This is a genomic window from Leuconostoc sp. XM4, from assembly GCF_055698815.1.
In genome coordinates, this window is sequence record NZ_CP134507.1 from 1,530,760 (window position 1) to 1,646,102 (window position 115,343).

Here is a 115,343-nt window from a genome sequence, read left to right on the forward strand (position 1 = left end):
ACATTGCCACAAAACAAGTAAATTACTTAGATGAATCTACTGATAATTCCAATAAAAATGTTGTGAATTTATTAATTGATAATATTGAGCTGCTCACAAATCACATTTATCAATCTCTAGACTATAATTCTGGTCATATTTTAACTTGCCATGTCAATGAAGAAAGCATCGTTTGCTTCTCTTTTAAATACGACGATCCACTATCAACGAGTAGTGAGTTAATGATGTTACATTCCCTTTCAAATCTAAAATCCATTTCTCAAATCATCTATACTTTATATAATTCTAACGATGCGCCAGAAGAAGAAGTCCACATTACAAAGTTTTCAGATAAACTCCACATCAAAAAAGAAAGCAGCGAATCCTTTGATCCAAAAACTTTTTTTAATGCAGAAACTGATATTATCAAATCAATTGTTTATTCACGTAAAGCCAGTTTAATCTCAGCACTTGAAAAGTTGTCACGTTTAAAAATAATTGGTGAACGTTTTGCCTCCAACAACATGATTAGAGGCGAAAAAGATACGCTTATTTCCTATGTCTCAATTTTAAACCGAGCGATTATCCAGTGGGGGTACCCTGTCGAGTCAGCATTTCAATTGCATAATGAGCTTGTTCAAGAAATTGAACTATCTCCTCAGTTCCTGAATTTTTTTCAAGTTATTAGAGAAATTACTTGGCATTATTTTAAAATTGTACAAAACCATAGGGTTCACAATTTTTTACCACTCCACCAAAGAATTAAACAATATATAAAAGAGCATATTAGCGAAAACATTACACTCGATGACATTGCTACCGCACTGAATGCTTCGAAAAAGACATTGAATCCAGCGTTCAAAAAAGAGTATAAAATAACGATCACTCAATTCATTAGGCAAACCAAAATAGATACGGCAAAAGAATTGTTGATTGCTTCGAATCTCACATTACTGGAGATTTCAAATTTACTATCTTTTTCAACCGCAAGCTATTTTGTCAAAACTTTCAAAGAGATAACCGGAATAACTCCTAATCATTTTCGCCAACATTTTTTTGATGAAGAACTTCATTTGTAAATATTAATCAATAAAAAAATGTGTACACTCGTTTTATAAAAACGAGTGTACACATTTTCCAAAAATTACTATTAATAAATCATCGTACTAACTTATCCCAAATGACAACTTCATTTTGTGCCAACGATTTAGGTACATCAATAATTCTTTGATTAGCGCTACCTCTAAACTGTAATGTTAAATCCTTTTCTTCTTCCAAGAAGCGACCATCCACCAGAATATCTAGTAAGGATAATAACCGCATCTTATCATAGGTCTCTTGTTCCAGCTCTTCCCATGTATAACCAGTCCACGACCAAATATCTTTCGAATGGCCAAATTCTTTCCGAATCCGACGGCAGAGCTGTAGACATACATCTGTATTTAAGAATGGTTCCCCACCTAACAGCGTCAGCCCTTGGACATAGTCCTGACTCAAATCTTCAATAATTTGGTCTTCTAGTTCTTGTGTATAGGGCTGTCCAAAATGAAAGTTTTGCGCGGCAACATTGTAGCAGCCGGGACATAAAAACAGACAACCACTCACATATAGACTGCAACGAACCCCCTCGCCATCAACAAAATTGAAGGCTTTATAGTCAGCTACATAATTTTGACTATACTTTTGCGCGGTCCATTCTTTGGGCATCGGATTGTTTGGTTTTCGCAAAGGTCGCGACATTTTCAATCATCTCCTTAGTTAAATTCTTTTGACGTGAAATTATTTCAACATGTCGGCCATGAACCATTGGTCGTTGCTGAGGATTTCCTAGATAGCCACACGTTCTTTTGACCACATCACACAATTCAGGATCATGGTTACCACACTCAGGACACATAAAGCCACGCGCTGTTGATTTGAATTCACCCGCAAAGCCACACTTGAAACACTTGTCGATGCACGTGTTGGTTCCTAAATAGCCAACGTGATCGTAGGCCCAATTCCATACAGCTTCTAATGCTTGAGGATTTTGTTTTAAGTTAGGATATTCACAATAGTGGATAAAACCACCCGACGCATATTTTGGGAACGTCTCTTCAAATGCTATTTTTTCAAATGGTGTTGGATGCTTTCTAACATCGTAGTGGAAACTATTGGTATAGTACTGCTTATCAGTAATATCAGGAACAGCCCCAAATTTTTCTTGGTCAAGATGGCAAAATGTATCGGTCAAAGATTCGGCTGGTGTCGAATACAAACTATAGTGATAACCACTCTCTGCTGCCCATTCTTGACAATAATCATGCATTCTTTTAACAACTGCTTCAGCAAATTGATGTGCTTCAGGATTCTTTTCCCAATCTGGACCAAAGAATGCAATGCATGTTTCATAAACGCCCACATATCCTAATGAAATCGTAGCGCGACCGTTTTTAAACACTTCATCAACACTATCGGTGGCCTTCAATCTTTTGCCAAAAGCACCATACATATACAGTAATGGTGCATTTTCTGGTACAGCTTCTTTGGTACGTTCAATCCGGTAAGCTAGCGCATCATGACATAGCGCCATTTTCTCATCAAAAATCTTCCAGAACAGATTAATATCACCCTTAGCAAACAGGGAAATACGTGGCAAGTTAACTGAAACAACACCCAAATTCATACGTCCAGAATTAACTTCAACGCCTGTTTCATCTTCCCAGCCTTGTAAGAATGAACGACAACCCATCGGTGTTTTGAAACTACCTGTCAATTCAACAATTTTGTCGTACATTAATAAATCAGGATACATACGTTTGGTTGAACATTCCAAAGCTAATTGCTTAATATCATAGTTTGGATCTTCTTGACTAAAATTCAGCCCTTTTTTCAAAGTAAAAATTAATTTTGGGAAAATGGCCGTGCGCCGCTCTTTCCCTAGTCCCTTGATACGAATCTGTAAAATAGCTTTCTGGATTTCCCGTTCTAACCAGCTTGTTCCCAATCCAAAATTAACAGTTGTAAATGGTGTTTGCCCTTGCGACGAGTACAACGTATTGATTTCATACTCCAGTCCTTGCATCGCATCGTAAATGTCCTTGCAAGTCTTCTCTTTGGCATACTCTTCTTGTCGGTCAGCATCAATCCATTTTTTGGCGTCAACAAGGTGCTTGTCATAGTTCATTTGTGCGTAAGGCGCAAGTAACTGATCAATCCGATTAGCTGAACAACCACCATATTGTGAAGATGCAACATTAGCAATGATTTGGGCCATCTGCGCAGTGGCAGTTTGAATAGAATGTGGTGAATCTACCCACGCATTTCCAATTTTATAGCCGTTTGTTAGCAAGTTTTCAAAATCAATCAAACAACAATTGGTAGCTGGTGTGACTGGTGAATAATCCAAATCGTGCCAATGAATATCTCCACGTAAATGTGCTTTGGCTACCAAAGGTGGCAGCATTTGTAATCCTAATGCACGACTTGCTGCTCCCGCTTCCAAATCACGTTGCGTATTGAATACGCGACTATCCTTATTGGCATTTTCATGAACGACACTCTCATCTTGTGCAAAAAGTTTCTCTATGCGTTTTTGAACATTTGAAGCATCGGAAAATTTTTGTTGATCAGCTACGTAGTATGAATTGTAAGCATCCACAGCATCCAGCTGTTCATATTTTTTAAGTAAGGAAACCAATAAATTACGAATTTCTATTGCTGTGATACTCGCTTGGTTCGCCAACATTTGATATAAATCACGATTGATATCGTTGATAATATTTTCTGATAAATTGAGTTTTTCTAAAATAAAATTAATTTTATAGGCATAGAATTGTGTCCCCTCACCACTATGCTTGATTACTGTTAAATCAGGTAACTTCATAAGTTTAATCGTATTGTTCATTACTAAACTATTTCCTCCAGTGCTATTTTTTAAATTGCTATAACTTAAATACTACAACTATTTTTTCAATAAGAATAGGACAAAAAATGTCCTATTTTCGAATTTAATTCAAAAATCCACTGTTTAATAGCCCTAGAAGAATTAAGCCATTATAAAATTTAATCATCTCGTAAAATTATTACAAGAATTAAATATTTGAGTATCTAACTACAATCAAATTGACATATAATTAATACTTATTAATTTAAGTAACAACTAAAAAATATTGTTATAATGGAAGGAAAGGACTTGAACATGTATTCTGATGACTCACTGGTGCTCCATACGGATGCGTACCAAATTAATATGATTTATACTTACTGGAAACAAGGTATTGATCAAAAACCCGTTGTTTTTGAGGCTTATTTCCGTAAAATGCCTTTCAATAATGGCTATGTTATTTTCAGTGGTTTAGAACGAATTGTCAAAATATTAAATCAACTGAAATTTACTGATGACGATATTGATTATTTACAATCATTAGACCTATACGACACTGAATTTTTAACGTACCTTAAAAACTGGCATTTGACTGCAACAATACGTTCGGCTTATGAGGGTGAAGTGATGTTCAACAATGAACCGCTTTTGCAAGTTGAAGGACCTCTGGTCGATGCTCAATTATTGGAAACCTTACTGCTCAATATTATCAACTTTCAGACATTGATTGCTACTAAAGCAGCTCGTATTGCTAGTGTAACAAATGGTGACCCCCTATTAGAGTTTGGTACACGGCGTGCTCAGGAATTGGACGCTGCGCTTTGGGGTACCCGTGCTGCTTTTATTGGTGGCTTTGATGCTACATCTAATGTTCGTGCAGGAAAACTATTCAATATTCCTATTTCTGGCACACATGCTCATGCGCTTGTTCAAGCTTACCACAACGATTATGATGCTTTTCATGCCTACGCAGCAACACATAAAAATGTTGTTTTTCTAGTAGATACATTTGACACACTAAAATCTGGTGTTCCAAACGCTATCAAAGTAGCCCGTGAGTTTGGAGATAAGATTAATTTTCAAGGGGTTCGAATTGATTCAGGTGACATGGCATACCTTTCTAAAAAAGTTCGTATCATGTTAGATGAAGCAGGATTCACGAATGCCAAAATTTATGCATCAAATGATTTAGACGAAAACACCATTTTAAATCTTAAAATTCAGGGTGCAAAAATTGATGTCTGGGGAATTGGCACAAAATTAATCACAGCATATGATCAACCTGCCTTAGGTGCGGTATACAAGATGGTTAGTATCGACGGCGATGACACAATTAAATTGTCAAACAACGTTGAAAAAATCTCAACCCCTGGAAAAAAGCAAGTTTGGCGAATAACAGATAGTAAAGATGGCAAATCTGAAGGTGATTATTTGACTTTCGATGATGAAAATCCTAGCCAATTGGAAACTTTGCACATGTTTGATCCCAATCATCCTGTTATTTCTAAGAACATTAAAAATTTCGATGCACAACCGATGCTACATGATATTTTTGTTGAGGGTGACCTAATTTATGATTTGCCTGATATTACTACAATTAAAAGCTACGCCAAACATTCGTTAAACGATCTATGGGATGAATACAAACGTATACTGAATCCTGAAACCTATCCTGTTGACTTATCTCAAAAGCTATATGATGCTAAAATGAATTTAATTCATGACATTCGAAACAATATACAGGAGATGACCAAATGAGACCTTTACAATCTAAAATAATTGCTGATCTGCACGTTCAGCCCGTTATTGACCCAAACATTGAAATCAAGCGCTCTGTGAATTTTCTGAAACAATATCTCACTCACAGTGCTTACACCGGTTTAGCTATTGCAGTAAGTGGTGGTCAAGACTCCACACTTGCTGGTAAAATTGGCCAACTTGCTATTGCTGAACTACGAGCAGAAACGAATCAAAAGTTCGAATTTGTTGCGATTAGGCAGCCATACGGTGAACAACAAGATGAAAACGATGCCCAAGATGCACTCAATTTTATCAAACCTGATTTAACAGTAACAACAAATATCAAAGATGCAACCGATGCTCTGGTAGGTTCACTGCGTCTTGGTGGATTAACCGTTGATGACATGAGTCGCGGTTCAATTAAACCAAAAGTACGTATGATTGCCCAGTATGCTGTTGCTCGCGAGCATAATAGTGCCGTTATCGGAACTGATCATGCAGCTGAAGCTGTAGCTGGTTTCTTCACCAAGTATGGTGACGGCGGCACAGACATTAACCCTTTGTGGCGTCTAAATAAACGACAAGGAAGGCAGCTTCTCGAAGCATTACACGCCCCAAAGCATCTATACGACAAAGTACCTACTGCAGATCTTGAGGATGAACGCCCACAGTTGCCTGATGAAGTTGCGCTGGGTGTTAGATACGATGTCATTGACGATTATTTGGAAGGCAAAGATGTTGCAAACACCGATGCCGAACGAATAGAAGAGATGTATCTGACAACGCAACAAAAGCGTCACGAACCAATCACTATTTATGACACTTGGTTCTATTAACTCTAAAATTTGATTGATATGTTCCCCTATAAACACTTAAAAAAGCCACAATATCATTATATATTGTGGCTTTTTAGTATTTACTAATTTAAATTATAAGTCAATTTTTCCAACATAATGTAACTGCGGATCGTGAGACATGTCATTAGGATTTGTTCCCAAAACATTAACTGGCACCGGCTCGTTTAGTTCCTTATAGTAAGCAGCCCAAAAGTCAGAAATTTGTTTTCGCCTGTCTCCAAAAAACATTGGTTGTTCACTAAATTTGACAAAGTCTTCAAAGGCTGTCACTACAAACTGTGAACAATAGAAGCTGTTCGTACCTGGCTGAAAAGAAAAGTTATAGGGTTTACCCAAATGCGTTTTAGCGTTAAAAATAATTCGCTTCGTATTTTTAACATTTGTGCGGTAAACATCAGCACTTTTATTTTTCTCTAAAAAAAGCTGAAGCGATTGTAAACAAACGCCTGAAGCAGCTGTTGCATGAATGACATTTTCTTCGTCGGCTAATATCGCAACATGAACAAAATTTCCCGTTGATTCTGCAATACCCTCATCCAGATCGCTATGTCCATTTTTTACAAAAAGTAAATCTGCTTGTTTTAATTTCATAATCATAGTCTAACACATTTGTTTACCAAAGCTTAATAACAAATAAACAGTACTGAATGAGTAGCATAACGACGCCAATGATTAACCACCCAGAAACTTTTGTTGGAAATAATCGGTGGTAGCTACGGCTTTCACCTTCTTCAAAGCCATGAGAGGTCATAGCCATCGCTAAATTATTTGACCATATTAATGCTTGACTAATGGCTTTAAAATAAAGTTTAGGCGACCAAAAACTCAAGACCTCACCTCGCATCAGCCCCACTGCCCGAATCGTTTTAACTGAATTTATAATTTTGGGAATAAAACTCAATGCACCCAGAATGCCATATACAAAGGTTGCGGACATTTTGACATTTTGTTCAAGAGAACGTAATAATTCGTACAAAACCATAGTCGACATAAATGCCGCACCCATGAATACATAAGCACCTACACGTGTGGTCATTACTAGTGCAAAATGTAATCGTTGTGATTCGTCTCCTGTACCAAAAAAATAAAATGAGGTGAATGATCCGACTGCCGGCAAAATTGATACAATCAATAATCGAGCAAAAGTTTTCAAATGGCTTTTAGTCACTATTAAAATCAAAATACTAACAACAATTAAAAACAGATTGAGATAAACTGATTTTGTGAACGCAATTTCTATCGAAATAAGCAATACTAATAGTAATTTTTGTGTTTCATTCATGAATTAACTACACTTTCATATTTCAAACCATTTTGATCAAAGCGAACATGATAATCAATATATTGAATAATGCCGTGTGTTTGGTGTGAAATCATGATAATACTTTGTTCAAGGTCATTTGACGACTGTTTAATGATTTGCATGACATGTTGAATAGAATTCGTATCCAATCCAGATAATGGCTCATCTAACAGCAAGGTATCGGGTGCAATAATTAACATAATCAGTATTTGTAGCTTTTTTTGTTGGCCACCTGACAATTCGTAAACACTATGCTTTTCAAGACCTATTAAATTTAACTTTTGCATGCACTGGTCAACCTTCTCAGTTGTCCAATAATCAGCGTGATGGCTATGGGCTCTAGCCTGCTCAACTTCTTCAGAAACGGTAATGTTTAAAAATTGGTCAGCTGCATTTTGAAAAACTAAACCAACTTTCCTAGCATATATTTTTTTACGAAGTTTATCGAGTAGCTTCCTTTGATACAACAACGAACCCTCATAATCGTGTAATCTTGCAAAAGTAAGCAGTAAGCTTGATTTTCCAATACCATTGGGTCCAGTAATTAATGTGATTTTATCTTTTGCCCACTCAAAACTGCTATTCTTCAATATGGATTGTTTACCGTTGTTTACCGTCACATGTGCCATGCTAAACACAGACTCATTAAATTCATCATTAGTAACAATACTATCATTTACATCTTGTTTAAAAAAAGGAGACCAAGCTGTAGAATCAACACATGCTATATGTCGATTTTCAATACGATATAAATCTGTTATCAGATTTTCGTATCCACTTGTGTCATGATCTGAAACTAAAATACCATGTCCTTGATCAACTAATTTTTTTAACAATACTTGTAACTCATGTCGATGCTCTGGATCAACGGCCGCAAAAGGTTCATCCAATAAAATAATTTCTGCACCCATCGCTAATGTTTCAGCTAAAGCAACCTTTTGCAATTCTCCACCTGACAAGTATGAAAGTTCTCGGTGTCGCAGTGATTCAATTCCTACCTCTGATAAAGCAGAATTAATTCTCTTATCAATTTCCTCGGTAGTTAAAGATAAATTTTCTAATGAAAAAATCAATTCATCTTCTACGCGATCCATGGCAAATTGTTGATCTGGATGCTGAAATAGCATGGCAACTTTTTTAGCGCGATGGTTCGCTTTGATTTGAGCAATTGACTGATGGTTCAAAGACACTTCCTGTGACAATTCGCCGCCATATTTAGGATATAACCCAGCTAAGGCAGTCATCAAAGTTGATTTGCCACATCCAGATGAACCAACTAATAATATAAATTGTTCTGGTCTAATCTCCAGTGAAATATCTTCTAAGATAATTTCATCGTCAAATTTAATATCTAAATGATTGGCCTTTAATTCCGTCATACTTTTATTGACCTTATCGGTTTGTTTTTAATAATTTAGACTTCTCTAGCAAGTTGACAATCCAGTAAACTAATAGACCAGCAAAAAATGCAATTGAAATCCAGCGAACAATAAACAACCCAACTAGCATACCAAAATCAAATTGTAGATATCCATCGTGGAACAATGACCAGATGAATGTCACGCATGTTCCAGTAAATGTTGACAAAATCAAACCCATTTTCCAGCTTTTATATCCTGTCAAAGTAAAACCAAGCTCTGATCCGATACCTTGAATAAGTCCAGAAATTAGTGTTGCAACACCCCAATAGCCGCCCAACAAGGCTTCTCCAGTGGCGCCAAGCAATTCACCTATTAATCCCGCACCAACACGTTTCAATAAATAACTAGCCAATGGGGCTGCCATCATCCATGGCCCAATAGTGATTGCAATGGTGTATTGGTGTAACCCAAGCGGAACTAAGACTGCATCAAGTGCTGTGTACACTGGATCCATAATAAAATAAATCACACCAAAGGCGATACCAATCAACGCCATTAAAATGACTTCTCGCAAAGACCATTTCCCTTTTGATCCCGCTGTTACTGTTTCTACTTGTTCCATAAACATCTCTCCTCTTGTTTCGAGGCTGTATGTTTCGATAAAATACCTTTTATAGTATAAGTGTCTATACAAAAAGCCACCAACCACAAAAGAATTTAGTGATTGATGGCATCAAAAAGACATCTTAATCTAACTTATTCTTCCTTCGCAGGTATTAACCTGACAGGTTCAATGGGTATTATCTCAACCTTACGGTACCCCAGATAAAATATTAACTTCGTGAATTAGTATAACCCATTCTAATTTTAAATGCAAAGAAATTTTCTAGCCCATTAGCTACACCATAAAACCATTTGCAATTTTAATTTTTCAATGCTATGCTAATCTCATTAAAAAAAATATATGCTGTCCACTAGGGGTGCCTTCTTGGCTGAGATGATATTACTTATCAATCCCTTCGAACCTGATCTAGTCAATACTAGCGTAGGAAAGTGGTATTCTTTTTACAAAAGATACTCTTTTTTGCCTATAGTCAAGAGAGAGTTTTTTTGTTGGACATGTAAAGATTTTAGGAGAAATTATGTTTTCAGAAGAATTGCGCACCCAAGCTGCACCAATTATGACAGCCATTCATGATCACGCATTTGTTCGTGGCATTGCGGACGGTTACGTTCCCCGAGAAGCTTTGATTTTTTACGTTGAACAAGATTTCCAATATCTTAGTGAATTTATCAAAATTTATGCCAATGCCATTACAAAATTAACTGATCGTAATGAAATGAAATTTTTTGCTGATTCAATTGATTTCATTTTAAATAGCGAAATTCATCCCCATCATGTTTTTTGTGACGTTGCCGGCGTCGAATATGAAACATTGCAACACGCCACGCCAACACCTAAAGCATATCTATACGAATCACATATGTATCGTGCGGCTGACACCGGCTCCTTATTAAATATTCTAGCTGCTTTTCAGGCGTGCCCTTGGACCTATAATGAAATTGCAAAAAAACAAGTTCAGGAGAAAGCGAACACAAATGATAACCCATTCAAAAGCTGGATTGATTTTTATGATAATACAGATGATGATTCGGAAGTTTCACTATCTGACAAAATCTTTGAATGGATAGATCGCTTGGCAGAAAATGCAACAACTCAACAACGCCAACAGGCCACACAGTTTTTTCTTAAAAGTTGTGAATTAGAATGGCAGTTCTGGGAACAAGCCTACCACCAAGAAGACTGGCGCTTCAAAGATGTATTAAATCAGGCAAACACTTTGTAAGGCTATTGATGTAAAGAAGTGAAATTTAATAACACAAAAATGTTGCGTCGTTATTTAATGACGCAACATTTTTGTGTATCCGTGAATTTATTTGTTTGTAGCTTTCAAAAAAGCTAATTTTAATTCAGCATTGTCTTCTGGTGTACCTAACGCAATACGAATCCACTCAGGATTAAGTCGATCGTTGACTTGGAAACCTTGTTCTAATAATTTTTGACCAACTTTTTTCGTTTCGCCAACCTTTATCCAAATAAAATTAGCCTGTGATTCATAAAACTTAAACTTATTTTTAGTCAAAAAATCTTGGAACTTTTGGCGCTCTACTTGAAAACGTTGGACATTTTTCTGCAAGTACTCTTGATCTAATACAGCAGCCGTGCCACCAACAATCTGATAGGTTGATAAATTATACGGTAAACGAACTGCTTGCATCGCACTATAAAGGGGATCTTGCATAATGCCATATCCAACACGTAAATTAGCTAGACCGTATGCCTTTGATAAGGTACGTAGCACAACCAAGTTTGTGTACTCAGCTACCAAAGGTGCCACGGTAGCATCAGGTTCATCTACAAAATCATAGTAGGCTTCGTCCACTACTAACGTAATATTTGCTGGCAGCTTGTCCAAAAAGCGCTTAATGGAGCTGGTTGTTTCGAATACCCCTGTTGGATTGTTGGGGTTAGCTATCCATACCATAGCAGTTTTATCATCAATAGCATCTAAAATCGCATCAAAATCAACATGCCCGTTATCAACATTAACGGGTATTTTTTTTGTTGTAGACTGTTCGATTTGTGCATGCATCGCATATTCACCAAATGTCGGATTGGGAATAATAATATTTGATCCTGGTTCCAACACAACACGAGTCAACAGCTCAATCAATTCATCTGCGCCAGCACCAAACACCAAATGTTGTGGGTCAACATGATTTAACTTAGCTACCGCTTCACGTAGTTCTGTCGCTTGTCCATCTGGATAATAACCTAAAATATCATCGGAAACAGCACGTACAGCTTGAGCAACTTTGGGTGATGGACCATACACAGATTCATTGGCTGATAAGCGGGCTAAATGTTGCAATCCATACTTTGCTTTTACAGTTTCTACTGGTAATTCTGCTTGATAAGCTGCTAAAGCTTTAACTGTCTTTTTCATTTTTCTTATCTCCTCGCCAATCAGCGCGTTCATGCAATAATGATTTTTTTCCTAAGCGTGACCCTAATTCATCTTTAATATCATCTAAACTGACACCCTTTTCAACTAATAAGACCATTAAATGAAACAATAAATCTGAAGTTTCATAAATTAGCTCTTCATTATTATTTTTGGCGCCGAGAATTACTTCCGTGCTTTCTTCTCCCACTTTTTTTAGAATTTTATCTAATCCTTTTTGATATAGATAATCAGTATAGGATCCTGTTTGGGGATTTTGTTTGCGCTCAAGTGCTTGTTCATAAAGTTCTTCAATTGTTTGTTGTGGCATCATTTCTCCTTTTAGTGTGGTATTTACTCTTTTGGAAAATAACCATCAGTCCATTTATTTGCAATGGTTGCTTGATTAGCATCTGCTAAACCTTCACCTTTTATCGTGTTAAAAAAACATGAGTAAGCATTAGTATGACAGGCTGGCCCTGCAGGATTCACATGAATTAGCAGAGTATCTAAATCACAATCTAATGTCATGCTAACGACCTGTTGTATGTTACCCGAAGTCTCCCCTTTATGCCACAATTCTTGTCGCTCACGAGACCAAAACCAAGTTTGCCCAGTACTTTTGGTTAATGAATAACTTTCTTTGTTCATATAGCCTAGCATCAAAAATGCCTTTGTTTCCGCGTCGACAATGACAGCAGGGATCAAACCATTTTGACTTTGCTTGTTGAAATCCGGTTCAGTTCCAATCATATGCGTATCTCCACACCATCATCTTTCAGTGTTCGTTTCAAATTTGGTATTTTAATTTCACCAAAATGAAATACTGAAGCAGCTAGTGCTGCGTCAATTTTAGTTTTCTCAAATAAATTAACAAAATCTTGTGTTGAACCAGCACCACCCGAGGCTACTACTGGTACATTCACAGCATCTGCTAGTTGATCATAGAGTTGAATATCGTACCCTTTTTTTGTTCCATCGGCATCCATACTTGTTACTAGCAATTCGCCAGCCCCACGAGCGACTAATTCAGAGGCCCATTCAATAGCATCAAGACTTGTAGGCTTAGATCCGCCAGAAACGTAGACCCGATAAATACCAGCCGATTCATCCCATTTAGCATCAATTGCGCCGACGATAGCTTGCGAGCCAAATATTTTAGCCCCGTCCGTAATTAGCGCTGGGTTCTTTACTGCTTCAGAGTTAACAAATATTTTATCAGCTCCCGCTTTAATTAAACGACCCATGTCTTCTGTCGTTCGAATACCACCGCCAACGGTCAAGGGGATGAATACTTCCCTGGAAACAGCATCAACGACTGACATGATGGTATCCCGCTCTTCCAAAGTTGCTGTAATGTCTAAAAACACTAGCTCATCAGCGCCAGCAGCCTGATAGGCTTTCGCTGATTCAACGGGATCACCTACTTCACGTAAATTGACAAAATTAACCCCTTTAACTACTCTACCATTCTTAATGTCTAATGCTGGAACAATTCGTTTGGCTAAAGTCATCCATCCACCTCCTTTAATTGAGCTAGTGTCACATCTCCATCATAAAGTGCTCGGCCAACAATAATATCGTGAATACCGCTTGCTTGTAAATCTGTAACGTTTTTAATATTGGCAATACCCCCACTAGCTATAATATTGCTTTTAGGAAATTTATTTTGTAAACGTGATAATAGCTCAATGTTAGGACCTGATAGGGTCCCATCTCTGGCGATATCGGTGACAACAAAATTCGAAACACCTACTGATAACATAGCTTCAACAATATCATCAAAACTCGTATCAGAATTTTCAAGCCAACCTTGTGTGGCAACTTTTTCATCACGGCCGTCAACACCAACAACAATTTTATCGGAGCCATACTTTGCAACCGCTGTTCGCACAAGTTCCGGATGAGTCAAAGCTGCTGATCCAATAATCACACGATTAATACCTATATTTAAGTATTGGTTAACCTGTTCAAGAGTCCGGATACCGCCACCAAGTTCAATAAACAAGTTTGTTTGTTCTCGTAAAGATTGAATAACATTTAGATTAACTGGTTTTCCTTCCTTTGCACCATCTAAATCAACCAGGTGTAAATGCTTTAAACCTGCGCTTTCAATTTGTTTTGCCTGTTTCAATGGATCTGGGTTAATTGTGGTTTCTTTTTCATAATCCCCTTGATAAAGGCGAACTGATTGACCATTTAATAAATCAATTGCTGGAAAAATCATACGTTTTCTACCATTTCCTTAAAGTTTTGCCAAATCTCTAATCCATCTTGTCCAGATTTTTCTGGATGAAATTGGGCACCAATCACATTTTTGTTAACCACAACACTTGGTACATCAACTTTTCCATAATTAACAGTTGCCGCAATATATTTTGAATCCGTTACCGCATAATAGCTATGTACAAAGTAAGTATATTTATCATTCATTGTTCGAGTGATTTGGTTGATTTGGCTCACTTTGTTCTGATTCCAGCCCATTTGCGGTACTTTATAATTCTCTTGTTTAGGTAATTCAACCACTTGCCCAGGAATTAGCCCAAGACCTGTCGTTTCACCAAATTCAGTTGATGAGTCAAAAAGTAACTGCATCCCTAAGCAAACACCCAACAATGGTTTACCGCTATTTGAAAACTGTTTTATTGGTTCAACCAAATTACGTTCTCGAAGTTTATCCATTGCTGAGGCAAAAGCGCCAACTCCTGGCACTACCAGACCATCAGCGGCAGCAATCTCGGCAGGATCTTGAGAAACTTTGGCATTTAATCCTGTATATTCAATTGCTTTCATGACATTTCTAATATTACCCGCGCCATAGTCTACGATAATAATCGCCATATATTTCTCCTTTGTATTATACGATTTAACTTCACAAAATCATCTAATATTTTAAATTCGCCCCTTGGTGGAATTAACCCCTTTAATTTCCGGATTGATAGTAACTGCTTGGCGCATTGCACGACCAACAGCTTTGAACATACTTTCAATTTTATGATGTGTATTTCGACCATATAGGACTTCAATATGAACATTGGCTCTTGCTTGATCAGCAAAACCTTGCCAAAAATCTTCGACAACCTCTGTCTCAAAAGTGCCCAATGTTGGTGTAGTAAGTTCGGCATGCAAAACTAGGTAGGAACGCCCTGATAAATCAATCACTGCGCGGGTTAGTGTTTCGTCCATAGGGACAAATTGGGCACCGTAACGTTCAATACCAACTTTATCACCCAAAGCTTGGGTAAATGCTTCTCCTAGCACAATACCAATATCTTCAGTCGTATGATGACTATCAACTTGTAAGTCACCCTTCACATCAACTTGTAAACCAAAGCGGCCATGTTTAGCAAACAAAGTTAACATATGATCGATGTAACCAATGCCGGTGTCAACTTTAATCGGTGTTTGTTCGTCAAGATCTAAAGTCAATTCAATTTGTGTTTCAAAAGTATCTCTCTTTATTGTTGCAGTTCTGGACATATTATTTTTCTCGACTTTCAATTGCTCGGGCGTGCGCTTCTAATCCTTCTTCACGTGCTAATACTGTGACGTCAGCCGAATCAGCCAATAATGCTTCAGCAGAATATTGTAAATACTGAATGCGCTTTTGGAAATCCCAAACACCTAGCGGTGAACTAAATCGTGCTGTACCACCTGTTGGCAAAATGTGGTTTGGACCGGCTAAATAATCACCAAGTGGTTCAGAAGCATACTGCCCTAAGAACACTGACCCAGCATTTTTAATTTTAGAAATATAATCATACGCATTTTCTAATTGTATTTCCAAGTGTTCAGGTGCTACAGCGTTCATCAGATCAATCATTAAATCAATCGTATCAACCAAATATATGAAACCATTGTTTTCAATTGCTTGACGCGCAATAGCTTCACGAGGCAAGACTTTAAGTTGGTCTTCGACCTCCTTTGAAACTGCTGTTGCTAATTTTTCAGAATTAGTGATCAAAATTGCGCGTGCATTAACGTCGTGTTCTGCTTGTGAGAGTAAGTCTGCTGCTACATCCTTTGCACTTGCTGAATCATCAGCTAAAATCCCGATTTCTGATGGTCCTGCGATCATATCAATATCTACTTGACCATATACGTCACGCTTAGCCGTCGCTACATAGGCATTACCCGGTCCAGTAATTTTATCTACCTGTGGAATAGATTCAGTTCCATATGCTAAAGCGGCAATTGCTTGAGCCCCTCCAACTTGATAAATGCGATCCACCCCTGCTATTTTAGCGGCAGCTAAGACAGCTTGGTTTAAACCATTTTTTTGCGGTGGTGTAACCATAATAATATTTTCAACACCAGCAATTTTAGCAGGAATAGCATTCATCAAAACAGACGAAGGATAAGCTGCAGTACCTCCGGGTACGTAAATGCCAACAGCTGATAGTGGTGTCACCTTTGTTCCACGAATCACACCATTACTGGGATTATCTTCAAAGGATTCACCAATCTCTAATTTGTGAAAGCTTCGAATGTTATCTGCAGCTTTTTCTAGTGCTTTAATGACGGCTGGATTAACCTGATTAAAGGCTTCTTCAATCTGACTATCGGTCACCTTTAAGTTATCTAAAGTGACACCATCAAATTTTTCTCCATATTCTTTCAAAGCTTCATCGCCGTTTGCGCGAACATTTTTAATAATATCAGTTACACGAGCCTCTACTTGCGGATCAACCGTCTTCTCTGTTTGCTGACGAATACGAGCTTTAATTGCTTCCAGTGATTCATTTTTAATAATATTCATTGTTCTTCTTCTTTCAAAATATTAACAAGGTTATTGATTACTTTCGTAAGCTCTAATTGAAAACGCAGTAAGGCGCCAGCACGAACGAGCATGTGGGTAGCTACTGGGCCAACCGCATCATAAACCTGCAGATGATTTTCGCGCAGTGTGTTTCCTGTTTGTGTGATATCAATGATAGCATCCGATAGACCAGTGAGTGGTCCAAGTTCAACAGAACCTTCTAACTTAATTAATTCGACATCTTCCCCACGATTACTAAAGTACTCGGTCGCAATTTTGGGATATTTCGTGGCAATTCGCTTTCGCGTTGGCGTATCAAGATTAAAACCTTCTGGCGCAGCGACAACGAATTCTGCTTTGCCTGTCTGCAAATTAAGCACATCGTAATGATTTTGTACCTGCTCAGCTATCGTGTCAGAGCCAACAATACCGACATCACCAATGCCACGATCAAGATATTTAACGACATCACTCGGTTTTACCAAAATAAAGCGATATTTTCCGTCAGCACTATCAAATATTAATTTACGTGCTGGATTTTCTAATAACGAAGTATCAATACCAGCCGCTTTCAATAATGGTCGTGCATCTTTTTCAACACGTCCCTTGCCAAGTACCATCACAATAGGTTCTTGTGGTTTCATTTCCTCAGGCTTACGTCGCCAGTCAGCTAAAATTGTTTCAATATTTAATCCCATACCAACCGCCGGTAATGATTTATTCTGGAAGTTTTCTAACAAACGATCATAACGACCGCCGCTAAATAAATAACGACCTAAACTTGGAACAAAACCACGTATAATTGTGCCCGTATAATATGGTTGCGGTGAAGCCGCTGCCAAATCAACCGTAACTGCAACTGCTGGATAATGTTTGTGCGTATATTCTGCTAATTTCAGCCAATCATTGATAATATCATTAACTGCCGGTATTTCTTGCAGTTGCCACATCACTGTTTCGCCATCTTCACCAAATGCTAAGGGCCAGCCAGCCAACCCTTCCGGGAAATCAGGAATAGTGGCCCGAAGTTCCTCAAAGACCGATACATTTTTTTGCTCAATAGCTTGCTTCATACGTTGTCGCAAGTCTTGATCTAATTGCAAATTTTCTAAAACCACATCAATAAAACGGGCATCACTCAAAACCACTTGTACATCCACAATCCCAAACTCTTGCGCAAATTTAAGCATCGTGTCTAGTGCTTGAATTTCCGCTTCAAAACTTTGATCACCAATCAGCTCAATGCCGGCCTGCGTTTCTTGATTGTAATCACCCGACAAGCTGTCGGTTCGCCTAAAGACATCCCCTATATAATAAAGTCTAGACATACTATTTTGTTGTCGATTGGCTGATAAAAAACGCGCAATCGGCAAGGTCAGATCTGGACGTAAAACTAAATTTTCTCCAACCTGATCAAACAAACGAAAAACATTCTTGTTTTGATATTTATCAAATGTACTCTCGCGCTCGATTAATGGTGTATTAATCGGTGTAAAATCAGCATCATTTAAGATTGTAGTTATCATCTGTGAAATTTTCTGTTTTTGTTGTAATTTTTCACCAAATTCGTCTCGCGAACCGGCCGCTAATACTTTATCGTTCATGTTCATCTCCTAGATGCCATATAATAAAAAGACGTCCTCACAAACTAATATTTTAGTTTGCAAGGACGTCTTCACGTGTTCCCACCTTGATTTCAATTTTACTTACGTAAAAAAGCTCAATAACCTACTCACGCAGGCTTATTCGGTATCGGGAATTTCCGGAATGGCTTTTTAACCATTCAGCTCGTTGGTGTGTTTTCATTAATTATGCTGGCGCTCATCTCAATGCGTTAGCTTGAGCACTTCCTGTACAACACGGTAATTAACTACTTTTTCAACTTCAGCTAAATTTATTATTAAGTTATTTTCATTTTACATCAATTATTATATATGTCAATACTTATTTTTATATAATAAAATATGCATTCTCATATCATTTTATCCTTCAATAACTATCTTGCCTCTTCCTGTATTCTTAGACTGATAAACTAGGTCGTCAGCAATATCAAAAGTCATCTTTAAATTAAACTTATAATTTTTTGAAAAACTTACACCAGCCGAGAAACTCATCAAGTGATTTTGATCTCCTAGAGGCAGTTTACTCAGCTCAAGTTGCATGCTTTTTAAGAACTTTCCGATATCAGAAAAATTATTGGGATCAAACATCCAAACGAATTCCTCGCCGCCATAGCGATAAATTCCTAAATCTTTTGAATTTAGTTTGTAGGCTAGGCGCTCTCTCAAAAATAAAGAAAATTCCTGTAAAACTTTATTTCCAGCTTCATGTCCGTAGGTATCATTAACATTTTTAAAATAATCCAGATCAATAACTGCAATGCCAGTATTTGTCTGTTTGTCAGGACCTAACAAGATATCTTGTTCAAATTTTTTATAATTAAAAAAACCTGTTAATTTATCGAAAATAACTTCTTTCTGCAGTTGAATATTCTTATTTTGCAAATTAGTAACTTGAAAATACACTTTTCGAGTTATTAAAATCGTGATAATAGCTACAGTGGCACGAATTATCCAATTCGTTGGTTGATTGAAGATACTATATATCACAACATGGGGAATGAAGGGAGCAAAAAAAAGACTAGTGGCCACAATAAATATTTCAGAAAGAATCATTGAGAGTGTTTGATTAGAAACATATTTATCAAATACTTTCATATAAAATATAGCCATTCCAGCTACTACTAGTGAAGCCAAAACATTAACAGTTGTTAAGTGACCATCCACAAATAGCATGTATAGCATTCTTACAAAGGGTGTAATAATAACCAAAAGAATGGCTTGCTTTTTATCAACCAAGTAAAAAATTAAAAGTGCGAGTAAATATTCATGTGCTACAACACCAATAAAATGATAAGAAACTGACATTGATGTATAAAGCATAGCAATATATATTATTGGTTTTATCCATTGTTCATAACGGCTACCGGAATTGCTATACATTAAAAATTGCATACTCATTAACGTAGAAATAGCTAAATTCATTATAACCAACATCAACAATAGATAACTAAACAAATAGGTTAACATTTTTGTGCCTCGATCATATCCTCTCTAGGTTTACCAAAAAACCAACCTTGCTGATAAATGATACCCATTTTTTGTAGTAATATTTGAGTATCAACATTTTCAACACCTTCGAAAACAAAGGCCAAATTATTTTTTTTGGCTAAATTATCCCATTCTTTCAAAAATGAAATACTAATTTGGCAAGAATCCTCTTTAAAATGTGGCCAAGCAAACTTAATACCATCAACTAAATTGACATTGTCCTGTACGTGTGACAAGGTATTCCGACCTGTACCAATATCATCAACAAAAATTCTATAGCCCATTTTTTTGATTTTTTTGACAGCATCCAGTAAATAATTGCTGCCATTAGTTGCATAGGATCTTTCTGTCAGTTCAACAATAATATTGGGTGCCCAAGTATGCATTCTTTCGAAGAATTCATGTGTTTGTGGTGATTTAAATTGTATTATTTCAAAATTAATTGAAAGTTTAGTACAAGGATTTTCTTGTAATATTTCCTTTAATTGTTTTTCAAAAAAAGAAAGCACAATTTGATTTCCTGATTGACTTTTGATTAAGTCGAAAAATATTTCTCCAGGAAATTGCCTTGTTTTCTTCGAACGTAATAATATTTCGTAAAACGCAATCTTATCTTTTTGTTTATCAGAAATTTTAACAACTGGCTGCATCACAAAATAAAAATCTTTAATAACTCCCAGTTGCTCGTGATGCTCAGTCATAGTTGCTCTCCACTATTTATCAAGTTTTTGTTTTTTCGTTTTATCATTATTAATGCGCCTTCCGTTTTCGGAGTGTGTCAACCCACCACTTCACAACAATATGCCACAATTGATTTGAATATTGCGGATTTTGGTACAGTGTCGAGGATTGCGCATATGTATGCTCAATGATATATTCATACGCCGATAGATTTAAATCATCAAATGTAACACCAATAATTAGCTTTTCCATACTTTGGTGTTGCCAAACGCAATTAAATTTAAATTGGTTCCCATCAATTACAAATTCACCTTGTGTATAGTTATTTTTATTTTGGGACATCAGAGCAATTCGCGCACCATCTTCGTTCCAATCTAAAATATGACCTTGTACTTGCCCCAAGTTATAGAAATTTATAACAATACTTTTTTCTGTTTGAAAACGCTCAGATTTTCGTAGTCGTGGTCGCTCGTTTGACAAATAACTTGCCAAAATCAAGGCAAAGGAATTATAAATCAACCAGAAAATGTTAATATAAATACCTTCTTTAGGAAATGGACTCGCCCATATGCCAAATATAAAACAAATCCCTCTGACTAACCCCAAAAGAGATAATACCAACAAAACAATGATAGGCCAAGCTGTTCGCCAATTGTAAAAGCTATCTTCACTATTCACCCCTTTGCGTGTGACAGCAAACTTCTGCTTAGACTTCAGGAACAATTCATTAAAAACACCGTAAGCCATAAAAGGAGCCGTAGCAGTTTCATAAATGTTACTCAACATCACTGTTTGCTTCTTTTCACTAACTAAATTAAAAGTCAACTGAGAAGCAATGAAAGCAGGTAACCAAAAAATTAGAATTTGACTAAAACTTGTTTGAAGACTATATTGCCCAAATACTAAAAATAATATAGGTGCAAGGAGAAACACGAGTTTATATATGCCAGAAAACCAATAGTGTATTCCGTCTGTATAGATAACACGCTGCATCAAATCAAGACCTTTAACACGCCAAGGATGCCATTTCTTTGCAACCTGAATATTTCCACGAGCCCAGCGATCACGTTGCTTGATGAGATCACCAAAAGTTTCTGGCGCTAAACCGCTCGCTAAGTTTTCATTGACAAAACCCGTATCCCATTTTTTAGCTTGTAACAACATGCCTGTTGCCATATCTTCAGTAATAACTCCGGTTGCAAAACCACCAACACTGTCTAATGCTTTACGCCTAAAAATTGCATTGGAGCCAACGTACATTGTGGCGTTAAATGCATCTTTTTGCTGTTCAATACTGCGCATAAAGAAATCTTGATCATTACCAATGGTATTAGTAGCAAACAAATTAAATTGATAGGGGTCATCATTGAAAAAAGTCTGTGGTGTTTGGATAAAGCCCATGTTTTTGTTATGAAAATAACCTACTGTTTTTTCTAAAAAGTCAGTGCGAGGAACCATATCAGCATCCATAGTAACCACCAATTCACCGCTAGATACTTTTAAAGCATGATTAAGATTGCCTGCCTTAGCATGCTCATGTGTTTCCCTGACCACATGATGCACACCTAATTCCTCGCATAACTTCTTGACGTTTTCTCTGCTACCGTCATCACAAACATATATGTTAACCAGTTCAGGAGAAGGATAGTGCATTAGTAGTGCAGCAACGATACTCCGCTTTAGTATGGGTGTTTCTTCATTATAAGTTGCAATGAAAACATCTACCGTAGGATATTGACCATCTGCGTAAACATCAAGATTTTGAACCGGTCGCTGAAATTTTTTAAAAAACATTCTGTAGAAAACTAATGATAGACAAAAGCCACCCAATTCAGCAAGCACTAAAATAATACCAAGTATAATGCTCAAAACGTTATTCGTAGGTATGGTCCAACCTATACGCCATATTAAATAAACCGCCATTGTGACAATATACAAAACAATTAATACCTGTTTTAAAATATGATATTTTTTTCCTAAACAAAAACATACGACGGTCAGAAACAGCAACGCTCCTTCAATGCCTAAGATAAGTGTATTCATAAATTCTCCTGAAAATTATTTCAAATCATTTTTAATCATTAACGCTGCCAAAACTTTTAATGTATCTGCATAATAACTGTTTGATAGATCATTGCTATCAACTTGCTCCAGTAAGGTATTCGAAAAGTTTTTAAATTCTGATTTCTGCTGGTACGCTGCAACGGCAATTGGCGCGGTAAACGCCATTGAACTATAGTTATTTGCTGAATGCCCATCTAAACCATAAACAGCTTTAATACTTTTCTGTTGATTGAAAAAAATTAACATTTTTTTATTAATGTTTTTCAACTCTTTATTAGATGTATTGAAAGCAAGCCTGAGTGGTACACGATTAGCATTCCAAGCATACTTGTCATCATTCGCGCTTTCAAATGTATTTGGTGATACGCTAGAAATATTATTGTGAGTGATGAAAACAAAGTCTGGTATTAAACCTGTCTTATTTTCACCACTTAGATTTTTTAAGACTTTGATAGATTTAAGGTAGATTTTTTGCCATCGTTTATCATTTGTTACTTCATAAAATTTTTTAAAATAGCTCGGTATTAAATCTGAGGTCCTAATTAAATTATTGTACTTCTCATCATTTTTCGCCCAATTTCCTACTCTTAGTAATTCGTTCTCATCATTATAATTATGTTTGAGCAAATCACTTAATATGTTAGTGGCTATTTTTTTGTAATTAAAATTTCCAGTTGAGCCCCACTTTTGATCAGCCATTAACAATGCGTATGCAATATCCATGTCTCCATCAGTCGCATTAGTATTATTTTCTGCAAGAGTTTTCATTTCATTATTCAACTGATTTTGTTTCCAGGCCATTAAGTGGTTCTGCTCACTCAGCGTGTGATTTTTATAATATACAACAAATTTATCAAAATCTGACTGCGTTGCCTGATTTTTTTGAGCGGCTAACATCGTAATTAACATGCCGTAACCTTGAGATTCTGACAAGGCTACTTTTTCACCACTTTTGTCACTACCATTAACAAACGAACTGTTAGCACTACCCTTAACATATTGTGTTTTCCAAGTACGATACAATTTATAAACAGAATTATTGTTTTGCATATATTTCCCTATAATTAAAAACAGGATGATAATAACGGCTAAAAAAAATGTTGCCATCATATATTTAAATTTTCTCTGCATCTTCTTTATGTCTACTAATCCCCTATTTTTTATCTACAATCAATTCTTTCATTTCATCATAATATAATCCTAGAGCGTTCACTTCGTGCGCATCGGAACCATAAACCAGCTCAATACCTATTTTTTTTGCTTGCTCAGCAATATCAAATGTAGGGTAACTTTCACCATTGTATGGCTTACTAAAACCAGCCGCATTAAAATCTAACTGATAATTTTTTTGCTTAATAATTGCTAACAATTCAGTAATCCGTTGCTTGACAGATTCGTCAAAATTTGGCAAATGCAATAGTTTTTGGTATTTTCGAATGAGCGTAATATGTCCAATTCGCACAGGCACTTTTAGCCCAGTATCAAAGTTTACACTTTGAATAGCTGCGTCATAATAACGTTTAAATAATATTTGAGGATTACGACACTCGTCACTAAAATATGCTGACAATGTATCTGGCTCGTAATCAATAGGTGCAACATTCCCCTCATTGTTAGGTAAAAAATGCACAGATAAAACAATTTCATCAATCCAATTAGATTCTCTCTGTAAAAATGAACGTATGTCAGTTTCATATGCTTTTAGATAGTCTACTTCAAAACCAGATTTGATGTTTATTTTATCTTTAAACTTTTCTTTCACTCGCTCAACTTCAGATTTATAAAATGTTAACTCATCAATTGCCATAGCAGAATTATCACGTGCATCATCAGGACCAACAAATTCTTCTAAAAATTGTTGTGGCAACGGTGCGTGCTCTGTAACAACATATTCAGTAAATCCCAAATCAATAGCTCGTTCAATATACATATCAAGCTGCTCTGTGCTGCCGTGATGAGAAAACTGTGTATGAGTATGTCCGTCTTTTTTTATCATTATAATCACCTTATTTTCTACTATAACAAAAAAACACACGCCAAGTGTGTTAAACGTTTTCTAATATTGTTTTTAAGACGCCATCATGCTGATTATCGGCTACAGAAATATCGAAATCATGTTTAAATAATTCCGGGTCACTATTAGTCATCGCAACCGGATGCCCAACATATTCCAACATCTCCATGTCATTCAATCCATCGCCAAATGCCATAATATCTTTCGCATCAACATGCAATGCATCCGCAATATACTTTAGTGCATTGGCTTTGTTTACATCAGCATTAACAATATCAATCGCACCGTACCCCGAAGTAGTGACATGAACAACTTTACCTAAAATGGATTTGAGATCATTCATATAAGCTACTTCATTATGAGATAAAACAATTGTTGACTTCAAAATCGGTTCGACTACATCATCAATGCTGTCAACTAATGTTAAGTTTTCAAAATATTCTGAGGAAATTTTGAAGGTGTCACCAATTGCTGCCTGTGATTTTAACATGTATGTAGTTGATTGTCCATTAAACGCCAATCCCACCGCAACATCATCGAGATATTTTTCAGTTACAGAAACAATAGTTTTCAATGCTTCCTTGGGCAAAAATTTGACATTTTGCACTTCACCATCTAACATCACCTCAGCACCATTATTGGCGATGATTTGATACTCACCTTCAAAGTTTTTGAAGTACTCTAAAACTTTTTGCAAATGATTACCAGTCGCTACAATGAACTGCATGTTTTGTGCTTTCATTTTTTGCAACACTTCTCGAAAGAGTGGTTCATTAATTGTTTTATCATCTCGTAAAAAAGTTGCGTCTAGATCTGATGCTATAAGTTTAAGTGTCATTATCGATTCCTTTATACATAAACGGTCTAATACGAACAAACATTAGATATATTGAAAATAAAAGTATATTATCGTTGAACCCACCACCACAATAATTTTATGAGTCCGAAGACAAAAACGCCTGCCACCAGTGGCCAAAAAACAGCAAAGAAAACTGATACAAATGAAAAATGAGAAATATTAAGTAAATTTGATCCAAGTAACACGACAAATACAAAAACTGGTAAAATACGTTCCATACTTTTCATTACTTACGTCCACGTTTCTTTTTAGCCTTTTGCAGCCGACGTGCAGCTTGTTTTACAGCAAAGTTTTGCATTTTCTGTCCTAAGTTTCCTTTGGGCATTCCACCATTCATGCCACCCATCATTGAGGACATATCCATGCCTGAACCACTCATCATTTTATCAATGCCACCAAAGTTCCCATTAGTTGCTTGATTCATCATTTTACGCATTTGATCAAATTGCTTGATCATACGATTAACCTCAACAATTGGCCGACCAGCACCAGCCGCCAAACGACGACGACGAGAAGGGTTGATTAAATCAGGATTCTCTCGTTCTTCAGGTGTCATTGAGCCAACTATTGCTTCTAAATGAGCGAATTGTTTAGCATCAAGATTAACATTAGCTAAAGCTGGATTATTTGCCATTCCCGGAATCATCTTTAACAAATCTTCCATTGGCCCCATGCTCTGTACTTGTTTTAATTGTGCAACAAAGTCATTAAAGTCAAAGGTATTTTGACGCATTTTTTCGAGCTGTTTAGTTTGCTCTTCTTCGTCAAAATCACGTTGTGCTTTTTCAATCAACGTTAAGACATCGCCCATGCCCAAAATACGCGAAGCCATACGATCAGGATAGAACACATCTAAATCAGTAGGCTTTTCACCTTGACCAACAAATTTAATTGGTTTTCCAGTGACATCTCGAATGGACAATGCCGCACCGCCACGCGTATCACCATCTAACTTTGTTAGAACAACACCCGTTAAATCAAGTGAAGCAGAGAAACCTTTGGCCGTTTCCGCTGCGTTCTGCCCAGTCATGGCATCAACTGTCAATAATATTTCATCAGGATCAGCAATTTCTGCAATATCTTTTAATTCTTGCATCAATTCTTCATCAATTTGAAGACGTCCAGCTGTATCGATGAATACATAATCATTTTTATTCTCAGCAGCCTTCTCTAATCCAGCTCGAACAATGTCACGTGGGTTGACGTCTGTGCCCATTGAAAAAACTGGAATATCTAAGTCACGACCAAGTATTTCTAATTGATCAATCGCAGCAGGACGATAAATATCTGCAGCGATTAATAATGGTCGGGCATTATTTTCATTTTTGAGTTTGTAGGCCAGCTTGGCAACAGTTGTGGTTTTACCAGCACCTTGCAAACCAGCCATCATAATAATTGTTGGTATTTTTGGTGACTTATTTAACGGCACCGCTTCTTCACCCATTGTTGCAGTCAATTCATCGTTGACAATCTTAACAATTTGTTGTGCTGGATTCAAACCCTCCATGATATCAGTGCCACTTGCTTTTTCGCGAACATTGGCCACAAATTTTTTCACTGTGTCATAATTAACATCGGCCTCTAATAAGGCCAACCGGATTTCCCGCATTGTTGCGCGCAAATCCTCTTCACTAACACGGCCACGTCCTGTCAGATTTTTAATTGCCTTTGATAGGCGTTCTGTTAGATTTTCAAATGCCATAGGTTATTAAACTGTACACACTATTTGTGCACATTTCCCTTCTAGTTATCAATTTCCGTCGTTAAAAGCTTCTGTACCAATAATTTTAACACATTATCATCTGGATAATGTGTCTCGATATATTGTTCAACATCCTTTTCTAATGACTGTCGCTTTGCAAAATCGACTTGCAAATGAAGGATGTTTTCGTATTTTTCAAGTTGTTCAATAGCTCGATTGATATTATCTGATACTGCTTGGCGACTAACGGTCTCCGCTTCAGCGATTTCAACAATAGAGTAATCATCTTCAAAATAGTAACGTAAATAAGCTTGTTGCTTATCTGTCAACAATTTTTCATAGAAACCAAATAGTTCGTTAATGTGAGTCTTCTTTGCTAAATTCATGATTCAACCAATTCCTTGAATAGCCCATAAACGAATTCTTCAGGCTTGAATTCACGCAGGTCACTAGCTTTTTCACCAAAACCAATCCATTTAACCGGTAAGTGCATTTCATTACGAATGGCAAAAACAATACCGCCCTTAGCTGTACCATCCATTTTTGTCAACACAATACCACTGACATCGGATGAATTTTTGAACAATTTTGCCTGTTGCAATGCATTCTGACCGGTTGTTGCATCAAGAACCAACAAAACTTCGTGCGGTGCTTCAGGAATTTCACGCTGAATAATGCGTTTCATTTTTTCTAGTTCTTGCATTAAATTAACATTATTTTGCAATCGACCTGCCGTGTCAACAAATAAAACATCATAATTTTCATCGCGAGCTTTTTCAACTGCTGCAAAGACAACAGAAGCAGGATCCGCTTTTTCTTTACCAGCAACAACGGGTACATGCGCACGTTCACCCCATTCTTGCAATTGTTTGGTAGCACCAGCACGAAATGTGTCCGCTGCGGCTAACAAAACAGACTTACCTGCTTTTTGATACTTGCTTGCCAATTTACCAATCGTTGTTGTTTTACCAACACCATTCACTCCCACAAATAGAATAACTGTTGTTTGTCCTTTGGGTGCAAAATTCATTGTGGCATCTTCATTTATACCGTCAGCCTCATACAAATCAACCATTTTTTTAATGATGACATCGCGAACGTCTTCTTTACGCTTCGCATTTTTTAATTTCACTTCTTCTCGAAGTTCGTCACTAATCTTTATAGCCATATCAAAGCCAACGTCCGCACCAACTAAAGTTTCTTCCAAGTCTTCGAAGAAATTTTCATCCACCGAACGGAAATTAGCCAAAAATCGGTTAAATCTATCTGCAAAGCCAGTACGTGACTTTTTCAATCCCGCATCGTAAATTTGTTGCTCAGTTGTTTCTGTTTCTGTTTCTGTTTCTGTTTCTGTTTCTGTTTCTGTTTCTGTTTCTGTTTCTGTTTCTGTTTCTGTTTCTGTTTCTGTTTCTGTTTCTGTTTCTGTTTCTGTTTCTGTTTCTGTTTCTGTTAATTGTGGGGTACTGATTTTTTGTTTGTCAAGCGCCTCTTGCCAAATCTTGGCTTCATCTTCGTTAACTAAACCAACTTGTTCCATCATCGGTTGCGACACGGCTGACGTATTTTCAGATACAGCAGTACTTTGCTCATCCTCAGAAGCATCACTATTAGATTCAGATTCACTCAAAATTTCAGTGGATTCTGACGCAGACTCCTGCTCAACCGTTTCATTTTTCTTTTTACGGAAAATATCAAATAATCCCATTTATTTTTCTCCTAATCCAAGTAATACACGCTTCTGAGCATATAGCTGTTTCTTAAACAAATTATACAATTATGAAACTGCTTCTTCCATTCGATCTAAATCAACTGAGACCATTTTTGACACGCCAGCTTCTTGCATCGTCACACCATATAACAAATTAGCATTCACCATCGTCCCCTTACGGTGCGTAATAACGATAAATTGTGTATCACCAGCAAATTCACGTAAATATCTAGCAAAACGCGCCACATTTGCTTCATCCAACGCAGCTTCGGCTTCATCAAGCACAACAAAAGGAACAGGGCGAACGTGCAAAATAGCAAATAACAGCGTAATCGCAGTCAATGCTTTTTCACCACCAGACAACAAACTCATTTGCTGGAACTTTTTACCAGGAGGTTGCGCTGTTATATCAATACCGGTTGTTAATAAATGGGCTGGATCTGTTAAGCTAATTTCTGCACGACCACCGCCAAACATTTTGGCATAAATATCTGAAAAATGTGTCGCAACTGCATCAAAAGTCTTTTTAAAACGAACTTGTACTTCCGTATCCATTTCATCAATTGTTTGTAGCAGTGTCTCTTTAGCTGAGTTCAAATCATCGCGTTGTTTTGTCAAAAATTCAAATCGTGTTTTTACAGACTCATACTCTTCAATAGCTCCAATGTTAACATTGCCAATTTCATCTAAACTACGTTTAACTAAGCGCAACTGTTCGGTAATATTTTGGAAATCCATGTCAGCAACTTTTTGGTACAAAGCTTCCACATCGCCAACATCGTACTGCGTCAGTAATTGCGTTTGCAGATTTTCTATCTGTGTCTGCAAACGAGCCAAGTGCGCTGCAGACTGACTTTGTGATCCAATAAGCGTTCTCAAAGTCTCCTGTTGCGTTGCAAATTGCTCTTCCAAATCCGTGATGCTGTTCGTCAAAGCCACGATTTGTGTATTAATATTGTCATACTTTTCTTGTGTGGCATCAAGTTGATGCGACATATCATCAATTATACTTTGATTAGCTACATTACCTTGCGCTATAACCAATTGTTTTTGCAGATTTTTTAAGTTTTCTTCTACAGTACTATGCTCTCTCTGTAGTTCATTACGTTGATTCTGTAATAAACTCAACTGGCCATTAATACTGTCAAGCTGAGCACCAACTGTTGCAAACTGAGTTTGCAACGTGGCTTTTTCTTCATTTGTTGATTGTGATTTTATTGAAGCTGTCTCTAAGTCATGAGCTAATTTGGCAGTCAGCTGTTCTTGATCCAGTTTTTGTTGTTCAATATTTTCGATTTTAGTACTAAACTCTACTATGCGATTTTTCAGTTCTAGTTGTTGTTCGCTTACTTCTTTCAATTCATATTCAATAGCTTGCACGGCTCTTTTTTGTTGCTTTATAGCATCCTGTTGCCGCGATAACTCATAATCAATTTTTTTAGTATCATTTTGAGCTGCTCGCAATGATTCTTGCGTCAAAAGTAATTTTTCTTGTAACTGTTCACCAGTTGAACGTTTCAACTGCAGTGTTTTTTCTAATGTTCTTGCTTGAACAGTTAATTCATCCGTACGTTCACTTAATTCAGCAATATCAGATTGACGACTCAATAAGGTTGCGCCACGTTTTTGGGTTGCGCCACCTGTCATAGAACCACCAGCATTAACAACTTGGCCACTTAGACTTACCACGCGAAAACGAAAATGTCCACGTTTGGCAATTTCAGTTGCTTGATTTAAATTTTCCGCCAAAACGGTTGTCCCTAATATGTTGGCTTTAATAGCAGACATTTCCTCAGGCATATCAATCAAATCCGCGGCAACTCCTATAAAACCATCCATGTGTTGCACTGCTTCCAGACCGCTTAAGTGACGTGATTTGATGGTATCCATTGGTAAAATTGTAACACGTCCCGCCCGGTTTTTTGTTAAATAAGAAATAACCTGCTTGGCCGTTGATGTATTATCTACTACAACCTGTTGTAACACACCACCTAATACGGTTTCAATTGCCAAAGCATAACGACTGGGAACGGTCATTAATTCAGCAATAACCCCTTTAATACCACTAAATTTTTCTAAAGTTTGTGGCTTCATCAGCGCGCGAACACCTTGATAAAAACCAGCATACTCGTCTAAAGAATTGAGTGCATCGCGATGACTACGTACCTTGTTTAATTCATCTAATACCTTGTACCAATTTTGCTCTGTGGACTTATATATTTTTGCTTCATTACCAATGTCTTGCTTTAAATCTGCTACATTTTTTTCAAGTTCTGTAATGTTCACATCATCATGATCAATATTTGGTTCTTTTTTGTTAAACGTTCTTTGAATAGCTGTTAACTCTTCGTTTTCATTATCAAGACGTGCTGACAACACTTTTTGACGACTTTCTAGCTGCTGTAATAGCTTTTCGTCATTTTTTTGCGTGTTGTGCAGTGTAGCTATATCCTGCATTGTTTGAATATAATGATGTCGATTTACTTCAATTTTGCTTTGTATTTCACGTTGTAACTCAACTTGTACACTTGTATCAAATTGTCCAAGACTAATTTTTAATTGTTGGTATTGTTTTTGTAACCCATCTTTTTGTTTTTCTACTTGGCTAATTTGTTCATCTAATTTCCGAACACGATTTTGTAAATCAAACTCTTGTTTTTTAGCACTTTCAACATCTCTATTTAGCGTTGAAATTTGCTGTGCTCCTAAATTTTTAGCGCCAATCAAACGTTCACGTTTTTGAGTACACTCTAGAATTGTAGCCTGTAAGCTATCTCGTGACAATTGTGCACTAACACGTTCTTGACGTTTGTCTAATAATTTTTTATTGACAACATCTAGTGCTAGCTTCGTCTGGTTAACACGTTTGTCATGTGTTTCTACTTGTTTGGTCGTTGATGATATTTGACCATTAAGATCATGAATTGACCATGCCAATCGCGCCTTGTCTAACGTATCAAAACGTTTTTTTTGAGCTAAATAATCTGTTGCTTCTGCCGCCTGCTCCGCTAATGGATCAATTCGACTTTCAATCTCATGAATAATATCTGCCACACGTGACAAATTATCACTTGTCTGGGTTAATTCTTTTTGCGCCTTTTCTTTATTTTGCTTGTATTTATACACGCCGGCGACTTCTTCAATAATGCCGCGTCGATCTTCAGGTTTTGCATTGAAAATACTTTCAACTCGTCCTTGGGATATTATTGAAAAACTTTCACGTCCCAAACCAGTATCCATAAACAATTCATGAATATCTCTCAACCGGCTCTCAACACCATTAATTAAATAGGAACTTTCACCTGATCGATACAACTTTCGTGTAATTCGAATTTCATTAAAATCAGATTGTACATAGTGATCAGAATTATCAAAAGTAATTGACACTTCAGCGCGATTCAACGCACCACGTTTATCGGTACCACCAAAAATAACGTCGGACATCTTTGTCCCACGCAAATCTTTGGCAGATTGTTCACCCATCACCCATTGAATCGCTTCAATGATGTTTGATTTTCCTGAACCGTTAGGTCCAATAATACCGGTCATCCCCGGCATTAGTTCAATCATTGTCTTATCAGCAAATGATTTAAATCCGCTAATTTCAAGTGATTTTAGTTTCATAAGTTGACATTATCTTCCAGTATTTTTAGTGCTGCTCTGGCAGCTGCTTTTTCAGCATCTTTGATGGATTTACCAGTACCACGCGCTAATTCTTTGTCATTAGCGGAGACACTCGCTTCAAATAATTGGGTATTATCTGATAATTGTTCCTCTTTTTCGGTCTGATAATCAATATCCACAGACCCTTTGGTCTGTAATCGCTCTTGTAATCGGCTTTTAAAATCAATAAAACGATCAAAAAAGTCTGTATCAATTGCTGCAAATAATGTTTGATTTAAGAATTGTCTAACGACATCTGCCCCTTGATCTAGATACAATGCACCAATAAAAGCTTCCCAAATATCTTCAAGCAATGAGTCGCGATCCCGCGCCCCGCTCATCTCTTCACCTTTTCCTAAACGAATACCTTCGTTTAAATGAACCATGCGTGAGAAATGCGCAAATGATCTTGTTTGAACCATTGCAATACGCATTTCGGTCAATTGACCTTCATGCCAGTCAGGATAGCGCTTAAACAAATACTCAGCAACAATCATTTGCATGACAGAGTCACCTAGAAACTCCAGACGCTGGTAGTCGCGACCTTTTTCGTCCGGATGTTCATTCAAATAGTTGCGTTGCGTTAAAGCTTCTGTTAATAAGCTTTCGTCATTAAATGAGATATTAAATTTTTTTAAAATGTATGATTTAAAACTGTCTTGTGACACGTTATTTTCCTTTTAAAGCGTAGTCTATAGTATATTATATCAAAAAAGTGGCCATACTTTTCGAAAAGTTATAGCCACTCAATCTAAAGATCATAGTAGTAATCGTATGCTTTATAGTCCAGATTTTTCACGAACAACATTTGCGATGGATTCAGTATACTTTTCCACTAACTCTTGCGTTGGTGCTTCCACCATGACACGTAGTAAAGGTTCTGTTCCTGAAGGGCGGACTAATACTCGACCGTCCCCTGCCATCTGTACTTCAACCTCAGCAATTTTGGCAATAACATCAGGATCATGCTGAATTTCTTCTTTATCAGCGACAGTTATATTCACTAATTTTTGTGGATAAATATGAACAGGAGCTGCCAGTTCAGATAGCTTCTTTCCCGTCTCTTTCATTACATATAACAATTGTAGAGCCGTTAGTAAGCCATCTCCAGTTGTTGCCCAATCACGAAAAATAATGTGACCAGACTGTTCGCCACCAAGATTATGGTCCGATTTAATCATTTCTTCCATAACATAGCGGTCACCGACTGCTGTTTTGATACTAGTCATATCGTTTTCTGCCAACGCCTTATAGAAACCAATATTACTCATTACTGTTGAGACAACTGCATTGTGCTTTAAACGCCCTTGTTCATTTAAGAATTTTCCAGTGATAAACATAATTTTATCACCATCAACAATCTCACCATTTTCATCAACAGCAATTAATCGATCCCCATCACCATCAAATGCTAGACCTGCTTGTACATCATTTTCTTTTACAAGTTCAGCAAGCGCCGCTGGATTAGTAGATCCAACGCCATCATTAATATTTAGCCCATTTGGTTCTGTTCCTAATGTTACGAAATCTGTTCCCAAATCCGCAAACAATCGTGCCAATAAACCGCTGGTAGCGCCATTAGCACCATCAAGAGCAATTCGCATACCATTAAGGTCTGTTGGAATTGTTTTTTGAAGAAATTCTAGGTACTTTTGAACGCCTTCCGGATAATTATTAACGACACCTAATCCATCAGCACTGGGACGAGGTAGTGTATCTTCTGATTCATCTAATAATTGTTCAATTTCATATTCTAATTGGTCAGATAATTTGAAACCATCATTTCCAAAGAATTTTATGCCATTGTCAGCTGCCGGATTATGTGAAGCTGTAATCTGCACACCAGCGTCTGCCTCTAAATTTTGAACCAGAAAAGCTACAGCTGGCGTAGTAATAACGCCTAACCGCAGCACATCAATACCAACTGATAAAAATCCTGCAATAATGGCTTGTTGTAACATTTCGCCTGAAATTCGAGTATCACGACCTACAATAACAACTGGTTTCTTGTTTTCATCGTTGGCATGCCTGGTTAATATTGCACCACCTGTACGGCCAAGACGAAAAGCAAGCTCAGGTGTAAGTGTTTTATTTGCAACACCTCTTACACCATCGGTTCCGAAATATTTAAGATTAAATTCTGACATGTTTTACTGTCCTTTAGTTTCTGATGTTGTGCTTGCACTACTTTGAGTACTACTACTTGTACTGCTTGTTGATTCAGAGGATGATGAAGATGATGAACTAGAGCTACTGCTCGTGCTCCCCGTCGAACTGCTACTTGTTGAGCTGGTGTTTGACGGTGTAATAGTTACTTTTACTTTTGAAACACTATATTCAACAATCCCTGTTTGTGTAGGAATCTCTATAGTACGCGTTGTTTTATTGCTAATATTTCCAACATCCACTGGTATATTAATAGTGTCCACCGATTTAAGTATATCAGAAGAACCATATGCCGTCACCGTTTTTGGATCAAATGTAATCGTATAGTCATCACTGTCACCATTGTTTATTGTTGCGCTCAAATTCATTTTTTTACTGTCTTCAGGTTCTACATCTAACGTGACATTCGCCGTTGGATCACTGATATTAACCTCAACTGCATTACCATCTTTATCTCGTGCAACAAGTTTGACAGATTGTGAGACAGACTGTTTAACACCACTATCAAGTGACACTTTGGCATCTACATAACTCACAGCTTCGACGTTAGCCTTAGGTCCTGAAATCGTGACATTTTTTGGATCTGATGTTGTATCTCCAACCGTGTATCCGGTCGCAATCTTACTTTTATCGAAACTAACCTGCACTGGCAGTTTTGCCGATTTCTTTTGGGAAATTGTCACCGTGACTGTTTGTGGCGTTACCGTAGATGTTAGGGAAGAGTTAACGCCTCGTAAAGCCACCTTAACATTGTGCTTACCAACACCTAAGCTACGTAAATCTACGCTAGCTTGAATGTCATTATGACTCTGTGCAGCTGTCACCAGTGGTCCCGATCCCTCAATACCAACCTTAACTGTTGACGGTGCGCCGATAACAACATATTTATCTGAATCAACTTGTAAATTTAAAGGTACCTTTAGGGTAGCCCTTTTTTCTGGAATCAACGTTGAAAAATTTGTTGACCCTCCATTGTTGGTAGCAGTACCTTGTTTCGTACTAGAAACATAAGCGGCAAGTAAAATAGCGATAACTAAGGAAACCACCAAATTAACGATTTTAGACTGTCCTATTTTTTTCATTTTGAACGTCCTCCAATCTTTTGCCACCAGTGTTTGTCATTTTCTTCGTCAATTTGCACCAAAAATTGATGTTCAAAAAAGTTCATGTAAGACTCTTGGTCCATATTGCGAAGTAAATCCCCCCCTTGAGTAATCGATATTTCCCCTGTTTCTTCAGAAACAACCACTGTAATTGCATCACTTGCTTCACTAATACCAACAGCAGCACGATGCCGTGTTCCCAGTTCCTTTGGTATTCGCGTACTTTCTGATAATGGTAAGTATGCTGCAGCAACAGCGATGCGATCATCATCAATAATCACGGCACCATCATGCAAAGGTGTGTTAGGAATAAACGTATTAATTAATAACTGACCGGTAATGTAGGCATCTAATTTTATGCCAGTTTTGATATATTCATCTAAACTACCATCACGTTTTATCGTAATTAATGCACCTATTCGTCGTTTAGACATATACTGCAAAGCATCATCTAGACTCTTAATTAGTTGATGTTCTTTAGAATTATCTACACGAGCACGACGAATGACCAAACGTCGTCCCAAGCTTTCTAATCCCCGTCGAATCTCTTGTTGGAAAATAACTACCACTGCTATTGGAGCCCATGTAATTATTTGATCCATAATCCACGATAGAGTTACTAAACCAAGGTACCAGCTCACTACCTTAACCAAAATAACGAAGCCTACTCCAAACAATATCTGCAAAGCGCGGGTTCCTTCGACGAATTGAATGAGCTTATACAAAATAAACCATATAATAGCGATGTCAATGACATGCATTAGGTTATTAAATGTAAAATATAGTAGAATATTCATACTTAGCTATTCCTCATCCCTTCCTGCTAGAGCAGCTGTTTCGGCATAATTGATAAACTGACGTATGTTCACGCCTGCTTGTCTTGAAATACGCCCTTGTTCATAAAGTTGTTGAATCGTTTCACGTTCCACATTTAATGCTTTGATTTCCAATTCCATTCGATATCTATCATCTAGTTCACGTTGTTCTGGTGTATCAGGGTGACGTTCTTTCTCAATCTGATTACGATAAAATATAATCAAATTATAAGCCGCTTGGCGTTCCATTCGATGTGAAACAGTATCACCTGTATACTTTTCCATATATTCAGACAAAGACTGAATGGCTTCCTTGGCCATTTCTTTAGTGGCCATTGAACTTTCTTCACGAAATTGGTCGGTTGACTCATCCGAAATCCAAATCCGAATACTTCTTAGCGTACGCCGCCACAATATAATAATCCACTGGGTAGATAAATGATAGTGTTTATCAGAATCAATCATATTCTCTAGACGATCTAAACGTCGATTTTGAGAAGAATAAGTTAGTATAGATATTTTTTCATCGGCGAGCAGTTGACGTAAGCAATTTCGTTGCGCTTCTAATGCGACGCGTCGCAATTCTCGATCATCTTCAATATTAACTTTATGATCATTACTTTTGTTTAACTGTCGATAAATCTGGTCAATAATTTGTTGTTTTCTACCAATTAATTCATAGACAATAATTCTATTATGATCATTTTGTTGCTCACGGAGAACTTGTATACCAATTCGAATGGAAAATATTCTTGCTTGTGCCTCAGTTAAATCAACTTTAGATTCATGGGTACTTGATGTTTCAACTTCGCCCACTTCTGGTTGTGTAAAATCATGTGTGGTTCGTTGTTTGGTAACAATTGGCAACATAATTGTGGCCACCAACAGACTAATAATCACCACTACTGCCGCCACAAAAACGAGTAAATTACGTTGTGGAAAAGCCGATCCGTCTGCAATAGTCGATGGAACGGTTAGAACAGCGGCCATTGTAACCGCACCACGAACACCAGTAAGGCCCGATATGATTGCCATTCTAAAAGAAATGGCGCGTTCCTTATGTTTTAAATGATATGTAATTTGCGTGCCGTAAGCCCAAAATGTACGAATAGTAAATATGATAAACCAAACGGCAACACCATAAAAGATGGCCATACCCGTATGAACCTGCGTACTACGCACAATATCTTTCATGGCAGCAGGAAGTTCAATACCTAGTAAGATAAAAATTGTGCCATTTAGCAAATAAACAAATACTTCCCAAGTACGTACTGTGACCACATTTATTTCAGGTGAACGCGCATTCATATGCTGATCGCTCAAAATTTTCGATAGAACGCCACCAGCCACAACTGCAATTACACCAGAGGAGTGAAAAATGTCCTCAGCAACCCAATAAATAACGAATGGCATTAACAAAGTCACAACCGTATGGAAAACCACATCATTCAAGCCAACACGATCAAAAGAGTCACGTAGCCAGCTAACAAAACTACCAAGAATTAGCCCAACAGCTAATCCGACAATAGTCATCCAAAAGAAGTTTCCAATGGCTTCACCAATTAGAAAAGTACCTGCGATGGTGGCTTTAATCGCCGTATTAAAACTAACCAACCCACTCGCGTCGTTGATTAAACTTTCTCCTGAAACAATATGCATCACATTTTCCGGAAGCTTCACACGCCGAGCAATGGCTTGTACGGCCACCGGATCAGTTGGTGATATCACAGCCGCTAGGGCCAAAGCCACTGATTTTGGTAGTTGAGGCATTAATAGGTGCATTAAAAATCCACCGACTAACGTTGTTAAGATAACCAAAATAATTGAATTACCTAAAATCGGCCCACGTAATTCCCAAAGTTCATGTTTTGGAAAACGCCATGCATCGTTAAACAATAATGGTGCTATAAACAATAGCATAAACCACTCTGAATCAACTTCAACGTAAATACCACATACCAGTGCTAGAAAGAGACCAATCGCAATCTGAAATAAACTGATAGGTATCTCAGGTATAAAATGCGACACAATGTTAGAGATGGTTACCGCAACAATTAATATTACAATTAATTCTAATATTGCCATTCCTTAACGCTCTCCCATTATTCTGACTTCTGTTTCTAAATGCACACCAAATTTTTCATACACTGTTTTTTGTACATAATGAATTAAATCCTCATAGTCATTACCGGTGCCATGTGCGATATTGACCATGAATCCCGCATGCTTTTTGGAAACTTCAACACCGCCGCGGCGGACACCTTGTAATTTAGAATCCATAATCAATTTACCTGCAAAGTAACCTTCTGGCCGCTTAAAAACAGAGCCATTCGATGGATAATTTAGTGGTTGTTTATTAGCACGTTTAAAATTATTTTCATCCATTCGTGTCCTGATAGCAGTGCAACTATCTGGTTGCAATTCAAAAGTCGCACTAATTATAATGCCACCGTTGCTCTGGAAAACAGATTTTCGGTAACCAAATTCCAATGCCTTTTTTTCAAAATTTTGCAGAGTGCCATCTGGCATTAAAGCAGTGACAGATGACACAACCATATCAACTTGCCCCCCATAAGCGCCTGCATTCATGAATACAGCTCCGCCAACTGACCCTGGAATTCCTGCGCCCCACTCTAAACCACTCAGCCCATGTTCAAACGCTTGCTCAGTTACCCAAATTAAATCAGCACCAGCTGATGCTACGATTTTATTTTGATCCACAACGACGTCCCGTAAATCATGTAGTAAGATGGATAGTCCCCGTAGACCACCATTGCGAACGATTAAATTGGATAGCCGACCAAAAACTTGCACAGGCATGCCTAACTCTTTAGCCCAGTTCACCAGTACTTTCAATTCATGAATACTTTTGGGGATGGCTAAATAATCAACCAATCCACCAGCTTGCGTATAAGCATATGGTGCTAGTGAATGATTCTCTAGTATTTCAATATTTTCTAATTGCATTAAATTTTGTCTCCAAGTCCATATGTACTATTTTACCAAACTTTAGGTAATTCTTTAAAATTATGTTAAATCGCTAATATATTATTGAAAAAACAAAATAAAAAAGCGCCCAAGTGGATTTAAATCAATTCCCGTGAGTGCTTAATCAATTCACTTTAACTATTAAAAACATCATTCATCTTACACTGCATTACGCAAACCATAATTTGATTTCATATTCGGCCGCTTCAACACTGTCCGAACCATGAACGATATTCATAACAGCTTCCCCTTCCCATTCACGACCTAAATCACCACGAATAGTTCCCGGTGCAGCTAGTGTTGGATTGGTCGTTCCCATAATTGTTCGCCAGCCCGATACAATGTTGGTTCCTTCTCCAATCATCGCAATAATCGGGCCCGAAGTCATATACTGCACTAACGAAGGATAAAATGATTTGCCCACATGTTCAGCATAATGCTTTGCTAGTAATTCAGGAGTAGGTTGTACCATTTTCATCGCTTTAATCGCATAGCCTTTATGCTCAATTCGCTGAATAATCTCACCAATTTTGCCACGCGAAACGCCATCCGGTTTAATCATCATAAAAGTACGTTCTACCATATATTTCCTCCTTATAATTAAGTCTCTAACTTAATTGTACACATATATGAAAACGTTCACAATACTACTTTCTTGCTGTGCGTTTGACATCCTCAGGACGGTACTCCATGGCCATCCCTTTTAAAATATTACGAAGATAGCGATCACCAGCCGGTTTATAATTTCGATGATCCGGTCGACGCAATATTGCACTTAACTCACTATTAGAAATTTGAATACCTGCCGTTTTTAAGAAACCAATTAAATCATCACTAGTATAGGCCATCGCAATTTTCAATTTTTTGATAACAACATTATTTATCGCTGCCTCGTTGACCATATCAAATGTTGGTGGAACAGGCTTTAAATCGGGACCAATTTTTTCACCACGTTGTGAAATAATCAAGCCATTCATAAATGATTCAAGTATTTTTGTAGCGACCTTCTCATCACGTTTCGTATCTTCTGCTTGTTTTGTCAATAGGTTGTGTAATTGATCTTCATCTATTGTTACGCCACCAAATTTAAAAATTTTAATCATATCAGCATCTTTTATGTTGAGTGCGTAACGTAAACGAATAATTATATCATTATTGTTAAAAGCCATTGTTGTAGAACCTAGTAAATAGAAAATATATTGTCCAAATGTCAACTATTTTTCTCTATTATTTTCCTTTTATTTTTCTCTTCAAACTACCCTATAGAAAAGACAGTTGTGTCCGCAAGTCTAATTATACCATACAAAAAAGGCTGATCAGAATTCCCTAGCCAGCCTTTTTGATATGCAATTGTAAACTTATTATTTTTCTGGATTATCTTTTTTATTTTTCAAAGCATCTTTTACGGCATCGACATCGTCATGGGCAACATCTCGAACCTTTTGTACATCATCTTTGGCTTCGCCCTTAACATTTTGGGTCTTACCTTCGACTTCACGTGCTTTATCACCGGTAATTTTTCCTTCAAGTTCTTTTGCCTTACCAGCAATTTTATCTTTAGCATTATCAAACTTTTCTTCAAATGACATGAGCGTCCTCCTTGAATGATATTCGATGTTGTCTGATAAGTATAACGCAACTGTAAGCGCTTGTAAAAGCATATGCCTCGCACAAATCATTTTTTCCCAAAGCCATGTGCTGTGAATAAATATTCGAGACAAGATCATCACCAGATTTTATGTAAAGAGCATTAAGAGGTTACTTCTTATGTTCCATAGGAACACTATCATGTTTGAAGTCTTCAATTGAATTTTGAACAACTTGCTTACTATTGTCTTTAATAATTTTAGTAGTTTTTTTAACATTATTTTTTGTTTGATTTAATTTTGTATTCAATGCCATTACAATTTCTCCCATCAATTGTTTGAAATCATATTTTATCGAATAATTTTGAGTTACGCAAGTGAAAAATTAATCCATTTTTACTTTATTAAATAATAATGTGATAACAAATCTATCCCAAAAAATATGAAGTAACTAGAAAAACTAATGTGTTACAAATGGTTAATATGGATGGTTATCATATTCCTCCCATGCCTCATGTGAATCTTGAATGCGTTTAAACATTTTTTCCATTTCAGTTAGTGTAAATGACGTCACCACTGGACGACCATGAGGACAATTATAAGGGTTCTCAGTCGAGGCAAGTGATTCGATCAACGTCCGGGCTTGTAAGTCGCTTAAATGCATGTTGGCACGGACTGAGCGTTTACAGCTCATCATAATTGCTGTACGTTCACGAAATTCGGCAACTGTCAAATTACCGTCTCGTAATATCCAATCAACCATTTCTTTAATCGTTTCAGTCTCTTGGCCCTTTTCAAACCATGTTGGATGTTCACGGACAATTACTGTTGTTGGCCCGAATGGTTCTAGCGTCAAGCCAATAGCCTCTAATTCGGCTTCCTTATCGGCAATCTTCAACATATCAGCTACAGAATAGTTAATGGTGATTGGCACTAACATTCGCTGCTTATCCGTGCCAACCTGACCAATTTCTTTTCGATAATATTCATACTTCACACGTTCTTGTGCAGCATGTTGGTCAATCAAATAGAATCCTTCGCTACTTTGAGCAAACAAAAACGTACCATGCATTTGTCCAATATACTCTAGGTTGGGGAATCCACTCGGTTTCTTTGGCGAAATGTCTAACTCCTCTTGAGTTGATATCTCTGGCTTATTATAGCTAGATATATCTTCAGAAACTTGCACAGTTATTTCATCATCAAATATTGGCAAGTTAGGTTCGTGAGCATATTTTTGAGTAAACTCATTAACTGCATCGTTCATCAAATCTGACTTTTGATTGATGACCACTTCATTGCTATCTATACCTGTATTGATCGCAATAGTCTGTTCCATATCTGGCTTAGCCCATGGTGCTACTTGCTTTGGTGCTGGTGGCTCAATTTTGTTAGTCTGAGCCTGTCCATATAGATTTTCATAAGCATCTGGAATTAAATTTTCATCAGCAAAGCAAGATTTAATAGTATCAATAATTAATGCTGATAGTTCGGCTTCTTTTGATAATCGAATTTCAGCTTTTTGCGGATGTACGTTAACATCAACTAATAAAGGATCTGTATTGATGTTGATGACACCCATTGGAAAACGACCAACCATCAGCTTTGACCCATATCCACGAATAACTGCATTTGATACGGAAAAATTTTTAATAAAACGGCCATTAACCAATATCGTTAAGTAATCCCGCGAACCTCGCGTGAGTTCTGGTAATGACACAAACCCTGTAATATTAAAATCATCATCTTCGCCGGTAATTGCACGCATTTTTTGCGCAACGTCACGTCCATATATCGCAGCGATAACACGTTGCTGATTACCATCCCCATTTGTTTGTAAAATATTACGTCCATCAGCAGTTACAGTGAAGGCAACATTCGTATATGACAACGCAATACGATTCATAATATCAGCGATACGAGACAACTCTGTTTGCGGCCGTTTCAAGTATTTTAATCTAGCTGGGGTATTGTAAAATAGATCTCTAACAGAAACCACCGTTCCTCGCCGTCCGTTGGCTGGCGTTGCAGAAACTTGCTTGCCACCTTTGATATGATACATGATCCCACTTGGCGCTTCTTGAGTAGTGGTATTCAGGGTTACATCAGAAATAGCTGCTATCGACGGCAAAGCTTCTCCACGGAATCCAAGAGACATAATATTAAACAAATCATGTCGATTGCTAATTTTACTAGTAGCATGCCTAGTAAAAGCTAACGGTACATCTTCTGGGTTAATTCCTTCACCATTATCGACAACACGAATTAATGACTCACCGGCTTCTTCTACGATGACATCAATTTGTGTTGCCCCTGCATCAATAGCATTTTCAACTAATTCTTTTACAACACTGGCTGGACGCTCAATGACCTCACCAGCGGCAATTTGGTTAGCTAATAAATTTGATAATTCATGTATGCGCACTGTCTTACTTCCTCAATTTTTGTAATTCTGCCAATACATTTAATGCTTCTAGCGGTGTCATTTTTGATATGTTGATGCTATCTAATTTTTGAAATAATGTTTCTGTTTTAGGATCAACATCCGAAACATTGAACAATGCCACTTGCTCAGACAACCCTGAAGCTTTTGGTTCAGGTACTAATGCTTCTTGATTTTCTAATCCTGATAAAATTGTTGTTGCATTTGCAATTAATTCGTCAGGCAATCCGGCTAGTGCAGCAACGTGAATGCCATACGATTTGTCAGCTGGTCCTTGTTGAATCTGATGCAAGAAGTGTAACTCACCCGATTCATCTTCAACAGCGCCCACATGAACATTTTTAATATTTTCATGTTTGTCTGCCAATGCCGTTAACTCATGATAATGGGTTGAAAATAATGTTTTAGCATGTACATGAGCATCTAAATATTCAATGATGGCTTGAGCTAATGCCATACCATCATAAGTTGCCGTGCCTCGACCTAATTCATCAAATAATATTAATGAGTGCGCGCTGGCTTCTTGCAATGCTAGGTTGGCTTCCGCCATTTCGACCATAAATGTCGATTGACCCATTGCCATATCATCATTGGCGCCAATACGGGTAAATATTTGATCAAATATTGGTAATACGGCACTTTCGGCCGGAACAAAACTGCCCATTTGACCCAAAATAACAATCAACGCTAACTCCCGCATATAGGTTGATTTTCCAGCCATATTAGGCCCCGTGATCAATTGCATTGCCGTATTTTGATCCAAATTCACATCATTAGCAACAAACTCACCGGCTTCTAATATTGCTTCAACCACTGGATGGCGTCCCTGCTTAATATTAATTATATTATCGTCAGTAAATGTGGGACGAACAAAGCGATTATTGTCAGCAACATCTGCTAAGCTTGCTAGAACGTCTAATTGCGCTACCTGTCGTGCCAACTTTTGTAAACGAGAAATATTTGCTTTAACACGCTCACGAATCGTAATGAACAATTCGTATTCACGCTCGGTTCTTTTGAGTTGCGCTTCGTTAATTAAACGCTCGTGCTCCTTCAGTTCAGGCGTAACAAACCTTTCAGCATTAGTCAGGGTCTGCTTACGTTCATAGCGCCCTTCTTCTAACTTACTAACATTTGCACGAGATACTTCAATGAAAAATCCAAAGTTTTTATTGTACTTAACTTTCAATGAATTAATGCCAGTTGCAGCACGCTCATCGGATTCTAATTGTGCCAGCCATTTCTGATTTTGACTCAAAACGTTACGATATTCATCGATTTTTGAATCAAATCCATCATTGATGATATCGCCCTCACGGATGCTAATCGGAGGGTCATCAACAATTGCTTCATCAATCAATCCAGCTAAATCACTCATATCTTCTAGTCGTTGACTAGCATGATTTAAAATACCTTGGCTTGAGGACAGAACGGACTTCATACCTGGAATTGCAGATAATGATCGCTTTAATTGTACTAATTCTCGGGCGTTCATCGTGCCCATAGCAGCACGAGCTGCTAAACGTTCCAAATCATATACTGATTTCAAATGATCTTGTAGCGCGCCACGTACAAAAAATTCATTTTGAAATGCTTCAATCATATCTAAACGTTCATTGATGTCTTCTGTATCCCGAAGTGGACGCAGCAACCATTGTTTTAGTAACCGACCTCCCATAGCGGTTTTAGTTTCATCAATTAGACCAAGTAAGGAACCTGCTTTCTTTTTTGTCCTTGCGTTTTTTACAAGATCTAAATTAGTCCGTGTATCTTGGTTGAATTTCAAATAAGCCAAGCGTTCATAATTTTGAGCCGGAATAATATGATCCAAATTACGGCGCTGGGTGTCAAATATATAGTTTAATAAAATAGTGGTTACTTGTGCTTCATTTTCATGTACCAAAGGCTGTGTCAAAAAACTAACTGTAGCATTAACATTTACGTCAGATTGAGTAGAAATTACCAATCCCCGTTCAGCAAGCTTATTAGCTATCCCTAGTTCTGTTGTTTCATCATCTTTTAATAACACAATTTCTTTAACTTCAAGTGAACTGAGCTCATCAATTACATCGCTAAAACGCTTTAGTGTTGTGGTTTTTAATTCACCCGTTGATAAATCAATGTAACTCAAAAAATAACGATTATCTCGTGGTAACACCGCAGCCAAATAATTATTTTGCTTATCATTGCCCATGCCACTATTAAGCTTTGTCCCCGGGGTAATGAGTTGCACCACGTCACGCTTCACCATTCCCTTTGCAGTGGCAGGATCTTCCATTTGCTCCACTATAGCGACTTTGTGTCCTTGATCAACTAAAATATCAATATAATTCTGAGCAGCATGGTGTGGAATGCCAGCCATTGGTACCGGATTTTCAGAATTTTTATTACGTGCTGTTAATGTTAGCTCCAACAATTTTGCGCCAAGCACTGCATCATCTTCAAATAACTCATAAAAATCACCCAAACGATAAAACACGAATGCGTCAGGATATTGACTTTTAATCTCATGATATTGCACCATCATTGGTGTTTCAGCAACTTTAGCCATGTTGAATACCTCTTTCTATACACTACATTTTAACATATCAAATAAACATTTCTGTGACACACTGAAAAATGCAGCGCACATCTGCTATGAAAGGACAATCTCATAGTGATGCGTACCGCATATTGTTTGGATCTAAATTATTAATTTTCAGCTTTTTTGAAAACTGTAATGCTTTCAACGTGAGTTGTTTGTGGGAATTGATCCAGTGGTTGAACTGCACCTTCGATTTCAAATCCTGCAGCCAAAATTTGAACAGCATCACGCGCAAGTGTTGCTGGGTTACAACTTATATATACAAATTTTTCAGGATTCATTGCTTTAACTGCATCAATCAATTCTTGTGTTAACCCTTTGCGTGGTGGATCAACAAAGACAACATTTGGCTTTAATCCTTCATCCGCCCATTTTGCCATTTGCTCTGGTGCGTCAGCCAATACAAATTCGGCATTTGTAATTTGATTGTTTTTGGCGTTTTTTTCAGCATCTTCAATTGCTCCTTCAACAACATCAACACCATATATTTTTTTCACTTTATCCGCAACAGATAACGTAATTGTTCCGATACCAGAATAAGCGTCAACAACAACATCAGTCGGTTTCAAATTAGCCTTTTCAGCTGCGAGCGCATACAAGGTCGAAGTGGTTTGAGGATTGACCTGATAGAAAGAGTTTGGCCCAATAACAAAGTCTTTACCCATTAATTGATCGTGAATATCGTCTTCACCCCAAATCGTTTCATTCCATTGTCCCATAATCACATTGGTATCGTGATTATTGATATTGTGGATAACACTCTTTAATTCAGGTAGTTTTGCACTGAGTTTTTCGGCAATTAAGTCGCTATTAGGCAGCTTTTTAGTATTCGTGATGATAACAACCATTAATTCATGTGAATAATAGCCCCGTCGTGCCATAATATGACGAATAACGCCTTTTTTAGTTTCTTCTTCATACGCGGAAACACCTAATTCACGTAAAATGTCTCGCGTAATACGAACTGCTTCATCAACCTTGGGATCTTGGATATAAAAATCTTCAATTGGCACTAAACGATGTGACCCACGACGATAAAAACCTGTTTCTAATTTACCATTTATCATTTGCACAGGTACTTGTGCCTTATTACGGTACCCTGTTGGATTTTCCATACCAATAGTCGGCGCCACATCAACATCTACATTAACCTTTTTAAATAATTCTTCAATTTGATGCTGTTTAAACGCCAGTTGTGCCTCATATTTCAAATTGGCTAGCGGTGCAATGCCTGTGGTAATTGCTATTTTGTTGGCATTTTGAACGCGATTTTCGGATTCCTGAATACGTCTTGTTACACGCCCAAATGCGTAGCTTTTTAGTACTTTTGTGACACTCACGCGGACAATTTCTCCCGGAATAGCATCAACTACAAATATCGGAAAATTATCAACCTTAACAACACCCATGCCTTGATATGTAATATCAATCACGGTTGCTTCAATTTCCTGATTTTTAGCTACTGGTGCTTCGGTTTTATATACTCGATTAGCTTTCGCCATAATGATTTGCTTCTTTCTTGCGCCTTTTGACACGCACTTTAAAATGAGAATAAGGCACCATAATTAGCGCCTTACTGATGTTACTTTGTATCTAGTTTTTCGGCTTCTTCAACAAATTTACGTTTAGCAACACTTACAGAATTTTCTGACATGCCTGAACGATTGGCTACAAATTCAATATGTTGTTGTAAATCAGTAAATTTCATTGGCGCATCACCACCATATTCGCCATCTAAATTCACTTTCATTTGGTCATTATCTAGTGGCAAGATCTCTACTTTGTTGGTTTTCTTGTAGATTAACTTAGGATTATCAATATGCTTACCGCCATTAATCATCTGCGCCACCATCTGTAGCATCTGTGCCAAGTTAGCTTCTTTAATGATTAAGAGCGTAAAACGACCATCGTCTAACTTTGCATCTGGGACGATGGACTCAAAGCCACCGACAGAATTAGTCAGTGCCAAAAAGATCATCGAAGTTTTTCCTGAATACTCACCATCATCAAATATAACCTTGGCATTAACTGCTTTAACTCGAGTAATCAGCTCTGCTCCCTTAACCAAATAGGCCAAATAGCCATATAATGATTTCATCAACGAAGGCACCGCATACGTCACCTCGCTAATAGTTCCTAGAGCGGCAATATTCATAAAATACTTAATTCCGTTATCTTTTTCAATTTTGCCTATGTCCATTTTAATGGTTTCATTTTGCAAAATTACTTTTGCTGCTTCTAATGGCTCATCGCGAGGTAATTTTAGTGCACGTGCATAATCATTGGTTGTACCCGCCGGTATGACTGCCATCATCGGGCGCTTTGTTAAGGGAGATAATCCATTAACAACCTCGTTAATTGTTCCATCCCCACCTGCTGCGACAATAAGATCAAAACCAGCCTCAGCAGCACGCCTTGCTTCTTTCGCCGCACTCAGTGGTTCTGGTGTAGTGGCAAAAGCCGAAGTTTCATACCCAGCTTTTTCATAAACTGCGAGGATATCAAGCATCTCGCGTTTAATAGCCTCTCGACCCGAAGTTGGATTATAGATAATTCTTGCTCGTTTCATGCCGGCAAACACTTTTCCTTTCAGCTTACAATATGTACGCGAGAAAAATCTCGCTTATTGACTAGTTTACATTTTCAACGTTTATCGTTTTTTTAACTCTGACAACAACAACTTATTCAAAACACTTGGATTTGCTTGTCCTTTGGACATTTTCATAAGTTGCCCAATAAGATAGCCAGTAGCACGATCTTTACCGCCCTTGAAGTCTTCAATAGATTGCGGATTATTGTCCAATACTTCAGTAATCCAGCCTAACAACAAATCTGGATCACTTAATTGAACCAGACCATGCTTCTTAGCAAAGGCTTCTGGCTCTTCACCAATCATAATCGCTTCAAAGACTTGCTTGGCTTGCTTTGTAGAGATTGTTCCGTCTTCAATCAACTTAATCATGCCTGCTAAATGCTCAGGAGTCAAACGCGTGTCTTGCAGCTCAACTTGATTCTTATTCATATAAGCATTCACATCACCAATTAGATAGTTAGCAGCGCGTTTTGGATCAGCTCCTGAAGATACAGTCGCATCATAAAAATCAGACATAGCAAGCGTCTGTGTCAAAACTTCTGCATCATAAGGTTCAATTCCCAAGTCATTTACATAGGCTTCTTGACGTTCACTCGATGATTTTGGTAAGTCTGCAGCAACTTCATCAATCCATTTTTGGTCAATGACCACCGGAGATAAATCAGGTTCTGGGAAGTAACGATAATCGTCTGCTCCCTCTTTTACACGCATTAAGATTGTCGATTTAGTTGGTTCATCATAGCGTCGAGTTTCTTGTTGAATTACACCACCAGAACGCAAAACCTCTGCCTGTCGCTTTTCTTCAAAAATCAATGCGTTACGAACGTAGTTGAATGAGTTAATATTCTTCATTTCAACTTTTGTTCCATACTGATCTGATCCAAATGGTCTGAGTGATACATTGACATCTGCACGCATTTGACCTTCTTGCATCTTAGCTTCAGAAACACCTGTAAATAAAATAACTTGGCGCAACTGCTCTAAGTAAGCATAGGCCTCATCTGGTGAAGCAAGATCAGGTTCTGAAACAATTTCAATCAATGGTGTCCCTTGACGGTTTAAATCAACATAAGAATAACCATCAGATCCGTGTGTATTTTTACCCGCATCTTCTTCAACGTGCATTTCTGCAATGCGGACACGCTTTACCGTTCCATCGGCCAATGTCACATCTAAGTAACCGTTAGTACCAATTGGTGTTTGTGATTGCGTTGTTTGATAAGCCTTGGGGTTATCAGGGTAAAAATAGTTTTTACGGTCCCAACGAATCAATGGCGAAATTTGTGCGTGTAATGCCAGCGCAACACGCATACCATATTCCAATGCGCCTTTGTTTGCTACCGGTAAAACACCAGGATAACCAAAGTCAATTACGTTTGTATTAGTATTTGGCTTGTCACCATAGTGAACCGGTGAAGGTGACAACAGCTTTGAGTTTGTTTGCATTTCAACGTGGACTTCAAGTCCAATCGTTGTTTCAAAATTTCCAGTTCCCATGTGTGCCCCTCCTCTTTAATATTCTTTCGCAACGTCAGGATGTTGTTCAAACAAACGGCTGGCTTGTTCGTAAGCATATCCTGTTTGATAAACAGTCTGTTCGTCAAATGGCTTACCAATAATTTGCAAGCCCACAGGCAATCCATCAACAAATCCAGCGTTGACTGACAAACCAGGTAGACCAGCTAAGTTTACTGGGATAGTCAAAACATCTGCCAGGTACATTGCTGTAGGGTCATCAACCTCTTCACCAAGACCATATGCAGCTGTTGGCGCAGTAGGTCCAACAATTACATCATAGTTTTCAAAAACCTTATTAAAGTCCTCAATCAACAATGTACGAATTTTAGCGGCCTTCTTAAAGAAAGCATCATACGCACCAGCTGACAATGAGAACGTTCCTAACATGATACGACGCTTGACTTCGTCACCAAAACCTTCTGAACGTGTTTTGACATATAAATCTTCCAAGTTTTTAACGTCATCGGCACGGAAACCATATCTCACACCATCATAACGTTGTAAGTTAGATGATGCTTCTGATGACATGATAATATAGTATGCAGCTACACCGTATTTAGTGTGTGGAAGACTTACTTCGTCAACAGTTGCTCCCAATGCTTCTAATTGTGCAATAGCAGCCTTGACTTGCTTGGCAACTTTTGGATCAATACCTTCACCAAAGTATTCTTTTGGCACAGCGATCTTTAAGCCCTTAACATCACCGCTTAACTTTGCAGTGAAATCAGGCACTTCACGCTGCGATGAAGTTGAGTCTTTCTCGTCGAAACCAGCAATAGCATTTAGTACTGTTGCGTTATCCTTCACAGTTCTTGTGAAAGGCCCGATTTGATCAAGTGAAGAAGCCATGGCAAACAAGCCCCAACGTGAAACACGACCATACGTAGGCTTTAAACCAACAATTCCATTAAAGGCAGCTGGCTGGCGAATTGAACCACCGGTATCAGACCCTAATGCAAATGGCACTTGTCCAGCGGCAACTGCTGCAGCTGATCCACCTGATGATCCACCTGGCACCTTACTATGATCCCACGCATTTGATGTTTGTTTATAGTATGAGGTTTCTGTTGAACCACCCATGGCAAATTCATCCATGTTAGTCTTTCCAACAGAAACCGCCCCTAGGTTTTGCAATTTTTCCACCACTGTCGCATTATAGATTGGCTTAAAACCTTCCAAAATATGCGAAGCACCCGTTGTTTGAATGCCCTTGGTTGCCATATTATCTTTCAATCCCAAAGGGAGACCCGTCAAGACATTCGAAAAATCAGATTTTTCATCAATTTTTTGAGCTTGTGCTATAGCTTCGTCTGGGTTTGTGCTAATAAATGCATTTAATTTATCATCAGTTTTAGAAATGTTATCAAGCGATGCACGTGTCAAATCTACCGCACTTACTTCTTTGTTTACCAACTGATTGTGCAAAGAAGTTAAATCATGCTCAAAATAATTAATTGTCATGTTATTCCCCCTCACCATTCAAAATTGCAGGAACCTTAATTAAATCTGCAGCTTCAAGTGGTGCATTATTAAGAAGTTCTTGTTTTTGATTCCAGTTATTTGCGACATCTTCACGCAAATGATTAACATTTTCCGTTACTGAGTATGTTGGGATAACATCATCAGTATTTACCTCGCTCAACGTATCAAAAATATTCAAGATATCACCCAATTGTGTTGTAAATTGGTCAAGATCAGCATCGTTAAAAGCTAATTTGGCTAACCCTGCAACATGGGCAACTTCGTCACGTGTGATTGTTGTTTCGGCCATAAATATCCGCGGGTGCATACATTTCTGTAGGCACACTTCCTTTCAGTGTTTATATACTAGTCCATTTTATCACATATTTGTCAATCTCTCGCCTTGCATTTCAATGGTATTCCTGTATAATTAAGAATGTTGTACAAACAACACGACCAGTAACTTTGTTGAGCGGCTCACCATCGCTTTACGCAGTCTCTGGCGACATTTTAGAAAGGTGGATATAAATATGGCACTTACACAAGAACGTAAGAACGAAATCATCAAGGCATACGCCCGCCACGAAGGCGATACAGGTTCAGCTGAAGTACAAATCGCAGTTTTAACTGCTGATATTAACGAGTTGAACACACACATGGCAGCTCACAAGCATGATTTCCACTCACAACGTGGATTAATGAAGAAGATTGGTAGCCGTCGTAACTTATTACGTTACCTCCGCAATACTGATATTCAACGTTATCGTGAATTGATCCAACGCTTAGGTTTGCGTCGTTAATCTTAGGATTACTTGAAAACCTCGTATCAAATTTAAGGAGAAAAGACATATGCCTGTTATTGAATCAGCAATTCAACGTGTTCGTCTTACTAAGAAGCAACACGACCGTAACGAACCACAACTCAGCGCTTACCGTACAGCTGTAAAAAAGTTTGAAAAAGCTGCAGCTGCTGGTACAGACAACTTAGCAGAATTATACAAGGCTGCTTCTTCAGCTATTGATCACGCCTACTCAAAAGGTTTGATCAAGAAGAACAAAGCTTCACGTGAAAAGTCACGTTTAGCTAAGTACGTTAAGTAATTAACCTACTTCCTTGAATACTAAAAGGACTTGGAAAAATTTCCAAGTCCTTTTTTTAATGTTCTCCACGTTGTTTGTTTGCTTTGCGTGTTGCTCTCATTTCTTGTCGTTGAGATATCCGACGATCCATTTGATTTTTACGCTGAATTGCATTTTTAATGCGTCTTTTGTAACCTGGCTTGACATTTTTCTTTTTCTTTGTAACCATACCAACCATAGTTGAATCCAATTTTTTGGTTGTGGCTACTCGCTGAACACGAGCCCTTCGATCCTTAACGTCAATAATTTCATTGCCCTTAATTTGCTTAGCCTTAAAAGTGATACCCAAGGCTTCTAATTCAGCAACTTCATTTTCTTCATCTGGACCATACAACGTAATGGCTAATCCAGGCAAACCATTACGGCCCGTCCGACCCACACGGTGAACAAAGAATTCTAATTCGGCAGGTATATCATCATTAATGACATGCGAAACACCTTCAATATCAATACCACGTGCAGCAAGGTCTGTTGCCACGACATATTGGTATTCTAAGTTTTGGATCGCTTTCATCACACGTCGACGTTCACGTGGTTCAATATCGCCATGTATTTCGGCCACTTTCAAACCATGTCCACGCAAAAAACTCGAAATTTCCTTCGCACGCTCTTTGGTATTAGCGAAAACCAATGCTAAGTATGGATTACCAATAGTTAATACTTGATAAATAATGTCATTCTTATCTTTTGACTTAGTAGCTAATAACCAATTGTCAATTGTATCGGCAATGACCGTTGACACTGGTATAGCTTCAAAATGTGGGTTATCTAAATATTTTTTCAAGAATGGCTTCAACTTTTCTGGCATTGTCGCACTGAACACCAATGTCTGAAGACCCTCAGGCATTGCACCTGCAATATAATCGACTTCATTTAAAAATCCCATATCTAACGTCATATCAGCTTCATCTACAACAAGCGTATGAACTGCATGTAACTTCAATGATCCAGACTCTACTAAATCTTTAATCCGACCCGGTGTCCCAATGACAATTTGTGGTTGGTGATTTTCCAATTGTTTAATTTGTCGTTGCTTGTCTGTTCCACCGACAAACTCAGAAATGGAAATATCAGTGTTTAGCTGATTAGAAAATTCTTTCATCGCCTTGGTAATTTGCGCTGCCAATTCACGTGACGGTGTCGTAATTACTGCCTGTACGTATTCGTTATCCTGCTCTAATTGATTCAAGATTGGAATCAAAAATGTGTGCGTCTTTCCTGAACCAGTTTGCGATTGTCCGACCACATCTCGTCCTTGTAAAACATCAGGAATTAATTTTGCTTGCACAGCAGTTGGTTCATAAAAACCAATAGCACTTAATGCGTCAATAACTTCCTTTTTTAAATTAAATTGTCCAAATTGGTTTGCTTTTTCAGCCATCAATCTTCCTTTTCTGCGTCTTGCTTCTCGCTAAGAGCACTATCAACTATATTGATTAAGCGATCTATATCACCTTGATCTTGCGCCCAAGCTCCTGAAGCCATTGGATGACCGCCACCCTCAAATTGGTTTGCAATCTTATTAATTGCAATTGTTCGTGAGCGCAGTCTGACACGATAGTTTCCTTCGTCTTGTTCTTCAAAAATAGCCCATGATTTCACACAATCTATCTTTGATGGTAATGGTACAACAAAAGCTGTCCCGGCATCTTTCAAGTCAAATTGCTTTAACAATTCTTTAGTTAAAATAACATAAGCAAATCCCGATGGCAGTATGCTTAAGTTTTGCAAAACATAGCCTGACAATTTGGCTGCGTTTTCCGAAATGGTTGCCATCGCATGATGAATTTCTTGATAATCAAAATCATACTTAAACAGTTCTGACACCACACGGAACGTTTCTGAATCGATACTATACATAAATCGACCCGTGTCTCCAATAATACCAATATATAATAGGCGCGCTGCTTTTTTGGTCATCACCAATCCTTGACCCTTAAGTTTTTCATAAAACTCAAAAATCATTGTGCTTGTAGCGGAGTGACCATCTTTAACCCATTGCCAATCCCCGTATGATTCATCATTTGGATGATGATCTATTTTAATAACTTCTAAACCATCTGGCCAGCGTTGGTCATCTACACGCGGTGCATTGGCTGTATCAGTTACAATAACAAGAGCCTTATTGTAAGCAGCATCGGGTATAACATCCATGAAATTGTCATCTTCATTCATCCATGCTAATCCTTGAACTTCTTTGCCCACAGCATATATCTTTTTTTCTGGAAAACTTGCTTTTAATATTTCTTTCAAACCCAACTGTGAACCAAAAGCGTCTGGGTCAGGTCGTTGATGCCGATGAATAATTATTGTATCGTAACGCTTGATCTGTTCTAATATTTGTTCTTCGATTACTGACATGTTTATACTTTCTAATTATTATTTTCTATTATTGTAACATTAAAACAGCGTTATTTCCTCAAATCCGCTAGACTGTAGGTTACTAAGTGATATTCCCAATAAACGAATAGAAAAAGCCGCATTCATATTCTCATCAAATATTGTCTGCGCTACAGATACTATACTTCCAGCTTCTAATTTGAAAGGCACACTTTGAGTTACAGAACGTGTGATAGTATTAAAGTCGCTGTCACGAATTTTTATATTTAGCGTACGTCCTACTAATTTCTTATTTTTCATGATTTCAACAATTTCCACAGCCAATTTTTTGAATTCTAGATTAACTTCATCTCTTGTTTGTACAAATTGATCAAAGGTTTCTTCTTTCCCTACGGATTGTCTTTGACGATGCCATTGAACTTCGCCAAAATGAACACCTCTAGCCTGCCAAAACAAATGTTCACCCATTTTTCCAAATTGAGCTCGTAACGTTTCTTGAGGTATCATGCGCAATTGTGCGCCATTCTCAACACCCAGCACTGCAAATTTTTCTTGTGTTTTTTTCCCAACTCCTCGAAAAGAGGAAATTGGTAATCTTGCCAAGAAATCTAATGCATTATCTTTTGTTATTACAGTAACGCCATTTGGCTTATTGAATTCTGATGCTAACTTCGCCAACAATTTATTGTACGAAACACCAATTGAACTGGTTAACTGCGTTTCTTTTAGAATTTGGTGACGAATTTTTGCCGCTAATGTCGCTCCCGTGAGTACGCTATCTGTTAAATCTAAGTATGCCTCATCAAATGCAATAGGTTCAATTTTATCAGTATACTGATGAAAAATATGATGAATTTGCTGAGATATCATCTTATATTTCTGAAAATCAGGTCGCATGAAAAATGCATCTGGCGCTAATCTTTTGGCCTCGGCAGCGCTCATTGCTGAATGCACTCCTAATTTTCTGGCGGCATAATTAGCAGTCGCAACAACACCACGTCCGTTTGACTCAATAGGATCACGCGAAATGATCAATGGCAGATTACGCAACTCAGGATGATCACGCATTTCAATTTGGGCATAAAAGGCATCTAGATCAACGTGAATAATTCTTCTATTGTCTGCTGCGATAAGAAATTCTGGCATACTATAATTTTATCACAGGAACAAGTGTTCTTATTCAATAAAAAATATTACTGAAAATTTTTTAAAATAAACCGCTCAAATAAAAGTTCTGGATCTTGAGATGTGGATTTCAATTGTGTTTCGATATCAATCATACCTAGGTACCCTGTTCGTACAAACTGTGGTGGATAAGACCTTAATGCTTCTTTGGCTAATTTTACTCGATAAGGATGAACCTTGAGTTGCGCCCCAATGTCTTGGTCATTCCCAGACAACCCTGCAACCTGCAAAAGTAATCTAAATTGATTAGTTAAAACAGCATTTAATCGCAACGGGGCTTCGCCATTCTGTAAAAGATCATGATAAAGGGTTAGTGCTTCTTGAGGTCGTCGTTTAATAACTGCGTCTACCAAATCAAACGCATTAGCTGTCAGTGTCTTGGGAACTAATGCCGATACTACGTCTAGTGTTATTTTTTTTGTCTGTTCCGCATAGGTTATTAGTTTAGGCAATTCGTTTTTCATATCTGTGTACTGGGCATTAGTACGCTGCATTAATTCATGAAGTGCTTCTGGTTCTATGGCATACGAGCGCTGATCTAGTTGTTGAACGATAGCCTGTTGCGCCTGGCGCTCGTTAAGAGCTGGTAAAGAAATATTTTCAGCCGTTTTCAGAAGGACTTTTGCTAATTTTTTACGCTTGTCTAATTTTAAGTCATTGGCAAAAAAAACAACAATATTTTGTAATACTGGCTGATCAAATAATTTTAATAATAATTCTTGATCACGATCCCCAACTTTTCCTGTAGCAGTCAAAAATTGTGGATTTTTGACCACAACAACACGACGATCACCGAAAAAAGGCACGGACATAGCATCATTAATTACTACATCCAATGTCTGTTCGGTTAAATCAATCTGGGAATAATTCATGTCACGATCTTCTTGATCAACTAATCCCTTAAACATTGATTTTGCGTGGCTTAGCAATGTTTCTTCTTCTCCTGTCACGATATAAAAGTTTGCCATGGCATTATTTTCAATTTGCTGTTGTAGTTGTTTTAGGTTCATGGGGTATTTTTACCTTAAAATGTCCGTTTAATCCTGAATATTCATAACACATCATACCTGTAGTTGATATGACAGCATTTACGGGGGTTGTTCCCAAATTTTCCCCAACTTTATATTTTACTAATCAAGTATAACATTGATAGCAAGGTGTGCATAAACGAAAAAACGGCTAGTAACTAATCTAGTCGTTTTTAATGTTCAACACAAAAATAAAACCTGTCAGAATTAGTTTTAAATCGACAATCATTCGTGAAGGATTATCTTAGGGAATAAATGTCTGCCAGGGTTGTTTTTAGTTTTATTATATTTGTTTGGATGTGTGTGAACCGAAAAAATTTTAGCTTTTTTCTTCATCAATTTTTTCTGAATTTTGAATTTGCGAAGCATAATTTTCAATCACATTTATAATGTCCAAAAGCAAAAAATATATTCCACTTACTGATAACCAAGGATTTTCTTGAATAGATATGTTCAACTCTGTATTAGTCGCACAGTTGTTTATTTTTGATTTAAAAAACTGCAACGCAGCATCACTACCCAGTTCATCCATTGCTTTTTCCAAATCATTTTTGACATCAAGCGCGTATTTTTTCTTTTGATAGGCACTTGAACGGACTATGTTGTCAGCAATCACATGTTCTAAAGCAACATTATTAAGATATATTTTATAGGAAAACTTGTATCGGTCAATTGTTACTGTTTGTTTTTCTCCAAACATATTTATTAACCTTTTTCTTTTCCGAGCCCATCCTTGACTCAACTGGTTATTTCTTTTGACAGTATCAAAGAAAATTTTCTTTTGAATTGAATCAAAAGAAAAGTGATTTTTTTCTTCTGGATCAATTTCATGGTCTTCATCAAAAATCCAACACCCATCAACATCGGATATTTTATAAACCTGCATTATCTGTCTTAAATCAATATCAGATTTTTTTATACCGTTATGAATAATGTCTTTGGCATTAGATGTGTTACCTCTAGCATCAGTTAAAATACTATCTGACTGTAACGCTATCTTTATGGGAGAAGTGATAATATTAAACTCTTTATTGATTTGTTTGATAATTGAATCAAGTAGTATGATTTCATCCCTACCCTCTACCAATAGCAGTACATATTTTTCTGAATCCATCATTTACCTCCATTCTTTTTTTGAAAGAATTTTGAGACTGATGTTTCATTTCCTGCCGAATCCTCAGGAATATTAGCAGTAATTAGGTCTTCAATTATTTTTGCTTTGTTTGTTGATTCGTAGTACTTACTTTCGTTAACAGCCGTTTCAGCTAGATACCTCTTTCGCAAAGAATTTGTTGGTTTTAAGCTTTCAAAACGAGTATAGCGATTACTATTGTCAACTGTTGTGAAAATTATATTTCTTGGTGATAGGGTTTCTAAAATTCTTAAATTATGAGATGTAAAAATTAATTGGCCATCTGCGTCGTTATCAAGAATGTCAACAATCTCACCCAAAAGATATTCGTAAATCCCTGCGTCAAATTCATCAATTAATACAATAGCATTTTCATTGTTATATACTTCTATAAGAAATGATAAAACAGAAATTATTTTCCTGATACCTACAGATTCCATTCGGTATGGAACCCGTTTCCCAGAACGCAGAGTAAATAACTCAACAACATACTCTTTTTCGTCACCGTTATCAGATATTCTTTCTGTATTACGATAGTCTAACTCGACACCAGGTATAATATCTGGCAAAACTTTATTAACCTTGTAAGCTGCTTTTTTGAATTTATCAAATTGACTTTGTGTTAAGGGATCCTGGGTTCCAACAGAAACAACTCCTGATGTTGGAATATCCATGATATCATGATTTACAAAAGTCATCGGCAAAAATATACTTGATAAGTTAGCAATAACGTCACTTACAACATGTACATTCAATATGATAGAAACAAATGTTAAAATACCATTTAACGCATCTTTGAGTGGCTCTGTCGTTTTTTCACCTTTATCTAACCATGTTAAGAACTGTTTACTAACCATAAAACTGTGGCAATCACCATAAGTCACATCTGCCATAACTCGTAAACTATTAGGCAGGTTTTTTGTTCTCACTTTCAATATGCTGTTTTTCGCATCATAGATATAATAACTTTTGAATGAATTATGTGGTCGTTTATTTTTTATCTTTAATTCTTCACTTATAATATTAGGTTGATCACCAACATTCCTTAAACAAACCGAATATTTAATGAATTGTTGCTTTTCTTCATCATCGAAAACTACCTCAATGTGATTATCTTCTGTGTTCGATAGCAACGCTCCATCGATAGGCACAGTTCTGTACTTAACTAGGTCTCTAATTAATGCAACGGCATCAATCAAGGCGGTTTTTCCCGATCCGTTTTGTCCATATATTCCAGTTACATTTACTGGTATACCTAGTTGATCTACGAATGATACAACACCATTTTGAACGTTTTTAATATTATTAATTCTAATATTTATCAGTTTAGCCATACTTTCTTCCTTTTCTTTCTAAAGTATTATATCATAAGCGAAAAAAAAATCAAAAAAATGCCATATTAGTATTTAAAATACTAATTTATATATAATTTTACATATTTATGTTTATTTTTTGTTTATAATCTTTTGTCTCATGACTTACCGAAATAATCAGCGAAAACATCATTAATTGACGTGATAGATATAGTAGTAGTAGCTGTTCCATTTAATTTAGTTAATTATTTTTCACTTCTGTTAATGTGGCAGCACTAGCCCAAATACGGCCGTAACGCGTATCAATGCCAATCCCGTTTGTATCTGGATCAACTTCAGCGACACGAATGCGGTTAGGATTATGCAACTGCATGTATTTTCCAACCGCTGTTGATTGGTCCTTTTGAAGGTTACCGTTCTTGTCAACAATTTCAAATGACTTCAATCCCCAACCGTTGTTAGTCCAATCCCAATCGGAACCACCTGCTAATTCTTCACTAATGACTTGTTCAACACCATTTACATATTCGTAATGGTCAATACGGTAAGCTTTCTTTGTTGAGAAATATTCCCCCACGTTTAGAATTTGATCTACCGCGCCAGATACAGGAACTTTTGGTGCGTTGCTGTTGATTGATTGCGCGGCTTGACTATTGCTGTTGTAACGCCATACTTCTACATATTGCAATCCGTTTGCTACTTCAATATCGTAGTACTCGTTCCAATCATGCTCACTAACAGCTGTTTTAGCTTGTCCGCCCGTCCAGTAATCACAGGAAATAAAATTAGTGGCACCATCCATTACACCAATGTGACCGCCAGCACCACCAGAGGTAGACATATCTTTGCCCCATGACATCAAAACAACATCACCGAACTTAGCTTCCCAATCTTGATTAACTGCGATACGTTCAAATCCATTGACGGCTAGGTAAGCGCCAATAGTCACTGTGCTGTATAAATAGTTGTACGCTTTTCCGCCAGCACTATAAATCGCCTGTGTAACGGAACCAGAGCAATCAGCTGTCCCGTCTGCTCCGTTGCGTGAACCCAACATTGAATAAGTTAATTTTCCACGCTTGTCGTAGAACCAACCGACCATTTTATAAATATCTACGCCCATTTTATTTTTCCTTTCCTATTTCTGTAATGTTTGCTGCTTCTGGTTCTGTTTCAATCTTTTTCAACTTGACGTGATATTCATCTTCAACCCACTTGGATAGGAAACCTGGAATATCAATACCGGCTAACTGCATGTTGGCGTAGATAGACTTCAGCATATAAGACCCGATGATCATAGTCACAATGAATGAAATGACATCAAATATTAATGGGTCAAAATAGAAATCACGTCCACCTAGATGTGTTGGAACAATTGAAATTAAGATTGTGAAACCCCAAATCACGACCGGCATTAAAGCCAATGGGATAGATGTAATCAATCCACCTAAACCGCCACCGCTAGTACGTGCTACATTGTTACGTTTACGCCACAATGAACCTAAAAATGTATCAAAAAAAACCAAAATAAAAAGGACTGCTGTTTCAGTAGCCCCATTTAAATTAGCAAATAAATATTTTAGAATAGCATCCATTGGGCTAGCCCTCCGCTTCCGCAGGCTCTTCTGCAATCAACGCTTGAATTTTAGTCTTAGCAGCCGCCTTAATGTCGGCTTCTAAAGTGGCGGAAGTTGGATTGATGCCATCATCTGTTGTTACTTGCAAGTTTCCGTTTAAATTGTTAGGAAATGTCCCTGCGTTGAATGAAACCGAAGCGTACTTCAACGTTAACTTACCATCGACAAAATTAAATTGTAAATCTCCAACTGTCATATTCATGATTATTTCTCCTATGTGCTTTTATTTATCGGGCGTCGCACCCACGCGGTAGTTTCTTTCAGCATACTGGCTTGTAACTGTTCAAGCTTCTAATGCGTCTAACAAGATATCGTACACGGTTGCGTCCTGGCCGCTAAGTTTTTCGTCATAGTCATATAGAGCATTTTTTAAACGATTAAATTGATCCTTTGTAGCTTCGTTGAATATAGCTTCCTCTTGACGTAAGTCTGATTGCGCATTGGTAAATTCAGCATGCTTTTTTTTAGAATATTCAGCAGCTTCAGTTTCGTTCAAGTCTTCTTCTGAAACGAAAACGACCCGCCCTTCATCATTAACCCTGCCGCCTAATTCTTCAGCCAAAGCCACTTCGTCAGATTGTAATTCATTAATAGCGTTGCCAATTTCCTTGTTTAATTTTGTTCGTGCTCTTGAAGCAGCACCCACTAAATTAATTTTTCCTAGAAATTCAAATATTGGTACTAAATTATACTTTTTAATATTCATTTTACTTTCCTATCTTTCATCTCATTCCAAGTTTCCCGAGCATTGTATACAAGCTATATACCTGCCCTTTGACATAGAATAATACGTCCTGTGTTTGGTCCGTACCGAACCCCGTGCTATTGCTCCCATCCATGAATCCAAACCACTTTGCTCCGGTCGATATACTCATACCTTGAGTATGAAGGGAACGTGTTCCTTCTGCATATGCCCCTGACAAGGTAACGCCACCTGAAAAATCCGCATATCCTTTATGAAACGTCTTATTATCAAAAATAAATTGGTCGCTGGCGTGCCAACCTTGTAATTCTCCTTTATAGCCAGCTATTAAGTCGCTATCCCATCGTAATTTCAAATCATAACCTCCACTTTTATTGGAAACGCCAAATCCCATTCCATCACCGCCGTAGAAATCGGAACCGCCAACCCAATGGGAATCCCCTTCGTTAGTTGTTCTATAGCCATTCAATCCAAACATAATATAATCAACGTTGGTGTGTTGTTTGTCTTTTTGATGACCTATCATGCCGACATTTTCATGAGTGGCGCTATATATTTGAGTAAATCCATTAGCTACTCTGGTCATACCCCCGGCACCGTCCAACGTCATCCCATTTACGTTAAACAGAGCAACGGTTCCAGGTGATGTAACTGTCATACCACTGCTGGTTATTGCCGTGCTTCCGTAAACACCATTCCAGTTTGATTGAATAAATGAACTGACATTACCAGCCAATTTAGCCACGTCTAACTGTGCAATTTTGGCACTGGTAATTGTTGCATCACCAATCTGTGCTGAACCTATAGCACCGTTAGCAATCATTGCTGATTGTATCCATGCTGTACCTTTAATCTGGGTGTTAGGACTATCAATCGTCACATTCTTACTAATGAGGCTCATTTGAGATGCATTACCAACAATGCCACTGGTAATTTTACTGATATTATCAGTGATACCTATAGACCAATTGTCTTTAAACAGTGATAATACTGTAGAACTGCTAGACGTGCCATACGTTGGTGTGTATGGTGAGGCTTTGGCCCCCGTATTCAAAGATGGTCTAGTTATATAATCAGTAGCATTAGCTGATGAGTGTGCAATAATAACTGATACAAATGCTGTATTAGCAGGTGCTGTCTTATTTTCCACTACATACTTTTGAATGCCTTTATATGCTGTTCCATCTATAATGTTTCCTGCACTGGCTGTAGTTAACAGTTTCCTACTTGAATCCCAAAACCCAATTCTATAATCAAGTGCTGTTGATACCGTAGGTGCGGGTGAACGTCCTGCAACAATCGATGCACTAAATGCTTTCCCAGCACTAGTAGATACTAATGCACTTGAATACCAGGTACCTACTGCATAAGACACTACCCTGGAACCATTTACAACCGGCCAATCTGCAAACCCTGTAGCTTTTGTGGCGCTCCATGCTTCTGCTAACTGTGAACCCGTTGAACCACCATTAGTTAGCCTATAAAAGGTACCATTTAGTGGGTCGAACTCTGAATTAACTACCATGTTGGTTGATTCAACCTGTGCCAATATACCATTAGCTGTTTGAGATATAGTTGAATTTAATCCGTTAACTGCACTCGTGATAGAGCTTTGAGTAAAGTCTTTGGAGCTTTGCAATGTGTTTGAATCGCCCTTAGTTCTATCAGTTATTTCTTGCGTAATCTGATTAGCTGTTTGAGTTTGCTTGCTTTGCAATCCAGAAATGTTATCAGTCGCTGTGCTGATATTCCCTTCGGCTGTTTGAACGCGAGATGTTACAGAATTGATGTTCTTGCCCTGTTGCGTTACTGTGTTAGTTATTCCATCAATAGTAATTTGCTGTGCAGCTACCTTGTCATTGTTGTTATATGGACCGGCTACATAATCACCTGTAGTAGCACCAAACATCAACATTGGTTTTCCAAACGAAATTTGTCCAGATACGTTCCAAGCCAAGCACAAGGAAACATATTTGACACCTGTTGTTAAAGTTCTATTATCGTTAGAAAATTTTTTAAACGTTCCGCTCAGTTGTCCGTTCGGAATGTTATACCCCCAACTATCAACTGTGTTCCTATTAGCATCGTACGTTCTAATATAAAGAGCCAACGGTGTACCGCTACTTGGCGGTGAAGGCATGGCGGCGGTTATCGCAGCCGACACTTTAAGTCCTGCATAAACGGCTATTGGATCAGAATATATCCAGTCTCCTGATTTACTTTGGTCATGCCATACCCACATCGCCCCTGTACTTGTTTCAACACCATTATTCCAAAGTTCATTGGTAACAGATTTACCCCAAGGGCTCCCCACATGCCACCCGGAATAATCGGGATTGAATTGAGAATTGTTAACCAAATTGTTTTGATTCAATTTATTAACTGTGGTTTGGACTTGCGTCACAGTAGTCGTAACCGCTTGAGCATCCACTTTTATTTGAGCAATTTGTGCTGTGTAATCAGACTTGGCAGCGTTTAAATCTGATGTTGTAGCTCTTAAAGTAATGTCATTAGCATTCTGGGAAATTTTAGTTTCCGCGGCGGCTACTCTGTTATCATTTGAAGTCTTATACGATCCAATTGTAGTAACAGCAGAATTCGCGGTTTGTTGCGCGTTAGAAACGTCCGTTGACAACTGTCCGGTTTTGGCGTTGTAATCACTTTGGCTAACCTTAGTAGTAACATCTTTAGCTGTCTGAATAATATCAGATTGCGCTTTAGATATTCTTCCATCTGCGTCAGTTTTGTAAGCGTTTAAACTAGTAGTTGCTTGATCTGCGGTTAATTGAGCCTTGGCGGTGGCCCTGTCTATATCTTCGGGAGCTTGCGTCCAAGGGTAAACTAGGTTTCCGGACATCAACCGCATGTTGTAAATATTTACAGTTCCCGTTGTTGGCACATTGTCGAATCGAATTCCCATATAAGGAACACTCGAAACTCCCGACCAATTACTATTTATATTAGCAGTTAATATAACCGTACCACTGGTGTTGTCACTTGATATAACGGTGTATTTTCCACCGATACCAAAAGGAGCTATGTTCCATTGAGGAATGAATTGTCCAGATGGATTAGTTCCTGTAAATTCCCAATCAAATATCAAAGTGTAGTAGTCACTAGTCTTTTTGAACTCTTTATATAGTGCGTCCAAGGAAGATAGAGTTATTTTATATAGAGCTTTCGATTGGTTGTTTGCATTAGCGCCAACCGTAGAGTTCTTATTAATCGTACCCATGAGATAGTTTCGCCCACCTACGGCCAGATTGTTGACTTTAGTAACAGTAGCATCAAATCCGTCAGCTCTCTGTTGAAGCGTAGAAATATCTCCACTTTGCTGTCCTTGTTTAGTTTGAATTGCGCTAACGGTTGTTTTTACACCATTCGTGTCAGATTCTATAGTCGTCATTCGCGAATCTTGATCACCATCTTTTTGCTTGATAGCGACAATATCTTGCTTCGACTGGTTGGCTGTCTGTGTTATGTTGTTGACGTTAGTTGTCAACTCACTAGTCTTAGCGTTGTAATCACTCTGACTAACTTTAGTCGCCACTTGACTAGTTGTTTGCGTGATATCTGACTGCGCCTTACTAATTCGACCATCTGCGTCCGTCTTATAATTAGAAATTTCAGTGCGAGCGGTATCGGCAGTTAATTGCGCTTTTGCAGTTGCTTGCTCACCATCTTCTGGAGCTGGTGTCCACGTATTGCTAACATTACCAGACTTCATAAACAAATTAGAGTAAGTAATTTGATTACCAGAAGCCATCTGGCTGTTGATTCTGAAAGTAATACCAGTAACGTCTTTATCCGCAACCAACATTTGAGCCCATAATTTAAAGTTGATTTCAATGTGACCATTTTTTTGGTTTGCTGGAATTGTTTTATAATTCGATTGCCATGGAGATTGATTGAAGAAAACTCCAATCGTCATATTGGAAGAAAGTACATCTTTTAACGACCAATCAAATGATATTATATAGTCAGCATTTGCTACACCCCAATTTTTAAGAGGTTCATATAACAATGCGCTATTAAAAAAATCCTGATTGTCCTTGCCGTTAGAAGTTTGTGTCTTAGGGTTTCCGGTATCTAAGATATAATGCCGATCGCCAGTAGATAAGTTATTAACCTTAGTTACTGTTGCGTCGAAACCATCGGCGCGTTGTTGCAAAGTGCTAATCGAACCCGATTGTTGACCTTGTACCGTCTGTAATTGACTTACAGTTTGCTTCGTTCCACTGGCGTCTGATTCAATCGTGTTCATTCTAGAATCTTGTTGGCCATCTTTTTGATTAATGGAAACAATATCCTGTTTGGATTGATTAGCAGTTGTGGTTGTGGTATTTAATTGAGTAGTTAAATCACCAGTTTTCTTATCGTATTCTGTTTTTTCAACTTTAGTACTCAAACCATTTAAAGCTTGAGTCGCTGTTGATTGTGCAGTAGATATTTTACCATTAGCTTCAGATTTATTTTGACTAATTGTTGATGTCAAACTAGATGCTGTGTCATCAATTTTTTTATTGATTTTTCCATCAGCTGTTGTAGCTGCATCTATAGCATTTTGTTTTGCTGTGTCTGCATATCCTTGCGCCTTAGTATCTAAAGCAGATACTTGATCTTGACGATCTTTTATTTCTTTAGTTATATCTTTAGAGATACTGTTTTTTGCATCGTTGACATAACCTTGTGCTTTAATGTCTAATGCGCTTACAGCAGCAGTTCTATTAGAAACCTCTTTTTGTAAATCAGATGATAAAGCCGTTTTAGCATCTGCTATGTTCTGGTTAGCTGTGTCTAAGGTGTCTTTAGCAACTGTAGCTGTGTTATCCTTAGCATCTTGTAAGGCTTTATCAGCCATTGCTTGTGCCTTATTGTTGAAGTCACCATCTTTGATAGCTAAATCAGCCTGCGACTCGGCAATGTCGTTCATCACCTCTTGTTGGGAAATATTGTTCTGTTCGATTGCTGCGGCAGTGTTTTCATTTGCCTGTGCTATCGCTTCACTTACGCCAGCCTCGATTTGCTCACCCATTTCTGGATCAATACGTTTTTCCCAGTAGTACGTTCCGTCTGCTTTTTTAGTATAGATGTATAATACTCGTCCATCGCCGCTTTGGACCCATGCAAGATCACCCTGGTTGGCAGTTTTTGGTAAATCGTTAATGTCATTTAGATAATATGATTTGTTCTTTCCATTTGCCGAAATTAAAGCAATGTTAGCATCTGTTGCTGCCTGTCCAGCAGAAATCACTGCATATTCTACCTTATTCGCTATTGAAGCGTTAGCATCTTGATATTTTTTCGTTAATCCAATATCCCCAGCTGTAACACTATAACTAATACGTGTACCGTCAGCAGCAAATTCATCGTCGATACTGATAATGCGAATTCTTTGTTTGAAATCTAGGTTCTCGTCAACGGCAGTAAGCCAATCACCGACATTAGCCATTTTGTAAGGATACCCAGCGACAGATAAATCATATAAAGACAAATGAACGGAAATAGAGAAACTACCATCAACTTGGGATTTGACAGCATCTAATAGATTAGATTCAATTGTATAGCGTTGGTCGTCAATAGGTTCTGCTTGTAATTTTCCGTACACACTAGCTAATGGGCTTGTGTAGGTCACGTGCAACCTATCACCAGTCATATTTTCTTGGTTCGCGTAAGCTCCAAAACCTTCACCATAAGTGACAAAACTTGATGCATCATTTTCTATTGTCATATCGGACAAGTTGAAACCATATCGAACAATAGTAGATAGATCCGTTCCAATGTTTTTAAATATTGAAACAAGCGTACCATTTATCTCAAATTCCCCCTCAATGCTAGTAATAATGTCATTGAACAAGGAAAGCTTATTCTTCATCCCCCAATTGTCTTTTGCGATTGCATTAGGGTTGAAATTGAGTGCATAAGTATATCCTGCGTCAGCAAATATTTGATCTAAATACCACTTAATCGTGTGGCTGCCGCTGGTTTCTGAATAGAGAACATTTTTTGCCATGTCCCAGAAAAACTTGTGAATTGCATCGAACGAGACACTATTATCGTTATCATTACGTTCAAAATAAGTGACTATATAAGGTTCATTGTCAAATTCAAGCGACCAGCCTTTGTCAATTTTATTTAATACATCATCGCCATCATACAACGTACCAGTTAGTGATTTTTCGCCGTTCAGCGCACTTTTACGTTGTATAGTTCCAACCGCAAGGAACTTATTACCGGTGATATTTTTAAATGTAATCATAGGTACAACTCCTTGTAGTCGTGAATTTCAATCGTTGCCGTAATAGAGCAGGCGATGGCTACTGTGCCGCTTGTGGACGGCTCTAGTACAAAGTATTCAAGATTGGTGTTGTCATTGACTGACAGCGTGTTTTTGAGATTATATACGCCACCTATCTTGAACACGTCGCCACTTGCCACAGTTCCACTATAAGTCCATGTTCGCGAACCTATTTTGAGAGAAATAGAACTTGCTACCTGCTTAGCAGTTAATTGTATGTAAAAAGGCACCTCCAATTGAGATGCCGTGACTGTTCCTGCATAAGGTATCGCATTTGTAATAGTAGCCGTTTTTGGTTTTGATTCTCCAAATGGTAATACAACCGTTATGAAACTAATGCTTAACTTATAAATTTGGTTATTATTGACACTCCCAGCTAATTCTGGTGCAAACGTGTCCTCAAGTGTTACATAAAAGCGCTTGTTGCTTTCCACACCACCTGTTTGTCCTAACTTGTTGCCCGTTGTTTGCCCTGGTCTCTCAAAACCATATTGAGCAGCATCAGAATAGATTGGTGTGATGTAATAGGGTGTTGCACTGCCTAAAAGCTGATACAACCAATTACGTTTAGCTTCATACTCCGATTGGCTACTTGTTTGCATATAACCAGTGTAAATTAACTTTTTCTCCAGATAGCCGCCGCCAAAATTCAATTTCCCGTTACGCCCTTTGAAAGATATAGTATTTGCAGCAAGACTAGGCGTACTTTCATCGAAATCAAAGGTGACAATGTTTTTACTGCTTAATCTCACACTCGTCGCGTTGTTTGTAATCAATAAATCCATTAAATACCTCCTGTAATCAATTTTGTCGTAGCCTGCCTACGTGCATTTTTACTGTTGACCGTCGTCGTAATTTTATCTCCAACGATTTCGTTGTGAACTTCAAAAACCGGTGCTTGTGTTGATTGTTCAGAAACCTCATCGCTTAATGCAGATAATCCACCATTTATTTGTCCGGCTACTCCTGTACTACTTGCTGTTAGTTGAGCACTAGCCTCATACTTTTGTTGTCCAAACTCATCAGCAATCTGTCCGGCATAAGATGAAACCGACTTTTTAACGTCAGCAAAGTTTGCATTTAAGGAGCTTCCAAATCCACCCATAATTGCAGTACCGGCGGGAATAAGCAATTTTTTATCATAACTAATCGGCCCCTTATGGGCTTTGATCCAACTAGCAATACCACCAACGAAAGAAGTTATAGCTCCCCAAACAGACTTCAAACCATTTAAGAAACCGTTCATGATTGCACTACCAGCTCCAAACAAACTAAAGTTCATCGCCCCCATAATTGCGCCTTTGACACTGTTCCATATTCCAGAAACCCAACCAACTACACCGCCCCAAGCGCCACGTAAACTGCCAAACGCATTACTTGCCATGCTGCGTATTGTTGCTACAATACCACTCCAAGCTCCAGATATTGCGTTTCTTGCTGAATTCCATATTCCACTAACAAAACCTGATATGCCAGACCAAATGCTCCGCAATGCATTGAACGCAGAACCAGCCATAGACGATACAACAGAAACAATAGCAGACCACACGCCTGATATAATTCCTTTGGCTGTGTTCCAAATAGATGAAACAACTCCCGATATGGCAGACCAAATTGATTGTAATGTGTTTACAGCATTGCTTGCCATCGAGCTAACAATACTAACAATCGCGTTCCAAACCGAAGAAACGACAGACGATACCGCATTCCATATTTCAGATACAATTGCTATCAATCCATTCCATATAGACGAGACAGTATTAACAGTTGTGGTTACTATCGTTGTAATAGTCGTTAATATTACATTCCATACCGCACTAGCTACCGCCAAGACACCGTTCCATATTGCGCTTATGATTCCAGTGAAACCGTTCCAAACAGCCATAATAGCATTAACAATTGTCGTGATTACCGTTACCAACACATTCCATATTGTAGTAAACAAAATGACGTTTGCTTGCCAGAATATAGAAAGAGCTGCCGATAAATTTGCCCACACGGTTTGAACACCAGAAACTATTGTCACCATCACGTTATTGATGCTTTCCCAAATAGAACTGAATATTTGTGTTAAGCCAATCCATATATTAGAAATAAAATCAGATGCTTCCATCCATAAGTTTTCGCCTATTAATACAGCTGTTTGCCAAGCGATCACAAAAGTATTTCCAATATCTTGAAATATAGAAACCAAATTAGCTAATGATGACTGTAAAAACGACACAAAACCAGCCCACAACGCTTGACCGGTTTTAGTCATTGTAAAGAAATAAATCAAACCGGCTACTAAGGCGACAACGGCGGTAACTACCAATCCTATAGGAGTGGCGACAAGGGCTGCGTTAAATAGCATCATTGCAATTCTTGCTGTTTCGATAGCTGACTTAACACTTGTTATGATGGTTACAACAATTGAATAAGCCTTAAAAGCAACTAATAGAGCACCGGCTGTTACAACAACAGCTTGGATAATATCTCTGACTGCTTGTATTTTCATAGCAGCAGAAATAAAATTAGCCACCGCTGTTATAACAGTCCCTATAATTGTTACAACATTACCAATGAATTGACCAACATTTACAAATACTTGACCAGCTGTTCCGGCACCCCCAAATGATTGTATTGTAGATTGAATAACAGACCACAATGCAGAAACAATTGAAATAACAGCTCCAATTACAGCCGTGACTGCATTCCAGGCTGATTGTATTGCTCCTGTCGATAAAAATCCGGTGATTAACGAAACCACTGAATCTCTAACCACTCCAACAACGGTTTCTACAACGGATAAAACAGAACTAACAGACAACCAAGACGATTTGACTGATCCAGTGTTACTTATAACGGTAATAACGTCTGTAACAACATTACCAAATGCTATAACGATATCCATAAGAGCGCTAAAAACAACAACGACAGTATCTGAAAGTTTATTAAAGTTCATTCCAGTTGTCACCTTAGAAAATGAACTAATAGCATTATCAGCAAAACTTTTGAAACCAGAAACGGCAGTATCGACAAATGACATAACTGTGTTTTTAATAAAATTAAACGCAGGTGCTAGTGCTGTTTTAAACGAGTTAGCTAAGTTTTGAATAGTCTTTCTAAATTGTTCGCTAGTGTTATAAGCGTAGACAAAAGCAGCCACTAATGCAGCTATCGCCAAGACAGCAAGACCGAGCGGGCTTATAAACAAACCTTTCAAAGCTGTTCCAACAGTTTTCATAGCACTGCCGATTTTAGTTGCTGCAGTTAAAAAACCTCCTAAAGCAACAGTTACCGCGCCAATAACAGGGGCTAATCCAAGAAACCCCCTTATTCCGCTAGCTATAGCACTATTAGAATACGTTGCCCACTGAAGTGCGTTATTTACCATATCTACCCAAGCGCCATTAATTGCCTTTGCTGCAGTTTGAGACGCTATCGACAAACTATCCCAATTACCACCAACTTGTTCTAGATGTGATCCTACGTTTTTTTGCATCTCCGTTGCTTGACCATCTAAAAATCTCGATGCTGTAGCAGAATCTGATGAAGCGGTTTGCATTGCTTTGCTATACGCATTCCAACTTGTAGTTGTGTTGTTGGTTTTATCCTTAACAGATTTCATCAAGGGCAGAATAGCAGCCATTCCGGATAATCCAAACATTGATTTCAGGGCTGCAGCTTTTTGAGATGATGTCATACCATCCATCGAGTTGCCTATTTCATTCAATATTTGTGGTAAAGGTTTCATATTACCTTGTGCATCATTGAAATTAAGTCCCAATGCCGCTGCTTGTTTTGCTGCTTTATCAGATGGAGCTTGCATTGAGACCAATGCGTGGTTTAAGTCTAGCGATGCTTGTGCAGCACTGAAACCTTTGTTGGTCAGCAATCCAATAGCTTCAGATGTATCAGTCATGCTGATTCCGGCATTAGATGCAGTACCACCAATAGTTGCCAATGCCTGTTGCATGTCCTCAATTGACGCGTTAGAAAGGTTAGCTGTTTCCGTAAGAATAGCAGCGGCTTGCTGTGGACTTTCCAACGAGTCGCCCCAAATGTTCATCGATTGTTGAACAACAGAGGCAGTCGTCTGCAAGTCAGCCCCAGCAGCAGTGGCCGCTTTGGCAATCGCTGGAAATTCTTTCTTGATTGTACTGATTGAAGCTCCATCACGAGCCATTGCAACCATGGCATCTGCAGCATCTTGAGCACTTATTGGTAAGGTTGCTCCCATTTTAGCAGCCACATCAGAAAGACCTTTAATATCCTTTGATGTTCCACCTGCAATAACCGCGGCTTGGTTCAATGATTGCTCAAAGCTTCCGAAACTTTTTAAAGATTTAACTCCTAAAGCCGTTATCGCCGCCCCTGTTACCGCTAACGTTTTACCAATGCTAGAGATGGCCTGGCTTGTACTGCTCATAGCACTGCTGGTAGAACTGGAGAGTGATTTCATCGCTGATTGATAGTCTGATATATCAGCTCCAACGTGCGCAACAACTTCTCCACCATTATATGTTGCCATTTTCACCCCTTTCTCCACCAAATGCAGTAGCTACTTTGCTATACAACTCAATTCGTTTTTGCTTGACAGTTTGTGCCTCTTCTGGCTTGTATGCCTGTTCGAGTAAGCGTTCCTCTTTGGCACGATCAAATACCTTTTTAAATTTAGGTTTCTTCGCATTACTAAAATATCCTATATTTGCAGCTAATACAGCTAAACGTTCACGTTCATCAATGTTAGCCATTTGCACACCTTTAATTACCGCATCCAACTCCCATCGATATAAGGTTAAGACCCAATCAATATCAAATATCCCGAATCTTGCACATGTCTCGATTAGAGATTGTCGTTCAACAATTTCAGAATACGTTCGATGGCCGCCACTTGTTGCTTTACCTCTGCCGTTTGTTCCTTCTTTTTCAGATTCGGAAGGGCTTCCTCGATGTTCTCCTTCTGCGTGATGATTGATTTCTTGAAAAAACCGCTATTTTTCAACTCATCCTTCAATTCGTCTAGCGTTTCATCAATCTTTTCACCTTCTTCAGTGATTTCATCAACCGCATTAAATATGTCATTTTCTGATGCCTTGCCAACATTTCCAGCAACTTTAATGATGTCAACAATTACTGATGTGTCACCCATCAGGATACGAGTAAATAGATTTGTTGCACCGTCCCCTAAGTTGTTCCCGTTGTCATCAACGTTGCTAAAATCTCGGTTAGCATTAAACAAGGCCTTAAAGTTGAATTTCAAAGTTGATGTGTTCTTACCGATTGTTACTTCCATGATTTAATCCTCTTTCAATTGTTATGTAGAGGGCATATGCCCTTATTGTCCTAAGTCGTCAGATCCAAAGTCGCCAGTAGTTTCACCAGGGCGTTCGAATTTGGCTAACTCTTCCAATGCTGATAATTGTTCATCAGTCAATGGGAATGTGCCGTCGGTCAATTTACCGATGATATTTAATGTGTAGTCAGCACTAACTAAATCGTCCCCATCATCAATATCGAGACTATCGACTACTCCATAGCCAAACATTGCGGGAAATGCTTGATGGGTTTGTGCTGGTTCGGCGTCGTCTTGCTCTTGTACAGCGAAGCGTTTATCTACGTTGACCCGCCAAACTTTCACTTGGTGTCCGTTGTGTTTTGCATCTTTGATAATGTCGATTGCCTTGTCACCAGGCACAACGTATGTTGACAATTCAATAGAATCTTCATTAGTTGAAGGCATAACAACTCGTCCAAACTTTGTTTGTTCATCAATTGAGTCGCCTTCAATACTTGTTGATCCATCTGTTTGTGCTGCAGGTAAAATTGCTTTACTTCCAACTGCTGCGCTCGTTGCTTGAATGAAGTACCAAATCTTTTTACCTAATGTGGGCGTACCTTTTGTGGTTTCAACACCGTTATCTACATATGCCATGTATATATCTCCTTTAAATAATTGCTGTCACAATAAAAATCACATGATAGACATCTCGTCCTACCGAATCGTCGGTAATTGTGTTTGATGTCACTCGTGTGATTTGTGGTGTGGCGTGTTTAATTAGTGATTTAACGTTGTAGATTTCGTCTTCCAACGCTGTTCTACTATCGATTGAGTAGAATAGATCAATTTGTAAATCTGTTGTTAGTACCTCATAACCATTCTTTCCAGAGGGTGCGTCATCATCAAAGTGAGTACCAATCACAATGAATGGTTCAGGTACTGTTGCATCAGGTAGTCGTGATTTAACTGGAATGTCGCCAGCTTTAAGACTGTCACGGATACTATTTATCAACGTATTCATTGGTGATGTCATCTAAGCCCTCCTTTCAGCAAGTTTTGAAGCTTTTGAAATAGAAACGGTGACTCTTGTTTCACGGCTGGTCGCATAAATGATTTGCCTGCCATCTTACGCGTACCAAATTCCTGATAAACAGAATATTCAGCACTTGAAGTAACGTCTGCACTTAACATTCCGGTCTTTTCAGAAGCAATGTGTTGCTTCAAATATCCGGTGTCGACAGGGGCGTAACTTTTAGCTCTTTTTTCAACACGGTTGGCGGTATTTAGAATAATATCTCCGGCCTCTCGCTGAATAATCGATGGCTGCCTATTAAACTTTTTTATCAAATCGTCAGCACCATCAAACGTGATTATCATTTTTGATTTAGCCATATTACACCGAACCTATAATAACAACCGTATTTTTTCGCGCTTGCTTGATAGCTTTCGGTTTACGTTTGATGACACCATCTACAACACCTATCAGAACATAGTCCATATTTGGAACTTTATTCTTAAAGTGGACTACTTGAGCTCCTGATTCATACTTGCCAAAGACGCCTATATTTAATTCATCACCGGCATCAGTAATACGGCAAGGTAAATAATCAGTGGTAACAGGCGCGACTTCATCGTCCCAACCATCATTGTTTTCCTTTTGATTGTAAATGATTCTGATGCGGTCATTGTATCTCATCAGACAAACCTCGCAATACCGTTGCCACCCTTTTTAGTGCGATATTTGTTGAGATAAACAGCATAGTCAGAAACATCATCATCAGACCAGGTAGCTGATACATCACTCTCACTAGATGATTTTTTACCCTCATCACCAATTCGGTTGAAACGCCGTACCGTAATTTCACGTAGTAGCCATGATATTTCGGTAGGATATGTCGCGATATTGTTTCCATCTTGATTGATGTAACTTAACAACCGTGCTTCATTATCTTCCAACAATAGATTTAATAGATCATCTTGTTTAGTGTCGCCAATGGAAACCAGCAGTTTAACTTTTGTTAAATTGTCCGTTTTATCGACCATAGTTCCTCCCTAATGGGTTTCGCACCCCATTCAACAGATTTACGCGTCTGTGTCGTTAACTAATGCTAATAAATCAGCTTTTACGGTGTTTGGTTGGTAAGACACACCGTGTGCATCTAACCACACCTTAATCTCATCGACAGTATTAGCGTCAGTTGGTTTGGCTGACGTTTCATTAACTGAGTTATTTTCATTCCCACCACTGGATGTTCCTTTCAAAGCAACAGGAACAAATTCATCATCAAGCTTTGACTTATAAGCAACAACTCGAATATTACGTGGGTCAACACCATCAGCAATATCCCAAGTGGTCCCCTTTGCCAATTCTTCCGTGATAGTTGTTTGGCCTGCTGGTTTAAATGTCTTGGCCAAAGTTGTACCGTTAACGTGAGTTGCTGAAACACGCTTACTTACAACTGAATCACGTCCACCTTGCTTCAATGCTTCGTGAACCACCTCCGTTGAATGTGGAACCGTTGAATACGAAACCGCTCCTGAACCGTAGATGTAAGCCGTAGCAATACCACCTTTTTCCAAAGGGATATCATCGTCAACAATGACTTCCATGTTGTTATAGTAGTTGATTGGTGTTACAGAGTTCTGAGGTTGAATCGTTTCAATCATTCCTTGGAACTTCATCTGTGAATATGTAGATGAATTAACTGCAATCTTTTTAAAAGATTGGTCTTGCAAATCACCCAGTAATCCAATAGCTGCCAAGAAACCTTTGGGTCCAAAAGTTGGTGTCGCCGGTGACACAACAGTTTGGTCAAATAACTTTGTGTTAGCAACCTCAGTATTTAAAAAGACACCTTGTAATGTTGAATTCAAAATAGCTTGATCAACATTGTTCCAATAGTTTGCAAAACGGCTCGCGATAGTTTCGGCAATAGGTGCTCCTGAAACTAGTCGTGAAATTTCAGTTGAACCAAAAGCCTTGGCTTGACGAAACTTAATCGCACGTTGTGAACCAGTTGTAAGATTATCAACGTCGATATCATCAGTATCAGTCCATGCTTGTGGATCGCCTGACAAATCATTTATAAATGGAATAGTAATTTCATCCCCTGGTTGTAATAATTGATTTCCAAGTTTATCATCAGGAACCATAATTCCTGATTGGATAAAACGATTAGTTTTTAAAATAGTATTTAATACATATTTGTCAAACACTACTGGAATAATAGTATTTGCTAAATTCGTTACTGCCATAATTTATTTCCTCCTAAATTTCAACCCAATAAGTTTGGGTTATTTCGATAAGCCTCTGTCATTTCGGACAAAGTCATATCATTCAAGTTTTTGTTTAACTGACTTGCGCCACCAACTTGTGGCGTTTTACCCTTCAACCTCTCAGTAACGGCAACCTCAATAGCCTTGTCAAATTCAGATCTAACAGCCGTAATATTATTTTTGGTTGTCGCAGGATCATCTGACAAAACCATGTCAACAAATGAATTAGGTAAGCCATTTTCTTCTAATTGATGTTTAGCTTCATAGCGATATTCACGCATATTAAGCTCTTTTTCACGCTTTTCTAAGGATTCAGCTTTAGCCTTATCCTCCGCTTCTTTACGCTCTTCAGCAGACATCTTAGCCAGTTGCTCAGCTCGATTAATTTCATCTTGCTTTTCTTCGTTCCACTTTGATTTAGCTGTTTCCAAAGCTTTAGCAATTCGCTTGTCAACTTCCGAATCAAATTCCTGAGGTGTGAATGTTAGCTGATCATCAGCATTATCATTTGTTTTGCCGTCAGGTAATGTCACATCTGGTTTTAATCCATTTTGGGCATTAATGTTATCCTGCATTGTCGGTGTCTTTGGTTCATCAGCCATAATTAAGTTCTCCTATTTCGTAGCCCATACACACTGTTACCATCTCAATGTCCCATGCACACAATTAAGCCCACACACAACGTCAGTAACAACCCATAAACGCTTATTTGAATAGATTTAACGACGTGTTCAGGTCGAAATAAAAACACCAACAATTTAATATCAGTGCTTAATCGATTTTTGTATATGTCTCTTCAAAAATATCAGGTTTGCATGAATAAATTTCATTATGCACACCCTTAATTAGGTAATCACCGTTATTAAAGTACCTTTTTCCCTCAAGTGTATTTACATAGTAATCAAAGCCCTCTTTTCCTGTTTCGCCAACTTCTCGACTAATGAATGCATTAGTAACCCAAAAAGGCAACTTGTCATCTAAACTAAAATCGTATGATTTCCACGCTTCAATCGTTACAGGTTTTTTCTGATATTTTGACATTTTTATTTCCTTTTAAAAATCCCAATCCATGTCCGGCAAGTCATCTGCCGTGTTTGAATCGAGATATTTGTTGTATTTAGTTAGATCACTTGCTGCCGGGATAATTGTACTTCGACAGTTCGGATGCATTGCTGGTGCATTTGTTCCTGGTAAAAATTCACTGATTGGAAATGTTTGACCGTTTAATTCACGACATATAGATGATGTTCGGTTATCCATAACGGCCATGAATTCATACTCAGTAACACCCATAGTGTCATATCTTTTTGCTGTTGAAGCATTAGCAACATAAGTTGATTCAGTACGTACCAGTCGCTCTGTGTTTGGTTTAGTACCACCGAATGTATCACGTAACTTCTTAGCTGTGACACGTGGATTAGTACCATTAATCGCAGCTCTAACTAACTCATCTTTCAATTTATTAGCCAGTACATCATTATCACGCCAAATACGTTGCGAGTAATTGGCACCGCTCCATTCCATTTGCAGAATAGATTGTACTTCTCGTTCATTTAATGTCTTGATAACTTTTCCAGCCGTCAAAGCATTAAATATATAGGCACTTTCTTTAGCTAGATATGCGGTAAATGTATCCGATTGCGCGTTGCTGGCTTGCAATATCCTAAAATCAATTTCTAGTTTTAATAATTCAAGCCGACTAATCTTAGATGTCACGTACTGTGCATTTAATCGCTTTAATAGCTCTGGATTATCCTTATTTGATTTTCGATAAGCATTTGCACGTTTAACATAGTCGTCAAGGTCAACAGCTCTTACACGCTTTCTGGCTTCATCATACGAGATTGCGTTCTTATCAGCATACTTCTCATAAAAATTATCTATCTTTCGAGCAATATCATTAGAAGCAGCTTTATATTCTTTCAACAAAGCAGTAGTTAGCTCTGTATCTTTGACATCTAGCAAGTCCATTATTGCCTTTGTGCGCTTTTCCCAATAATTATCAGCCATTTACACCACCGTTTCGTTTATTTCTAAGTTCATCTAATGAAAGAGTGGTAGCGACAATAATCCATGTAATTACAATCGCAATAACTACGTTGGATACGTATTTTTTAACGACAAAGAAAACAAATAAAAACTCAATTGAGTACAGTGAATAGTCGGCTAATTTAAGTTTCATTATTTTCTCCATCATCAGGTTTCAATTGTGAGTAACCGGTTTGTGCTTGAAAGTTATCAACATCTTGTTGTTTTTCATCAGCCAATCGTTTCATCTCTGTGTCAGCGTCAACACCTGTAAATGTTTCAAGCAGTGAGAACAATGTTTCATCACTGATAACACCGTATAGCTGCTTAAGCTGTGAGACACGCTCTTCATCGTTCTGTGGCACGTTAGGTATGAACTTGACCTGTACATCGTTAATCAAGTTATACAGCCCCTCCCGTCTGCCTGTTGTTGACACACTATTCTTGATAGACCAAACGTTACCAAGCAACCTTAAACGTCGCATAATGCCACGTGTCATTAAACGTTCTTTAGTCTTACGTAAGTTGTCATTACCCATGAGCTTGTATTTCATGGCTTCACCTGATTGTGTACCAGCAAAGTTTTGGTCATTAGTGTCTGGTGTGAACGTGAACCTAAGGATATCATCAACTAGGCGCTTCTTATATGCTTCAGCACCTGTTGCATCGTATGTCTTTGTTAAATAGAATGCATCGGGTGTTGGTCCGTCTGGATCATTATTATTATCCAGTACCAGCATTCTTGCTGCTTTCATTTTGTCAAAAGCATCAGTACTAGAATTAGCTGTTGGTATAGGGTGCCCATTATCGTTAATGATTAATTCGCCATCCAAATCCGTTTCATATTCTGGTTCATCGGTTCCTGTAACTGGATTCCCTTTTATCACAAGATACGCATCATTTAAATCTTGTTGAAAGTTAGCCAATTCAGACTGCGAAAGGTCATAGGCATCAATACCATCTAACACACTTTCAAAATCGCCCAAACGTTCCTCATTGTTCTTGTACTCATTGATAGGTACACCGTCATAAGCGTGCTCGGCCATGTCAACAAATTTCATTCCGCTAAATGATTCCATATCAGACTTGTAATAATAAATATTATTGGCTGTGTAAACCTCAACAAAACTATTAATTTCAGTCGAACTATATTTGATTTGATAAAAACGCACACCGAACAATGAATTAGCAGCAATGGTATCGTCGTAAACAACAAATGTCTGCTCTGGTTCCAATTTGGTAATGCATTCCTGGGCTTCATCGTTGGAATACACAAGCTCATACGCACGTCCATATATACTTAGATCAGTTTCAATTAATCCATCATGATAGTCAGCACCGTTTTGCTTTGAAAAATCATTAATTTTATCTATCAGACCTTCATCGTCACTGTCATATGCAATTGGATTACCTAACATATATCCTTGCATAAAAACCGTAATATACTTAGCCCAGTCACTCGCAATACGATTATCAGCACGATTGGTGTCACGACCTGTTTCCCGATACTTGATATTGTTATCAGCAAGATAGTATCGTTTTAACTCTTTCAATCTTGATAACTGATTGGTCTGAAAGGCTATGATGTATTTATTTAACGTCTCAATAAACTCGGTTGAACCCATATCTGCAATGCTATTAAAGTCAATGGTCGACATCTTAAACACTTCATTTGAATCAGGTCCAAATCTTGTTTTACTTAAAAAGTCTATTGTCATAATTACCTACCTAGTCCTAACTGCTTAAATGCTTCCATGCGATCAGTTGTGCTCTTTTTAGTCATAATCAACGGCTCTACTGCATATCTCATTGCGTCCATTAGATGGTTGTTTTTATCAACAGCCTTTCCAACCCAACCACCTTCTTTATCGGTGTCATAAACGTATGAGTTAAGTTCTTCAATTGTATGTTCAAGAGAAGGTAATACGTGTATTTTGTAATCTTGCAGATAAGTTACGCCAAACATAATTTCGTACTTATGGGCACGTTTCATACCCTTAATACCCTTATTTTTTAATTCTTGAATCATGCGGTCACCACCATTAGCATAATCAGCTCTAATATCACCTTGCTGGTAGCCATTTACATATAACCATTTGAATATTTCATCTGTGAGCATATGCTGCTTGTACATTTCTTTAAATATATAAACATCTTTAGTTCTGACATTAATCGCATATTCTATAAACGCCGTTGGGTCGGGACCATATCCCCAATCCACACCACGAACAATACGAGCACCTTTGAGCACTTCTTTAATATCAAATTTCTCAACAATAGTATTCTCGTATATAAGACCCTCAGCAACACCCCATTCACCGTCAACAGCAACTCTAGCACGTCTTGGATTCCGCTCCTTCATCTCTAAAAGACGATTAACGTAATCTTCATCAAGAAACGGATTATCGTTGTATGTCGTTGTGAGAGCTAACGAGTTGCCAACTCGTGTATCTTTGTCAAAGAAACGTTTTTTAAGCCAATGCCGCTCATTCCAAGGGTTAAAGGTTAGTACTGTTTGATAAAATCCGTTTGGATTATCAATGATCCCTCGCATAGATTCATCAACCGTATCAAATGCCTCCTCAGATTCTAACTGATAGGCCTCTTCCACCCACAACCTGCACAAATTGCCCGTTTCAACTGATATAGACGTAATAGACAATGGCTTATCAGCACCACGGAACAATATTTTTTGCCCAGTTGGCTTATACGTGATTTCAGGTAAAGAACTATTGAATTGAAAAAGGTTGCCAACGCCCATGCGATTAGCAACCTTTTGTAATAATGTGAATGTTGACTGTCTATTAGTGTTTGCGTATCGTCTCAACACAAGCCAATTAACATAAGTTTTAGTGATTATGTCATAAATAACTTTTGTGGCCTCAGCTTCACTCTTGCCGCTTCCACGACTTCCCTTATAAACAATGTATCTATGCTTTGTATTGAATAGTGGTGCATATGCGCTACTAACCATTTTTGGTAGATTCCATTTAATTGTTGTCATGATTTATCTCACTAAACTGTGTAATCTCAATTTTAGTATTGCTACTATCACTCTTCAATAATTCCAACAATTTATCACGTGCTTTATTACGATCGTGTAGTTCAATTACTGGACCATCTTTACCCATTTTTATAGACTTGATTGGCTTAGTATCAATTTTATTCTTGTCTTTGAATTGTGCCCAGGACTTATGGAATATTTCAGGTTTATCCTCAGTGTCCAGTTTCACATCACCTTCTGAATCAATATGCAACATGTCATATTTTCCAAAGTCTATGTAGTCGCCAATATCGGCACGTGCCTCAATAACCATATCTTCCATTAAATCAAAAGCGTCCACGCTAAGCTCTTGTAATTTAGCTTTGCGCAGACGCTTTATTTCATTTTGAATGTTAGTATTTGTTAGTAGGATACTACCATTCGTTTTAGCTGTTTGGTATGTACAATCATAAACATTTATGTACGCTTGTGTGGCATTATAAATACGGAGATACTCCAATACAAAGGACTTTTGCTTTTCTGTTAGTTCGCTATCGTTTAATTTATCAATAGCTTTTTCGGTCGCCTTTTTTATTGCAACTTTTTTTGCAACGCGTTGCGTTTTTGTTGCAACGTTACTGGTCCAATGTCGAGATTTCCATGAGCGTACGGTACCAACAGAAACATCATATTTTTCTGCAATATCAGATAAGATTAATCCATCTTTATAATCTCGCTCGGCTTCTTCATACTTTTTCATGTCATTTAAGTCACCTCCTTTCAATGTTTTAGTGAAAAATAAAAAGCACTTATGCGCATTTTATTCATGCATTACTTATCGCATTAACCTCACTAAGTATACTGTCAATTAATTTTTCGTATAACTCTTCGGTCTCGATACTTGTCTCTATTAAATTCATAAGTCGTTTATCATCGAATGAAATCTCATTGTCATCGGTCATCGAAGCTTTCATTAAGTGCATATCAACGGTGATTGCAAGATAGTTTTCAGAGAACGTAGTTAAATTTTTATTAACATCACTTTTTTCTGAAAATCTTTTCGCATAATTCTTCAATATGTAAGTTAAGTTATTTTTAGATTTTTTTGTTTCAATTTCACCTGAATACAAATCTAAAACAATTTTTTTAGAGAGATGCTTTCCTCCTTCTCGAACAAGTTTTTCAGAATAATTTATCAATCCCAATGTATTTTTCCAGTCTGCCATCTCTAATAAAATATCATATAAAGAATTTAAATCACTTAGCTTGATACTCTCTGACCTTCTCAAAACATTTAACTTATTTTCCGAATCGATTTGTTGTTTTGCAACTAAAAACGCAATTAGACCAGATGGTATAAAACCCAAATAGCTACCCCAAAATCCAATCCAATTGGATGAATCTGGGAATCTAAAACTCCATAATTCCATCTCAGCTATAATATTAAAGACACTAAAAATAATTTGAATTACTAGTGGAAACACTAGTATAAATACCAACAACGCAACTTTATGATTTTCCCAAAGATTTTGAGCTTTCTCTTGTACTTTATCTTCCCATTTTTTCATATCTGCAACCTCCAATAGAACGATTATACTATAGAGGACTGAATGTGTAACTAGAACATTAACTCATCTACTCATGAAAAAGGTAAACAAAACATTAATCACTCCCGCAGCAAGTAATGCTATTTGGGTATGATTAATACCTTCTTCTAAGATATTATGCCATAACATGTTCCATCTCTTCTCTTTTTTTAGAAGCCGAATATCGTCTTCAAGCTTGCTAATAGTTTCTTTATGCAACTTTATCTCATCAAGCATCTTAACTTGCCTATCCTGAAAACGAGAGATCATACGCGTAGACTGTATTATGTTTTCAACTATCAAATCAGCATCTGATTCACGCTTAATGTCTTCTAAATTAATCTCTTCTCTTGCTAATGCCATATCTATTCTCCTAAATGTTGTTCACATCATAATACGTTATAGGCTTTTAATTCTCTAACCACTTCATGTGGCTCTTGTAGACAATCTGCCTATTCTCCATCACTTCTGACCTAACCTGAATACGTGAGCGCTTGTGCCGTGCAATGCTCTCTGTTTTCATCATGTCAGCGTGCTTGCGATTAACATCAGTGGCTTGCTTAATATGCCTACGTCTCTTGCGTAGTTTTTTCTCTGCTTCATTCATGTTTAACTCCAAACAAAAGGCCCAACTTGCGCATCTGTTTTAGATTCGCAAATCGGACCGTAAATTTTTATGTACTAAAAAACGCCGTTAGATTTAACTAACTAGCGGGTTTTTTTAGACTAATTTTTTAATGTAAAATACTGGATTAACTTGAAAATACCAATGATCAGTAATGTGATTCCAAAGAATGTCCATACAACCAAACCACCCCACATCGGACTAAACAGAATACTTGCACCACCTAGTATACTAATGATGGCTGATATTGTAGACCAAGTTTTATTTGTAGCCAGTTTATTTAAAATAGCCAACTGAACAAATCCTTCAATCAACCAAGTTATACCAGTTAATATACCAACGACCAAAATAAGCGATATCGAGGCTGATTGCATATCCACAAAAATAAAGATTCCAGCTACCAGATAAATTATTGAAACGATTAGGTTACCTAATCTGGCCATGCCATTTTCAGCATCTCTTCTAAACACAGAAATTAACTTAAAAAGACCAACCGCGATCAAAGCAGCACCAATCATGCCGGCAGCAGCTCTGGCACTTCGATTTGGTAAAAATACTATAAGTGCACCGATAATAGTAGATATCAAACCATCAAAACCTATAGTTCTCCGTACTTTTGTAAAAAATTCTTCAGACATAAAGTTCTCCCTCATAATGTAATCAAAACCATTATATCTCACTTAATCGTTGAATTACAAAAATGTTGACATAATAAAAAGCACCTGTTAAGGTGCAAACAATGGCCAATTTAGGTCATATTACGGTTTGAGCTTTGTTTTTCTGAAAGCTCTGTTTTTTCTGAATTAGTGCGTTTAATTAGTATATCAATATCCTTGGTAGATTTCGACGTGTCTGCGAACGCGTACTTATATACAACAATTAACAATCCTAAAAGGTTACCGAACAAACCTGTTATCAGAGCTATTTTAACATTCGAATTAATGAGTACTATTGGCTGAAGAATTATAAAACCTATACCACAAGTGACTATATTGAAGTACTTCATTAAAAATAATACTAATTTGTTTCTGAGTATATTTTTGTCTTTTAACTCAACAAGCAAAGCGTCTGATATATTCTGGGCAGTCTTCAATCTCAACTGTTCTTGCTTTAACCTAGTTCTTTTTTCATCTTGATCTGCAGACCCAATGCTATGTGTTATACTCAAATCTTTAAAATTGTCTGTTGATGGAAGATTAACGTCATCAACAATTTTTTTATTCACATTACCTTGGCTTAGTATATTATTGAGGGCGTCATTTTCCATTATATTATATGTCTACAACGTCTCTCAATTCATCTAACTTTATTCGTGCAGTTTGATCATTAATGAAATAGTTTTCTTTCATACGCTTAATCAATTCGGCATCAGAAAATCCAAGACCTTGATATCCTTCCAAAAAGTCAATAGCATTATTTTCAGGAACAAGAAAGTCACCAGCAAAATAATTAGCTTCATACTCTGCTTCCAAATCTTCAGCCTTATATCCATCCGAACGGCGATAATTTACAGCCAAGATACTTTCTTTTTTCCCGGGAATAGAATCTGGCTTGTTAAATAGGGTCGACCCATTATCGCTATTTGGAACAAACCGCCAATGTAAAACTAAATGTCCAAGTTCGTGGGCTATTGAAAAAATCTGACGTCGATCATTTTGAGAACCATCAACATATATTTCTGGTCTGTCTCGATCATGATTAAACGTTATATATGCAGATATTTCAGAACTACTAAAATCACCAGAGTAAACCCCGATGTTGCATGACATTAAGTAAGTGGCTAAATTTTCATTGTCAATATTGTTTCGCATTACTTTTTGATGTATATTTTCTGCAACAACCTTTATGTCTGCCCTTCTGTTTTGTTCAACCATTTTAACTCCTTATATTTAGGAAGCATCATCATTTTATAATCTCTTAATTTTATCTTAACACAAATAAATTAAATAATGTTTATTCAATATTTGTTTAACAACATCTACAAATTGGTAAATAGTTATTTTCTATCGTGATTTATTAACAAACTCCTATCAAGGCGCTTAATCAAGTAACTGCTATTTCATTCATTGTGTATTTGTGCAACAGTTGACTGTTCAATGTGTTTATTTTCAAAATAGAAACTACCACTATGTACGATAACAGCAGGCAAATGTCATTATCCTAAGTTGTGTTTGCGAGTGACCGCAATGTGAATGGTTGGATTCGAACCAACTTTTTCACCCGAACCGAAACGGATCTGTGTTACATTCACCCATACAGAAATAATTTAACTAGTATTGCAATTATTTCTGTATGTTTGCTCTCCTACCCCGAGTGAAACGGCTTATTGATTCATCACGGAGTAGGTGACGCAACGGATAGATAGGGACTTGAACCCTATATAAGATGTCTTCATATTTTTTCTAACCGAGTAAACGAATATGTGAGTACGTGACTGCGAGATAAACGTTCACTCGAACATGCCAATCATGTTGCTATCCATAATGATAGATATTCTAACCTATCGTATTTTTACATACACAGTGGCTTTTTCCGAAGCGTGTATAACGTCGCTTTTAGAGGATGAGCAATAACCTTGTTTATTTGATTATGCTTGCTTCAAACAAAAAGCCCAACCTATTCACGCGGTTGAGCTTTTAAAATATTCAATTTATTTCTGGGCAGCTTTATGCAGAAATGCATAATACTCATACAGAGCTAACGCTACGAACATAACTAAAGCAATGTAAATCGACCCAGATACTGCTGTGACAGCTACTACGGTCAATCCAATTGCTGAAGTTGTGAAAATCAACGAAAACTTTTGAAGCTTAGTCAACTTGTCAGTATCTCCTTGAAATGACACTGAGGTCATAATAACACCAACTAATATCATTAATCCAAAGAAAATATGTAATGCAATCATAATTATCTCTCCTTTATGTACGATGCCTTACCCCAACAATAATCATAGAAGAACACATCACGAATATTGCTTCCAATATAAGGCACCTCATTAATAATAGCATCTTCCGAAAGCGATTACTACTAAATTTTGCCAACTAAAAAGCATCCGTTAAGATGCTTTCTTGGTGACCCATATCACTTTACGATATTATCAATACTTTTTTCAGGAGAGTATAGAATGCTTGGGTCACCACACGCTAAATGCTAGCACACAAAGTTACCATTGTCACTAACATTTTTATGTACGGTGCCCCACTCCTTTTGATGAGAAAGAAGTTAAATAAAGTAACAGGAATATTTATGTGAGACACCTTACAAACTATACTAACACTGTGCACTACTAATTACTAGGTTGTTTTCACTCTAATCTATTAATTATTTGATAATACTATTATTACACATTTTTCTGGCCAAAAACGGGCACAAAACGGGCGACATTTTTAATACTAAAGTTATCCACAGACTAATCAAATTTCCAAAATTTATTGCTGAACTCTTTTTTGAATTTACGTATTTTCTTACGACAAGTACTTTCATCTGCATTAAATATCAAAGCAATGTGCTTCCACTCGTTTTTTCTTTTTCGTCGATCATATCGTAAACTGGCCATGCGAATTAATTCAGCATCGAATGTGGATAATACGTCTTTAATCATTTGCTGTTGGTCTCTGAGCTTATACAGTTCGTGCAAAACAGTATCTTCATCTTCACGTATTAGCATATCATCTACAGGCCTTACGTGCTTATTCTGAGCTTTTCCCCCACCAATATTTTCATCATGCACCAGAGGTGTTTGTAAATCTAGTTTGCGCAGTTTAATCTGCATTTCTATTTTTCCAGAAAAATAGTCTGATAATAGTTCATCAATTTTGTCCGCCACATTAACTCCTTCGTCATCCCCTTTTAATCACGTCAACTGCGTGTGCTATTTCTTATTTTCCACCATAAATTTCTGTAAATCATCTATAAATTTTTTTACCAATTATTTATCAACGTATTGATTGACCACTTGATCTGACTTGTCACGAGTGTCTTGTGCATCCTTGATAGCTTGCGTCATATCCGCATCATTAGATTGTTTTTGTGCTGCTAATTGATTGTTCAAGTCAGATACTTTCTGATTCAAAACATCAACTTCTTTTTGCTTGTCGGCAACCTTATCGTTACCTTCTTGAATTTTTTGTTGAATTTCCTGAATCTTCTGCTGAATTTCTGCTTGCTTACCAGCTAGTTGATCGTTGAAATCATTTTGATCTGCTGTGCGTTGGTCTTGCAACGCCTTGTAGTCAGACTTAGCTTGTGCTAATTGATTTTGTAAGTCTGTCTGACTATTGTTAGCTTGTTGCAACGCTTGCTGTGCATTGGTTAAATCAGTCTTGTTCTTGCTCAACTGATTTGCCAACTTATCTAGGTTGATTTGGATTTGCACCATGTTAGCATGTCCTTGCCAGTTTGATGCTGCATAACCAACTCCTGCTCCACCTAGTAATAGTGCCGCTGCTCCCAAAGATACGATTGTTGCTTTAGTTATTTTTTTCATTTTCATGGTGCCTCCCACTATATCTTATTTACTTCAACAACAACTCGTCCTGATTGACCGTATTTTTTACTACTAATCAACTGAACCGTTGCGTTATCGTCTTGCCATAAAACACCATTAAGCGCATCCTCAATGCTTTTTATGTAATTACTCAAATCTGGTTTTGTGACTGGGTATATCATTCCGCTAATTGCATCTTGTTGTTTCTTACGAGTCCAAGATCTAGGAACACGTCTAACGACTTGTATGTTCACACTGATAGCACCATCAGGTATTTTATACTTTCTCACTTTTTTAGCTATTTGAGCCATCATTTTTAAATCAGTTTTGAAATTTGCTGTTTTTTTAGGATCATACATACGAATACTTTTTCCAACTTTGGTTGCTCTTGGTCTAGCTTGTGCAACTGGCTCAATATCAAATTTAAATATCATTTTTAAACCTCAATAATTCTCAGAGCTTCGGAAAATCCAAATGTTGATTTTGTCTCGCCACCTTTTTTACTTTTTCTGGTTAGCGAATTTTGATTAATAAATCGACGGCATGCAATGCCATCCCCTTCAAAATAAATTATTTTGCTTTTAAGTCCAATTACTTTATTCATTTTCGTCTCCCATTATTTAATATTTAAGCTATGTATTTTAGCAATTTCAGTGTTCACGCGTATACCAGTCAAATGGTACTGATCTAAAAATGTTTCAACTCCCATGTTGCCAGCCATTTGATGATGTTCTCGGCACAACTGAACTACCCTTAATTTCAAATGATTTATTTTCTGTCGATTCCCACCATTAGCACCAATCGTGTCTAAGTGATGCATGTCACTGGGATTGACACCGCACAAGACACATCGTTTATTCATAAGGCATTGATATTCATATTTGAATATATCGTCTGGAGCTAACATTTCTAATGGGCGATACTTTGTGAGTGGCACGCCATGCTTTACTGCAAAAGTGATTAATATACTGATAAAGTTACTTGCCTGTTCCATCGTCATAAGGCTGGTCTTTATGTTTTCCAGTTCGAAAGCATTGGCAAAAGCCCATTTGAACCATAGCTTCACTTCTTCAGGGTCCTCACCTTGCCAAGAAGCAATATCACCAATGAGCGCATGCATATGTTTGTTTTGTAATAACGATCGTCGTTCCTGGTCGTCGAATACTAGCTCAACTTTAGGAATTTGCCCCTTGTTGTAACGTAACAATTTTTGCCAATCAATATTTGTTTGGTCAACATTAATTGTTAAATTTTGCCCGTCGTATGCAATAACTTTACCGGTGTATTCTCTTGGCATAGTCACCCTTCCATTCGTACACGTTCCTTGTGTTTGTTTATCTTTTCTAATATTTTTTCAATAGTCACATTAGCGCCTTGTGTGCCTGTCCAATATTCTCGAGAGACTTCGCTAATCAATTGCACTGTATATTTTGCATCGGCTTCTGCGAATGTTTCTTCTCCTGTATACATGTTTACCATCCTTGATCAGTATTAGGTGAATGATACGTTGGTCGCCAATCAGTCATAAGGTTATGTTTCTTGTCGAAAGAAAGTGTTACCGTACCACGCTTACCATTACGATTTTTGGCCACGATAAATTCAACTTGTGAGATTTCATCATCGTTTGCTTCCTCTTCACCCTCATTACGGTAATAATCATCACGATATAAGAAAGCGACATTATCGGCGTCTTGCTCAATTGAACCTGAATCACGTAAATCAGAAAGCATTGGACGTTTATCGGTACGTTGTTCCACACCACGATTCAGTTGAGCTAAGGCAACGATTGGTGCCTTAATTTCTTTACTCAAAACTTTCAGTCCACGACTAATTTTTGAAACTTCATTCACTCGGCTACTATTCTTTTCATTACCCGTTTCAACTAATCCAAGGTAATCAATAAGTACCATGCCAAGTTCACCTTGTTGACGTTTGAGTTTCAATACACGACTACGAATGTCTGAAAAACTTTGAATTGGTGTGTCATCAAACCAAATTGGTAATTGGCCAAGTTTTTCGGCATTATAACTTAAATCACTAAACTCTTGATCTGTTAATTTACTGTCACGTATCTTCTCAGCATCAACAAGGCTCCGTGTCGATAACATTCGTTTAACCAGCATATCGTTACTCATTTCAAGAGAGATTATCAAGACTGGTTTATCAGCCAAACGTGCGGCACCTTCTGCCATGTTTAATGCAAATGCTGTTTTTCCCATGGCTGGTCGAGCACCCACAATTGTTAATGAGCCATCAAGTAATCCACCAATTTCTTTGTCTATTGTTTTGAAACCTGTAGTAATTCCTGGAACGCCTTCCTGAGTCCGTTGTTCAGCAATATTTTCCAGAGTGGGCATCACAGCCTCACTGATATGTTTGGTTGTGTCTAGAGTGTCCCGACGACCTTCAGAAAGATATTCAACTAAATTAGTTTTAATTAAATCAACATCTTCACCGTTAGCTAAATAACTCATAACTTGTTGAGCCGTAACATACAGATTACGGGTTTCAGATTGTTTGGCTACTTGATCAGCTAAACTAACAGCAATATGTGACGTAATCCCTAAGACAGAAATATCTGCAACAAAATCTACTGATATTTCTTTCGTGGCCACAGTCATCGGATTAACTTGTTTTCCGTCATCAATTAAGCCTTTAATCCGTTCAAACATAGCTTTTGCTTGTGAATCATAAAAGTCTTCTGTTATCACGTGGCCATTAATGTCTGCCATAGTTCCGCCGATATCATTGGATACCATAATGGCACCTAATAACTGATGCTCTATCTGTGTGTCATACATTTCTAATCACCTGCTTCAACAATTTTGTGAAGATGTTTTAAGGCTGTCTCATCGCCATTTACTAATTTTTCCCATGCTGCTAGATTATCAAAAGCTGGCATGTGGAACGTTGGGAGTGGTATCTTTTCACGTCCGTACTTTTCAATATACAAACGTTTGATGATTGGATAACGTTCATTGGCCAAACGCTGTAATTCATGTTCTTGATTTCTCTTGCTCTGCGCTTCTTGACTCTCTGCTTGTTTAGCCACAACAGATTTTGAATTAATAAATCCAGCTGATCGTGCTTCGTTTTCTCTTTCGTCCCACTTAGACATATTGACCAAGTATTTAATCACTGGTTTTGTTGCCACAAATTCTGGCGTCCATTTAGTTGCTAAATAATTTGTCACATCAATAAAACTTTGAAAATCAACATTGCGATTAATCAAGCCAGAAAACATCCCTTTACTTGTATCAGGAACTTCGATTTCAGATTTTCCAAATGCCAAACGCGCATATCGAAGCATTTTCAAATTCAAGTCTGTTACTTCTTCTTTTTGCTCGCGTAACTTTTTTTCTTCTTTTGCTTCGCGGGTGGCTAAAAGTGTCGCTTCGCTCCCCTTTGGTTCGGTTTGTATTTCTGAATCGATTTGTTTTGAAATCGAAGATTGACCTTCACCGTCATTTTCCCCTTTGGGGGTAGGGGGTATTATTAATTGGTTATTAATAGCTTGGTTATTATAACCCTCATTTCCGTGGTTCCCAGCCACATCTGACCGTGGTTCCTTTTGTCGATTTTCGTGGTTCCCAGCCACGGATAATTGTGGTTCTGATTTTACTGGTTTAATAGAAATATAGATCTTTCTAATTCTCTTCATTCCAGCCTGTTCCGTTTGACGTTTTATATAACCACTTACCTCGAGATTTTTAACACCATCTTCAATTGTTCTTAACGATGCACCATATTTTTCAGCTAAATATTTATTAGATGGGTGAGCATAACCATTAGCATTTGCAAGGGAAAGTAATTCACCAAATAAAAGTTTTTGAAGATTGGTGATATTTTTGTCTTTTAAAACGTCATCATAAATGACAATAAAATGTTGCGCCATAATATTCTCCATTGGGCTTCTCACCCTCTTGTATGGTTACGCCATATCGTTTACAAACTGATTAGAATGGTAAGTCTTTGTCATCAATTTCAATCGCTTGACCTTTGTTAGCAAATGGATCTGGTCCAGCTGGTGGCGTTTGTGAGCCTTGACCGAACATTTGATTTGGCGTAAATGTGCCTTGTTGTGGTGCTGGTGTACTCTGCCCAAAGCTAGTGCTATTATTACTTGTTCCTGGGGCTTGTGAGCCGAATGAAGCACTGCTACCACCAAATGATGAACTAGCACTGTTATTAGGCAACATAGCTCCTTCTGGTCGCTTAACTCCACTAGGCTTGCTACCAGTTGTGTCAAACTTGTTGTGTGACTTTACAACCAAATTGTATTGCCCTTTATTGTTTTGTTCCCACTCAACAGACACATTCATTTGTTTACCAACTAACCCGTTAACAAACTGATTAATATCTGTTAGTTGCACACCATCAGGAACTGCCGCAGCAACCAATACTGTGTTGAAACTCTTCTTAGAACGCTCAATAGCTTCAGATGATGTTTCATCCCATACAACGTTGTCAAAGCGAATTTTTCCGCCAGCATAATCGCCATCAATAACTTCAAAGTCAAGTACAGCCATTTGCTTATTAGTTTTTGACATTGTCACAGTTGACGTATCAGAAACTCGTACGTTGTATTTCCCTGACTCTTCAATTACTTGTCCCAAAACATTATTACTATCTACTACAAATCCAAATGCCATTTATTTTTCCTCTTTCTTTGCTTCAATCAGTTCATCTGCTTTTATCAGCAGACGATCATCAATTCTGTTTTTAGCGTGGTTGCCCTTTTCTGTATCTAAATCAATAAAGCGCTGTCCATTCTCCTTATATATGCGTCCAACAACATCGAATGGTGCACTAAACGCATTAAAAGTTTTAGCATTCATATCCGCTTCATAACGACCACCACCTACTAAACCAGCTGAACCATTGTCAATTTGATGGGCTGTGGCCAAAATAGTCAACCCTGATGCTCTCAAGTACATTCCCAAATCACGGAACCATAACTGTAACTTTTGATAATTTTGACGATTATCTTTACTGGCGTTATCTATGTTCTCGAGAACCCAATTTTGTAAAGCTGTCATGTTATCTAAAATAACTGCGTTATACACTCCACTCATCAATGCTTCATTAAGATGTAGCGAAACTTGATTTTGCAGAGTAGCAGCATCTGTGTGATCATATGCAAATACTCGAACATCGTTAGTTCCAACCAAAGCATTCGTTGACCCATCAAAACTAAGCAGCAATTTATTACCTTTTAATTGTTTGACCAAAGTTGTTTTACCAGTTCCACCTTCGCCATAAATGAAATACATGTTACCCATTGGCATAATTTGACCTGGTTCATAAATTCTCATGACTCACCTCTAAACTCAATATCATTAGCGTTAAGAAACGTGGCCACCGCATTTAGATCTTCAATAGTTCCAGTAACATAAAGTAGTCTTGTAAAAGTTTGCTGACTCTTTAAATCAATTTCTGGGGATGCTGCTACTTGATTAACTGTGTTTGAGTTAGCAGATATTTCAGTTATGTGTGGAACCTCGCTAACTATCTCACCAGTACATTGATTTATTACCCGATTGTCTACTGTGACTTCGTCAATGTGATTTTCTAGATCTTTTTCTGCCTCCATCTCAGCAACTGCCTTCGCAGCTTCTTCACGTTTTTGACGTTTTAAAACATCATGATCAATGTCACTCATAATTTCGGCTAAACTTTTGAAATCAAGATTATGAATGTATCCTTCTGGATCAAATGACTTACCTTCTGCATAATTGCGAATGGCCACCGTGTCAGCAATTCGCTGTTCTTTATTTTTAACAAGAAGGTCGAATTGCGGTTCAATGTGTTCTTCCACAAATGCTTTCTTAGGAACCGTTCCATTAAAGTTGCCCTTGATAAACCACTTATCATTAATTTCAAAATCAGGATTAACATCTAAATCATCTGCACGTTGAACAATAAAATCATTTAGTCCATCTTTACGCTTTTGTTTTTCTACTTTTTCAAAAACCTTAATATCCTTATCTATTTCATCAGCAGCATCTTTTACTTTTTTTTCGTATTCAGTCGCAATTTCAGAAACATCATCAAACGGCTTCAATAATTCTGTTTTAACCTTGCTCCGCCATGCTGCTGACTCTTTGGCTGCGTTGCGTAAATCAGCGCGCGATGCTCTAGCTCCTTTCATTGTGTCTTCAGTTACTATAAAATTACTATGTCTTTTTATAATTCGCTCAAAGTCTTTTTTAAATTGATCAACATTTTCGAATTGTATTTGACCGTCTTTAAAACCAACTCGAGGTTGAGTTAATTCATTCATTTGCTTTTCCTATTCTGTTTGATATACTTAATCTATAAAATTTATTCGAATAATTTTTATGTTTTACGAGCAATCACTTATTTCCCTTCGTGATTGCTTTTTTTTGTCTAAAAATCCAGAAAGTGGTATTGTTAAATTACTAGCTCACCAGGCTAAGTAAACGAACAAGGGGGGTTTCATATGGCTTTTAAGAAAAAAATTGCCGTTATGATTAAGGATAAAGTTGAACAAGGTGAAACAGGATTCTGTTTATCACAATTCAACCAAGTCGATGTTGCTAATACTGCTAATGCGCTTGAGGAAGAATTAAACCTCGTGCACACAGACATTTATCCTGAAGTGAACGCTGTTATCAGTGTTCGTCCACATAAAAAGCTCTAAACAACATACAAGCGATACTAGTATCTAAATTTGATGAATTCCATTTTCTATGGAATTCATTTTTTGTTTGTTCTAAATTCATCTAAGCTAACATCTAATGCGTCAGCTATTTTTTCAATTGTGGAAAATGTTGGGTATTTTCTTTTTCCGGACAAAATTGGATATAGTGTTCCGAAAGCTATGCCTGTTTCTTTTGATAACCAATAAGTAGTTTTTCCAATGTTATCAAGTCTAAGTTTTATTTTTTCAGCTAATGTCAAAGCCATTTTATGTCCTCCTCTCTATTACTCATTTGAGTTATAATATAGGAACAAACGTTATTGAATAAAGTCTTTTTACGAACTGACGTTTGCAAATTTAATCGCATCCGATTATCCAAATCGATTCAAAGAAGGAGTTTTATTTTATGGGTAAAAATCAACATGTCGTCCCAGACGGTAATGGTGGTTGGAATGTTAAAGGTGAAGGAAATTCGCATGCAACAGCAAACTTTGACAAACAATCAGACGCAATACAGCGTGCTAAAGAGATTGCCAGCAACCAAAAGTCTGAGGAGCTAACACACGGTCGTAATGGTCAAATTAGAGACCGTAGTTCTTATGGACATGACCCTCACCCGCCAAAGGGTTAATCAAAATTTGGATACATTTTAACTAAGTATCCAGTAGCAGGAGTTGCGGTCTCGCCGTCTATTTCTGCTACTTTTTTTCCGTTTGAATCTGTAATGACAATTCGATCCCAATTTCTCGAATTCAATAAACTTGTTCCAAATTCTTTATCATTTGCTGGTTCAATTATCACTGCATTTTTTTCTTCCATATTTTTCTCCTACTTAACTCGCATGTATTTGTTGCTACCATCTGTGCCACCCATTCGTTTAATATGGCGTAATCTTTTCTGTCGATCGCGCTCTTGCGCCTCTCCTTGAATCAAACCACCAACAAATATTATTGCGGCTATAATAAACACCATTATGACTTGTAAAAACCACATCATTAACCTCCTTTCTTATATCAATAAAATTCTGTGTGTTCATCGAGCCATTTTTTTACGGCTGCTTTGGGATACACAACAGATGTTGTTCCCGACTCTTCATCCGAAACATCAATGTGTGGGAGTTTATGCCTTATACGGTCAAAGTAAGTACTACCCAACCCTGTTTCTTTGGCTGCTATTGCATTACTCTTCCACACTAATGTTTCGTTTTGTTCACGCAACTTGTTAATTTCTTCAAGTTGCGCTTGAAATAATTTGGATACATTATCCAATACTTCATTTGTATTTATTTTTTCCATATTCACACCTTGCTATCGTTTTGAATATTTTGTTTAGATTTGTCAACACTCAGAGCAAAAAAATGTCACCTACTTTTGCGTTTAATCCGTCGGATATTTTTTTTGCAGTGGTGGGTCTTAATCGTTTTGTCTTAAACAAATACCTATTTAGAGAAGTTTCGCTTATACCCACGCGTTTTGCAAAGCTTCTCAAAGTATCACCTTGTAAAGCTATGATTCCACGAACCTCATCTGGATCTTTAAATTCTAGTGTCGTACCCATTACGAGAACTCCTTTCTTAAGGTATGTATTAATTATAAATTTATTGTTTAGTTTTGTCAACACTTTTGTGTGTATTTGTATTACTTTTTGTTTGCTTTTTGTTTAGCCGTTGGTAAAATAAATATATTATGAAAACAATGAAAGGTGTTTATTATGCCAACCAAAGAACAGTTCGGTGCGAATATTAAAGCAATTCGTGAAAGTAAAGGCTATTCTGTACGACAAGTTGCTATGTGGGCTGATTTAAACCCTTCAACTGTTTCGATGTTAGAGAATGGCAAGCGAAATATTCCTAAAATTTCAACAATTGAGAAACTAGCTCATGGTCTCCGAGAACCAGTTAATAATATTATTGAATTAGCAGGATACATTCCTGATGAAAATACTTTCTCTTACGCGCCTGAGAATAAGAATGATGAACATGCAAATAAACTAGATAAAAAGTTCGAAGAAGAGCTACTACTTGCCTTTGATGGTAAGCCTATTCCTGAAGAAGATAAAAAGAAAATCCTTGAATACGTGGAATTTTTAAAATTAAAGCACCGGAGCGATAATGAATGAAGAGAGATTCATTGGGAGATGAAGTCAAGACTGAACTGTTAAAGATTGCCCAAAAACACAAAATTAACGTAACTAATGTTAGCGATTTAGATTCATCAACACCTGATTTATCCCTAGTTGAATTCAGAGGGATACTGATGAATCTTAATTTAGACACAAATGTATCTTATTGTTTTAGATTAGCTCATGAATTATCACACATTATTTATGGGGATGGCAATTCACAAAAAATTTATGGTTTCTCGGAACACGCTAAACGTGGAGAAGAACTGCGTGCTCATAAAAATGCAATACGCTTACTTATGAGAATTGAAAAACCTTTTTCACCGCTTAGCTTTATGGAATACTATAAAGTTCCTGCATGGCTCACAGCTCATGTTGAGAGAGAATTTAAACTACAAGGTCTAATAGACTGATTCACGTGCTGAGCATACACGTAAAAAGGCCTGGAGATTGAGAATAATGAGTAAAAAGATAGTCGGAGATGATGGAAAGACATATGTTCAAAAGAAGCCATTTTATAAGCGCTTTTGGGTATGGTTTATTGCTATCATTGTAATTATCATTGCTGTAAATATGTCAAACAATGATAAATCAACATCATCTAGTGGAAGTTCAACAACTAAATCAACAAGCAGTACTAATGCTGCATCTAGTTCGTCAAAAGTGTCAACAGAGTTTTCATCTGCTTTGGCCAAAGCAAAGACATATTCTAGTGTTATGAAAATGTCTAAAGCGGGAATATATGATCAGTTAACATCAGAATCTGGTGAAAAGTTCCCTGCTGATGCCGCACAATATGCTATTGACAATCTGAAAGCAGATTACAACGCCAATGCATTGTCAAAGGCAAAAACTTATCAGAAAGATATGAATATGTCTACTGAGGCTATACGTGATCAGTTAACTTCTGATTCGGGAGAAAAGTTTACTCAAGAAGAAGCTGATTATGCTGTTCAACATTTGAGTGATTAAAAATGCCCTTACGGGCGTACATAGTCCACAAAGTCACGACGTTAAACTGCCCTACTTCCTTAATTACACCTTGCTATCGTTTAATTAAAAGGAAGGTAACAAATAAATTCATGAGGTACACATATAAAAAAGAACGCAGAGATCCGCAAATACAATCATATGAAACTAGTAAGGGAAAACGTTGGCGTATTAAGTTTTCTATGACCTATAACGGTGAACGACACAACATTGAAAGAAGTGGTTTTATTTCTTTTGATGCCGCTAAGCTTGGTAAAAACAAGGCTATTAATGATGTTCAAAAGAATATTACTAAGTTAAATATCACTGTTCAAGAATATTTTGAGCAATATTGCGAAGAAAAGATTCAAAATGGGTCCTGGCGTTACACAACATATGCTCGCCAGATTTCATTGTTTAAAAAACTTTTCTATCCGCAATGGGGAAAAATAAAAATGGCTAAGGTTAATCGTGGTGATTATCAACGTTGGTTAACAAAAATGACGATTGAGAAAAATTACTCCAAGAAGACCGTACAAACATTTAACAGTGCCATAGCTACTGTATTTGCAGATGCCTTGTTAAATGATGTCATAATAAAAAATCCGATCCAGAAAATCAAAGTATCAGGCACAACAGCTCGAGATACATCGATGACTAGATCGGAGTTTAATAGGGTATTCGATTTTATTAAGTCATCTCCGCTTCTGAAAAATCAGGAACGCTCAATGGCTCTCTTAACTACGCTCGGTCTTAGACATGAAGAAATAAGCGGATTAAAGCTTAAATATATAAAAGATAACATGATCGGCATATTTGAAGTTCTTAATTTGCATGGTCAAGTTACATCCCCAAAAACATCTTCTTCAGAGCGTTGGGTCCCTATGACACCATTAGTTGAAGAATACTTAAAGCTTACTATAAACGAAGCTCGTGAGACATATGGAAAAAACGGCATCATAATGTCCCCTGATTCCTTCGTCTTCGTAAATCACTTAGCAAGACACATACGCTATAGTAAATTAACAGAGATTTTTCAATTAATCAGCAAAGAAACTGGTATACATGTTTGGCCACATAAAATGCGTCACGCTTTCTCAACTATAGCTTTTGGAATCGAAGGACTCAATCCCAGAGATATCGCTAATATATTAGGTCACTCTAAAATAGACATGTCGTTATTTTATAATAATGGAACTGACGAAGGGAAAAAGCAGGCCATGTCCAAGATTAGCAATATGTTCTAACTTCCGAAAAAGTCCCGACTTTTCCCCAACTTTATATTTAAAATACGTGTATTTTTTAATATTTAAGCTCCATAAAATAGGCTTTTTGGCTTATTTTGTACATATCAACTGCAGCATAACACATCATACCATTTATTTGTGTATTAAAAACAGTCATTTTATTATTCTGAGCTGTTTCAAGCGTTTCTTTATTTGGATGGTTATAGCGATTGTTTCGTCCGGCAGATATTATGCCAATTTCAGGATGCCATTTATTGATAACTTCAGGATTTGTCGATGTTTTTGAACCATGATGACCAAACTTTAAGATGTCAACATGCATATCTGGAAAGAAATTTGCAATCTGTTTTTCTCCCGATTGGTCTAAATCACCAGCAGTGAAAATATTTTTCCCACCAATATGGCCAAATAACGCGATACAATCCTCATTTTTTGCTTGACCACTTTTAAACGGGTGAACTATTTGAAGTGGTAGTTTCGATACTTGAATATTATTGGTAACTTCTGTTACTTGTGCTGACCTAAGATATGGTTTAATTTCGGTTTTAAACGACGATTGTTGCATCATTCCAGCTGGAATAATAACATTTTTAACATTCATTTTTGTTAATATGACTTTAGCATTACCGATATGGTCTTGATCATGATGTGATAAGACCAAGTTATCAATCTTACTAATCCCCCGGCTATGTAAATAATTAACAATTACCGTCTCGCCATTGGTACGGAAGTACTTCTGTTTTTGCCATGCTGGCTGTTCGCCAAACGTTACTTTTCCTCCAGTATCTATTAACGTAATTGTTTTATTGTACGGTTCACGAATCACTGCTGCATCCCCTTGTCCTATATCAAAAGTTGCAAATTCGCCATGATATGGGAGATGTACGAAAATCATGGCTACACTAAAGGAAACAAGCCACGATATTCTCGAGATATGCTTAATTTTGGCTTCACGCGCAAACATCCCTAAAGCCAAAAACAAAAGTATTGCAGCTAGTGCGTTAGGTATTTTACCAACCACAAAATTTCCTGGTAACGTTCCACATAAATCTACCATATAAGCAAAATACCGGATGATTAGGTTTGTTATATATGTTAAAAATGGAATATATTGACCAAAAAAACCTATCATAACCAAAGGAACAATTACTGTACCAAAAATAGGAATTGCAGCAAAATTGATAAATGTTTGCAGAATGTGCCATGTATATTGTTGTTGAATAATAAGCGGAAAACTAACTAAGCTCATCAAAATGTTAGTTTGCCAAAATGTTAGTTTCTGTGCAAATGTCAAGCAAAAGGTTAAGGCAAATGACAGTTGTCCTCCTAGCGTCAATAAAATTTGCGGCACCATAGCTAAACTAAACAACAGACTCAACGACCAGATAACCTGAGCTTTTATCTTCTTATTTGTTAAATCCTTTAACAATATTAATTCTCCTGAAATGATAGAACGAATTAATACATCGGGTTCTCCCGCAAATATAAAATATGCAATCAGTATTATACTCAACACCAATATAGTATATTCTTTTGGCAACCAGATCCTTCTTGATATTTGCATCAGTAATGTCATTAAGAAAGTCACGTGAAATCCTGACACGCTGAATAAGTGAATTAACCCTAACGTTTGTACTCCTGGATTATCTTCATATAAGGAATGAGGTGTCGTTCCAAGAATTAAAGCCTCTGCATATGCACTAAGCGGAGAAGGAAGCCGCTCGGCATTATGGATACCGACGCTATGCCATTCATGGAGTTGATATCTAATTTTTTGTAGTAAAGTTGACGGTTTGGCTACCTCCGTATACCATGATTTGATATTGATTTGATGTGTGATTGACTTTGTTAAATAAAATTTTTGAGAGTCAAATTGATTGAAATTAGTTGGCCCAGGTATACGCGTTAATTCAGCTTCTGCTTGAAAACAAATGACTTTATTGTTTTCAAGCCACATGTTTTTTATCTTTTCATCTGGAAAAAGCCAATACAATTTGACTTTCTCATGGTTATCTAACTGAGCCGTTGCCTTGAGATTTGCTCCATCAATTTGAATATCATCTGGAAAAATGATACCTCTTACATGATGTTGCTTATCATTTTTTTGATTGACTTGTTGCTGTAAACAATGCGAATTGTAAATAAAATAAACCATAAAAGGTAGTGTCAACAGTAAGATTTTGAACAAAAAATCAATTTGCCGTTGCCAAGAACACAATACGACCATAAAAGTAAAAAGGAACCAAGTAACTGCACATGAATAATAGATAATGCCAGTTAAACTTGCTATCAACAAACTAGCAAACATTAAAATCCGCGCCATATTAAACAGTCACTTTATCTTTCAAAGCTTCAAATCTTTTTTCACCGATACCGGAAACCTGTTTAATTTCCTCAATAGATTTAAATCCACCGTGTTCTTCACGATATGCAATGATTTGTTCCGCTTTCTTGACACCAATTCCATTTAATGTTTGTAATTCCACTACCGTAGCGGTATTCAAATTAATAACTTCATTATCTGTCGTAGTCACTGCTGACGTACTACCGTTGTTTACAGGAGCAGAAGATGTCTCTCCTCTCATAGGAACGTACACAATTTGTCCGTCCGTCAATTTTTGGGCTAAATTAACTTGCTGCATATCAGCTTCTTCTAGGGTTCCACCAGCCTGTGCAATGGCTGTTTGTACACGTGCAAAACTAGTAATGTTGTAGACCCCAGGCTTTTTGACAGCGCCCTTAACATCAACCATTACGATTGAGCTATTTTTGTCGTCAGATTCAGATTTCTTTACATCACTTGTACTTGCTATTGAAGAAGATAATGATGTCTGCGGTACTTCTTTGGTCTGATGAGAATATGCACAATAAGTAATAGCAGCGAGAATAAATAAAATAATGAATATCCAAATTTTATACTCATAGTATTTTTCTTTTACAATTTCTAACATGTCTGACATTTCAATCCCTCTACTTTCATAGTACGAATTTCAAAATAAAAAAGCTTACCATAGCAGATAAGCTTTATTTCACACTGTCAGTTGTCTTAATTACTTTCCCTGTTTGCAAATAATTGATGACATCATCAAATGTTTGCACAGGAATAACTTTTAATTTAGGTGCATATTTTTTGGCCGTATCTCGAGCTAGCATGTAGTTAGTTTTATGTTGCTCTTCATACTTGAGTAACTCTTTGCTTGGCTTTACATATGGCGCAAAGAATACTGTTGATCCGGCTGCCTTAGCAGCCATAATCTTCTTATCAATACCACCAATCTCACCCACATAACCATCAGCACTCATTGTACCAGTACCAGAAATATTACGTCCTTTAGCTAACAAATCACCAGTCAATTGATCATAAATCTGTATGGTAAACATTAAGCCGCCTGAAGGTCCACCAATTTGGCCGGCATTGACACTAACTTTTGGCGTTGTTGTAACGGCCACATTATCCGTCAGCACGATACCTATTCCAGCACGGCCATTTGGGTATTCTGCCGTCTTGGTCCCAGCGAGCTTAATTGTATCACCAGTTGCTTGGCCGTTTTTACCATCCCGGGTGTAGTCGACAGTGACTTTCGTTCCCTTGGATTTATTGGCTAAATACTTAATAAAGCTATCTGAGTTTTCGTAGTGATGACCGTCGATTGCAGTGATGGTATCTCCTACTTTGATACTCTTTTTGAAATGGGATTTAGAAGAGACACTCAGTACGTAGATACCACGATATTTTGTCGTAATAGGTTTATTCGCTTTTTTAAAGGCGACCTGCTCAGCGTTGGCAATTGCACTTTGCATATAAAAATCTTGTACTTTACTAAATGTAGCTGAACTTTGTCCACCAGTAACTTCCTTTGCAGTTGCATACGACAGGTGTGGATTAATTTTAGTTTGTAAATACTTAAATCCATTCGCTTGGGACAAATAAACGGATGTAATTCTGTATTGTCCCTTTGATGTATCCTTTTTACCATCAATTTTAACAAACTGTGCTAAGTCGTCTGCTTCACCAGGTGACTCAATGTAACCGTTCAACGGCCAAACGCCAACTACGATACCAACTATTACTAAAAGGGATGCAACAGCAAGAACTATTTTACTTTTTTTGCGCATTCAGTCGCTCCTTTAATGCTTCAACTATGGCCTTTGGGACAAACTTTACCATATTATCAGCACCCATACTACCAATTTCTTTGACCATGGAACTGGAAATATTTTGATTTTCCGGTTTTGCAAGTAGTAAAACGGTCTCAACATCTGCCAGAGCACTGTTCATTCCGGCAATATCACGTTCATACTCGAAATCTTTACCATTTCGAAGCCCTCGAACGATATACTTAGCACCAACTTCGTTCATGAATTGAACTGTTAGTCCCTTCATGATTGCTACCTCAACATTTGGCAAATCTTTAACGACAGTACTAATTAATGTCATTTTTTCTTGTGGTGTGAACAGCGCCGCTTTGCTTGTATTATTACCAACACCTACGATTACTTTTTCAAATATACCACTAGCACGTTTAATAATGTCTAAATGACCGTTGGTTAACGGATCAAAACTACCAGGAAATACTGCTATACTCATAATTTAGCCCTCATATTGATATATCGTCACTACGGTTATACCATAATGTTTCTGTTGAATGATTGAGAAATCATCACTTTCATTCGGTAAATTTGCCTCATCGTTGCTTTCAGCCAATATAATAGCACCCGAGTTTAATAACCCATTTTCTGCCATAAACGACATATCTGCAGCAATGGTTTCTTTAGCATATGGTGGATCCAAAAAAATCAAATCAAATTTTTTTGAATTGGCTACAAAATTAAGCAAAGCTTGTTGCGCTGGCGACTTTAGGACCGTAAACTCATCAGCATGGTGTGTCTTCTCAATATTCTCTTGAATGACCTTAATTGCTTGGAATTGGCGATCTACTAACGTAGCATGCATCATACCTCTTGAAACAGCTTCAATGCTCAGGCCTCCTGTACCTGCATATAAATCAAGTACATCCCCGCCGTCTAAATACGGCATTAACATGCTAAACATGGCTTCTTTCACTTTATCCGTCGTTGGACGTGTTTTGTCGCCATTGACTGCTTCAAGGCGTGTTCCTCGAAATCTTCCTGATACTACCCGCATGATTATACGATATACAAACTCTTAGTTTGTATTTCCTCCTTCATCATAATTTTCAAAGAAAATATCATCATGCAAATTGTCTAAATCAGGATTAATTTCCGGACGTGGCGACATGACGACTTTTTTTACAAACTTGTATTGCTTAATTTTTTCAACTAATTGTTCAACATTTTCATCATTCACATATAGACCCACAAACATCATCTTGCGAGATATGTACGTGATTTGACCAAACTTTTTAAGCTGTTGTGCATGCCTTATATTATTGATATAGATATAAATTGCACGGCGTGGTTGTATTTGAAATGTCATCGATAATCCTTTCTGGCCACTGTATCATTTGGATGAATGACTGGTTTTTTCTTCTGTTGCGCAGCAATATTCAACGTTAGACCAATGGCAGCGCTAAAGGCTATATATGATGATCCACCACCAGAAATAAATGGAAAAACAACACCCGTTATTGGTAACACACCAATAACGCCACCTAAATTAACAAAAGCTTGGATAAATAATAAGGTAGCTACACCATACATGACTAATCGTTGATATTGACGTTTTTGTCTAATGCCCAAAATAATAAGGCGCGTAATGATTATTAATAGTAAAATTAACACAATTACAGTCACTACTGCCCCTAGTTCCTCTGTCATTACTGCCATAATAAAATCCGTATTTGATTCAGGTAGATATGGCTTTATGAGAGAATTTCCTAAACCAACACCAAACATGCCACCATGAGCTATGGCGTAATAACCGTATAGTAGTTGACGGCTTTGATCTGGGTCAGCCCAAGGATTAACAAAATTAATTAATCTTAAAATACCATAATGCGTACTACCGGTCAGATGGAATACTTTATCGATCAAATTAATGATTGGCTGTAAAAGTCCAAAGCCAATGCCAGCGATAGCAAACCAGGCAACGGTAATCTTTTTAGACACCCCAGCTGCAAGTACAATGGTTAGCATAATGATGGCGGCAATAATCATATTACCATTATCTGGCATAATAAATAATAAAAATAGAGATGAAAAAGGTAAAAACCAAGCATTGAGTTGGCTAATTGGCTGTTGTGGTAATTTAACGTGTGGTTGCCATGGATGTTTAGCAAAAAAATCAGCAAAGTATAATATCAAAACTAATTTTAAAAACTCAGCCGGCTGCAAAGTAATAATCCCCAGTGGAATCCAACCGTGAGCACCATTAACTGCTGGCATTATTCTGGCAATAATTAAAAGCCCAATTATACCAAACATCATCACCTTTATCCATTTTTCATTGCGCCAATTGTTAATATTAAAATGAAATAAAGTAAACGCACCAATCCAACCAATAAAAACAAAAAGAAGTTGTTTGTAAAAGTTTAGCATTGCTGAATTCGTTAAGCTCGCCGAAAAAACCATTACTACACCCAACGCACTGAGTATGGCAAATGGTACCGCAATCCAATAATCTAATTTTCTGATTTTTTTAAACATTAATCGCCCATAATAGTTTTAAGATTTGCATCATCCAAATTTTTGGCAATGGCCACAACAAATGCTTTAGATGCTTCAAAATCCTTAATTGACCAAACTGTTTGGTGGGTGTGTATGTAACGAGAAGCAACACCTAATGCAACGGCTGGTACACCAGTTAACTCAGTTTGAGCTGCTGCTGCATCAGTTCCACCCTTGGAAACAAAGTACTGATAAGGAATATGGTTATCTTCAGCCACAGATAACAAAAATTCTTTTAAGCGCAGTGGCATAACAACAGTTGGATCAAAAACACGTAATAACGTTCCTTGATCTAGGATTCCTTGGTGTCCATTCTGTCCTGAAGTATCATCTGCAGCACTAGAATCAACTGCGAAAAAAATATCTGGTTTCAGTAAATTGACGGCGCCATGTGCACCGCGTAGCCCAACTTCTTCTTGAACATTGGCGCCCATTATCAAGGTATTGGGTGTCTGAACATTTTCTAGTTCTTCCAAAGCGTCTAATATTGTCACAAGTCCAAATCGATTATCCCATGATTTAGATATTACGCGCCTTTTATTTGCTGTCATAACGGTTGATACTTGTGGCACAATAAAGTCCCCAGGACGGACACCAAATGACCACGCTTCATCTTTGTTCAAAAATCCGCCATCAAATAAAATATCCTCTACGGTTGGCATCTGTGGGCCGTGAGCGCTGCCGCGTAATAAGTGTGGTGACACAGAACTTGAAACAATAGGATACTTACCTTTACTTGTGAACAAAGTAAATCTCTGCGAACTAATTACTGCTGGATTCCATCCACCAAGGGCGGCCACTTTAAGTGCACCACTAGGCAGAATAGCTTTCACAATAAATCCAACTTCATCCATATGCGCTGCAAACATTACACGTGGACCTTGTCCTTCTTTAACACCGTAAACACCACCAAGTCCCTCTTGGTGGATTGTATCAACCAATGGTTCCAAATCAGAACGGAAAGATTGACGAATAGCGTGTTCTTGACCAGAAGTGCCTTGTAGCTCCGTATACTTTTTCACACGAGCCCATGTTCTATCATTCATTCTAAATAAATCCTCTCACTAAATCCTTCTTCATACTCGTACAAAATAGGTTCACCATTGTCAATCTCAAGACCGTCTATGTCTTCATCGCTAATATGCTCTATATATTTGACTAAAGCACGTAAGGAGCTACCATGTGCGACGATTAAAACATTTTTACCCTGCTGTATCTGAGGTAAGATTTCTGAATGCCAATAAGGAACAAGACGATCACTGGCCATTTTCAAGCTCTCACCACGTGGTTCTAAGCCTTCCGGGTAACGTCTATCTGGGATAACGTGTTCTAGTAGTGGTGGCGTAGCCGTATAACTACGTCGCCATAAGGCAACTTTATTTGCGCCATATTGTTGACGAGCATAATCTTTATTCAAGCCACGTAATGCACCATAGTGCCGCTCATTGAGTTGCCAAGCCTTATGGAGTGGTAACCACAACTGCTCAATTTCTTCTAATATAATATTGTCAGTTATGATTGCGCGCTTTAAAAAAGAAGTAAATGATACATCGAATTGCAAGCCATGTCGCTTCAAAACTTCACCAACACGGTTCGCTTGTCTAACCCCTTTTAAGGTCAGTGGAACGTCAGTCCATCCGGTAAATTCATTGTCACGGTTTGCTGTTGACTCTCCGTGGCGAACTAACACAAGTTTAGCAGCCATATGCAACTCCTTTTTTATACTCTTCCTATTATATCGTTTCAATCATTTTAAAGCTACGTAAGCAAATATTGGATTGCTCACAAATGATCATTTTTTAATATTAGTATGATTATATCATTATTCGAAACATCAATTATCGACGATGTCAGCTCGAAGATATTTTAATTTATCTCCGAATTTAATTCAAAAGACATGAAAAAAATCTTAGTAAAACCTAGTGTATCCAGCCTTTTACAAACAGATGTCTTTCTTATAAATTTTAGAACAAAACCCTAGTCAAATAACCACTATTCGTTTAGAATATATGTTCAAGACATTTTTATCTATATTGGAGAGATTATGCGTGATTTAACTCAGGGAACTCCCGCAAAGCAAATTTTATTTTTTACAATTCCACTCGTAATTGGAAATCTTTTCCAACAATTATATAACTTTTCCGATACGCTGATTGTTGGGCAAACACTTGGTGTGAAATCTCTTGCTGCTGTTGGAGCAACTGGTTCAATCATGTTTTTAGTTATAGGATTCGTACAAGGATTCACTTCTGGATTATCAATTATTACAGCGCAACGTTATGGTGCTCGTGATATTGCTGGTGTGCGCAAAAGTATGGCATCAACAATTATCGTATCAGCAATAGTCACTGTAATCGTTACCGTGGTGAGTTTTATCCTAATCTATCCACTACTTAAAATCATGCAAACCCCACCAGACATTTTGAATCAAGCATTCACATTTATTAGTATCATCTTAGGTGGTATTTTTGCTACGATGGGGTACAATGTCACCGCTAATGCCCTGCGTGCAGTGGGTGATTCTCGCTCACCATTAATTTATTTGGTTGTTGGTATGTTTGTTAACATTGGCCTCGAATTATGGTTGATTTTAGGCCTTGGTTTTGGTGTTGCTGGAGCAGCTATTGCAACTGTTATTGCACAATTAGTCTCTGCTATTCTAAGCTTTTGGCACATTTATAGATTTGTCCCCCAGCTTCGTGTTGATCGTGACGATTTAAAATGGGACGCAAAAGACATTCGCACTCATTTACACGCCGGCCTACCTATGGGCTTTCAAAGTTCAATTATAGCGATTGGCTCATTAGTTCTACAAGGTGCATTGAATACATTAGGAACAGACGCAGTTGCAGCAACCACGGCTGCGCAACGTATTGATCAAGTGGCTACACTACCTATGATGTCATTTGGTATAACAATGGCAACCTTCGCTGCGCAAAACTATGGTGCCAAACAATATCAACGCATTTTAATCGGTGTAAGACATGCGCTATTTATGAGCATGGGGTTTGGCCTGTTTATGGGTATTTTAGAAATTATGTTTGGTCATGTTGCTGTGTCTATGTTTGTCGGTGCTGATCAACATCGTGTATTATCATTAGCACAACAGTACTTCTGGGCTAATGGTGCCTTCTACTATATACTATCCGCTTTGTTTATCATACGATATGTTTTGCAAGGACTCAATGACTCTAGAACCCCTACCTTTGCTGGTATTGCTGAATTAGTTATGCGGACAGTAGCAGCAATTACTTTAGTTGGACCTTTCGGATTTTTTGGGGCCAGCTTGGCCAATATGTTAGCTTGGACAGGTTCTGTTCTGGTCATGATTCCAGCTTATCTCAAAACCGTTAAAATGCTAAAAGAACAGCATATTTCATTGAATTCCGAACATTTATAATGTTTCGTTCGTTTATTAAGCGCTTTCACTTGCTGTTTTTCCCTATTATTCGCGAAAACATCTTTTATTTTCTCATTTTTAATTTAATTATTAGTAAATGACTGCTAAAATTAAATTGTACGTTATTCGTAACTAAATATTTGGGAGGCAATCATGTCTACGATTGCACATTATTTCAAACTTGACGAACTCAACACAAGTGTTCGGACCGAGTTTATTGCTGGTTTAACTACTTTTGCGTCGATGGCTTACATCTTATTTGTTAACCCTACTGTTTTGGGTGCAGCAGGTATGGACAAAGGCGCTGTTTTCACAGCGACAGCAATTGCTTCAGCTGTCGCAACTATCTTCATGGGTGTCGTTGCACTCTACCCTATTGCTATTGCCCCAGGGCTTGGTGTGAATGCTTTCTTCGCTTATTCTGTTGTTATTGGCATGGGCGTAAAATGGGAAACTGCTATGGCTGGTGTGTTTGTAGCCGCATTGATTTTCTTAGTTTTAACGTTTTTCAAAATTCGGGAGAAAATCATCAATATTATCCCACAAAATCTAAAACTCGCTATTGCTTCGGGAATCGGGCTATTCATTGCTTTTATCGGATTGCATGATGCGGGGCTGATTGTAGCTAACAAAGACACCATGGTATCTTTGGGACATCTGTCATCACCTACATCACTATTATCAATTTTTGGAATTATTGTTACTTTCATATTGATGAGTCGTAAAACACCGGCTGCCATATTCATTGGTATGATTTTAACATCACTTGCTGGTATTCTAACCGGTCTAATCAAATTACCATCTGCCATTATTTCACCTGCTCCCTCACTTGCACCTACATTTGGTGCTGGCGTTATGCATGTTGGTGATATTAATTCTCTGCAACTAGTCACAGTTGTTATTACCTTCTTGATTGTTACTTTTTTTGACACAGCTGGTACAATGATTGGCTTGGCCACACAAGCTGGCTTCATGAAAAACAATGAAATGCCACGTGCTGGCCGTGCCTTAATGGCTGATGCGGTTGGTATGACAGTAGGTGCCGTTATTGGTACTTCACCTACTTCTGCTTATGTTGAATCGTCATCTGGTATTGCAGTTGGTGGTCGCTCAGGATTAACTTCCGTGTTCACTGGAATATTTTTCTTGTTTGCTCTGCTCTTCTCACCACTTTTATCTGTTGTTACTTCACAGGTGACAGCACCAGCGTTAGTAGTAGTTGGCGTCTTAATGGCCAAAAACTTACGCTTAATTGATTGGGAAGATTTGGCTATCGCAGCACCAGCATTTTTGATTGTTATTGGTATGCCCCTAACCTATTCTATATCAGATGGTATCGCGCTTGGTTTCATCTTATATCCAATCACAATGATTGCAACTGGTCGTATTAAGAAAGTACATCCTCTGATGTATGTATTAGCGATTATGTTCATTGCATTCTTAATGATCATTGCGCATTAGAAACACAAAAAAAAGACGTCGCTTAAATTGCGCGTCTTTTTTATTTTGTTAATTTAAAATTCTTGACGTAAATCACGAGCATTTGCAAGAGCAGTTTCAGTAATATTGTCACCAGATAACATCATAGCAATTGCGTGAACTCGACCATCTTCATCCAATGGTGCTACTTGAGTGAGTGTACGATCATTTTCAGTTAACTTTGAGATCAAATAATGATGAGTTGCGGCAGCTGCAACTTGTGGTAAATGCGTAATTGCTAAAACTTGTGAATCAGTTGAAATTGTGAGCATTTTTTTTGCTATTGCCTGAGCCACACGACCGGAAACACCTGTATCCGCTTCATCAAAAACAATTGAAATGATGTGCTGCTGCTTAGCAAATGTAGTTTTCAGTGCTAACATCAGGCGAGCAGCTTCTCCACCTGATGCGATCTTGACCAAGGGCGCCATTCCTTCTCCAACGTTAGTTTGGACATGAAATTCAACTTTATCAATTCCCGAGGAGATATAGCCTTCAACTGGATCAAAGTGTACAGCAAACTCGGCCCCATTCATTAATAAATCGTTCAATTGCTGATTAACATTCTTTTCCAAATTTCGGGCTACTTTTTGTCGGGCCTCACGTAATTTAATCGCTTTTTTTCTTAATAACTGGCGCATGTCATTTTGTTTGACCTGTAGTCGTTCAACATCATATTCATCATCATCTATAAGCGAAAGCTCTTTTTCGATTTTGGCTTGAAAATCTAAAACATCTGCAACCGATGTACCATACTTGCGTTCTAATGAGTGAATCAGCTGAAGCCGGTCATCAATACGAATTAGTTCTGCCTCATCATATGTTAATTCACTCAATTGTTCGTCAACATCACGGCCAACATCTTGGGCCGTGTAGTAAGCTTCGGAAATCGTTTTTGCTAGCTCAGCATATTGATCATCATATTCTGCAATATCTTGTAGTTGATGAACTGCTTCAGCGAGGGAGTCTATGGCTCCGCCTTGCTCGCCGCTTAGTGTTGTCTGCGTTAACTGAAGTCGATCAGCAATTTTTTTGAAATTACGTAACTTGTCACGTGCATCTAATAAATCATTTTCTTCATTTGGCTGTAAATTGGCTTCCTGCAGTTCTTCTTGTTGGAATTTTAAAAGATCTAAACGTTGTGTGATTTCTTGTTGTGACGTTTGAATATTTCTAATGCGAGTGGTGATAGAACGAAATTTTTGAAAAAGTTCTTGGTAATCATTTCGAAATTGCGTAATTTTTTCATCACCAAAAGCATCCAATAACGGTAAATGTTCCTCTGGATTCAGTAATTGCTGTGCATCATTTTGTCCTTGGATATCAACTAAGTAACGACCAATAGCCGCTAAAGTTTTCAAATTGACAAGAACACCATTGATTCGAATAATACTCCGCCCATTTTGGTTTAATTCACGATAAATAATAAGTTCATTATCATCGCCTGCTACACCACTTCGAGCAATTAGATCTCTTAGCTTTTGATTATCCGGAACACTGAAAACTGCCTGTAAAACAGCTTTTTTACTGCCATGACGAACCATTTCAGAGTTCGCACGACCACCAGTTAACATAAAAAGTGCATCAATAATAATTGATTTCCCAGCACCTGTTTCACCGGTTAAAACACTCATGCCTTCTTCAAACTGAAGATCCACTTTTTCAATAATCGCAAAATTTTCTATAATTAGATTTTCTAACATAAGTAACTCCATCAACGTAGTACATGCTATACGTTGTTATTTTTCAAGTAACTTTTGAATAATGTTAATCACTTTTGCCGTAGGAATACCATCTTTTAATAATACGAGAACCGAACCATCATCGCTTATGGTCGCAAATATTTCCGGTAGCTGCACTTGCTCAATCAGGTTTGATACCAATTGACCATTTCCAGGTTGAACTTTGATCATAATCATTCCACGCTGCGCACGCAAACTCAAAAATGATTGCTGTAGCGCTCGACGTAATCGCTGTAAATATGGCCTGTCATCGGATTTTGGTAAATGATACAAAAAGCCATCGTGGGAATTTGGAACTTTAATTAATCCCAACTCATTAATATCACGCGATATTGTAGCTTGGGTAACCTTTTCGCCAATCTTTTCAAAATACGCAACAATATCTTCCTGACGACCCACTGGATGCTCTTTAATGAGCGACAACAAGGCTTTTTGGCGATCTTTTTTATTCATGATCATTCTCCTTATGATTGAGTTGCTCATAAGTGCGTTCAAGTAACCTGTCAATATTAATATGTTCGCTGATTTCGGCTTGATTTGATCGTTTCAGTACTGCTAAGAACTCAATATTACCTTGTCCCCCTTTAATTGGCGAGTAGGTTAAGTCCGTAATGCTAAAACCATCAGTAACCATCATTTGTGTTACTTTTTGTAAAACTTGTTTATGAACAGCTGTATCTTTGATAATACCGTTCTTACCAACATTTTCACGTCCAGCTTCAAACTGTGGTTTAATTAAGGCCACAACATTACCACTCATAGTAATAATGTTGGCTAGTGCTGGTAAAATAAGTCCCAAAGAAATAAATGAAACATCAATTGTAGCAAATTCTGGTTGTCCGTATTTAAAATCAGCTAATTTTGAATAACGAAAGTTTGTATTTTCCATAACTTTCACACGATCATCGTTTCGTAACTTCCAAGCTAGTTGATTGGTACCCACATCTAGTGCATAAACAAGTTTGGCACCATTTTGAAGTGAAACATCAGTAAAACCGCCCGTGGAAGAACCAATGTCTAACACCGTTTTATTTTCAACGGTAATATCAAAATCATTCAATGCTTTTTCTAACTTCAATCCCCCACGGGAAACATATTTTAGCTGTTCACCTTTGAAATGTAGTTCCGTTGTCACGGGAATTTTTTCACCCGCTTTATCTAAACGTTCTTCGTTATTGCCAAGAATCTGACCAGCCATCACAGCACGTTTTGCTTGCTCACGTGACTGAAACAATCCTTGTTGGACCAGCAATACATCAACACGTTCTTTTTCAATGCTCATTTTTTATCTCCAATTAAACTAACAAAATCATCCAGCAAACGTCGATCAAATTGTTGATCTTGTTCAACAGTATTAGCTAATATTTCTTGTGTTGAGAAGAGGTATTGGTCAAGCACACTTTGTGCCTCTTTAACACCCACTATATGTGGCAATGAGTTCACATCTTCTAATTGATCTTGCTGATAATCATCTAAATCATCTTGAATTTGAAAGGCCAATCCGAATTTTTCACCAAAATCATACATTGCCTTCTTCGGATCAAAATGATTATCCTCAACATTGACATTTTGATGGGTCAATATTGCGCCCAACGTTGTTGTATATCTTATCAATGCTGCAGTCTTCATGCTATAAACATCATTTAACAACCAATTTGTACTAGCATTTTGTTCTTCAGTGTGATTATCCATATCATGGAGTTGCCCTAAAACCATTCCTGATCCACCTGCTTCGCGAGCTAAGTTTTGAGTAATTAATAATAGCTCTTCAGTTGGAAGACAATCCTCAACACTGCATGAACTATTGGCAGTCGCTATGACTCCAAAGGCACCAGTTAATAACGCATCGCCGACTAAAATAGCATTGGCTTCACCATATAATGCATGAACGCTGGGTTTGCCACGTCGAAACATATCATTATCCATTGCCGGCAAATCATCATGAACAAGGGAATATGAATGAACCCATTCAATTGCCGTTGCTACTTTCAATATACTTGGTGTGATAGATTCTCCAAAACTTGTAACAACTGCTAACGTCAGCAATGGTCGGAGCCTTTTGCCACCATTCAAAACTGCATACTTCATCATAGCAACTAAATCAGCATCTGGGGAAGCCATTG

Annotated in this window: 121 protein-coding genes and 2 riboswitches (2 of these 123 only partly in view); of the genes, 14 read left to right on the plus strand and 107 right to left on the minus strand. The window is 37.6% G+C overall.

Annotation, left to right across the window (positions count from 1 at the left end):
• Window positions 1–1,058 carry the 3' portion of a helix-turn-helix domain-containing protein gene (locus RHP64_RS07695; protein ID WP_025268343.1) on the plus strand. Its footprint begins 55 nt before the window's first position, so only the last 1,058 of its 1,113 coding nucleotides appear in the window; its start codon lies beyond the left edge, outside the window; the stop codon is at window positions 1,056–1,058.
• Between the two features lie 79 nt (window positions 1,059–1,137).
• Here the strand turns inward: RHP64_RS07695 and nrdG are convergent, their stop codons facing one another.
• Both nrdG and nrdD read right to left on the minus strand, forming a co-directional pair.
• On the minus strand, window positions 1,138–1,719 hold the full coding sequence (gene nrdG, locus RHP64_RS07700; protein ID WP_002815265.1) for an anaerobic ribonucleoside-triphosphate reductase activating protein: 582 nt from the start codon (window positions 1,717–1,719) through the stop codon (window positions 1,138–1,140).
• Entirely contained in the window at window positions 1,655–3,865 is a 2,211-nt protein-coding gene (nrdD, locus tag RHP64_RS07705) for an anaerobic ribonucleoside-triphosphate reductase (protein WP_025268344.1), read from the minus strand. Before nrdD ends, nrdG begins: the two co-directional genes overlap by 65 nt.
• A gap of 294 nt (window positions 3,866–4,159) precedes the next feature.
• On the opposite strand from nrdD, the gene RHP64_RS07710 reads away from it, so the two are divergent.
• Together RHP64_RS07710 and nadE are read left to right on the plus strand one after the other, a co-directional pair.
• A complete protein-coding gene (locus RHP64_RS07710) occupies window positions 4,160–5,602 on the plus strand; it encodes a nicotinate phosphoribosyltransferase (RefSeq protein WP_011680206.1) in 1,443 nt (480 codons plus the stop codon).
• A complete protein-coding gene (nadE, locus tag RHP64_RS07715; protein WP_025268345.1) occupies window positions 5,599–6,420 on the plus strand; it encodes an ammonia-dependent NAD(+) synthetase in 822 nt (273 codons plus the stop codon). The genes RHP64_RS07710 and nadE overlap by 4 nt, the downstream gene beginning before the upstream one ends.
• 93 nt (window positions 6,421–6,513) lie before the next feature.
• On the opposite strand, the gene RHP64_RS07720 is transcribed toward nadE, so the two are convergent.
• The 4 genes from RHP64_RS07720 to RHP64_RS07735 are packed head-to-tail and all read right to left on the minus strand — an operon-like array spanning window position 6,514 to window position 9,727.
• A complete protein-coding gene (locus RHP64_RS07720) occupies window positions 6,514–7,038 on the minus strand; it encodes a YiiX/YebB-like N1pC/P60 family cysteine hydrolase (RefSeq protein ID WP_051394933.1) in 525 nt (174 codons plus the stop codon).
• Between the two features lie 16 nt (window positions 7,039–7,054).
• Window positions 7,055–7,723: an energy-coupling factor transporter transmembrane component T family protein gene (locus RHP64_RS07725; protein ID WP_011680209.1), complete on the minus strand. Its 669-nt coding sequence runs from the start codon at window positions 7,721–7,723 to the stop codon at window positions 7,055–7,057.
• Complete coding sequence (locus RHP64_RS07730; protein WP_050895272.1) at window positions 7,720–9,123, minus strand: ATP-binding cassette domain-containing protein; 1,404 nt, start codon at window positions 9,121–9,123, stop codon at window positions 7,720–7,722. Before RHP64_RS07730 ends, RHP64_RS07725 begins: the two co-directional genes overlap by 4 nt.
• Window positions 9,124–9,136: 13 nt before the next feature.
• Window positions 9,137–9,727 carry an ECF transporter S component gene (locus RHP64_RS07735; RefSeq protein ID WP_462785009.1) on the minus strand — a complete coding sequence of 197 codons (591 nt, stop codon included), beginning with the start codon at window positions 9,725–9,727 and terminating at the stop codon, window positions 9,137–9,139.
• Between the two features lie 122 nt (window positions 9,728–9,849).
• A riboswitch (TPP riboswitch) is annotated at window positions 9,850–9,939 on the minus strand.
• 132 nt (window positions 9,940–10,071) lie between these two features.
• Window positions 10,072–10,174: riboswitch (TPP riboswitch) on the plus strand.
• A 73-nt stretch (window positions 10,175–10,247) separates the two neighbouring features.
• Here RHP64_RS07735 and tenA point away from each other — a divergent pair.
• Window positions 10,248–10,952, plus strand: coding sequence for a thiaminase II (tenA, locus tag RHP64_RS07740; RefSeq protein WP_025268350.1), 705 nt, complete (start codon window positions 10,248–10,250; stop codon window positions 10,950–10,952).
• Between the two features lie 87 nt (window positions 10,953–11,039).
• On the opposite strand, the gene hisC is transcribed toward tenA, so the two are convergent.
• The 37 genes from hisC to gatC form a co-directional block, all read right to left on the minus strand.
• Complete coding sequence (hisC, locus tag RHP64_RS07745; RefSeq protein WP_025268351.1) at window positions 11,040–12,113, minus strand: histidinol-phosphate transaminase; 1,074 nt, start codon at window positions 12,111–12,113, stop codon at window positions 11,040–11,042.
• Window positions 12,097–12,441 (minus strand): phosphoribosyl-ATP diphosphatase, encoded by a 345-nt coding sequence (gene hisE, locus RHP64_RS07750; protein WP_011680214.1) that lies wholly within the window; start codon window positions 12,439–12,441, stop codon window positions 12,097–12,099. The genes hisC and hisE overlap by 17 nt, the downstream gene beginning before the upstream one ends.
• Before the next feature lie 23 nt (window positions 12,442–12,464).
• A complete protein-coding gene (gene hisI, locus RHP64_RS07755; RefSeq protein ID WP_002815284.1) occupies window positions 12,465–12,863 on the minus strand; it encodes a phosphoribosyl-AMP cyclohydrolase in 399 nt (132 codons plus the stop codon).
• Window positions 12,860–13,624, minus strand: a complete 765-nt coding sequence (hisF, locus tag RHP64_RS07760; RefSeq protein WP_025268352.1) for an imidazole glycerol phosphate synthase subunit HisF — start codon at window positions 13,622–13,624, stop codon at window positions 12,860–12,862. Before hisF ends, hisI begins: the two co-directional genes overlap by 4 nt.
• Complete coding sequence (gene hisA / locus RHP64_RS07765) at window positions 13,621–14,337, minus strand: 1-(5-phosphoribosyl)-5-[(5-phosphoribosylamino)methylideneamino]imidazole-4-carboxamide isomerase (protein WP_011680216.1); 717 nt, start codon at window positions 14,335–14,337, stop codon at window positions 13,621–13,623. Before hisA ends, hisF begins: the two co-directional genes overlap by 4 nt.
• Window positions 14,334–14,951 carry an imidazole glycerol phosphate synthase subunit HisH gene (hisH, locus tag RHP64_RS07770; RefSeq protein WP_025268353.1) on the minus strand — a complete coding sequence of 206 codons (618 nt, stop codon included), beginning with the start codon at window positions 14,949–14,951 and terminating at the stop codon, window positions 14,334–14,336. Before hisH ends, hisA begins: the two co-directional genes overlap by 4 nt.
• A gap of 51 nt (window positions 14,952–15,002) precedes the next feature.
• Window positions 15,003–15,590, minus strand: coding sequence for an imidazoleglycerol-phosphate dehydratase HisB (gene hisB, locus RHP64_RS07775; protein WP_014325024.1), 588 nt, complete (start codon window positions 15,588–15,590; stop codon window positions 15,003–15,005).
• A gap of 1 nt (window position 15,591) precedes the next feature.
• Window positions 15,592–16,869, minus strand: a complete 1,278-nt coding sequence (gene hisD / locus RHP64_RS07780) for a histidinol dehydrogenase (protein ID WP_014325025.1) — start codon at window positions 16,867–16,869, stop codon at window positions 15,592–15,594.
• Window positions 16,866–18,473, minus strand: a complete 1,608-nt coding sequence (gene hisG, locus RHP64_RS07785; protein ID WP_025268354.1) for an ATP phosphoribosyltransferase — start codon at window positions 18,471–18,473, stop codon at window positions 16,866–16,868. Before hisG ends, hisD begins: the two co-directional genes overlap by 4 nt.
• A 378-nt stretch (window positions 18,474–18,851) precedes the next feature.
• Window positions 18,852–19,958, minus strand: coding sequence for a GGDEF domain-containing protein (locus RHP64_RS07790; protein ID WP_025268355.1), 1,107 nt, complete (start codon window positions 19,956–19,958; stop codon window positions 18,852–18,854).
• A complete protein-coding gene (locus RHP64_RS07795) occupies window positions 19,952–20,680 on the minus strand; it encodes an EAL domain-containing protein (protein ID WP_025268356.1) in 729 nt (242 codons plus the stop codon). The genes RHP64_RS07790 and RHP64_RS07795 overlap by 7 nt, the downstream gene beginning before the upstream one ends.
• Window positions 20,681–20,729: 49 nt before the next feature.
• The gene (locus RHP64_RS07800; protein WP_025268357.1) at window positions 20,730–22,703 is read right to left on the minus strand and encodes a glycosyltransferase family 2 protein; all 1,974 of its coding nucleotides are present in this window, start codon (window positions 22,701–22,703) and stop codon (window positions 20,730–20,732) included.
• Window positions 22,704–22,718: 15 nt separating this feature from the next.
• The gene (locus RHP64_RS07805) at window positions 22,719–23,774 is read right to left on the minus strand and encodes a family 8 glycosyl hydrolase (RefSeq protein ID WP_071952376.1); all 1,056 of its coding nucleotides are present in this window, start codon (window positions 23,772–23,774) and stop codon (window positions 22,719–22,721) included.
• A gap of 103 nt (window positions 23,775–23,877) precedes the next feature.
• A complete protein-coding gene (gene hisJ, locus RHP64_RS07810; RefSeq protein ID WP_462785010.1) occupies window positions 23,878–24,720 on the minus strand; it encodes a histidinol-phosphatase HisJ in 843 nt (280 codons plus the stop codon).
• A 49-nt stretch (window positions 24,721–24,769) separates the two neighbouring features.
• Complete coding sequence (locus RHP64_RS07815; protein WP_025268360.1) at window positions 24,770–25,576, minus strand: HAD family hydrolase; 807 nt, start codon at window positions 25,574–25,576, stop codon at window positions 24,770–24,772.
• A gap of 68 nt (window positions 25,577–25,644) precedes the next feature.
• Window positions 25,645–25,824 (minus strand): hypothetical protein, encoded by a 180-nt coding sequence (locus RHP64_RS07820; protein WP_010292272.1) that lies wholly within the window; start codon window positions 25,822–25,824, stop codon window positions 25,645–25,647.
• Window positions 25,824–27,299: a signal recognition particle protein gene (ffh, locus tag RHP64_RS07825; RefSeq protein ID WP_025268361.1), complete on the minus strand. Its 1,476-nt coding sequence runs from the start codon at window positions 27,297–27,299 to the stop codon at window positions 25,824–25,826. Before ffh ends, RHP64_RS07820 begins: the two co-directional genes overlap by 1 nt.
• A gap of 41 nt (window positions 27,300–27,340) precedes the next feature.
• A complete protein-coding gene (gene ylxM, locus RHP64_RS07830; protein ID WP_025268362.1) occupies window positions 27,341–27,685 on the minus strand; it encodes a YlxM family DNA-binding protein in 345 nt (114 codons plus the stop codon).
• Window positions 27,682–29,004 (minus strand): signal recognition particle-docking protein FtsY, encoded by a 1,323-nt coding sequence (gene ftsY, locus RHP64_RS07835; RefSeq protein ID WP_349517172.1) that lies wholly within the window; start codon window positions 29,002–29,004, stop codon window positions 27,682–27,684. Before ftsY ends, ylxM begins: the two co-directional genes overlap by 4 nt.
• 69 nt (window positions 29,005–29,073) lie before the next feature.
• Entirely contained in the window at window positions 29,074–32,631 is a 3,558-nt protein-coding gene (gene smc / locus RHP64_RS07840) for a chromosome segregation protein SMC (protein WP_462785011.1), read from the minus strand.
• Window positions 32,628–33,338, minus strand: coding sequence for a ribonuclease III (gene rnc / locus RHP64_RS07845; RefSeq protein ID WP_011680226.1), 711 nt, complete (start codon window positions 33,336–33,338; stop codon window positions 32,628–32,630). Before rnc ends, smc begins: the two co-directional genes overlap by 4 nt.
• Before the next feature lie 111 nt (window positions 33,339–33,449).
• Entirely contained in the window at window positions 33,450–34,817 is a 1,368-nt protein-coding gene (gene glmM / locus RHP64_RS07850) for a phosphoglucosamine mutase (protein WP_014325036.1), read from the minus strand.
• A gap of 3 nt (window positions 34,818–34,820) precedes the next feature.
• The gene (locus RHP64_RS07855; protein ID WP_011680228.1) at window positions 34,821–35,918 is read right to left on the minus strand and encodes a CdaR family protein; all 1,098 of its coding nucleotides are present in this window, start codon (window positions 35,916–35,918) and stop codon (window positions 34,821–34,823) included.
• Complete coding sequence (gene cdaA, locus RHP64_RS07860; protein WP_011680229.1) at window positions 35,915–36,736, minus strand: diadenylate cyclase CdaA; 822 nt, start codon at window positions 36,734–36,736, stop codon at window positions 35,915–35,917. The genes RHP64_RS07855 and cdaA overlap by 4 nt, the downstream gene beginning before the upstream one ends.
• A gap of 6 nt (window positions 36,737–36,742) precedes the next feature.
• Entirely contained in the window at window positions 36,743–38,839 is a 2,097-nt protein-coding gene (locus tag RHP64_RS07865) for a Na+/H+ antiporter (RefSeq protein WP_011680230.1), read from the minus strand.
• A 3-nt stretch (window positions 38,840–38,842) separates the two neighbouring features.
• Window positions 38,843–39,721 carry a UDP-N-acetylmuramate dehydrogenase gene (gene murB / locus RHP64_RS07870; RefSeq protein WP_011680231.1) on the minus strand — a complete coding sequence of 293 codons (879 nt, stop codon included), beginning with the start codon at window positions 39,719–39,721 and terminating at the stop codon, window positions 38,843–38,845.
• Between the two features lie 190 nt (window positions 39,722–39,911).
• Window positions 39,912–40,325 carry a nucleoside-diphosphate kinase gene (ndk, locus tag RHP64_RS07875; RefSeq protein ID WP_014325038.1) on the minus strand — a complete coding sequence of 138 codons (414 nt, stop codon included), beginning with the start codon at window positions 40,323–40,325 and terminating at the stop codon, window positions 39,912–39,914.
• Between the two features lie 64 nt (window positions 40,326–40,389).
• Window positions 40,390–40,911, minus strand: a complete 522-nt coding sequence (locus RHP64_RS07880) for a YehS family protein (protein ID WP_031296130.1) — start codon at window positions 40,909–40,911, stop codon at window positions 40,390–40,392.
• A 192-nt stretch (window positions 40,912–41,103) separates the two neighbouring features.
• Window positions 41,104–41,331: a CsbD family protein gene (locus RHP64_RS07885; RefSeq protein WP_011680232.1), complete on the minus strand. Its 228-nt coding sequence runs from the start codon at window positions 41,329–41,331 to the stop codon at window positions 41,104–41,106.
• A gap of 169 nt (window positions 41,332–41,500) precedes the next feature.
• Window positions 41,501–41,644, minus strand: a complete 144-nt coding sequence (locus RHP64_RS07890; protein ID WP_164907655.1) for a hypothetical protein — start codon at window positions 41,642–41,644, stop codon at window positions 41,501–41,503.
• A 162-nt stretch (window positions 41,645–41,806) separates the two neighbouring features.
• On the minus strand, window positions 41,807–43,753 hold the full coding sequence (gene mutL / locus RHP64_RS07895; RefSeq protein ID WP_025268366.1) for a DNA mismatch repair endonuclease MutL: 1,947 nt from the start codon (window positions 43,751–43,753) through the stop codon (window positions 41,807–41,809).
• A gap of 4 nt (window positions 43,754–43,757) precedes the next feature.
• Window positions 43,758–46,322, minus strand: a complete 2,565-nt coding sequence (gene mutS / locus RHP64_RS07900) for a DNA mismatch repair protein MutS (RefSeq protein WP_014325041.1) — start codon at window positions 46,320–46,322, stop codon at window positions 43,758–43,760.
• Window positions 46,323–46,462: 140 nt separating this feature from the next.
• On the minus strand, window positions 46,463–47,857 hold the full coding sequence (gene rlmD, locus RHP64_RS07905; protein ID WP_061515024.1) for a 23S rRNA (uracil(1939)-C(5))-methyltransferase RlmD: 1,395 nt from the start codon (window positions 47,855–47,857) through the stop codon (window positions 46,463–46,465).
• Between the two features lie 80 nt (window positions 47,858–47,937).
• The gene (locus RHP64_RS07910; protein ID WP_061515025.1) at window positions 47,938–48,924 is read right to left on the minus strand and encodes a diacylglycerol kinase family lipid kinase; all 987 of its coding nucleotides are present in this window, start codon (window positions 48,922–48,924) and stop codon (window positions 47,938–47,940) included.
• 81 nt (window positions 48,925–49,005) lie between these two features.
• Window positions 49,006–50,445, minus strand: a complete 1,440-nt coding sequence (gatB, locus tag RHP64_RS07915) for an Asp-tRNA(Asn)/Glu-tRNA(Gln) amidotransferase subunit GatB (RefSeq protein ID WP_061515026.1) — start codon at window positions 50,443–50,445, stop codon at window positions 49,006–49,008.
• A gap of 15 nt (window positions 50,446–50,460) precedes the next feature.
• The gene (gene gatA, locus RHP64_RS07920; protein WP_011680239.1) at window positions 50,461–51,927 is read right to left on the minus strand and encodes an Asp-tRNA(Asn)/Glu-tRNA(Gln) amidotransferase subunit GatA; all 1,467 of its coding nucleotides are present in this window, start codon (window positions 51,925–51,927) and stop codon (window positions 50,461–50,463) included.
• 1 nt (window position 51,928) lies between these two features.
• Entirely contained in the window at window positions 51,929–52,237 is a 309-nt protein-coding gene (gene gatC, locus RHP64_RS07925; RefSeq protein ID WP_025268372.1) for an Asp-tRNA(Asn)/Glu-tRNA(Gln) amidotransferase subunit GatC, read from the minus strand.
• A gap of 220 nt (window positions 52,238–52,457) precedes the next feature.
• Here gatC and rpsO point away from each other — a divergent pair, with 220 nt between their 5' ends.
• Both rpsO and rpsT read left to right on the plus strand, forming a co-directional pair.
• The gene (rpsO, locus tag RHP64_RS07930; RefSeq protein ID WP_011680241.1) at window positions 52,458–52,727 is read left to right on the plus strand and encodes a 30S ribosomal protein S15; all 270 of its coding nucleotides are present in this window, start codon (window positions 52,458–52,460) and stop codon (window positions 52,725–52,727) included.
• 49 nt (window positions 52,728–52,776) lie between these two features.
• Window positions 52,777–53,028 carry a 30S ribosomal protein S20 gene (gene rpsT, locus RHP64_RS07935; protein ID WP_002815336.1) on the plus strand — a complete coding sequence of 84 codons (252 nt, stop codon included), beginning with the start codon at window positions 52,777–52,779 and terminating at the stop codon, window positions 53,026–53,028.
• A gap of 55 nt (window positions 53,029–53,083) precedes the next feature.
• Here the strand turns inward: rpsT and RHP64_RS07940 are convergent, their stop codons facing one another.
• The 46 genes from RHP64_RS07940 to RHP64_RS08165 all read right to left on the minus strand — a co-directional run bounded on the left by RHP64_RS07940 (window position 53,084) and on the right by RHP64_RS08165 (window position 95,233).
• The gene (locus RHP64_RS07940; RefSeq protein ID WP_025268373.1) at window positions 53,084–54,448 is read right to left on the minus strand and encodes a DEAD/DEAH box helicase; all 1,365 of its coding nucleotides are present in this window, start codon (window positions 54,446–54,448) and stop codon (window positions 53,084–53,086) included.
• Entirely contained in the window at window positions 54,448–55,428 is a 981-nt protein-coding gene (locus RHP64_RS07945) for a DHH family phosphoesterase (protein WP_025268374.1), read from the minus strand. The genes RHP64_RS07940 and RHP64_RS07945 overlap by 1 nt, the downstream gene beginning before the upstream one ends.
• A gap of 39 nt (window positions 55,429–55,467) precedes the next feature.
• Complete coding sequence (gene dinB / locus RHP64_RS07950) at window positions 55,468–56,553, minus strand: DNA polymerase IV (protein WP_025268375.1); 1,086 nt, start codon at window positions 56,551–56,553, stop codon at window positions 55,468–55,470.
• Between the two features lie 47 nt (window positions 56,554–56,600).
• Window positions 56,601–57,602: a DNA polymerase III subunit delta gene (gene holA / locus RHP64_RS07955; RefSeq protein ID WP_011680245.1), complete on the minus strand. Its 1,002-nt coding sequence runs from the start codon at window positions 57,600–57,602 to the stop codon at window positions 56,601–56,603.
• 337 nt (window positions 57,603–57,939) lie between these two features.
• Window positions 57,940–58,734 (minus strand): hypothetical protein, encoded by a 795-nt coding sequence (locus RHP64_RS07960; RefSeq protein WP_462785012.1) that lies wholly within the window; start codon window positions 58,732–58,734, stop codon window positions 57,940–57,942.
• Window positions 58,734–60,086, minus strand: coding sequence for an AAA family ATPase (locus RHP64_RS07965; RefSeq protein WP_462785013.1), 1,353 nt, complete (start codon window positions 60,084–60,086; stop codon window positions 58,734–58,736). The genes RHP64_RS07960 and RHP64_RS07965 overlap by 1 nt, the downstream gene beginning before the upstream one ends.
• Before the next feature lie 220 nt (window positions 60,087–60,306).
• A complete protein-coding gene (locus RHP64_RS07970) occupies window positions 60,307–61,188 on the minus strand; it encodes a peptidoglycan amidohydrolase family protein (protein ID WP_462785014.1) in 882 nt (293 codons plus the stop codon).
• 1 nt (window position 61,189) lies between these two features.
• Window positions 61,190–61,660: a phage holin family protein gene (locus tag RHP64_RS07975; RefSeq protein ID WP_128684494.1), complete on the minus strand. Its 471-nt coding sequence runs from the start codon at window positions 61,658–61,660 to the stop codon at window positions 61,190–61,192.
• A gap of 4 nt (window positions 61,661–61,664) precedes the next feature.
• Window positions 61,665–61,904: a hypothetical protein gene (locus tag RHP64_RS07980; RefSeq protein ID WP_128684495.1), complete on the minus strand. Its 240-nt coding sequence runs from the start codon at window positions 61,902–61,904 to the stop codon at window positions 61,665–61,667.
• An 81-nt stretch (window positions 61,905–61,985) separates the two neighbouring features.
• Window positions 61,986–62,408: a hypothetical protein gene (locus RHP64_RS07985; RefSeq protein ID WP_128684496.1), complete on the minus strand. Its 423-nt coding sequence runs from the start codon at window positions 62,406–62,408 to the stop codon at window positions 61,986–61,988.
• Between the two features lie 16 nt (window positions 62,409–62,424).
• Window positions 62,425–68,664 carry a phage tail protein gene (locus RHP64_RS07990; RefSeq protein WP_462785015.1) on the minus strand — a complete coding sequence of 2,080 codons (6,240 nt, stop codon included), beginning with the start codon at window positions 68,662–68,664 and terminating at the stop codon, window positions 62,425–62,427.
• On the minus strand, window positions 68,661–69,488 hold the full coding sequence (locus tag RHP64_RS07995; RefSeq protein WP_462785016.1) for a phage tail domain-containing protein: 828 nt from the start codon (window positions 69,486–69,488) through the stop codon (window positions 68,661–68,663). The genes RHP64_RS07990 and RHP64_RS07995 overlap by 4 nt, the downstream gene beginning before the upstream one ends.
• Window positions 69,488–73,216 carry a phage tail tape measure protein gene (locus RHP64_RS08000; RefSeq protein WP_462785017.1) on the minus strand — a complete coding sequence of 1,243 codons (3,729 nt, stop codon included), beginning with the start codon at window positions 73,214–73,216 and terminating at the stop codon, window positions 69,488–69,490. Before RHP64_RS08000 ends, RHP64_RS07995 begins: the two co-directional genes overlap by 1 nt.
• Window positions 73,203–73,439: a hypothetical protein gene (locus RHP64_RS08005; protein ID WP_061399460.1), complete on the minus strand. Its 237-nt coding sequence runs from the start codon at window positions 73,437–73,439 to the stop codon at window positions 73,203–73,205. Before RHP64_RS08005 ends, RHP64_RS08000 begins: the two co-directional genes overlap by 14 nt.
• 92 nt (window positions 73,440–73,531) lie before the next feature.
• Window positions 73,532–73,981 carry a tail assembly chaperone gene (locus tag RHP64_RS08010; RefSeq protein ID WP_462785018.1) on the minus strand — a complete coding sequence of 150 codons (450 nt, stop codon included), beginning with the start codon at window positions 73,979–73,981 and terminating at the stop codon, window positions 73,532–73,534.
• A 42-nt stretch (window positions 73,982–74,023) separates the two neighbouring features.
• Complete coding sequence (locus RHP64_RS08015) at window positions 74,024–74,620, minus strand: phage major tail protein, TP901-1 family (RefSeq protein ID WP_128684501.1); 597 nt, start codon at window positions 74,618–74,620, stop codon at window positions 74,024–74,026.
• A gap of 13 nt (window positions 74,621–74,633) precedes the next feature.
• Complete coding sequence (locus RHP64_RS08020; RefSeq protein ID WP_128684502.1) at window positions 74,634–74,999, minus strand: hypothetical protein; 366 nt, start codon at window positions 74,997–74,999, stop codon at window positions 74,634–74,636.
• Window positions 74,996–75,358: an HK97-gp10 family putative phage morphogenesis protein gene (locus RHP64_RS08025; protein ID WP_462785019.1), complete on the minus strand. Its 363-nt coding sequence runs from the start codon at window positions 75,356–75,358 to the stop codon at window positions 74,996–74,998. The genes RHP64_RS08020 and RHP64_RS08025 overlap by 4 nt, the downstream gene beginning before the upstream one ends.
• 1 nt (window position 75,359) lies before the next feature.
• On the minus strand, window positions 75,360–75,662 hold the full coding sequence (locus RHP64_RS08030) for a hypothetical protein (RefSeq protein ID WP_462785020.1): 303 nt from the start codon (window positions 75,660–75,662) through the stop codon (window positions 75,360–75,362).
• Window positions 75,662–76,009, minus strand: coding sequence for a phage head-tail connector protein (locus tag RHP64_RS08035; RefSeq protein ID WP_462785021.1), 348 nt, complete (start codon window positions 76,007–76,009; stop codon window positions 75,662–75,664). The genes RHP64_RS08030 and RHP64_RS08035 overlap by 1 nt, the downstream gene beginning before the upstream one ends.
• A gap of 39 nt (window positions 76,010–76,048) precedes the next feature.
• Window positions 76,049–77,221, minus strand: coding sequence for a replication protein (locus RHP64_RS08040; protein ID WP_350355937.1), 1,173 nt, complete (start codon window positions 77,219–77,221; stop codon window positions 76,049–76,051).
• A gap of 20 nt (window positions 77,222–77,241) precedes the next feature.
• Entirely contained in the window at window positions 77,242–77,844 is a 603-nt protein-coding gene (locus RHP64_RS08045; RefSeq protein ID WP_462785022.1) for a DUF4355 domain-containing protein, read from the minus strand.
• Window positions 77,845–78,013: 169 nt separating this feature from the next.
• Window positions 78,014–78,283: a hypothetical protein gene (locus RHP64_RS08050; RefSeq protein ID WP_462785023.1), complete on the minus strand. Its 270-nt coding sequence runs from the start codon at window positions 78,281–78,283 to the stop codon at window positions 78,014–78,016.
• Between the two features lie 12 nt (window positions 78,284–78,295).
• The gene (locus tag RHP64_RS08055) at window positions 78,296–79,252 is read right to left on the minus strand and encodes a minor capsid protein (protein ID WP_462785024.1); all 957 of its coding nucleotides are present in this window, start codon (window positions 79,250–79,252) and stop codon (window positions 78,296–78,298) included.
• Window positions 79,245–79,424: a hypothetical protein gene (locus RHP64_RS08060; RefSeq protein WP_454154074.1), complete on the minus strand. Its 180-nt coding sequence runs from the start codon at window positions 79,422–79,424 to the stop codon at window positions 79,245–79,247. The genes RHP64_RS08055 and RHP64_RS08060 overlap by 8 nt, the downstream gene beginning before the upstream one ends.
• Window positions 79,414–80,988 (minus strand): phage portal protein, encoded by a 1,575-nt coding sequence (locus RHP64_RS08065; RefSeq protein ID WP_462785025.1) that lies wholly within the window; start codon window positions 80,986–80,988, stop codon window positions 79,414–79,416. The genes RHP64_RS08060 and RHP64_RS08065 overlap by 11 nt, the downstream gene beginning before the upstream one ends.
• Before the next feature lie 2 nt (window positions 80,989–80,990).
• Entirely contained in the window at window positions 80,991–82,274 is a 1,284-nt protein-coding gene (locus RHP64_RS08070; protein WP_462785026.1) for a PBSX family phage terminase large subunit, read from the minus strand.
• Entirely contained in the window at window positions 82,261–83,013 is a 753-nt protein-coding gene (locus tag RHP64_RS08075) for a terminase small subunit (protein ID WP_446872275.1), read from the minus strand. Before RHP64_RS08075 ends, RHP64_RS08070 begins: the two co-directional genes overlap by 14 nt.
• Before the next feature lie 64 nt (window positions 83,014–83,077).
• Window positions 83,078–83,821 (minus strand): hypothetical protein, encoded by a 744-nt coding sequence (locus RHP64_RS08080; RefSeq protein ID WP_462785027.1) that lies wholly within the window; start codon window positions 83,819–83,821, stop codon window positions 83,078–83,080.
• A 63-nt stretch (window positions 83,822–83,884) separates the two neighbouring features.
• Window positions 83,885–84,202, minus strand: coding sequence for a hypothetical protein (locus RHP64_RS08085; protein ID WP_462785028.1), 318 nt, complete (start codon window positions 84,200–84,202; stop codon window positions 83,885–83,887).
• A 46-nt stretch (window positions 84,203–84,248) separates the two neighbouring features.
• Window positions 84,249–84,446: a hypothetical protein gene (locus RHP64_RS08090; RefSeq protein ID WP_462785029.1), complete on the minus strand. Its 198-nt coding sequence runs from the start codon at window positions 84,444–84,446 to the stop codon at window positions 84,249–84,251.
• A 119-nt stretch (window positions 84,447–84,565) separates the two neighbouring features.
• Window positions 84,566–85,102, minus strand: coding sequence for an HdeD family acid-resistance protein (locus tag RHP64_RS08095; protein ID WP_462785030.1), 537 nt, complete (start codon window positions 85,100–85,102; stop codon window positions 84,566–84,568).
• Window positions 85,103–85,212: 110 nt separating this feature from the next.
• Window positions 85,213–85,731 carry a hypothetical protein gene (locus RHP64_RS08100; protein ID WP_462785031.1) on the minus strand — a complete coding sequence of 173 codons (519 nt, stop codon included), beginning with the start codon at window positions 85,729–85,731 and terminating at the stop codon, window positions 85,213–85,215.
• Between the two features lie 4 nt (window positions 85,732–85,735).
• A complete protein-coding gene (locus RHP64_RS08105; protein ID WP_462785032.1) occupies window positions 85,736–86,338 on the minus strand; it encodes an ImmA/IrrE family metallo-endopeptidase in 603 nt (200 codons plus the stop codon).
• A 776-nt stretch (window positions 86,339–87,114) separates the two neighbouring features.
• Window positions 87,115–87,369 (minus strand): hypothetical protein, encoded by a 255-nt coding sequence (locus RHP64_RS08110; protein ID WP_462785033.1) that lies wholly within the window; start codon window positions 87,367–87,369, stop codon window positions 87,115–87,117.
• A 504-nt stretch (window positions 87,370–87,873) separates the two neighbouring features.
• Window positions 87,874–88,290, minus strand: a complete 417-nt coding sequence (locus RHP64_RS08115) for a DUF722 domain-containing protein (RefSeq protein WP_462785034.1) — start codon at window positions 88,288–88,290, stop codon at window positions 87,874–87,876.
• Between the two features lie 102 nt (window positions 88,291–88,392).
• Complete coding sequence (locus RHP64_RS08120; protein ID WP_244011505.1) at window positions 88,393–88,950, minus strand: hypothetical protein; 558 nt, start codon at window positions 88,948–88,950, stop codon at window positions 88,393–88,395.
• A gap of 17 nt (window positions 88,951–88,967) precedes the next feature.
• Window positions 88,968–89,384, minus strand: a complete 417-nt coding sequence (locus RHP64_RS08125; RefSeq protein WP_244011503.1) for a RusA family crossover junction endodeoxyribonuclease — start codon at window positions 89,382–89,384, stop codon at window positions 88,968–88,970.
• 2 nt (window positions 89,385–89,386) lie between these two features.
• On the minus strand, window positions 89,387–89,554 hold the full coding sequence (locus RHP64_RS08130) for a hypothetical protein (RefSeq protein ID WP_244011501.1): 168 nt from the start codon (window positions 89,552–89,554) through the stop codon (window positions 89,387–89,389).
• A 12-nt stretch (window positions 89,555–89,566) separates the two neighbouring features.
• Entirely contained in the window at window positions 89,567–90,247 is a 681-nt protein-coding gene (locus RHP64_RS08135) for a putative HNHc nuclease (RefSeq protein ID WP_462785035.1), read from the minus strand.
• A gap of 2 nt (window positions 90,248–90,249) precedes the next feature.
• On the minus strand, window positions 90,250–90,420 hold the full coding sequence (locus tag RHP64_RS08140) for a hypothetical protein (RefSeq protein WP_164907657.1): 171 nt from the start codon (window positions 90,418–90,420) through the stop codon (window positions 90,250–90,252).
• 2 nt (window positions 90,421–90,422) lie between these two features.
• A complete protein-coding gene (dnaB, locus tag RHP64_RS08145) occupies window positions 90,423–91,751 on the minus strand; it encodes a replicative DNA helicase (protein ID WP_462785036.1) in 1,329 nt (442 codons plus the stop codon).
• Window positions 91,752–91,753: 2 nt separating this feature from the next.
• The gene (locus RHP64_RS08150; RefSeq protein WP_252169223.1) at window positions 91,754–92,845 is read right to left on the minus strand and encodes a helix-turn-helix domain-containing protein; all 1,092 of its coding nucleotides are present in this window, start codon (window positions 92,843–92,845) and stop codon (window positions 91,754–91,756) included.
• A gap of 61 nt (window positions 92,846–92,906) precedes the next feature.
• Window positions 92,907–93,602, minus strand: a complete 696-nt coding sequence (locus tag RHP64_RS08155) for a DUF669 domain-containing protein (RefSeq protein ID WP_244011491.1) — start codon at window positions 93,600–93,602, stop codon at window positions 92,907–92,909.
• Entirely contained in the window at window positions 93,603–94,265 is a 663-nt protein-coding gene (locus tag RHP64_RS08160) for an AAA family ATPase (RefSeq protein ID WP_136903762.1), read from the minus strand.
• A complete protein-coding gene (locus tag RHP64_RS08165) occupies window positions 94,262–95,233 on the minus strand; it encodes a DUF1351 domain-containing protein (protein ID WP_462785037.1) in 972 nt (323 codons plus the stop codon). Before RHP64_RS08165 ends, RHP64_RS08160 begins: the two co-directional genes overlap by 4 nt.
• Window positions 95,234–95,413: 180 nt before the next feature.
• Between RHP64_RS08165 and RHP64_RS08170 the strand changes: the two genes are divergently transcribed.
• A complete protein-coding gene (locus RHP64_RS08170) occupies window positions 95,414–95,614 on the plus strand; it encodes a hypothetical protein (RefSeq protein WP_462785038.1) in 201 nt (66 codons plus the stop codon).
• A gap of 56 nt (window positions 95,615–95,670) precedes the next feature.
• Here the strand turns inward: RHP64_RS08170 and RHP64_RS08175 are convergent, their stop codons facing one another.
• On the minus strand, window positions 95,671–95,880 hold the full coding sequence (locus RHP64_RS08175; protein WP_128684530.1) for a helix-turn-helix domain-containing protein: 210 nt from the start codon (window positions 95,878–95,880) through the stop codon (window positions 95,671–95,673).
• A gap of 140 nt (window positions 95,881–96,020) precedes the next feature.
• Between RHP64_RS08175 and RHP64_RS08180 the strand changes: the two genes are divergently transcribed.
• Window positions 96,021–96,245, plus strand: a complete 225-nt coding sequence (locus tag RHP64_RS08180; protein ID WP_462785039.1) for a DUF2188 domain-containing protein — start codon at window positions 96,021–96,023, stop codon at window positions 96,243–96,245.
• On the opposite strand, the gene RHP64_RS08185 is transcribed toward RHP64_RS08180, so the two are convergent.
• The 4 genes from RHP64_RS08185 to RHP64_RS08200 are packed head-to-tail and all read right to left on the minus strand — an operon-like array spanning window position 96,242 to window position 97,171.
• On the minus strand, window positions 96,242–96,433 hold the full coding sequence (locus RHP64_RS08185) for a hypothetical protein (RefSeq protein WP_462785040.1): 192 nt from the start codon (window positions 96,431–96,433) through the stop codon (window positions 96,242–96,244). The genes RHP64_RS08180 and RHP64_RS08185 overlap by 4 nt on opposite strands.
• 9 nt (window positions 96,434–96,442) lie before the next feature.
• Window positions 96,443–96,610, minus strand: a complete 168-nt coding sequence (locus RHP64_RS08190) for a hypothetical protein (protein WP_462785041.1) — start codon at window positions 96,608–96,610, stop codon at window positions 96,443–96,445.
• Window positions 96,611–96,627: 17 nt separating this feature from the next.
• On the minus strand, window positions 96,628–96,909 hold the full coding sequence (locus RHP64_RS08195; protein WP_128684533.1) for a hypothetical protein: 282 nt from the start codon (window positions 96,907–96,909) through the stop codon (window positions 96,628–96,630).
• Window positions 96,910–96,958: 49 nt separating this feature from the next.
• The gene (locus RHP64_RS08200) at window positions 96,959–97,171 is read right to left on the minus strand and encodes a helix-turn-helix domain-containing protein (protein ID WP_244011475.1); all 213 of its coding nucleotides are present in this window, start codon (window positions 97,169–97,171) and stop codon (window positions 96,959–96,961) included.
• 153 nt (window positions 97,172–97,324) lie between these two features.
• Between RHP64_RS08200 and RHP64_RS08205 the strand changes: the two genes are divergently transcribed.
• The 4 genes from RHP64_RS08205 (at window position 97,325) to RHP64_RS08220 (ending at window position 99,951) form a co-directional block, all read left to right on the plus strand.
• On the plus strand, window positions 97,325–97,732 hold the full coding sequence (locus RHP64_RS08205) for a helix-turn-helix domain-containing protein (protein ID WP_244011473.1): 408 nt from the start codon (window positions 97,325–97,327) through the stop codon (window positions 97,730–97,732).
• The gene (locus RHP64_RS08210; RefSeq protein ID WP_244011471.1) at window positions 97,729–98,148 is read left to right on the plus strand and encodes a M78 family metallopeptidase domain-containing protein; all 420 of its coding nucleotides are present in this window, start codon (window positions 97,729–97,731) and stop codon (window positions 98,146–98,148) included. The genes RHP64_RS08205 and RHP64_RS08210 overlap by 4 nt, the downstream gene beginning before the upstream one ends.
• A 46-nt stretch (window positions 98,149–98,194) precedes the next feature.
• Window positions 98,195–98,707: an Ltp family lipoprotein gene (locus RHP64_RS08215; RefSeq protein WP_244011469.1), complete on the plus strand. Its 513-nt coding sequence runs from the start codon at window positions 98,195–98,197 to the stop codon at window positions 98,705–98,707.
• Between the two features lie 110 nt (window positions 98,708–98,817).
• Window positions 98,818–99,951, plus strand: a complete 1,134-nt coding sequence (locus tag RHP64_RS08220; RefSeq protein WP_462785042.1) for a tyrosine-type recombinase/integrase — start codon at window positions 98,818–98,820, stop codon at window positions 99,949–99,951.
• Window positions 99,952–100,006: 55 nt separating this feature from the next.
• On the opposite strand, the gene RHP64_RS08225 is transcribed toward RHP64_RS08220, so the two are convergent.
• The 9 genes from RHP64_RS08225 to RHP64_RS08265 form a co-directional block, all read right to left on the minus strand.
• Window positions 100,007–102,274: a DNA internalization-related competence protein ComEC/Rec2 gene (locus tag RHP64_RS08225; RefSeq protein ID WP_136903769.1), complete on the minus strand. Its 2,268-nt coding sequence runs from the start codon at window positions 102,272–102,274 to the stop codon at window positions 100,007–100,009.
• A gap of 1 nt (window position 102,275) precedes the next feature.
• The gene (locus RHP64_RS08230) at window positions 102,276–102,911 is read right to left on the minus strand and encodes a helix-hairpin-helix domain-containing protein (RefSeq protein ID WP_025268377.1); all 636 of its coding nucleotides are present in this window, start codon (window positions 102,909–102,911) and stop codon (window positions 102,276–102,278) included.
• 64 nt (window positions 102,912–102,975) lie between these two features.
• The gene (locus tag RHP64_RS08235; RefSeq protein ID WP_011680248.1) at window positions 102,976–104,067 is read right to left on the minus strand and encodes a SepM family pheromone-processing serine protease; all 1,092 of its coding nucleotides are present in this window, start codon (window positions 104,065–104,067) and stop codon (window positions 102,976–102,978) included.
• Window positions 104,051–104,539 (minus strand): pantetheine-phosphate adenylyltransferase, encoded by a 489-nt coding sequence (coaD, locus tag RHP64_RS08240; protein ID WP_014325051.1) that lies wholly within the window; start codon window positions 104,537–104,539, stop codon window positions 104,051–104,053. The genes RHP64_RS08235 and coaD overlap by 17 nt, the downstream gene beginning before the upstream one ends.
• 3 nt (window positions 104,540–104,542) lie before the next feature.
• On the minus strand, window positions 104,543–105,097 hold the full coding sequence (rsmD, locus tag RHP64_RS08245) for a 16S rRNA (guanine(966)-N(2))-methyltransferase RsmD (protein WP_014325052.1): 555 nt from the start codon (window positions 105,095–105,097) through the stop codon (window positions 104,543–104,545).
• A gap of 21 nt (window positions 105,098–105,118) precedes the next feature.
• On the minus strand, window positions 105,119–105,409 hold the full coding sequence (locus tag RHP64_RS08250; RefSeq protein ID WP_002815350.1) for a YlbG family protein: 291 nt from the start codon (window positions 105,407–105,409) through the stop codon (window positions 105,119–105,121).
• Window positions 105,406–106,578 (minus strand): FtsW/RodA/SpoVE family cell cycle protein, encoded by a 1,173-nt coding sequence (locus tag RHP64_RS08255; protein ID WP_014325053.1) that lies wholly within the window; start codon window positions 106,576–106,578, stop codon window positions 105,406–105,408. Before RHP64_RS08255 ends, RHP64_RS08250 begins: the two co-directional genes overlap by 4 nt.
• Complete coding sequence (pepA, locus tag RHP64_RS08260) at window positions 106,578–107,645, minus strand: glutamyl aminopeptidase (protein ID WP_462785043.1); 1,068 nt, start codon at window positions 107,643–107,645, stop codon at window positions 106,578–106,580. The genes RHP64_RS08255 and pepA overlap by 1 nt, the downstream gene beginning before the upstream one ends.
• The gene (locus RHP64_RS08265; RefSeq protein WP_025268379.1) at window positions 107,642–108,304 is read right to left on the minus strand and encodes a 2,3-bisphosphoglycerate-dependent phosphoglycerate mutase; all 663 of its coding nucleotides are present in this window, start codon (window positions 108,302–108,304) and stop codon (window positions 107,642–107,644) included. The genes pepA and RHP64_RS08265 overlap by 4 nt, the downstream gene beginning before the upstream one ends.
• A gap of 339 nt (window positions 108,305–108,643) precedes the next feature.
• Between RHP64_RS08265 and RHP64_RS08270 the strand changes: the two genes are divergently transcribed.
• Complete coding sequence (locus RHP64_RS08270) at window positions 108,644–109,999, plus strand: MATE family efflux transporter (RefSeq protein WP_014325056.1); 1,356 nt, start codon at window positions 108,644–108,646, stop codon at window positions 109,997–109,999.
• A 153-nt stretch (window positions 110,000–110,152) separates the two neighbouring features.
• On the plus strand, window positions 110,153–111,460 hold the full coding sequence (locus tag RHP64_RS08275; RefSeq protein ID WP_011680253.1) for an NCS2 family permease: 1,308 nt from the start codon (window positions 110,153–110,155) through the stop codon (window positions 111,458–111,460).
• Window positions 111,461–111,513: 53 nt separating this feature from the next.
• Here the strand turns inward: RHP64_RS08275 and recN are convergent, their stop codons facing one another.
• The 4 genes in view from recN to RHP64_RS08295 are tightly spaced (at most 36 nt apart) and all read right to left on the minus strand, a layout consistent with a single transcriptional unit that may run on beyond the window.
• On the minus strand, window positions 111,514–113,181 hold the full coding sequence (gene recN / locus RHP64_RS08280) for a DNA repair protein RecN (RefSeq protein WP_050895144.1): 1,668 nt from the start codon (window positions 113,179–113,181) through the stop codon (window positions 111,514–111,516).
• A gap of 36 nt (window positions 113,182–113,217) precedes the next feature.
• Window positions 113,218–113,673, minus strand: coding sequence for an arginine repressor (locus RHP64_RS08285; protein WP_010282264.1), 456 nt, complete (start codon window positions 113,671–113,673; stop codon window positions 113,218–113,220).
• Window positions 113,666–114,502, minus strand: coding sequence for a TlyA family RNA methyltransferase (locus RHP64_RS08290; protein ID WP_011680255.1), 837 nt, complete (start codon window positions 114,500–114,502; stop codon window positions 113,666–113,668). Before RHP64_RS08290 ends, RHP64_RS08285 begins: the two co-directional genes overlap by 8 nt.
• Window positions 114,499–115,343: the 3' portion of a polyprenyl synthetase family protein gene (locus tag RHP64_RS08295; protein ID WP_011680256.1), read on the minus strand. 70 nt of this gene lie beyond the right edge of the window; 845 of the gene's 915 nt are visible here — the last part of the coding sequence; its start codon lies off the right edge, out of view — the gene reads right to left on this strand; the stop codon is at window positions 114,499–114,501. The genes RHP64_RS08290 and RHP64_RS08295 overlap by 4 nt, the downstream gene beginning before the upstream one ends.

Coding starts and splice junctions, on each gene's coding strand:
- RHP64_RS07960 (WP_462785012.1), bottom strand. CDS start 58,734: ATGGATTCAGAAAAATATGTACTGCTATTGGTAGAGGGTAGGGATGAA.
- RHP64_RS07890 (WP_164907655.1), bottom strand. CDS start 41,644: ATGGCATTGAATACAAAATTAAATCAAACAAAAAATAATGTTAAAAAA.
- hisB (WP_014325024.1), bottom strand. CDS start 15,590: ATGTCCAGAACTGCAACAATAAAGAGAGATACTTTTGAAACACAAATT.
- nadE (WP_025268345.1), top strand. CDS start 5,599: ATGAGACCTTTACAATCTAAAATAATTGCTGATCTGCACGTTCAGCCC.
- RHP64_RS07820 (WP_010292272.1), bottom strand. CDS start 25,824: ATGAAAAGTATGGAACGTATTTTACCAGTTTTTGTATTTGTCGTGTTA.
- RHP64_RS07800 (WP_025268357.1), bottom strand. CDS start 22,703: ATGAATACACTTATCTTAGGCATTGAAGGAGCGTTGCTGTTTCTGACC.
- RHP64_RS08035 (WP_462785021.1), bottom strand. CDS start 76,009: ATGGTCGATAAAACGGACAATTTAACAAAAGTTAAACTGCTGGTTTCC.
- RHP64_RS08090 (WP_462785029.1), bottom strand. CDS start 84,446: ATGAATGAAGCAGAGAAAAAACTACGCAAGAGACGTAGGCATATTAAG.
- hisJ (WP_462785010.1), bottom strand. CDS start 24,720: ATGATAAAAAAAGACGGACATACTCATACACAGTTTTCTCATCACGGC.
- RHP64_RS08085 (WP_462785028.1), bottom strand. CDS start 84,202: ATGGCATTAGCAAGAGAAGAGATTAATTTAGAAGACATTAAGCGTGAA.
- RHP64_RS08170 (WP_462785038.1), top strand. CDS start 95,414: ATGGCTTTTAAGAAAAAAATTGCCGTTATGATTAAGGATAAAGTTGAA.
- rsmD (WP_014325052.1), bottom strand. CDS start 105,097: ATGCGGGTAGTATCAGGAAGATTTCGAGGAACACGCCTTGAAGCAGTC.
- RHP64_RS08020 (WP_128684502.1), bottom strand. CDS start 74,999: ATGACATCACCAATGAATACGTTGATAAATAGTATCCGTGACAGTCTT.
- RHP64_RS07965 (WP_462785013.1), bottom strand. CDS start 60,086: ATGGCTAAACTGATAAATATTAGAATTAATAATATTAAAAACGTTCAA.
- RHP64_RS08210 (WP_244011471.1), top strand. CDS start 97,729: ATGAAGAGAGATTCATTGGGAGATGAAGTCAAGACTGAACTGTTAAAG.
- RHP64_RS08060 (WP_454154074.1), bottom strand. CDS start 79,424: ATGAAACTTAAATTAGCCGACTATTCACTGTACTCAATTGAGTTTTTA.
- mutS (WP_014325041.1), bottom strand. CDS start 46,322: ATGGCTAAAGTTGCTGAAACACCAATGATGGTGCAATATCATGAGATT.
- RHP64_RS08065 (WP_462785025.1), bottom strand. CDS start 80,988: ATGACAATAGACTTTTTAAGTAAAACAAGATTTGGACCTGATTCAAAT.
- RHP64_RS08150 (WP_252169223.1), bottom strand. CDS start 92,845: ATGGCGCAACATTTTATTGTCATTTATGATGACGTTTTAAAAGACAAA.
- hisH (WP_025268353.1), bottom strand. CDS start 14,951: ATGGCGATTATTATCGTAGACTATGGCGCGGGTAATATTAGAAATGTC.
- RHP64_RS07720 (WP_051394933.1), bottom strand. CDS start 7,038: ATGATTATGAAATTAAAACAAGCAGATTTACTTTTTGTAAAAAATGGA.
- ndk (WP_014325038.1), bottom strand. CDS start 40,325: ATGGTAGAACGTACTTTTATGATGATTAAACCGGATGGCGTTTCGCGT.
- RHP64_RS07970 (WP_462785014.1), bottom strand. CDS start 61,188: ATGGGCGTAGATATTTATAAAATGGTCGGTTGGTTCTACGACAAGCGT.
- RHP64_RS08055 (WP_462785024.1), bottom strand. CDS start 79,252: ATGGCTGATAATTATTGGGAAAAGCGCACAAAGGCAATAATGGACTTG.
- murB (WP_011680231.1), bottom strand. CDS start 39,721: ATGCAATTAGAAAATATTGAAATACTAGAGAATCATTCACTAGCACCA.
- RHP64_RS08190 (WP_462785041.1), bottom strand. CDS start 96,610: ATGATGTGGTTTTTACAAGTCATAATGGTGTTTATTATAGCCGCAATA.
- RHP64_RS07945 (WP_025268374.1), bottom strand. CDS start 55,428: ATGTCAGTAATCGAAGAACAAATATTAGAACAGATCAAGCGTTACGAT.
- RHP64_RS08100 (WP_462785031.1), bottom strand. CDS start 85,731: ATGGAAAATGACGCCCTCAATAATATACTAAGCCAAGGTAATGTGAAT.
- cdaA (WP_011680229.1), bottom strand. CDS start 36,736: ATGAATATTCTACTATATTTTACATTTAATAACCTAATGCATGTCATT.
- RHP64_RS08285 (WP_010282264.1), bottom strand. CDS start 113,673: ATGAATAAAAAAGATCGCCAAAAAGCCTTGTTGTCGCTCATTAAAGAG.
- RHP64_RS08050 (WP_462785023.1), bottom strand. CDS start 78,283: ATGTCAAAATATCAGAAAAAACCTGTAACGATTGAAGCGTGGAAATCA.
- RHP64_RS07725 (WP_011680209.1), bottom strand. CDS start 7,723: ATGAATGAAACACAAAAATTACTATTAGTATTGCTTATTTCGATAGAA.
- RHP64_RS08015 (WP_128684501.1), bottom strand. CDS start 74,620: ATGGCATATGTAGATAACGGTGTTGAAACCACAAAAGGTACGCCCACA.
- dinB (WP_025268375.1), bottom strand. CDS start 56,553: ATGCCAGAATTTCTTATCGCAGCAGACAATAGAAGAATTATTCACGTT.
- RHP64_RS07730 (WP_050895272.1), bottom strand. CDS start 9,123: ATGACGGAATTAAAGGCCAATCATTTAGATATTAAATTTGACGATGAA.
- RHP64_RS08165 (WP_462785037.1), bottom strand. CDS start 95,233: ATGAATGAATTAACTCAACCTCGAGTTGGTTTTAAAGACGGTCAAATA.
- RHP64_RS08105 (WP_462785032.1), bottom strand. CDS start 86,338: ATGGTTGAACAAAACAGAAGGGCAGACATAAAGGTTGTTGCAGAAAAT.
- RHP64_RS08200 (WP_244011475.1), bottom strand. CDS start 97,171: ATGGGTACGACACTAGAATTTAAAGATCCAGATGAGGTTCGTGGAATC.
- hisC (WP_025268351.1), bottom strand. CDS start 12,113: ATGAAAAAGACAGTTAAAGCTTTAGCAGCTTATCAAGCAGAATTACCA.
- RHP64_RS08160 (WP_136903762.1), bottom strand. CDS start 94,265: ATGAGAATTTATGAACCAGGTCAAATTATGCCAATGGGTAACATGTAT.
- gatC (WP_025268372.1), bottom strand. CDS start 52,237: ATGGCCGAAACAACAATCACACGTGACGAAGTTGCCCATGTTGCAGGG.
- hisA (WP_011680216.1), bottom strand. CDS start 14,337: ATGATTTTTCCAGCAATTGATTTATTAAATGGTCAATCAGTTCGCCTT.
- pepA (WP_462785043.1), bottom strand. CDS start 107,645: ATGAATGATAGAACATGGGCTCGTGTGAAAAAGTATACGGAGCTACAA.
- RHP64_RS07885 (WP_011680232.1), bottom strand. CDS start 41,331: ATGTCATTTGAAGAAAAGTTTGATAATGCTAAAGATAAAATTGCTGGT.
- RHP64_RS08080 (WP_462785027.1), bottom strand. CDS start 83,821: ATGAAAAAATGGGAAGATAAAGTACAAGAGAAAGCTCAAAATCTTTGG.
- rlmD (WP_061515024.1), bottom strand. CDS start 47,857: ATGGCGAAAGCTAATCGAGTATATAAAACCGAAGCACCAGTAGCTAAA.
- nrdG (WP_002815265.1), bottom strand. CDS start 1,719: ATGTCGCGACCTTTGCGAAAACCAAACAATCCGATGCCCAAAGAATGG.
- RHP64_RS07855 (WP_011680228.1), bottom strand. CDS start 35,918: ATGAAAAAAATAGGACAGTCTAAAATCGTTAATTTGGTGGTTTCCTTA.
- RHP64_RS08125 (WP_244011503.1), bottom strand. CDS start 89,384: ATGATATTTAAATTTGATATTGAGCCAGTTGCACAAGCTAGACCAAGA.
- RHP64_RS07735 (WP_462785009.1), bottom strand. CDS start 9,727: ATGGAACAAGTAGAAACAGTAACAGCGGGATCAAAAGGGAAATGGTCT.
- RHP64_RS08235 (WP_011680248.1), bottom strand. CDS start 104,067: ATGCGCAAAAAAAGTAAAATAGTTCTTGCTGTTGCATCCCTTTTAGTA.
- hisF (WP_025268352.1), bottom strand. CDS start 13,624: ATGACTTTAGCCAAACGAATTGTTCCAGCATTAGACATTAAGAATGGT.
- RHP64_RS07975 (WP_128684494.1), bottom strand. CDS start 61,660: ATGGATGCTATTCTAAAATATTTATTTGCTAATTTAAATGGGGCTACT.
- RHP64_RS08180 (WP_462785039.1), top strand. CDS start 96,021: ATGGGTAAAAATCAACATGTCGTCCCAGACGGTAATGGTGGTTGGAAT.
- RHP64_RS08275 (WP_011680253.1), top strand. CDS start 110,153: ATGTCTACGATTGCACATTATTTCAAACTTGACGAACTCAACACAAGT.
- RHP64_RS08230 (WP_025268377.1), bottom strand. CDS start 102,911: ATGTCAGACATGTTAGAAATTGTAAAAGAAAAATACTATGAGTATAAA.
- gatB (WP_061515026.1), bottom strand. CDS start 50,445: ATGGGAACTGGAAATTTTGAAACAACGATTGGACTTGAAGTCCACGTT.
- recN (WP_050895144.1), bottom strand. CDS start 113,181: ATGTTAGAAAATCTAATTATAGAAAATTTTGCGATTATTGAAAAAGTG.
- RHP64_RS08155 (WP_244011491.1), bottom strand. CDS start 93,602: ATGGCATTTGGATTTGTAGTAGATAGTAATAATGTTTTGGGACAAGTA.
- gatA (WP_011680239.1), bottom strand. CDS start 51,927: ATGACAATTAATTATTTTGAGCATGATTTAACTTCTTTGCACAATCAG.
- RHP64_RS07880 (WP_031296130.1), bottom strand. CDS start 40,911: ATGGCTTTTAACAATAATGATATAATTATTCGTTTACGTTACGCACTC.
- RHP64_RS08005 (WP_061399460.1), bottom strand. CDS start 73,439: ATGGCTAACATTGATGAACGTGAACGTTTAGCTGTATTAGCTGCAAAT.
- nrdD (WP_025268344.1), bottom strand. CDS start 3,865: ATGAACAATACGATTAAACTTATGAAGTTACCTGATTTAACAGTAATC.
- RHP64_RS07865 (WP_011680230.1), bottom strand. CDS start 38,839: ATGGCAATATTAGAATTAATTGTAATATTAATTGTTGCGGTAACCATC.
- hisG (WP_025268354.1), bottom strand. CDS start 18,473: ATGAACGATAAAGTATTAGCGGCCGGTTCGCGAGACGAATTTGGTGAA.
- RHP64_RS07710 (WP_011680206.1), top strand. CDS start 4,160: ATGTATTCTGATGACTCACTGGTGCTCCATACGGATGCGTACCAAATT.
- RHP64_RS08095 (WP_462785030.1), bottom strand. CDS start 85,102: ATGTCTGAAGAATTTTTTACAAAAGTACGGAGAACTATAGGTTTTGAT.
- ffh (WP_025268361.1), bottom strand. CDS start 27,299: ATGGCATTTGAAAATCTAACAGAACGCCTATCAAAGGCAATTAAAAAT.
- RHP64_RS08215 (WP_244011469.1), top strand. CDS start 98,195: ATGAGTAAAAAGATAGTCGGAGATGATGGAAAGACATATGTTCAAAAG.
- RHP64_RS08135 (WP_462785035.1), bottom strand. CDS start 90,247: ATGCCAAGAGAATACACCGGTAAAGTTATTGCATACGACGGGCAAAAT.
- RHP64_RS08070 (WP_462785026.1), bottom strand. CDS start 82,274: ATGACAACAATTAAATGGAATCTACCAAAAATGGTTAGTAGCGCATAT.
- ylxM (WP_025268362.1), bottom strand. CDS start 27,685: ATGAATTTAGCAAAGAAGACTCACATTAACGAACTATTTGGTTTCTAT.
- RHP64_RS08140 (WP_164907657.1), bottom strand. CDS start 90,420: ATGTATACAGGAGAAGAAACATTCGCAGAAGCCGATGCAAAATATACA.
- hisD (WP_014325025.1), bottom strand. CDS start 16,869: ATGAATATTATTAAAAATGAATCACTGGAAGCAATTAAAGCTCGTATT.
- RHP64_RS08000 (WP_462785017.1), bottom strand. CDS start 73,216: ATGGCAACATATAATGGTGGAGAAGTTGTTGCGCACGTTGGAGCTGAT.
- RHP64_RS08290 (WP_011680255.1), bottom strand. CDS start 114,502: ATGAGCATTGAAAAAGAACGTGTTGATGTATTGCTGGTCCAACAAGGA.
- rpsT (WP_002815336.1), top strand. CDS start 52,777: ATGCCTGTTATTGAATCAGCAATTCAACGTGTTCGTCTTACTAAGAAG.
- RHP64_RS08270 (WP_014325056.1), top strand. CDS start 108,644: ATGCGTGATTTAACTCAGGGAACTCCCGCAAAGCAAATTTTATTTTTT.
- smc (WP_462785011.1), bottom strand. CDS start 32,631: ATGAAACTAAAATCACTTGAAATTAGCGGATTTAAATCATTTGCTGAT.
- RHP64_RS08265 (WP_025268379.1), bottom strand. CDS start 108,304: ATGGCTGCTAAACTTGTGTTAGTTCGCCACGGAGAGTCAACAGCAAAC.
- RHP64_RS07795 (WP_025268356.1), bottom strand. CDS start 20,680: ATGACTGAGCATCACGAGCAACTGGGAGTTATTAAAGATTTTTATTTT.
- RHP64_RS08175 (WP_128684530.1), bottom strand. CDS start 95,880: ATGGCTTTGACATTAGCTGAAAAAATAAAACTTAGACTTGATAACATT.
- RHP64_RS08075 (WP_446872275.1), bottom strand. CDS start 83,013: ATGAAAAAGTATGAAGAAGCCGAGCGAGATTATAAAGATGGATTAATC.
- RHP64_RS07805 (WP_071952376.1), bottom strand. CDS start 23,774: ATGCAAAACAATAATTCTGTTTATAAATTGTATCGTACTTGGAAAACA.
- dnaB (WP_462785036.1), bottom strand. CDS start 91,751: ATGTATGACACACAGATAGAGCATCAGTTATTAGGTGCCATTATGGTA.
- hisI (WP_002815284.1), bottom strand. CDS start 12,863: ATGATTGGAACTGAACCGGATTTCAACAAGCAAAGTCAAAATGGTTTG.
- RHP64_RS08225 (WP_136903769.1), bottom strand. CDS start 102,274: ATGGCGCGGATTTTAATGTTTGCTAGTTTGTTGATAGCAAGTTTAACT.
- ftsY (WP_349517172.1), bottom strand. CDS start 29,004: ATGGGATTATTTGATATTTTCCGTAAAAAGAAAAATGAAACGGTTGAG.
- RHP64_RS08205 (WP_244011473.1), top strand. CDS start 97,325: ATGCCAACCAAAGAACAGTTCGGTGCGAATATTAAAGCAATTCGTGAA.
- RHP64_RS08185 (WP_462785040.1), bottom strand. CDS start 96,433: ATGGAAGAAAAAAATGCAGTGATAATTGAACCAGCAAATGATAAAGAA.
- tenA (WP_025268350.1), top strand. CDS start 10,248: ATGTTTTCAGAAGAATTGCGCACCCAAGCTGCACCAATTATGACAGCC.
- RHP64_RS07980 (WP_128684495.1), bottom strand. CDS start 61,904: ATGAATATGACAGTTGGAGATTTACAATTTAATTTTGTCGATGGTAAG.
- RHP64_RS08130 (WP_244011501.1), bottom strand. CDS start 89,554: ATGAATAAAGTAATTGGACTTAAAAGCAAAATAATTTATTTTGAAGGG.
- RHP64_RS07990 (WP_462785015.1), bottom strand. CDS start 68,664: ATGATTACATTTAAAAATATCACCGGTAATAAGTTCCTTGCGGTTGGA.
- RHP64_RS08045 (WP_462785022.1), bottom strand. CDS start 77,844: ATGGCTGATGAACCAAAGACACCGACAATGCAGGATAACATTAATGCC.
- RHP64_RS07995 (WP_462785016.1), bottom strand. CDS start 69,488: ATGGATTTATTGATTACAAACAACGCGACGAGTGTGAGATTAAGCAGT.
- RHP64_RS08195 (WP_128684533.1), bottom strand. CDS start 96,909: ATGGAAAAAATAAATACAAATGAAGTATTGGATAATGTATCCAAATTA.
- RHP64_RS08025 (WP_462785019.1), bottom strand. CDS start 75,358: ATGGCTAAATCAAAAATGATAATCACGTTTGATGGTGCTGACGATTTG.
- RHP64_RS08220 (WP_462785042.1), top strand. CDS start 98,818: ATGAGGTACACATATAAAAAAGAACGCAGAGATCCGCAAATACAATCA.
- glmM (WP_014325036.1), bottom strand. CDS start 34,817: ATGTCAGAATTTAATCTTAAATATTTCGGAACCGATGGTGTAAGAGGT.
- hisE (WP_011680214.1), bottom strand. CDS start 12,441: ATGCCACAACAAACAATTGAAGAACTTTATGAACAAGCACTTGAGCGC.
- RHP64_RS08110 (WP_462785033.1), bottom strand. CDS start 87,369: ATGATTGCATTACATATTTTCTTTGGATTAATGATATTAGTTGGTGTT.
- RHP64_RS07940 (WP_025268373.1), bottom strand. CDS start 54,448: ATGGCTGAAAAAGCAAACCAATTTGGACAATTTAATTTAAAAAAGGAA.
- rpsO (WP_011680241.1), top strand. CDS start 52,458: ATGGCACTTACACAAGAACGTAAGAACGAAATCATCAAGGCATACGCC.
- holA (WP_011680245.1), bottom strand. CDS start 57,602: ATGAACCTAAAACAACTACAACAGCAAATTGAAAATAATGCCATGGCA.
- RHP64_RS08250 (WP_002815350.1), bottom strand. CDS start 105,409: ATGACATTTCAAATACAACCACGCCGTGCAATTTATATCTATATCAAT.
- RHP64_RS08010 (WP_462785018.1), bottom strand. CDS start 73,981: ATGGAAGTAACAATCGGTAAGAACACATCAACTTTGAAATTCAACTTT.
- RHP64_RS07790 (WP_025268355.1), bottom strand. CDS start 19,958: ATGTTAACCTATTTGTTTAGTTATCTATTGTTGATGTTGGTTATAATG.
- RHP64_RS08120 (WP_244011505.1), bottom strand. CDS start 88,950: ATGAAAAAAATAACTAAAGCAACAATCGTATCTTTGGGAGCAGCGGCA.
- RHP64_RS08030 (WP_462785020.1), bottom strand. CDS start 75,662: ATGAGATACAATGACCGCATCAGAATCATTTACAATCAAAAGGAAAAC.
- RHP64_RS07910 (WP_061515025.1), bottom strand. CDS start 48,924: ATGAAACGAGCAAGAATTATCTATAATCCAACTTCGGGTCGAGAGGCT.
- RHP64_RS08255 (WP_014325053.1), bottom strand. CDS start 106,578: ATGTTTAAAAAAATCAGAAAATTAGATTATTGGATTGCGGTACCATTT.
- coaD (WP_014325051.1), bottom strand. CDS start 104,539: ATGAGTATAGCAGTATTTCCTGGTAGTTTTGATCCGTTAACCAACGGT.
- RHP64_RS07985 (WP_128684496.1), bottom strand. CDS start 62,408: ATGAATATTAAAAAGTATAATTTAGTACCAATATTTGAATTTCTAGGA.
- RHP64_RS08040 (WP_350355937.1), bottom strand. CDS start 77,221: ATGGCAGTAACGAATTTAGCAAATACTATTATTCCAGTAGTGTTTGAC.
- RHP64_RS07815 (WP_025268360.1), bottom strand. CDS start 25,576: ATGACACTTAAACTTATAGCATCAGATCTAGACGCAACTTTTTTACGA.